Origin of the sequence: Streptomyces sp. NPDC058051, from assembly GCF_042885475.1 — a bacterium.
Lineage (GTDB): Bacteria > Actinomycetota > Actinomycetes > Streptomycetales > Streptomycetaceae > Streptomyces.
This window is the reverse complement of record NZ_JBHVRW010000013.1, coordinates 1-113,355: the sequence shown is the minus strand read 5'-3', so window position 1 is coordinate 113,355 and position 113,355 is coordinate 1. Positions and strand designations below refer to the sequence as shown.

At 69.7% G+C, this 113,355-nt stretch carries 108 protein-coding genes, 2 rRNA genes, 2 pseudogenes and 1 riboswitch (1 of these 113 only partly in view); of the genes and pseudogenes, 48 read left to right on the top strand and 64 right to left on the bottom strand.

Annotated features, from left to right (window positions below; all coding sequences use genetic code 11):
• Positions 1–1,306: the 5' portion of an FAD-dependent oxidoreductase gene (locus ACFVUT_RS21620; RefSeq protein WP_389658656.1), read on the bottom strand. The gene continues 995 nt to the left of window position 1, outside the view; the window shows 1,306 of its 2,301 coding nt (coding positions 1–1,306); its start codon is at positions 1,304–1,306; the stop codon falls past the left edge of the window.
• Positions 1,307–1,741: 435 nt separating this feature from the next.
• Here ACFVUT_RS21620 and ACFVUT_RS21615 point away from each other — a divergent pair, with 435 nt between their 5' ends.
• The 6 genes from ACFVUT_RS21615 to mug all read left to right on the top strand — a co-directional run bounded on the left by ACFVUT_RS21615 (position 1,742) and on the right by mug (position 9,485).
• The gene (locus tag ACFVUT_RS21615) at positions 1,742–2,671 is read left to right on the top strand and encodes a carbohydrate ABC transporter permease (RefSeq protein ID WP_389658654.1); all 930 of its coding nucleotides are present in this window, start codon (positions 1,742–1,744) and stop codon (positions 2,669–2,671) included.
• Positions 2,668–3,588, top strand: coding sequence for a carbohydrate ABC transporter permease (locus tag ACFVUT_RS21610; RefSeq protein ID WP_389658651.1), 921 nt, complete (start codon positions 2,668–2,670; stop codon positions 3,586–3,588). The genes ACFVUT_RS21615 and ACFVUT_RS21610 overlap by 4 nt, the downstream gene beginning before the upstream one ends.
• A gap of 67 nt (positions 3,589–3,655) precedes the next feature.
• Complete coding sequence (locus tag ACFVUT_RS21605) at positions 3,656–4,957, top strand: extracellular solute-binding protein (RefSeq protein WP_389658648.1); 1,302 nt, start codon at positions 3,656–3,658, stop codon at positions 4,955–4,957.
• Positions 4,958–5,199: 242 nt separating this feature from the next.
• Positions 5,200–6,501 carry a BNR-4 repeat-containing protein gene (locus tag ACFVUT_RS21600; protein ID WP_389658645.1) on the top strand — a complete coding sequence of 434 codons (1,302 nt, stop codon included), beginning with the start codon at positions 5,200–5,202 and terminating at the stop codon, positions 6,499–6,501.
• A gap of 966 nt (positions 6,502–7,467) precedes the next feature.
• The gene (gene purB / locus ACFVUT_RS21595) at positions 7,468–8,910 is read left to right on the top strand and encodes an adenylosuccinate lyase (RefSeq protein ID WP_389658642.1); all 1,443 of its coding nucleotides are present in this window, start codon (positions 7,468–7,470) and stop codon (positions 8,908–8,910) included.
• A gap of 17 nt (positions 8,911–8,927) precedes the next feature.
• A complete protein-coding gene (gene mug / locus ACFVUT_RS21590) occupies positions 8,928–9,485 on the top strand; it encodes a G/U mismatch-specific DNA glycosylase (RefSeq protein WP_389658639.1) in 558 nt (185 codons plus the stop codon).
• Positions 9,486–9,868: 383 nt separating this feature from the next.
• Here mug and ACFVUT_RS21585 read toward each other — a convergent pair whose 3' ends face one another.
• The 3 genes from ACFVUT_RS21585 to ACFVUT_RS21575 form a co-directional block, all read right to left on the bottom strand.
• Complete coding sequence (locus tag ACFVUT_RS21585; RefSeq protein ID WP_389658636.1) at positions 9,869–10,306, bottom strand: hypothetical protein; 438 nt, start codon at positions 10,304–10,306, stop codon at positions 9,869–9,871.
• Positions 10,307–10,404: 98 nt separating this feature from the next.
• Complete coding sequence (locus ACFVUT_RS21580; RefSeq protein ID WP_389658633.1) at positions 10,405–11,142, bottom strand: ABC transporter permease; 738 nt, start codon at positions 11,140–11,142, stop codon at positions 10,405–10,407.
• A 2-nt stretch (positions 11,143–11,144) separates the two neighbouring features.
• Positions 11,145–12,083 carry an ABC transporter ATP-binding protein gene (locus ACFVUT_RS21575; protein ID WP_389658630.1) on the bottom strand — a complete coding sequence of 313 codons (939 nt, stop codon included), beginning with the start codon at positions 12,081–12,083 and terminating at the stop codon, positions 11,145–11,147.
• A gap of 107 nt (positions 12,084–12,190) precedes the next feature.
• Here ACFVUT_RS21575 and ACFVUT_RS21570 point away from each other — a divergent pair, with 107 nt between their 5' ends.
• The 3 genes from ACFVUT_RS21570 (at position 12,191) to ACFVUT_RS21560 (ending at position 15,597) form a co-directional block, all read left to right on the top strand.
• Positions 12,191–13,372, top strand: a complete 1,182-nt coding sequence (locus ACFVUT_RS21570) for a sensor histidine kinase (protein WP_389658627.1) — start codon at positions 12,191–12,193, stop codon at positions 13,370–13,372.
• 188 nt (positions 13,373–13,560) lie between these two features.
• Positions 13,561–14,211: a response regulator gene (locus tag ACFVUT_RS21565; RefSeq protein ID WP_389658624.1), complete on the top strand. Its 651-nt coding sequence runs from the start codon at positions 13,561–13,563 to the stop codon at positions 14,209–14,211.
• 228 nt (positions 14,212–14,439) lie between these two features.
• On the top strand, positions 14,440–15,597 hold the full coding sequence (locus ACFVUT_RS21560) for an ROK family transcriptional regulator (RefSeq protein WP_389658621.1): 1,158 nt from the start codon (positions 14,440–14,442) through the stop codon (positions 15,595–15,597).
• A 46-nt stretch (positions 15,598–15,643) separates the two neighbouring features.
• Here the strand turns inward: ACFVUT_RS21560 and ACFVUT_RS21555 are convergent, their stop codons facing one another.
• Together ACFVUT_RS21555 and ACFVUT_RS21550 are read right to left on the bottom strand one after the other, a co-directional pair.
• Positions 15,644–16,411, bottom strand: coding sequence for a GntR family transcriptional regulator (locus ACFVUT_RS21555; RefSeq protein ID WP_389658618.1), 768 nt, complete (start codon positions 16,409–16,411; stop codon positions 15,644–15,646).
• A gap of 326 nt (positions 16,412–16,737) precedes the next feature.
• The gene (locus tag ACFVUT_RS21550; RefSeq protein ID WP_389658615.1) at positions 16,738–17,622 is read right to left on the bottom strand and encodes an RNA polymerase sigma-70 factor; all 885 of its coding nucleotides are present in this window, start codon (positions 17,620–17,622) and stop codon (positions 16,738–16,740) included.
• Between the two features lie 344 nt (positions 17,623–17,966).
• On the opposite strand from ACFVUT_RS21550, the gene ACFVUT_RS21545 reads away from it, so the two are divergent.
• The 4 genes from ACFVUT_RS21545 to ACFVUT_RS21530 all read left to right on the top strand — a co-directional run bounded on the left by ACFVUT_RS21545 (position 17,967) and on the right by ACFVUT_RS21530 (position 25,438).
• The gene (locus tag ACFVUT_RS21545; protein WP_389658612.1) at positions 17,967–19,547 is read left to right on the top strand and encodes an alkaline phosphatase D family protein; all 1,581 of its coding nucleotides are present in this window, start codon (positions 17,967–17,969) and stop codon (positions 19,545–19,547) included.
• Between the two features lie 73 nt (positions 19,548–19,620).
• Positions 19,621–20,994: an SWIM zinc finger family protein gene (locus tag ACFVUT_RS21540; protein ID WP_389658609.1), complete on the top strand. Its 1,374-nt coding sequence runs from the start codon at positions 19,621–19,623 to the stop codon at positions 20,992–20,994.
• On the top strand, positions 20,991–23,669 hold the full coding sequence (locus ACFVUT_RS21535) for a DUF6493 family protein (RefSeq protein WP_389658606.1): 2,679 nt from the start codon (positions 20,991–20,993) through the stop codon (positions 23,667–23,669). The genes ACFVUT_RS21540 and ACFVUT_RS21535 overlap by 4 nt, the downstream gene beginning before the upstream one ends.
• A 320-nt stretch (positions 23,670–23,989) precedes the next feature.
• Positions 23,990–25,438, top strand: coding sequence for a GNAT family N-acetyltransferase (locus tag ACFVUT_RS21530; protein WP_389658603.1), 1,449 nt, complete (start codon positions 23,990–23,992; stop codon positions 25,436–25,438).
• Here the strand turns inward: ACFVUT_RS21530 and ACFVUT_RS21525 are convergent.
• Positions 25,374–26,708, bottom strand: coding sequence for a trans-sulfuration enzyme family protein (locus tag ACFVUT_RS21525; RefSeq protein ID WP_389658600.1), 1,335 nt, complete (start codon positions 26,706–26,708; stop codon positions 25,374–25,376). The genes ACFVUT_RS21530 and ACFVUT_RS21525 overlap by 65 nt on opposite strands.
• 59 nt (positions 26,709–26,767) lie before the next feature.
• Between ACFVUT_RS21525 and ACFVUT_RS21520 the strand changes: the two genes are divergently transcribed.
• Both ACFVUT_RS21520 and ACFVUT_RS21515 read left to right on the top strand, forming a co-directional pair.
• Positions 26,768–27,265 carry an Lrp/AsnC family transcriptional regulator gene (locus tag ACFVUT_RS21520; RefSeq protein ID WP_389658597.1) on the top strand — a complete coding sequence of 166 codons (498 nt, stop codon included), beginning with the start codon at positions 26,768–26,770 and terminating at the stop codon, positions 27,263–27,265.
• Between the two features lie 48 nt (positions 27,266–27,313).
• On the top strand, positions 27,314–28,999 hold the full coding sequence (locus ACFVUT_RS21515) for a DUF885 domain-containing protein (RefSeq protein ID WP_389658594.1): 1,686 nt from the start codon (positions 27,314–27,316) through the stop codon (positions 28,997–28,999).
• A gap of 131 nt (positions 29,000–29,130) precedes the next feature.
• Here the strand turns inward: ACFVUT_RS21515 and ACFVUT_RS21510 are convergent, their stop codons facing one another.
• Complete coding sequence (locus tag ACFVUT_RS21510) at positions 29,131–29,619, bottom strand: rhodanese-like domain-containing protein (protein WP_389658591.1); 489 nt, start codon at positions 29,617–29,619, stop codon at positions 29,131–29,133.
• Positions 29,620–29,712: 93 nt separating this feature from the next.
• Between ACFVUT_RS21510 and ACFVUT_RS21505 the strand changes: the two genes are divergently transcribed.
• The gene (locus ACFVUT_RS21505; protein WP_389658588.1) at positions 29,713–30,159 is read left to right on the top strand and encodes an Lrp/AsnC family transcriptional regulator; all 447 of its coding nucleotides are present in this window, start codon (positions 29,713–29,715) and stop codon (positions 30,157–30,159) included.
• Here the strand turns inward: ACFVUT_RS21505 and ACFVUT_RS21500 are convergent.
• From ACFVUT_RS21500 to ACFVUT_RS21490, 3 genes are all read right to left on the bottom strand, one after another.
• Positions 30,149–33,349, bottom strand: a complete 3,201-nt coding sequence (locus ACFVUT_RS21500; RefSeq protein WP_389658585.1) for an AAA family ATPase — start codon at positions 33,347–33,349, stop codon at positions 30,149–30,151. The two genes, ACFVUT_RS21505 and ACFVUT_RS21500, sit on opposite strands and share 11 nt — an antisense overlap.
• Positions 33,346–34,512, bottom strand: coding sequence for an exonuclease SbcCD subunit D (locus ACFVUT_RS21495; RefSeq protein WP_389658582.1), 1,167 nt, complete (start codon positions 34,510–34,512; stop codon positions 33,346–33,348). Before ACFVUT_RS21495 ends, ACFVUT_RS21500 begins: the two co-directional genes overlap by 4 nt.
• A 251-nt stretch (positions 34,513–34,763) precedes the next feature.
• On the bottom strand, positions 34,764–35,390 hold the full coding sequence (locus ACFVUT_RS21490; protein ID WP_389658579.1) for a YigZ family protein: 627 nt from the start codon (positions 35,388–35,390) through the stop codon (positions 34,764–34,766).
• 58 nt (positions 35,391–35,448) lie between these two features.
• Between ACFVUT_RS21490 and ACFVUT_RS21485 the strand changes: the two genes are divergently transcribed.
• Positions 35,449–35,856, top strand: coding sequence for a CoA-binding protein (locus ACFVUT_RS21485; RefSeq protein ID WP_389658576.1), 408 nt, complete (start codon positions 35,449–35,451; stop codon positions 35,854–35,856).
• A 133-nt stretch (positions 35,857–35,989) separates the two neighbouring features.
• On the top strand, positions 35,990–36,814 hold the full coding sequence (locus ACFVUT_RS21480) for an aminoglycoside N(3)-acetyltransferase (RefSeq protein WP_389658573.1): 825 nt from the start codon (positions 35,990–35,992) through the stop codon (positions 36,812–36,814).
• A 57-nt stretch (positions 36,815–36,871) separates the two neighbouring features.
• On the opposite strand, the gene ACFVUT_RS21475 is transcribed toward ACFVUT_RS21480, so the two are convergent.
• From ACFVUT_RS21475 to ACFVUT_RS21465, 3 genes are all read right to left on the bottom strand, one after another.
• Entirely contained in the window at positions 36,872–37,432 is a 561-nt protein-coding gene (locus ACFVUT_RS21475; RefSeq protein ID WP_389658570.1) for a YbaK/EbsC family protein, read from the bottom strand.
• A gap of 43 nt (positions 37,433–37,475) precedes the next feature.
• Positions 37,476–38,048: a helix-turn-helix domain-containing protein gene (locus ACFVUT_RS21470; protein ID WP_389658567.1), complete on the bottom strand. Its 573-nt coding sequence runs from the start codon at positions 38,046–38,048 to the stop codon at positions 37,476–37,478.
• A 185-nt stretch (positions 38,049–38,233) separates the two neighbouring features.
• Positions 38,234–38,989, bottom strand: coding sequence for an acyltransferase (locus ACFVUT_RS21465; RefSeq protein WP_389658564.1), 756 nt, complete (start codon positions 38,987–38,989; stop codon positions 38,234–38,236).
• Between the two features lie 180 nt (positions 38,990–39,169).
• Here ACFVUT_RS21465 and ACFVUT_RS21460 point away from each other — a divergent pair, with 180 nt between their 5' ends.
• Positions 39,170–39,700, top strand: a complete 531-nt coding sequence (locus ACFVUT_RS21460) for a gamma carbonic anhydrase family protein (protein ID WP_389658561.1) — start codon at positions 39,170–39,172, stop codon at positions 39,698–39,700.
• Between the two features lie 68 nt (positions 39,701–39,768).
• Here ACFVUT_RS21460 and ACFVUT_RS21455 read toward each other — a convergent pair whose 3' ends face one another.
• Entirely contained in the window at positions 39,769–40,428 is a 660-nt protein-coding gene (locus ACFVUT_RS21455) for a DedA family protein (RefSeq protein WP_389658558.1), read from the bottom strand.
• Positions 40,429–40,581: 153 nt separating this feature from the next.
• Positions 40,582–41,019 carry a DUF4442 domain-containing protein gene (locus ACFVUT_RS21450; protein WP_389658662.1) on the bottom strand — a complete coding sequence of 146 codons (438 nt, stop codon included), beginning with the start codon at positions 41,017–41,019 and terminating at the stop codon, positions 40,582–40,584.
• A gap of 152 nt (positions 41,020–41,171) precedes the next feature.
• On the opposite strand from ACFVUT_RS21450, the gene ACFVUT_RS21445 reads away from it, so the two are divergent.
• A complete protein-coding gene (locus tag ACFVUT_RS21445) occupies positions 41,172–42,254 on the top strand; it encodes a hypothetical protein (protein ID WP_389658555.1) in 1,083 nt (360 codons plus the stop codon).
• Positions 42,255–42,317: 63 nt separating this feature from the next.
• The gene (locus ACFVUT_RS21440) at positions 42,318–43,622 is read left to right on the top strand and encodes an MFS transporter (RefSeq protein WP_389658552.1); all 1,305 of its coding nucleotides are present in this window, start codon (positions 42,318–42,320) and stop codon (positions 43,620–43,622) included.
• Here ACFVUT_RS21440 and ACFVUT_RS21435 read toward each other — a convergent pair.
• The 3 genes from ACFVUT_RS21435 to ACFVUT_RS21425 form a co-directional block, all read right to left on the bottom strand.
• Positions 43,584–44,429, bottom strand: coding sequence for a spermidine synthase (locus tag ACFVUT_RS21435; protein ID WP_389658549.1), 846 nt, complete (start codon positions 44,427–44,429; stop codon positions 43,584–43,586). The two genes, ACFVUT_RS21440 and ACFVUT_RS21435, sit on opposite strands and share 39 nt — an antisense overlap.
• A gap of 267 nt (positions 44,430–44,696) precedes the next feature.
• Positions 44,697–45,866 (bottom strand): elongation factor Tu, encoded by a 1,170-nt coding sequence (tuf, locus tag ACFVUT_RS21430; RefSeq protein WP_389658546.1) that lies wholly within the window; start codon positions 45,864–45,866, stop codon positions 44,697–44,699.
• Positions 45,867–45,958: 92 nt separating this feature from the next.
• The gene (locus ACFVUT_RS21425) at positions 45,959–46,102 is read right to left on the bottom strand and encodes a hypothetical protein (protein WP_389658543.1); all 144 of its coding nucleotides are present in this window, start codon (positions 46,100–46,102) and stop codon (positions 45,959–45,961) included.
• A 224-nt stretch (positions 46,103–46,326) separates the two neighbouring features.
• Here ACFVUT_RS21425 and ACFVUT_RS21420 point away from each other — a divergent pair, with 224 nt between their 5' ends.
• The gene (locus tag ACFVUT_RS21420) at positions 46,327–47,031 is read left to right on the top strand and encodes a TVP38/TMEM64 family protein (protein ID WP_389658540.1); all 705 of its coding nucleotides are present in this window, start codon (positions 46,327–46,329) and stop codon (positions 47,029–47,031) included.
• Positions 47,032–47,235: 204 nt separating this feature from the next.
• Complete coding sequence (locus ACFVUT_RS21415; RefSeq protein ID WP_389658537.1) at positions 47,236–48,111, top strand: undecaprenyl-diphosphate phosphatase; 876 nt, start codon at positions 47,236–47,238, stop codon at positions 48,109–48,111.
• 42 nt (positions 48,112–48,153) lie between these two features.
• On the opposite strand, the gene ACFVUT_RS21410 is transcribed toward ACFVUT_RS21415, so the two are convergent.
• Both ACFVUT_RS21410 and ACFVUT_RS21405 read right to left on the bottom strand, forming a co-directional pair.
• The gene (locus ACFVUT_RS21410) at positions 48,154–48,408 is read right to left on the bottom strand and encodes a lipopolysaccharide assembly protein LapA domain-containing protein (RefSeq protein WP_389658534.1); all 255 of its coding nucleotides are present in this window, start codon (positions 48,406–48,408) and stop codon (positions 48,154–48,156) included.
• Between the two features lie 225 nt (positions 48,409–48,633).
• Complete coding sequence (locus ACFVUT_RS21405; RefSeq protein ID WP_389658531.1) at positions 48,634–48,903, bottom strand: hypothetical protein; 270 nt, start codon at positions 48,901–48,903, stop codon at positions 48,634–48,636.
• A gap of 415 nt (positions 48,904–49,318) precedes the next feature.
• On the opposite strand from ACFVUT_RS21405, the gene ACFVUT_RS21400 reads away from it, so the two are divergent.
• The 3 genes from ACFVUT_RS21400 to lnt all read left to right on the top strand — a co-directional run bounded on the left by ACFVUT_RS21400 (position 49,319) and on the right by lnt (position 52,500).
• Positions 49,319–50,179, top strand: coding sequence for a universal stress protein (locus tag ACFVUT_RS21400; RefSeq protein WP_389658528.1), 861 nt, complete (start codon positions 49,319–49,321; stop codon positions 50,177–50,179).
• 69 nt (positions 50,180–50,248) lie between these two features.
• The gene (locus ACFVUT_RS21395) at positions 50,249–50,746 is read left to right on the top strand and encodes a nuclear transport factor 2 family protein (RefSeq protein ID WP_389658525.1); all 498 of its coding nucleotides are present in this window, start codon (positions 50,249–50,251) and stop codon (positions 50,744–50,746) included.
• A 98-nt stretch (positions 50,747–50,844) separates the two neighbouring features.
• Complete coding sequence (lnt, locus tag ACFVUT_RS21390; protein WP_389658522.1) at positions 50,845–52,500, top strand: apolipoprotein N-acyltransferase; 1,656 nt, start codon at positions 50,845–50,847, stop codon at positions 52,498–52,500.
• A gap of 43 nt (positions 52,501–52,543) precedes the next feature.
• Here the strand turns inward: lnt and ACFVUT_RS21385 are convergent, their stop codons facing one another.
• From ACFVUT_RS21385 to ACFVUT_RS21375, 3 genes are all read right to left on the bottom strand, one after another.
• On the bottom strand, positions 52,544–52,891 hold the full coding sequence (locus ACFVUT_RS21385; RefSeq protein ID WP_389658519.1) for a hypothetical protein: 348 nt from the start codon (positions 52,889–52,891) through the stop codon (positions 52,544–52,546).
• Between the two features lie 96 nt (positions 52,892–52,987).
• The gene (locus ACFVUT_RS21380) at positions 52,988–53,887 is read right to left on the bottom strand and encodes a Gfo/Idh/MocA family protein (protein WP_389658516.1); all 900 of its coding nucleotides are present in this window, start codon (positions 53,885–53,887) and stop codon (positions 52,988–52,990) included.
• A 106-nt stretch (positions 53,888–53,993) separates the two neighbouring features.
• A complete protein-coding gene (locus ACFVUT_RS21375) occupies positions 53,994–55,199 on the bottom strand; it encodes an FAD-dependent monooxygenase (protein ID WP_389658513.1) in 1,206 nt (401 codons plus the stop codon).
• A 76-nt stretch (positions 55,200–55,275) separates the two neighbouring features.
• Here ACFVUT_RS21375 and ACFVUT_RS21370 point away from each other — a divergent pair, with 76 nt between their 5' ends.
• Positions 55,276–56,031: a TetR/AcrR family transcriptional regulator gene (locus tag ACFVUT_RS21370; RefSeq protein ID WP_389658510.1), complete on the top strand. Its 756-nt coding sequence runs from the start codon at positions 55,276–55,278 to the stop codon at positions 56,029–56,031.
• Positions 56,032–56,106: 75 nt separating this feature from the next.
• A complete protein-coding gene (locus ACFVUT_RS21365) occupies positions 56,107–56,553 on the top strand; it encodes a hypothetical protein (RefSeq protein WP_389658507.1) in 447 nt (148 codons plus the stop codon).
• Between the two features lie 54 nt (positions 56,554–56,607).
• On the opposite strand, the gene ACFVUT_RS21360 is transcribed toward ACFVUT_RS21365, so the two are convergent.
• The 7 genes from ACFVUT_RS21360 to ACFVUT_RS21330 all read right to left on the bottom strand — a co-directional run bounded on the left by ACFVUT_RS21360 (position 56,608) and on the right by ACFVUT_RS21330 (position 62,730).
• On the bottom strand, positions 56,608–57,081 hold the full coding sequence (locus ACFVUT_RS21360; RefSeq protein ID WP_389658504.1) for a hypothetical protein: 474 nt from the start codon (positions 57,079–57,081) through the stop codon (positions 56,608–56,610).
• A 158-nt stretch (positions 57,082–57,239) separates the two neighbouring features.
• Positions 57,240–57,923 (bottom strand): uracil-DNA glycosylase, encoded by a 684-nt coding sequence (gene ung / locus ACFVUT_RS21355; RefSeq protein WP_389658501.1) that lies wholly within the window; start codon positions 57,921–57,923, stop codon positions 57,240–57,242.
• An 87-nt stretch (positions 57,924–58,010) separates the two neighbouring features.
• The gene (locus ACFVUT_RS21350) at positions 58,011–59,591 is read right to left on the bottom strand and encodes an ABC transporter substrate-binding protein (RefSeq protein ID WP_389658498.1); all 1,581 of its coding nucleotides are present in this window, start codon (positions 59,589–59,591) and stop codon (positions 58,011–58,013) included.
• A 118-nt stretch (positions 59,592–59,709) separates the two neighbouring features.
• Complete coding sequence (locus ACFVUT_RS21345; protein WP_389658495.1) at positions 59,710–60,465, bottom strand: SDR family oxidoreductase; 756 nt, start codon at positions 60,463–60,465, stop codon at positions 59,710–59,712.
• 20 nt (positions 60,466–60,485) lie between these two features.
• Entirely contained in the window at positions 60,486–61,247 is a 762-nt protein-coding gene (fabG, locus tag ACFVUT_RS21340; RefSeq protein ID WP_389658493.1) for a 3-oxoacyl-ACP reductase FabG, read from the bottom strand.
• Positions 61,248–61,492: 245 nt separating this feature from the next.
• Positions 61,493–61,876, bottom strand: coding sequence for a DUF3037 domain-containing protein (locus ACFVUT_RS21335; RefSeq protein ID WP_389658490.1), 384 nt, complete (start codon positions 61,874–61,876; stop codon positions 61,493–61,495).
• Positions 61,873–62,730 (bottom strand): HipA family kinase, encoded by an 858-nt coding sequence (locus ACFVUT_RS21330; RefSeq protein WP_389658487.1) that lies wholly within the window; start codon positions 62,728–62,730, stop codon positions 61,873–61,875. The genes ACFVUT_RS21335 and ACFVUT_RS21330 overlap by 4 nt, the downstream gene beginning before the upstream one ends.
• A 289-nt stretch (positions 62,731–63,019) precedes the next feature.
• On the opposite strand from ACFVUT_RS21330, the gene ACFVUT_RS21325 reads away from it, so the two are divergent.
• Entirely contained in the window at positions 63,020–63,604 is a 585-nt protein-coding gene (locus ACFVUT_RS21325) for a TetR/AcrR family transcriptional regulator (protein WP_389658484.1), read from the top strand.
• A 403-nt stretch (positions 63,605–64,007) separates the two neighbouring features.
• On the opposite strand, the gene ACFVUT_RS21320 is transcribed toward ACFVUT_RS21325, so the two are convergent.
• From ACFVUT_RS21320 to ACFVUT_RS21295, 6 genes and pseudogenes are all read right to left on the bottom strand, one after another.
• A complete protein-coding gene (locus ACFVUT_RS21320; protein WP_389658481.1) occupies positions 64,008–64,649 on the bottom strand; it encodes a cytochrome b/b6 domain-containing protein in 642 nt (213 codons plus the stop codon).
• The gene (locus tag ACFVUT_RS21315) at positions 64,633–65,358 is read right to left on the bottom strand and encodes a molybdopterin-dependent oxidoreductase (RefSeq protein ID WP_389658478.1); all 726 of its coding nucleotides are present in this window, start codon (positions 65,356–65,358) and stop codon (positions 64,633–64,635) included. Before ACFVUT_RS21315 ends, ACFVUT_RS21320 begins: the two co-directional genes overlap by 17 nt.
• A 260-nt stretch (positions 65,359–65,618) precedes the next feature.
• Entirely contained in the window at positions 65,619–66,188 is a 570-nt protein-coding gene (locus ACFVUT_RS21310; RefSeq protein WP_389658475.1) for a chorismate mutase, read from the bottom strand.
• A gap of 150 nt (positions 66,189–66,338) precedes the next feature.
• Entirely contained in the window at positions 66,339–67,280 is a 942-nt protein-coding gene (locus tag ACFVUT_RS21305; protein ID WP_389658472.1) for an FAD-binding oxidoreductase, read from the bottom strand.
• Positions 67,268–67,705, bottom strand: coding sequence for an FAD-binding protein (locus ACFVUT_RS21300; protein ID WP_389658469.1), 438 nt, complete (start codon positions 67,703–67,705; stop codon positions 67,268–67,270). The genes ACFVUT_RS21305 and ACFVUT_RS21300 overlap by 13 nt, the downstream gene beginning before the upstream one ends.
• A gap of 143 nt (positions 67,706–67,848) precedes the next feature.
• Positions 67,849–68,580 (bottom strand): annotated as a pseudogene (locus ACFVUT_RS21295) (alpha/beta fold hydrolase).
• A 288-nt stretch (positions 68,581–68,868) separates the two neighbouring features.
• On the opposite strand from ACFVUT_RS21295, the gene ACFVUT_RS21290 reads away from it, so the two are divergent.
• From ACFVUT_RS21290 to ACFVUT_RS21280, 3 genes are all read left to right on the top strand, one after another.
• A complete protein-coding gene (locus ACFVUT_RS21290; protein ID WP_389658466.1) occupies positions 68,869–69,453 on the top strand; it encodes a TetR/AcrR family transcriptional regulator in 585 nt (194 codons plus the stop codon).
• Entirely contained in the window at positions 69,446–69,910 is a 465-nt protein-coding gene (locus ACFVUT_RS21285) for a suppressor of fused domain protein (protein WP_389658463.1), read from the top strand. Before ACFVUT_RS21290 ends, ACFVUT_RS21285 begins: the two co-directional genes overlap by 8 nt.
• A 515-nt stretch (positions 69,911–70,425) precedes the next feature.
• On the top strand, positions 70,426–71,547 hold the full coding sequence (locus ACFVUT_RS21280; RefSeq protein ID WP_389658460.1) for an IS630 family transposase: 1,122 nt from the start codon (positions 70,426–70,428) through the stop codon (positions 71,545–71,547).
• 49 nt (positions 71,548–71,596) lie between these two features.
• Here ACFVUT_RS21280 and ACFVUT_RS21275 read toward each other — a convergent pair whose 3' ends face one another.
• From ACFVUT_RS21275 to ACFVUT_RS21260, 4 genes are all read right to left on the bottom strand, one after another.
• Complete coding sequence (locus ACFVUT_RS21275; protein WP_389658457.1) at positions 71,597–71,974, bottom strand: nuclear transport factor 2 family protein; 378 nt, start codon at positions 71,972–71,974, stop codon at positions 71,597–71,599.
• A 73-nt stretch (positions 71,975–72,047) separates the two neighbouring features.
• Positions 72,048–72,182: a hypothetical protein gene (locus ACFVUT_RS21270; protein ID WP_389658454.1), complete on the bottom strand. Its 135-nt coding sequence runs from the start codon at positions 72,180–72,182 to the stop codon at positions 72,048–72,050.
• Between the two features lie 348 nt (positions 72,183–72,530).
• The gene (locus ACFVUT_RS21265; protein ID WP_389658451.1) at positions 72,531–73,091 is read right to left on the bottom strand and encodes a DUF308 domain-containing protein; all 561 of its coding nucleotides are present in this window, start codon (positions 73,089–73,091) and stop codon (positions 72,531–72,533) included.
• A 516-nt stretch (positions 73,092–73,607) separates the two neighbouring features.
• Complete coding sequence (locus tag ACFVUT_RS21260; RefSeq protein ID WP_389658448.1) at positions 73,608–73,994, bottom strand: hypothetical protein; 387 nt, start codon at positions 73,992–73,994, stop codon at positions 73,608–73,610.
• A gap of 516 nt (positions 73,995–74,510) precedes the next feature.
• Here ACFVUT_RS21260 and ACFVUT_RS21255 point away from each other — a divergent pair.
• Entirely contained in the window at positions 74,511–74,996 is a 486-nt protein-coding gene (locus ACFVUT_RS21255) for a Rieske (2Fe-2S) protein (protein WP_389658445.1), read from the top strand.
• Between the two features lie 19 nt (positions 74,997–75,015).
• Here the strand turns inward: ACFVUT_RS21255 and ACFVUT_RS21250 are convergent, their stop codons facing one another.
• A complete protein-coding gene (locus ACFVUT_RS21250) occupies positions 75,016–75,663 on the bottom strand; it encodes a cysteine hydrolase (RefSeq protein WP_389658442.1) in 648 nt (215 codons plus the stop codon).
• A 112-nt stretch (positions 75,664–75,775) separates the two neighbouring features.
• Between ACFVUT_RS21250 and ACFVUT_RS21245 the strand changes: the two genes are divergently transcribed.
• The gene (locus ACFVUT_RS21245; RefSeq protein WP_389658439.1) at positions 75,776–76,252 is read left to right on the top strand and encodes a pyridoxamine 5'-phosphate oxidase family protein; all 477 of its coding nucleotides are present in this window, start codon (positions 75,776–75,778) and stop codon (positions 76,250–76,252) included.
• A 17-nt stretch (positions 76,253–76,269) separates the two neighbouring features.
• On the opposite strand, the gene ACFVUT_RS21240 is transcribed toward ACFVUT_RS21245, so the two are convergent.
• The gene (locus ACFVUT_RS21240) at positions 76,270–77,184 is read right to left on the bottom strand and encodes a LysR family transcriptional regulator (protein WP_389658436.1); all 915 of its coding nucleotides are present in this window, start codon (positions 77,182–77,184) and stop codon (positions 76,270–76,272) included.
• A 74-nt stretch (positions 77,185–77,258) separates the two neighbouring features.
• On the opposite strand from ACFVUT_RS21240, the gene ACFVUT_RS21235 reads away from it, so the two are divergent.
• Positions 77,259–78,257 carry a DMT family transporter gene (locus ACFVUT_RS21235; RefSeq protein WP_389658433.1) on the top strand — a complete coding sequence of 333 codons (999 nt, stop codon included), beginning with the start codon at positions 77,259–77,261 and terminating at the stop codon, positions 78,255–78,257.
• Here ACFVUT_RS21235 and ACFVUT_RS21230 read toward each other — a convergent pair.
• A complete protein-coding gene (locus ACFVUT_RS21230; RefSeq protein WP_389658430.1) occupies positions 78,248–79,579 on the bottom strand; it encodes an aminotransferase class I/II-fold pyridoxal phosphate-dependent enzyme in 1,332 nt (443 codons plus the stop codon). The two genes, ACFVUT_RS21235 and ACFVUT_RS21230, sit on opposite strands and share 10 nt — an antisense overlap.
• A gap of 35 nt (positions 79,580–79,614) precedes the next feature.
• On the opposite strand from ACFVUT_RS21230, the gene ACFVUT_RS21225 reads away from it, so the two are divergent.
• Positions 79,615–80,307, top strand: a complete 693-nt coding sequence (locus tag ACFVUT_RS21225) for a pyridoxamine 5'-phosphate oxidase family protein (protein WP_389658427.1) — start codon at positions 79,615–79,617, stop codon at positions 80,305–80,307.
• Between the two features lie 64 nt (positions 80,308–80,371).
• Here ACFVUT_RS21225 and ACFVUT_RS21220 read toward each other — a convergent pair whose 3' ends face one another.
• The 3 genes from ACFVUT_RS21220 to ACFVUT_RS21210 all read right to left on the bottom strand — a co-directional run bounded on the left by ACFVUT_RS21220 (position 80,372) and on the right by ACFVUT_RS21210 (position 83,029).
• The gene (locus ACFVUT_RS21220; protein WP_389658424.1) at positions 80,372–81,325 is read right to left on the bottom strand and encodes a DMT family transporter; all 954 of its coding nucleotides are present in this window, start codon (positions 81,323–81,325) and stop codon (positions 80,372–80,374) included.
• A 158-nt stretch (positions 81,326–81,483) separates the two neighbouring features.
• The gene (locus ACFVUT_RS21215; RefSeq protein WP_389658421.1) at positions 81,484–82,512 is read right to left on the bottom strand and encodes a DMT family transporter; all 1,029 of its coding nucleotides are present in this window, start codon (positions 82,510–82,512) and stop codon (positions 81,484–81,486) included.
• A 58-nt stretch (positions 82,513–82,570) separates the two neighbouring features.
• On the bottom strand, positions 82,571–83,029 hold the full coding sequence (locus ACFVUT_RS21210; RefSeq protein ID WP_389658418.1) for a nuclear transport factor 2 family protein: 459 nt from the start codon (positions 83,027–83,029) through the stop codon (positions 82,571–82,573).
• Between the two features lie 87 nt (positions 83,030–83,116).
• On the opposite strand from ACFVUT_RS21210, the gene ACFVUT_RS21205 reads away from it, so the two are divergent.
• Entirely contained in the window at positions 83,117–83,680 is a 564-nt protein-coding gene (locus tag ACFVUT_RS21205) for a TetR/AcrR family transcriptional regulator (protein WP_389658416.1), read from the top strand.
• A gap of 55 nt (positions 83,681–83,735) precedes the next feature.
• Here the strand turns inward: ACFVUT_RS21205 and ACFVUT_RS21200 are convergent, their stop codons facing one another.
• The gene (locus tag ACFVUT_RS21200; protein WP_389658660.1) at positions 83,736–84,269 is read right to left on the bottom strand and encodes a Clp protease N-terminal domain-containing protein; all 534 of its coding nucleotides are present in this window, start codon (positions 84,267–84,269) and stop codon (positions 83,736–83,738) included.
• Positions 84,270–84,515: 246 nt separating this feature from the next.
• On the opposite strand from ACFVUT_RS21200, the gene ACFVUT_RS21195 reads away from it, so the two are divergent.
• Both ACFVUT_RS21195 and ACFVUT_RS21190 read left to right on the top strand, forming a co-directional pair.
• Complete coding sequence (locus ACFVUT_RS21195) at positions 84,516–84,719, top strand: hypothetical protein (RefSeq protein ID WP_389658413.1); 204 nt, start codon at positions 84,516–84,518, stop codon at positions 84,717–84,719.
• A gap of 78 nt (positions 84,720–84,797) precedes the next feature.
• Positions 84,798–85,229, top strand: a complete 432-nt coding sequence (locus tag ACFVUT_RS21190) for an SRPBCC family protein (RefSeq protein WP_389658410.1) — start codon at positions 84,798–84,800, stop codon at positions 85,227–85,229.
• A gap of 77 nt (positions 85,230–85,306) precedes the next feature.
• On the opposite strand, the gene ACFVUT_RS21185 is transcribed toward ACFVUT_RS21190, so the two are convergent.
• Positions 85,307–85,921 (bottom strand): PadR family transcriptional regulator, encoded by a 615-nt coding sequence (locus ACFVUT_RS21185; protein WP_389658407.1) that lies wholly within the window; start codon positions 85,919–85,921, stop codon positions 85,307–85,309.
• 267 nt (positions 85,922–86,188) lie between these two features.
• Between ACFVUT_RS21185 and ACFVUT_RS21180 the strand changes: the two are divergent.
• The 5 genes and pseudogenes from ACFVUT_RS21180 to ACFVUT_RS21160 all read left to right on the top strand — a co-directional run.
• Positions 86,189–86,596, top strand: a pseudogene (locus ACFVUT_RS21180) (pyridoxal-phosphate dependent enzyme); the annotation flags it as partial.
• 647 nt (positions 86,597–87,243) lie between these two features.
• Positions 87,244–87,390, top strand: a complete 147-nt coding sequence (locus tag ACFVUT_RS21175; protein WP_389658664.1) for a hypothetical protein — start codon at positions 87,244–87,246, stop codon at positions 87,388–87,390.
• A gap of 160 nt (positions 87,391–87,550) precedes the next feature.
• Positions 87,551–88,366: a class I SAM-dependent methyltransferase gene (locus ACFVUT_RS21170; protein WP_389658658.1), complete on the top strand. Its 816-nt coding sequence runs from the start codon at positions 87,551–87,553 to the stop codon at positions 88,364–88,366.
• A gap of 134 nt (positions 88,367–88,500) precedes the next feature.
• A complete protein-coding gene (gene argG, locus ACFVUT_RS21165) occupies positions 88,501–89,946 on the top strand; it encodes an argininosuccinate synthase (RefSeq protein ID WP_389658404.1) in 1,446 nt (481 codons plus the stop codon).
• Between the two features lie 194 nt (positions 89,947–90,140).
• A complete protein-coding gene (locus ACFVUT_RS21160) occupies positions 90,141–90,962 on the top strand; it encodes a PhzF family phenazine biosynthesis protein (protein ID WP_389660962.1) in 822 nt (273 codons plus the stop codon).
• Positions 90,963–91,114: 152 nt separating this feature from the next.
• Here the strand turns inward: ACFVUT_RS21160 and ACFVUT_RS21155 are convergent, their stop codons facing one another.
• Positions 91,115–91,894, bottom strand: coding sequence for a CPBP family intramembrane glutamic endopeptidase (locus ACFVUT_RS21155; protein ID WP_389660964.1), 780 nt, complete (start codon positions 91,892–91,894; stop codon positions 91,115–91,117).
• A gap of 186 nt (positions 91,895–92,080) precedes the next feature.
• Between ACFVUT_RS21155 and ACFVUT_RS21150 the strand changes: the two genes are divergently transcribed.
• The gene (locus ACFVUT_RS21150) at positions 92,081–93,871 is read left to right on the top strand and encodes a substrate-binding and VWA domain-containing protein (RefSeq protein ID WP_389660960.1); all 1,791 of its coding nucleotides are present in this window, start codon (positions 92,081–92,083) and stop codon (positions 93,869–93,871) included.
• Positions 93,872–93,919: 48 nt separating this feature from the next.
• Here ACFVUT_RS21150 and ACFVUT_RS21145 read toward each other — a convergent pair whose 3' ends face one another.
• Positions 93,920–95,425: a glutamate-cysteine ligase family protein gene (locus ACFVUT_RS21145; protein ID WP_389660958.1), complete on the bottom strand. Its 1,506-nt coding sequence runs from the start codon at positions 95,423–95,425 to the stop codon at positions 93,920–93,922.
• A 482-nt stretch (positions 95,426–95,907) separates the two neighbouring features.
• On the opposite strand from ACFVUT_RS21145, the gene ACFVUT_RS21140 reads away from it, so the two are divergent.
• Both ACFVUT_RS21140 and ACFVUT_RS21135 read left to right on the top strand, forming a co-directional pair.
• On the top strand, positions 95,908–96,501 hold the full coding sequence (locus tag ACFVUT_RS21140; RefSeq protein ID WP_389660956.1) for a hypothetical protein: 594 nt from the start codon (positions 95,908–95,910) through the stop codon (positions 96,499–96,501).
• A gap of 326 nt (positions 96,502–96,827) precedes the next feature.
• Complete coding sequence (locus ACFVUT_RS21135) at positions 96,828–97,034, top strand: DUF5999 family protein (RefSeq protein ID WP_389660954.1); 207 nt, start codon at positions 96,828–96,830, stop codon at positions 97,032–97,034.
• 87 nt (positions 97,035–97,121) lie between these two features.
• On the opposite strand, the gene gcvP is transcribed toward ACFVUT_RS21135, so the two are convergent.
• Positions 97,122–100,007 carry an aminomethyl-transferring glycine dehydrogenase gene (gcvP, locus tag ACFVUT_RS21130; RefSeq protein WP_389660952.1) on the bottom strand — a complete coding sequence of 962 codons (2,886 nt, stop codon included), beginning with the start codon at positions 100,005–100,007 and terminating at the stop codon, positions 97,122–97,124.
• Positions 100,008–100,201: 194 nt separating this feature from the next.
• Positions 100,202–100,298: riboswitch (glycine riboswitch) on the bottom strand.
• Positions 100,299–100,411: 113 nt separating this feature from the next.
• Here gcvP and ACFVUT_RS21125 point away from each other — a divergent pair.
• The gene (locus ACFVUT_RS21125; RefSeq protein ID WP_389660950.1) at positions 100,412–100,780 is read left to right on the top strand and encodes a PRC-barrel domain-containing protein; all 369 of its coding nucleotides are present in this window, start codon (positions 100,412–100,414) and stop codon (positions 100,778–100,780) included.
• Here the strand turns inward: ACFVUT_RS21125 and ACFVUT_RS21120 are convergent.
• The 12 genes from ACFVUT_RS21120 to ACFVUT_RS21065 form a co-directional block, all read right to left on the bottom strand.
• Positions 100,705–102,165 carry a DNA polymerase IV gene (locus tag ACFVUT_RS21120; RefSeq protein ID WP_389660948.1) on the bottom strand — a complete coding sequence of 487 codons (1,461 nt, stop codon included), beginning with the start codon at positions 102,163–102,165 and terminating at the stop codon, positions 100,705–100,707. The two genes, ACFVUT_RS21125 and ACFVUT_RS21120, sit on opposite strands and share 76 nt — an antisense overlap.
• Before the next feature lie 66 nt (positions 102,166–102,231).
• Positions 102,232–102,849 carry a MerR family transcriptional regulator gene (locus tag ACFVUT_RS21115; RefSeq protein ID WP_389660947.1) on the bottom strand — a complete coding sequence of 206 codons (618 nt, stop codon included), beginning with the start codon at positions 102,847–102,849 and terminating at the stop codon, positions 102,232–102,234.
• Positions 102,850–103,017: 168 nt separating this feature from the next.
• Positions 103,018–103,491: a bifunctional nuclease family protein gene (locus tag ACFVUT_RS21110; protein WP_389660945.1), complete on the bottom strand. Its 474-nt coding sequence runs from the start codon at positions 103,489–103,491 to the stop codon at positions 103,018–103,020.
• Positions 103,492–103,544: 53 nt separating this feature from the next.
• Positions 103,545–104,288: a MerR family transcriptional regulator gene (locus ACFVUT_RS21105; RefSeq protein ID WP_389660943.1), complete on the bottom strand. Its 744-nt coding sequence runs from the start codon at positions 104,286–104,288 to the stop codon at positions 103,545–103,547.
• Between the two features lie 17 nt (positions 104,289–104,305).
• Positions 104,306–105,094 (bottom strand): FHA domain-containing protein, encoded by a 789-nt coding sequence (locus ACFVUT_RS21100; protein ID WP_389660941.1) that lies wholly within the window; start codon positions 105,092–105,094, stop codon positions 104,306–104,308.
• Between the two features lie 190 nt (positions 105,095–105,284).
• Positions 105,285–106,073, bottom strand: coding sequence for a DUF881 domain-containing protein (locus ACFVUT_RS21095; RefSeq protein WP_389660939.1), 789 nt, complete (start codon positions 106,071–106,073; stop codon positions 105,285–105,287).
• Between the two features lie 5 nt (positions 106,074–106,078).
• Positions 106,079–106,411, bottom strand: a complete 333-nt coding sequence (locus ACFVUT_RS21090) for a small basic family protein (RefSeq protein WP_003970459.1) — start codon at positions 106,409–106,411, stop codon at positions 106,079–106,081.
• Positions 106,408–107,331: a DUF881 domain-containing protein gene (locus ACFVUT_RS21085; RefSeq protein WP_389660937.1), complete on the bottom strand. Its 924-nt coding sequence runs from the start codon at positions 107,329–107,331 to the stop codon at positions 106,408–106,410. The genes ACFVUT_RS21090 and ACFVUT_RS21085 overlap by 4 nt, the downstream gene beginning before the upstream one ends.
• A gap of 98 nt (positions 107,332–107,429) precedes the next feature.
• Positions 107,430–109,925, bottom strand: coding sequence for a sugar phosphate nucleotidyltransferase (locus ACFVUT_RS21080; RefSeq protein WP_389660935.1), 2,496 nt, complete (start codon positions 109,923–109,925; stop codon positions 107,430–107,432).
• Between the two features lie 104 nt (positions 109,926–110,029).
• Positions 110,030–110,647, bottom strand: coding sequence for a CDP-alcohol phosphatidyltransferase family protein (locus tag ACFVUT_RS21075; RefSeq protein WP_389660933.1), 618 nt, complete (start codon positions 110,645–110,647; stop codon positions 110,030–110,032).
• Between the two features lie 149 nt (positions 110,648–110,796).
• Positions 110,797–110,913, bottom strand: a 5S ribosomal RNA gene (rrf, locus tag ACFVUT_RS21070).
• A 77-nt stretch (positions 110,914–110,990) separates the two neighbouring features.
• A 23S ribosomal RNA gene (locus tag ACFVUT_RS21065) occupies positions 110,991–113,355 on the bottom strand; the annotation flags it as partial.

Genomic DNA, 113,355 nt, shown 5'->3' with positions numbered 1-113,355 from the left:
CGTCGTAGAGGCCGATGACCGAGGCGTCCTGCCGCAACAGGGTGCGGCGCACCAGCTCAGGGCGCTTGGTGGCGAGTTCGCGCGGGCTGAGGCTCTCGGCGACGCACAGCGCGGCGGCCGTGCCCGCGGCCTCGCCGAGCGTGGCACAGGTGGCCATGACACGGGTGGCACCGAAGGCGATGTGGGTGGCGGAGATGTTGCGCCCGGCGAACAGAAGGTTCGTGACGTTCGCCGAGTACAGGGAGCGCAGCGGGATGTGGAAGACGCCGTCCGCGTAGCGCTGGCGGGCGCCGGGCTCGTCGGCGTACATGCCCTGCACCGGGTGGAGGTCGACGGACCAGCCGCCGAAAGCGACGCGGTCGTCGAACTGCCGCTGCTCAAGGATGTCCTGCTGGGTCAGCATGTGGTCGCCGAGGAAGCGGCGGTACTCGCGCTTGCCGGGGAGGCTGCCGACCCACTCCAGCGTCAGGTTCTCGGCGTCCGGGAACTCGCCGGAGTTCTTGATGTGGTCCCAGATGCCCATGATCACGGCCTGGAGTTCGTCGCGGATGCGCTCGTTGTCGTGGACGGTGTCGAGCTCGCCGCCCCACTCGATCCACCAGTAGTCGCAGCCGTTGTCGCCGGTGCGCAGCACGCGGTTGCGCAGGATGGGCGTGGTGGTGAGGTCGCGGGCGTGGGTGGGCGGCACGAACTTCACCGGCCGGCCGGTGTCCTTGGTGTGGAACAGGATCGTCGAGCCGAGCAGCGCCTCGTCCCCGTTCTCGGGCGCCCAGGGCTCGCCGAACTCCGAGCGCGCCTCGCGGCCGATGCGGTAGTGGGCGCCGGCGAGGTGGCCGAGCAGGCCGTCGCCGGTGCAGTCGAGGAACTGCCGTGCGTGGAAGGTGATACGCCGCTCGGAGCCCATCATCCAGCCGGTGCAGGAGTGCACCTCGCGTGCGTCGTCCGGGCCGCTCGCGTCGACCTCCCGTACGTCGGTGTTGAGGTACAGGTCGATGCCCGGTTCGGCCCGGACGGCGTCGAGGACCACCTGGTCCCAGTAGTACGGGTTCCCCTCGGGGTTGCGGTACTGGTTCTCGGTGTACAGCTCGCCCATGATGCCGGTCTCGCGGGCCCAGCGGTGTACGCCGTGGGCCGTGGCGCCGCAGACCCAGACGCGGACCTCGCTGCTGGCGTTGCCGCCCAGGACGGGCCGGTTGTTGACCAGGGCGACGCGTCGGCCGAGCCGGGCCGCGGCGATGGCCGCGCAGGTCCCCGCCAGGCCACCGCCGATGACGGCGATGTCGTAATGGACCTCTTCTTCCCGCACGGTGCGGCCTCCTTGGTGTGATGCTCGGATACTCCCCGCCGCAGCGGAGCGGCCTCGAACGTACATCACATCCATATTGTGCAACCACTGTTCAGTCAGTGGGATGTGTTGTAAGTTTCCAGCGCAGCCGACGACACCGCCGCCGTGGGCCAAAGCCAAGCTCATGGCACGTGCGGCGACTTCGCCGGTCTTGTACAGAACCGGCGATCCACCGACCAAAAGGGTTGACGCCGTCGCACGATATGGAGAACGATCCCGCATGCTGCAACTTGCGTTCAGCGGAGCATGCATGGCATTCACACAGGGCCTCGGTCGAAGCAGAGGACGGGGCGGCTCACCGCTCCCGCCCGGCCGCGTCACATCCGCCTGCCGGCGCACGGCCTCCCGTGCCACGCCCTGCATCACCGCTCCCGCCCCGTTTGAGAGGACACACCCATGAGTACGGCCGCACCTCCACAGAAGGCCGCTCCAGACCGTGAGCGGACCGGCGGACGGCTCTCCAACGGCGCGTTCGCACTGCTGCTCACCGCACCGGGGCTCGCCCTGTTCGCGACGATCATCATCTATCCGCTGCTGTCCGCGCTGGTCACCGGCTTCTTCAAGCAGGATCTGCGACTGCCGGGCCGGGAGTTCGTCGGCCTGGAGAACTTCACCTACTGGCTCGACGGCGACTTCCTCACGATCCTCAAGCAGACGCTGGTCTTCACCGTCGGTGCGACCCTCGTCCCCTTCGTGATCGGCTTCGCACTCGCGCTCGCGCTGAACTCGGGCCTGAGGGGCAGCGGCTTCCTGCGCGGCCTGTTCCTGTTTCCGTGGGTGATCCCGGGCGTCGTGGTCTCCTTCCTGTGGATGTGGATCTTCAACGCGAACTACGGCGTGCTGAACGGCGTCCTCATGAAGGCCGGGATCATCGAGGAGTCCATCTCCTGGCTCGGCCAGCCCGGCACCGCCATGCTCGCCGTCATCATCACCAAGACCTGGGCGAGCTTCCCCTGGATGATGGTGATGCTCCTTGCAGGTCTGCAGACCGTGCCCAAGGAGCTGCACGAGGCGGCCTCGATGGACGGGGCGGGCTCGATCCGGCGCTTCTTCGCCGTCACCTGGCCGCAGGTCAGCGGTGTCGCCTCGATCGTGCTGCTCCTGGAGTTCATCTGGAACTTCCAGCACTTCGACACCATCTACGTGCTCACCGGCGGCGGCCCGGCCGGCACCACCGAGACCTTCGCGACCGCCGTGTACCAGACCGCCTTCAAGGGCTTCGACATCGGCCGGGCGACCGCGCTGGGCGGTCTGTGGATGGTGCTCCTACTCATCCTGGTCGTCGTCTACCTCAGGATCACCGAGCGGAAGGGCGACGCCCGATGACCTCCACGACCTCCACCCCGCTTTCCGGCACCGACCGGCTGAGCCCGTCCGCCACGTCCGCCGGGCGCACCTCGCGGCGCCGGATACGCAAGGACCTGCTGCGCTCGCGGATCGCCGCCTGGACCGCGATCCTGGTGATCGGCGCCTTCGGTATGCTGCCGGTCTACTGGCTGCTGGTCACCGCCCTGAGCAGCCCCGAGCAGACCTTCCAGTTCCCGCCGAAGCTCATACCCACTGAGATCACCTTCAGTAACTTCACGGCTCTCGCCGAGAACGACCAGCTGATCAAGTACCTGGTCAACTCCCTCATCGTGGCCTCGATCACCGCCGTGCTGAGCGTGGTCGTCGCCACGTACATGGGCTACTCGTTCTCCAAGTTCCGCTACCGCGGACGGCGATCGCTGATGCACATGGTGCTGGCCTCCCAGATGTTCCCCCAGGCGCTCCTGCTGGTGACGCTGTACGCCGTGTTCTCCAGCTTCGGCCTGCTGAACACGTACACCGCCCTGGTCCTGTCCTTCACCACGTTCACGATGCCGCTGTGTGTCTGGATGCTGAAGGGCATCTTCGACACCATCCCGGACGCCCTGCTGGAGGCCGCGTCCATCGACGGCGCGTCCCGATGGCGGACGCTGCACTCCATCGTGGCGCCGCTGGCCGCGCCCGGAATGATCGCCGCCGGGCTGTTCGCCTTCGTCCGCGGCTGGAACGACTTCATCTTCGCGGTGACGCTGGCCGACAAGGAGAAGCAGACCCTGCCGCCCGGCCTCGTCTCCACCTACATCGGCGAGTTCCAGACCGCCTGGCCCGAGCTGATGGCCGCCTCGCTGGTGGTCTCCGCGCCGGTGGTCGTCGCCTTCATGTTCCTGCAGCGCTACCTCGTCGGCGGCATGACCGCCGGCTCGGTCAAGAGCTGAGCCCGCGGGATCCCCCGCACCCTCCCCCACGCACTTCCCCTTCCGCCCACTCCCCCATGGAGACACCATGACCACCTCTGGCATCAGCCGGCGCGGCGCGCTGCGCATGTTCGGCATCGGCGCGCTCGGTGTGGCCGGCGCCGGCGCGCTCGGCGCCTGCGCACCGTCCGGCGCCGGCACCTCCTCCAACGGCGGCGACACGAAGTCCAAGAACTTCGACTTCACCTCCTGGTCGCTCAACGAGGAGGCCGCCAAGCCCGCGATCGAGAAGATCATCGCCGCGTGGGAGAAGGCCGAGAACTCCAAGATCCGCGCGGTCTCGTACCCGTACAACGAGTACCTGAGCCAGCTCACCCTCAAGCTCGGCGGCGGGGAGACGACCGGCGCGGTGCACCTCGACATCGCCTGGCTCGCCGCTGTGGCGCAGATGGGCAAGCTCGCCGATCTCGGATCCGTGGCCCTGAAGGGCGGCTACACGGACGTGGCGCTGAACAGCGGCACGTACAACGGCAAGCAGTACGGCCTGCCGTGGAACACCGGCTCGATCGGCGTGATCGCCAACTCCAAGCTCCTGGAGAAGGCGGGCATCAAGAAGCACCCCACCACCATCGAGGAGTTCGAGGACGCGCTGCGGGAGCTGAAGGGGCTCGGCGGCGGGGTCGTGCCCTACGCCGCGGCCACCAAGGTCGCGCAGCTCAAGGACATCTTCCCGTGGATGCAGACCTTCGGCTGTACTCTCCTGGACGGGAACAAGGTGACCATCGGTGACGACGCCTCCGTCGACGCCGTCACCTGGTACAAGAAGCTGCACGACGCGAAGCTGATCGCCGCGGACGTGGACCGCTTCGACGCGCGCGCCCTGTTCGGGCAGGGCAAGGCCGCCTTCTACGACGACGCCATCATCGGCAAGGGCGTGACCTCGGCCCAGTCCAAGGACAAGACGCTGGCGGACGCGATGCAGCCGATGCAGCGTCCGGTGCTGCACTCCGGTGACACGCCGCAGGCGCTGCTGTGGGGCGGCGTGATCGCGATCGTCAAGGGCAAGGGGCAGGACGCGGCGACGGAGTTCGCGCTGCACGCCACCTCCGACCTCGACACCACCACCGAGTACTTCCTGTCCCGCGCCCTGCCGCCGTCCACCAGCGCGGGCCTGGAGGACCCGAAGGTCGCGAAGGACACCTTCACCACCGAGTGGACCGACAAGATCACCAAGACGGCGACCGGCAGCCCCTTCTGGCAGTTCGCGCAGAACGCCCAGATCGAGGAGGCCGTGGCCAAGCAGGTCCAGGCCGTCCTGGTCGGCAAGTCGAAGCCGAAGGACGCGATGAAGAAGGCCGGCGAGGACGTCACCGCACTCATCAATCGCTGAGTCGACGCGTCAACCGCTGAGTCGACGCGCGGCGGCCAAGGGGCCCGGTGAAGGCAGAACGGCCTTCACCGGGCCCCTTGGCATGCTGCACATCCATTCCCTAAGACGTATCTCATATGCGCATTGCGCAATCTCTATTCATCATCTGGGATCTGTTGTAAGTTTCCGGCGCAGCGGAGGGGTGGACCGACCTGCGGGGCCGCTCCCTTCGCCTCACCCTCACGCCCGCGAAGGAGTTCACCTTGCGACGTCTCACGGCACGCGCGTACGCCGCCTCGGCCGCGGCCCTGGCCGCCCTGCTCACGCTCGTCCCGGCCGCCCAGGCCGACAGCACGAACCTCACGGCAGCCGCGGCAACGGTGATCGAGAAGGTTCCGTACGCGATGGACTCGTCGAACCAGGCCGCCTGGTGGACGCCGGCCGCCACGTACAAGGGCCGCGGTCAGTACACGTACTTCGCCTTCAACGAGCCCGGCTCGACAGCCGCCACGCACCGCCCGGCCATCGCGCGGCGCGACCCCGACGGGGTCTGGAGCCTTCTGCCGCTGCTCGACAAGAGCGGACAGCAGGCCGAGTTCGCCGACGACAACGGTCACAACCAGCCGTCCGTCGCGCGCGACGGCAGCGGCCGCCTGCACGTGTTCACCTCCATGCACGTGAACGCCTGGCGCTACTTCCGCACCGAGGCCCCCGGCGGGGACGTCACGGACCACGCGTCCGAACTGCCCGACCAGGGCCAGGGCATCACCTACCCGGTCGTGACCACCGCGCCGAACGGCGACGTGTACCTGGCCGCCCGCGTCGGTGGCGGCTCCGACCAGCGTCCCGGCAAGCTGTACCGCTGGGACAACGCCGCCGCGCGCTGGAGCGTGGTCGCCACCTTCGCCGACGCCCTGAACCGCGCCGTGTACCCGGACGACCTGATGGTGGACGCCGCCGGGCGCGTGCACATCCTGTACGAGTGGTCCAAGGCCCCGTCGAGCGCGTTCCGGCACCAGCTCTCCTACCTGCGCTACGACCCGTCGACCGGCACCTTCGCGGACAGCGCGGGCGCGGCTGTCACCACCCCGGTGACACCCGCCACGTCCGACGTGATCCAGGACCTCACCACGGATGAGGTGTGGAGCAGCGACAACACCTACACGGGTCCGGCGGTGCAGAGCGCCAAGCTCACCCTCGACGGCTCCACCCCGAAGGCCGCCTACCGCTACCGCACGACCGCCAGCGGCGGCGACTTCCGCGTGTACTACGCGTATCCGAGCGGCGGCGGCTGGGCCCGCCAGACCGTGTACGCCGGCGGCCAGACCACCGCGGCGCTCGGCATGACCTGGGACGAGACGGACGCCAAGCGGGTCTACTACGTGACCAGCTCCGGCACCGACCGCGTCTTCGCCGCGACCGAGTCCGGCGGCACGTGGACCTCGCAGTCCGCCGCGCCGGGCGTGAGCGCGGACCGGCTCGCGGTACGGCGGGACTCGGACGGGAACGACGTGCTGTACCTGCCGGACACCGCGCACAACTCGCTCTACTACGCGCGCCGCTGAGCCCCCGCGCCGTCGACACTCCTGACGACGAGGCGACGGGGCGCATGTGGTGACGGGCCCCGGGCTGGGGTCTCAGGCCCTGGGCCTCGGACTCAGCCTCGGGGCTCGGGCCGTGTCCTGCTGACGAGGTGCAGGGCATCCGCTACAGCCCTTCACATACAGCGGTGCCCGCTGCGGACGCTGCACGCCGTCGTAGCCCGCCGCACCACGAAGCCCCGCCGGACATTCGGCGGGGCTTCGTGGTCTCACACGTCTCACGCGCCCTGCCAAGGTCCGGCACCGGCGAGGACGACGCTCACGGCAGCGGTCGTGAGACGTCGATCATGGCGATCCGCTTCCACTGGTTCCCGCGGCAGAACGGAGGGTGCTGCGATGGCGAGCGAGGGCCCGCAGCTGGGCGACGTGATCGACAAGCGCCGCGGCCGACACGTGCGGCTCGGCCTCCACATGCGGCTCGGGCGATGCCTGTGTCACGGCCGATGCCTGTGTCCCGACCGATGCCTGTGTCCCGGCGCACCCGAACGGCTCGGCGTGGAGACCCACGTACCGGCGGGCGCACTGACCGTATGGGGACGGCACCAGCTCCGAGGAGTGGAGCGGTTCGTCGTCGTGAGTCATGACGCCCTCGGCGCCCGCGCAGGCGAGGGCCACCCGGCACTCGACCGGGTGCTCGGTGTGACCGACGCGGGCACAGCGAGTGCATCGAGCACAGCCGCAAGCAGGTCAGCCGCGAGGAGGCCGCCCAGCACGGCGCTCAGGCTACGGTCCTGCGCGGTTCGGCTTCCTTGATCAGAAGGGCGTCGTCTCAGGGCCCCGGCGGTGCCGGAATCACCGGCCCGGGGCCGTTCCGTCCCGAGCGTGCCTCGCACGCCGTGCGCGCCGGTGGTGCAGGGGCCTCTGACCTGGACCTTATGGACTTTGTGGGTGCTCACGAACCGCTGAGGACGACAGGTAAACTCTGGACACGTGACTGCTGTGTCTGCGAAGCCTCGCATCCCCAATGTCCTGGCCGGCCGCTACGCCTCTGCGGAGCTGGCCGTCCTCTGGTCCCCCGAGCAGAAGGTGAAGCTGGAACGCCGGCTGTGGCTGGCGGTGCTGCGCGCTCAGAAGGACCTCGGGATCGAGGTGCCGGACGCCGCCCTCGCCGATTACGAACGTGTTGTCGACCAGGTCGACCTGGTCTCGATCGCCGAGCGCGAGAAGGTGACCCGTCACGACGTCAAGGCCCGGATCGAGGAGTTCAACGCCCTCGCCGGCCACGAGCAGGTCCACAAGGGCATGACGTCCCGCGACCTCACCGAGAACGTCGAGCAGCTTCAGATCCGGCTCTCCCTGGAACTGATGCGCGACCGCACGGTGGCGGTCCTGGCCCGGCTCGGGAAGCTGGCGGGCGAGTACGGCGAGCTGGTCATGGCCGGCCGCTCCCACAATGTCGCCGCGCAGGCGACCACGCTCGGCAAGCGCTTCGCCACCGCGGCGGACGAGCTGCTGGTCGCCTACGGACGGCTTGAGGACCTGCTGGACCGCTACCCCCTGCGAGGCATCAAGGGCCCCGTGGGTACGGCTCAGGACATGCTCGACCTGCTGGGCGGCGACGCCGGAAAGCTCGCCGAGCTCGAACAGCGCATCGCCACTCACCTCGGTTTCGCGCACGCCTTCACATCGGTCGGCCAGGTCTACCCGCGCTCCCTGGACTACGACGTGGTGACGGCACTGGTGCAGCTGGCTGCCGCACCGTCGTCGGTCGCGAAGACGATCCGGCTGATGGCCGGGCACGAGCTGGTGACCGAGGGCTTCAAGCCGGGGCAGGTCGGCTCGTCCGCGATGCCGCACAAGATGAACACCCGCTCCTGCGAGCGCGTCAACGGCCTGATGGTCATCCTGCGCGGCTACGCGTCGATGACCGGTGAGCTGGCGGGCGACCAGTGGAACGAGGGCGATGTGTCCTGCTCCGTGGTCCGCCGTGTCGCGCTCCCCGACGCGTTCTTCGCATTCGACGGTCTGCTGGAGACCTTCCTGACGGTGCTCGACGAATTCGGGGCGTTCCCCGCCGTCGTCGCCCGTGAACTGGACCGTTACCTGCCGTTCCTCGCCACGACCAAGGTCCTGATGGGTGCAGTGCGCGCGGGTGTCGGTCGTGAGGTCGCCCACGAGGCGATCAAGGAGAACGCCGTCGCTTCGGCCCTGGCCATGCGCGAGCAGGGCGCGGAGCGCAACGAACTGCTCGACAAGCTGGCCGCCGACGAGCGCATCCCCCTGGACCGCGCACAGCTGGACGCCCTGATGGCCGACAAGCTGTCCTTCACTGGAGCGGCGGGCGACCAGGTCGCCACGCTGATCTCCCGCATCGAGGAAATCAGCAAGCAGCACCCCGAGGCCGCCGGATACACGCCGGGCTCCATCCTCTGACGGCATCGCCGCACAGGATGACACCCGAAGAGCTCCAGGCCGCCCGTGACCGCACCGTGCCCGATGTGGTCACGGGCGGCCTGCGTGTGCTGTTCTGCGGCATCAATCCGAGCCTGATGACAGGGGCGACGGGACACCACTTCGCCCATCCCGGCAACCGCTTCTGGCCGGTGCTCCACCGGTCCGGCTTCACCCCTCGACGGCTGCAGCCGGCCGAACAGACCGAACTGCTGCGCTATGGCCTGGGCATCACCAACGTGGTCGCCCGGGCCACCGCACGGGCGGACGAACTGTCCGCCGACGAGTTCCGCGAGGGCGGCCAGATCCTGGCCGCCAAGGTCGAACAGCTGCGTCCCCAGTGGCTGGCGGTCGTGGGGGTCACCGCTTACCGAACGGCCTTCGGCAAACGATCCGCCCGCATCGGTCCCCAGGACCACACAGTGGGCGGCGCCCACGTCTGGGCCCTCCCCAACCCCAGTGGCCTGAACGCACACTGGACCGTGGAGACGATGGCGCAGGAGTACGAACGCCTCCGCGCCGCCGTCGAACACGACAGGGCCACAGTCGTTCGGTGACCGGCCCGGTGAGCAGGGTTCATCCGCACATCAGCCACCGTCCCACCGTGCCCACCGTGCCCACCGCAGCGGGCGGCCTCCGAGTCCGTTGCAGAGACCTGGCTCCTGGCCCGTCACAGCGGACGGTCGGTGTTGTCGCGGACATTCGGTGACAGGACCCGTCCACATGCCCCCGCACCAAGCTGCCCACCGGACCCGTCCGCAAAGCCCGCCCATCGGGCGCGCCCACCAGCCCCGGCCACCGGGCCCGCCCGATGGCCACTTTCGACGGCCGCTTCCGACGGGCGGACAACGGCGCCGGGGAGAGGGGCCGACGGCTGCCGCGCCCTGTCTCAGTGCACTACGGCCTGCTCGTATCACGACTGCCCGACAGCCTGTTCAGGTCACGGCGGATCAATCTCCGTCACCACGACGTTCAGTTCGCAGCCGGGGCCTTCCTCCTCCAGGTAGAGCCCCAGGGCAACCCATCGGTCCTCGATCCGCCAGAGCTGGAGATATTCACAACCCGCGACCGTCTCGGCCCACGCCTCCGGAATCTCCTCACCCGCCAGCATCCGCTCCTGCGCACTCCACAGACTGATCGTCTGCGGCTCACCCCAACGGCCGGTGAGCAGCGTCAGCAACGCGTCATGTTCCGCGAGGCACTGGGCCCGGTGCTCAAATCGCCCCACCTCGTCGTCGTCCCAGTGATCGGTATCCGCGTGCAGGGAGGTTGTGTGATAGCCGGGCCCGCTGACTCCCGAACCTGACCGGATGCGCTCCGTAGGAAAGACCCGGGTGCGCATCCCGTCGATGAGCCGGAGGTGATGTGCGGTGGTCATGACGCCAGTAAACCGCCCAGCACTGACAACCGCCCTGCGCCATGGGCTTTGAGGGGCTTTCAGGCGTCTCACTCCTTCCTCGAAGGAGTGGCCATGGGCTACGCGTCCCTGTGCCGGATCGCCCACCAGCCTGCCAGCAGCGCGGTCGCAGCCCAGGCCGCAGCCACCGCGAGACCGCCCCATGGTCCGAGACTTCCCTCGGGATTCTGGTGGAGCACCAACTGTCCCGCCCGGTCCGGGAGGTATTGCGCCGCCCCACCTGCGACATCTCCGACCACGAAGGAGACGATGAGGATGAACGGAATGAGGAGGCTGAGCACGGCCACGGCGCTGCGGAGCAGTACTGTGAGCCCGGCTGCGAACAGGGCCATCAGGGCCAGATATATCCCTCCGCCGAAAGCCGCACGCAGGGCACCGGGCTCCCCCAGGCCGATCGAGTACGTGCCCATGAACATCTGTCCCACCCAAAAGGTACTGAAGCTGGTGACGAGGCCGACGGCGAGAGCCAGTACACCGACAAGCACCATCTTGGCCGCGTAGAAGAGATTGCGGCGCGGCACGGCGGCGAGCGACACCCGCAGGGCACCGTTGAGGTACTCGGAGGAGATGGCGGTCGCCCCGAAGCTGATGGCCGCGATCTGGCCGAAGTTCAGTGCGTAGAAGGCATCGAAGACCGGCTCGGCCCCCGCGTTGTCCGCCTCGGCCTGGCCCACGGAGGCGAATGCCAGCACCGTGATGGCAAGGGTCACGAGGAGAACCGCCATCAACGAACCGGCCACGGCCCGTACCGATCTCATCTTGATCCACTCGGAACGCAGCACTGCGGTGGTCGACATGGTCAGGTCTCCTGACGGTTGACGGAAGGGGTCACCACAGACGCGTATTCCACGGCGCCGGTGGTGAGACAGAGGTAGGCCTGTTCCAACGTGACCTGTTCGTCGGCGAGTTCGAGGACAGGGATGCCCTCCGCGGCGGCAATCGCACCTATCTCGCCGGCCCTCGCTCCCTCGACCGTCCAGCGGCCGTCGTCGCCCTGCGCAGGCTCATGTCCCTTGCGGGTCAGGACATCGCGGAGCCGAGCCGGTTCGGTCGTGCGCACCCGCACCCGGGGACGGCTGTGGGCATCCAGGAATTCCTGCATCGGCAGGTCGGCGAGGAGACGGCCCCGGCCGAGGACCACGAGATGGTCGGCGAACGACGATGTCTCGTTCATCAGATGGCTGGATACCAGGACTGTGCGGCCTTCCCCGGCGAGCCGCTTCATCAGCTCGCGGATCCAGATGATGCCTTCCGGATCCAGCCCGTTCGACGGTTCGTCCAGCATCACGACTTCCGGGTCACCGAGCAGGGCGGCGGCTATGCCCAGCCTCTGCCGCATGCCGAGCGAGAACGTCTTGACGCGCGTCCCGCCCACCGCTCCGAGGCCTGCCTCCTCCAGGACTTCGTCGACTCTGCGCACACCGATGCCGTTGCTGGCCGCGAGGGCCAGCAGGTGGTTGCGCGCGGTTCGCGAGCCGTGGGCGGCCTGGGCATCGAGCAGGGCACCCACACGGCGCAGCGGATCGTCGAGCGCCGCGTAGGGCTGCCCGCCGATGGCGGCCGTGCCACCGGTGGGCCGGTCGAGGCCGAGAACGAGTCGCATGGTGGTGGACTTGCCGGCGCCATTGGGGCCCAGAAAGCCGGTAACACGGCCGGGCCGCACGCTGAATGTGAGGTTGTCCACGGCTCGGGTCGTGCCGTATTCCTTGGTGAGTTGACGGACGTCGATGCTGGTCATGTCCTCAGCCTCGCGGCCGGGCACCGTGTCCTGCCTCCCCCGGAGGTGGAGATCAGCTCCCTCGCTCGGGGGAGCCGACACACCGGGCGGGCTGACACGATGTCGGTATGTTCCGCGCTCTCCGCCCGTTGACCGCATCAGTCACCTACACCCGGTGGCTCCATCTCCTCATTCCGGGAGCGGTCTGCAGCGTGTGGCTGTTCATCTCCCCTGACACACCATGGATGCTCGCGATCTTCGCCGTGCCGGTGGGGTTGTTGCCCGGTATGCGGCTGGCCGAGGGTGTGCAGGCTCAGCTTCTACTCACTCCCGGGGAGCGGGACAGACCCGGTGCTTCGATCTCCGCCACCGCTGCGGTCACCTGGTCGGACCGCTGGAGAACGGTGTTGTGGCTGGAGATACGGCTGCTGCTCGCCACCTGCGTGTGGTGCGCGACGGTGTGGCTGCCGGCGACGGCGGTGGACCTCGCCCTCACCGCATCCGGGATGGGCCCGAGCAACGAGTGGTTGGTGCGCGGGGTGGAGCCGCACTGGTGGTACGCCCTGCTCGTCCCCCTGCCCCTCCTGGTGCTGCCGGCTTTCGTCGCGGCGAGCGGCGAGCTGATCACCGCGAGCGCCCGTCGCCTTCTCGGCCCCTCGCCTGTGCAGCGGTTGACGGCTCTGGAGGAACGTACCGAGCAGTTGCTGGAGCGCAATCGCATCGCGCGGGAGCTCCATGACTCCATCGGGCATGCGTTGACGGTCGCGGTCGTCCAGGCCGGAGCGGCCCGGTCGGTTCACGACCCGGAGTTCACCGAACGCGCGCTGGCCGCGATCGAGGAAACCGGCAGGGACGCACTGGACGATCTGGAGCGCGTTCTGCGGGTTCTGCGCGAAGCGGGCGCACCGGTGGGGCAGCAGCCCACGCTCACGGAGATGGACCGGCTGCTGGACTCCGCGCGGGGTTCGGGGGCGAAGATCGACGCGGACGTGTCCGGTCCGCTGGAACAGCTTCCGGGATCGGTCTCCCGCGAGGGCTACCGCATCCTGCAGGAATCCCTCACCAACGTGCTGCGTCATTCCGGGGCGGTGCCCGTACGGGTGAGGATCAGCGTCGCGCACGGTCGACTGGAGCTGGAAGTGGCCAATCCGCTCAGTGATTCAACGGGTACGCCGGGCGGTGGGAGCGGGCTGCGGGGCATTCGCGAGCGGGCCGCACTGTTGGGCGGAAAGGCCAAGGCCGGTCCGTGCGACAGCGAATGGAGGGTGCACGCCACTCTTCCACTGAACGGCCTGAGAGCTGCCCCGTGATCCCCCGCGATACCTACCTGGTGGACCGGCGTGTGGCGCCGGAGGGGCGCGCCGCGAGGTGGACAGATGTCCGCAAGGCCGGGGTCATAAGGCCGGGGTCATTCGGACGTTCCAGCAACGCGGCGAGATGTCGTCGCTGTCGTCGCACGCCCGCCAAGGTCCATCGGACCAGCCCTTAGGCTGACCCGATGCCGGTTACCGTTCTTCTGGTCGACGACGAGCCTCTCGTGCGCGCGGGGTTGCGCGCGGTTCTTGAGGCTCAGCCCGATATCGAGGTGGTGGGCGAGGCGGGTGACGGCGCCGCAGTCATCCCGTTGTTGCGTCAGCTACGCCCCGATGTGGTGGCCATGGACGTCCGGATGCCGTTGATGGACGGCATCGAGGCGACGCGAGTCGTCCTGCGGACCGTGCCGGAGCCGCCGAAGATCCTTGTGGTCACCACATTCGAGAACGACGAGTACGTGTACGAGGCACTGCGCGCCGGAGCGGACGGCTTTCTTCTCAAACGCGCCCGGCCCGCCGAAATCGTGCATGCGGTTCGTCTGGTGGCAGAGGGCGAGTCGCTGCTGTTCCCGGCAGCAGTCCGACAACTGGCTGCCGAGTACGGCACGAGCAGGGCGCGGGCGGTCATGGACCGGGCGGCACTGACCGAGCGGGAGGCTGCCGTCCTCCGGCTGATGGCCCGCGGCCTGTCGAACGCGGAGATCGCCGCCCATCTCGTGGTCGGTGTCGAGACAGTGAAGAGTCATGTCAGCGCCGTGCTAGCCAAGTTGGGCGCGCGGGACCGTACCCAAGCGGTGATCGCGGCGTACGAGTCCGGCTTCGTCACTCCGAGCTGAGTTGCCGTGGCCACCCGCGGCACCCATACCGCCCACACCGCCGCACCGCCGCACCGCGACACCGCGACACCGCGACACCGCGACCAGGACCGACACACGCGATACCCGTGCCGCCACGCCGCGATCAGGACCGACGCCTCGCGAGACCGGTTCCGGCCCGCGGTCGCCCGGTGCCCGGGGCAGCGAGTACCATCCGCCTGACATGCGCACGAGCTGGGAGGACACACCGTGGGTCGGCTGACCGGTGGGGATCCGTCGCTGCTTCGACGGATCAATTCCGCGGTGGTGCTGCACGCCCTGCGGGGCGCGGGCTCCCCCACCCTCACGGACCTGACCCGGATCACGGGTCTTTCCCGGCCGACGGTCGAGGGCGTCGTGGAGGGGCTGTTCGAGGCCGGACTTGTCGTGGAGTCGGTGCCCGACGGGGCTGAGGCCCGACGCCAGGGGCGACCGGCCCGCCGGTTCAGGTTCCGCGCCGAGGCCGGGCATCTGCTCGGTATCGAGATCGGCCCGCACCGGATCTCCGCGCTGCTGTCGGGGCTGGACGGACGGATCACCGGGGCGGGCTCGCGCGAGGTGTCGGAGACGGCGTGCGCCGACGAGCGTCTCGACAAGGTCAGGGCCGTGGTCGCCGATGTCCTGCGGCGGACCGGGGTGGCCCGCAGCAGTCTGCGCGCGGTCGGGGTCGGCAGCCCCGGCATCGTGGAAGCCGACGGGACCGTGCGACTGGGCACCGCATTGCCGGACTGGACGGGCCTGGCACTGGGCGAACGGCTCAGACGCTCCTTCCGCTGCCCCGTCCTCGTGGAGAACGACGCCAATGCCGCAGCCGTCGCGGAGCACTGGAAGGGGGCGGCCGCCGAGTCCGACGACATCGTGTTCGTCCTGGCGGGGCTGAGTCCGGGCGCCGGATCGCTGATCGGCGGGCGGCTGCACCGCGGTTTCGGCGGCGCGGCCGGTGAGATCGGCGCGCTGCATCTGCTCGGCCGCGAGGCCACACCGGAGAAGCTTCTGTCGACGACGGACACACCATTGGATCCGTTGGACGAGGCGGCGGTGGCCGCTGTGTTCGCCGAGGCACGGCACGGCGACGTCCGGGCGCAGGCGGCGGTCGAGCGGTTCATTCAGCGCCTGGTGCATGATGTGGCGGCGCTGGTGCTGGCGCTGGATCCCGAGCTGGTGGTGATCGGCGGCTGGGCCGCCGGGCTGGACGGTGTGCTGGATCCGCTCCGCCGTGAGCTGGACCGCTACTGCCTCCGGCCGCCACGGGTCACGCTGTCACTGCTCGGCGAGGCGGCGGTGGCCACGGGCGCCCTGCGGCTGGCTCTCGACCATGTCGAGGAGCAGTTGTTCGCGGTGGAGGGAACGGTGACGGCCCGCCGCTGAGCGCGACGGGCCGTCTGTGATCAAGGCCCCGAGGGGGCCGCCCCGCTCAGGATGCCTGGCGCTCCTGGCCGTGATGGCTGATCTCCAGGTCGCCCGAGTCGCCGAAGGTGAGCCGGCAGGTGTCGGCCCGGTAGGTGGCGACGGAGAGCGCAGCGGTGCCGCCGTCCACAAGGTAGCGGGTGGTGACGACGAGGACGGGGGCGCCGGGGAGGCGGTCGAGTTCCTTCGCGTCGTCCACCCGGGCCGAGCCGAGCTCCACCGAACGGTCCTGACCGGCGAGGCCGAGGCGGTGCAGGTCGCGCAGGACGCTGCGGGCCCTGGCAGGACCGGACGGGGCGTCGATCGCGGAGAGTTCGGGCACGGACGACGAGGGGATGTACAGCAGTTCCGCCGCGACCGCCTGTCCCTGGGCGACGCGGATCCGGCGGACTATGTGCACCGGCTCGTCGCCGTCCACGTCGAGCACGGCCACCACGGATGCCGGTGCGACCGCGGTCGTGCAGTCCACGGGCTGCCATGCCTCGTCGGCACCGCTGTCGGACCAGTCCCGCTGTGCGGTCGAGACGGCGACCCCTACGCGCGGCGGAGCGACGGTGGTCCCGACGCCGCGGCGACGCTGCAGCCTGCCTTCGAGTTCGAGCTGTTCCAGAGCCTGCCGGAGCGTGGCTCGGGCGACTCCGAACCGGGCGGCGAGCTCACGCTCGTTGGGCAGGATCTCGCCCACCGCAAAGTCCGAGTCGAGTGCCTCACTGAGCACGGTCTTGAGGTGCCAGTACTTCGGCTCCTGCACCGTTTCCAGCTGCGTGGTCCCCACCCTGTCCTCCGCAATCGCCCCAGCGGCTTTTCCGCGACGTTATTTATTAAAGGTTCTTGTCTTAACGTGGAGACCATAGGACGGGACACCCCCTTGGTCAAGACCAATCCTCCTCGGTCACTCAGCGAAACGAGGCTCTGCCGCAGAGCGTTCACAGGACGTTCGTGGTGCCGTGAGCCGCGCGCAGCAGAAAGCCCCACGGCTGGGCGGCCGTGGGGCTCAGGACGGGGACGCCGAGGTGGACCGGAGGCGTCCGGGACGTTTCGGGTACCCCGACGACCGAGCGTCCGGAACGTTTCGGGCGCCCCCGACGACCGAGCGTCCGGCTACTTTCCGGCAAGGCCGGCGAGCTTGTCGGGATTGCGCACGAGGTAGACGCACTGGATCAGCCCGTCCCGGATGGCCACCTGGAAGACGGTGTCCGGCTTCCCACCGGAGAGCACCAGCAGGCTCGGCGCCCCGTTGAGCTCCAGGGCCCGGACGTCGATGTCCGATCCCTGGTTCCGGGCGACGGCGAAGAGGAACCGGCTGACCTTGTCGGCGCTCTCGATGACCCGCAGCGGGGCCTTGGACTTTCCACCGCTGTCACCGACGAGGCGTACGTCGGGTGCGAGCAGGGCCAGCAATTCCTCGATGTCGCCACCCGCCGCCGCGGCGAGGAACCGCTCCGTGAGGTCGCGGCGCTGGGCCGGGTCGACGTCGTAGCGCGGTCTGCGTTCCTCGACATGGCGCCGTGCCCGTCCCGCGAGCTGCCGTACCGAGGCCTCGGTACGGTCCAGGGTCTCGGCGATCTCGGCGTACGGGAATCCGAACGCCTCGCGCAGGACGAAGACAGCCCGTTCCAGCGGTGACAGCGACTCAAGGACGACAAGCACGGCAACCGACACGGAATCGGCGAGGACCGCCTGCTCCGCGGTATCGGGCACCGTCGGCCCGAAGTCGGTCACGACGGGCTCCGGCAGCCACGGCCCGACGTACGCCTCACGGCGGGACCGCACGTGCCGCAACCGGTCGATGGCGAGGCGGGTGGTGATCCTCACGAGAAAGGCGCGCGGCTCCCGCACGTCCTCACGCGACGCGGACGACCAGCGCAGCCACGTCTCCTGCACGACGTCCTCGGCGTCGGCAGTCCTGCCCAGCATGCGGTAGGCGACCCCGGTGAGCACGGGGCGGTGGTCCTCGAAGACATCGGTCGCGGCGTCGGCTGTCACTCGACCATCCTTCCAGGCGACGAAGGGAGATCGCCGACCGGTCCGCACATCATGGCCCGACTGCCCGAACAGCGGGCCCCCGGGCCAGTGTTCATGGCGTGCGCGGCGTGCGCGGCGTGCGCGGCGTGCGCGAGGTGCGCGAGGTGCGCGAGGCGCGCGGCATGCCCGGCATGCGACTGCCAGAGGCTCCTCAGCAGCAAGGCTGCGGACGGAGCGGACACCAATGACGGTCGGGGCCGGGTGTTCATCCGGGGTTGGTGTGCGCGCCGCCGACGGGCACGAAGGTGGGGTCGGGCCCACCGGCCGCCCTTCGTCCGCTGACCACCGCCACTGGAGGCGTCTCGATGTCGTACCGTCCGCGTGTTCCGTCCCTCGACCGCCGCGGCGTGCTGCGCGGTTCGCTCGCCGCGTCGGCGGCGCTCACGCTCCCCGTGGTGGGCGCCGCGGCCCCCGCGTTCGCGCTGTCCGGCCGGCCGCGCGCGGCATGGGGTGTGCAGGTGGGCGATGTCACCGCGTCGTCCGCGCTGGTGTGGGTCCGATCGGACCGTCCGGCCCGGATGATCGTGGAGACATCGGCGACGGAGTCCTTCCGGCGGTCCCGCGCATGGCACGGTCCGCTGGTCGGTTCCGGCACGGACTTCACCGGGACGACTCCGCTGTACGGCCTGCCGCCGGGTGAGCAGGTGCACTACCGGGTGACGCTCGCCGACCCCGATGACCCCCGCCGCACCGGCGAGCCGGTGTACGGAACCTTCCGGACCGCGCCCGCCCGGCGCCGCGACGGTGTGCGTTTCCTGTGGTCCGGCGACATCGCGGGCCAGGGATGGGGCATCAACCCGGACATCGGCGGCTATGTGGTGTACGACGAAATGCGTCGGCTCGACCCGGACTTCTTTCTCTGCAGCGGCGACAACATCTACGCGGACGGGGTGATCGAGCCGAGTGTGGTCCTGCCCGACGGGCGTGTCTGGCGCAATGTCACCACCGAGGAGAAGGCGAAGGTCGCCGAGACCCTTTCCGAGTACCGCGGGAACTTCCGCTACAACCTGCTCGATCGCAACCTCCGCGCGTTCAACGCGCAGGTGCCCTCGATCGTCCAGTGGGACGACCACGAGGTGCGCAACAACTGGTACCCCGGGCAGATACTCGACGACGCCCGCTACACCGAGAAGGACATCGACGTGCTGGCGGCCCGATCGGTGCGGGCGTTCCGTGAGTACTTCCCGGTGTCCACCCTGCACGCCTCCTCCGGCGAGGGCCGCATGCACCGTGTGGTGAGGCACGGTCCCCTGCTCGATGTGTTCGTCCTCGACATGCGGTCCTTCCGCAACGCGAACTCCCCCGGCAGGCAGCCGGACGACACCACCGGCATCCTCGGTGCCGAACAGCTCGAATGGCTCAAGCACGAGCTGTCGCGATCCCGCGCGGTGTGGAAGGTGATCGCCGCGGACATGCCGCTGGGGCTCGTGGTCGCCGACGGGGCCGCCGACTTCGAGGCGGTCGCCCAGGGCGATCCGGGAGCCCCGCTCGGCCGCGAGCTCCAGATCGCTGAACTGCTCCGGTACATCAAGCACCGGGGGATCACCGGCACGGTCTGGCTGACGGCCGATGTGCACTACACGTCCGCGCAGCACTACGAGCCCGAGCGCGCGGTGTTCAAGGACTTCGCGCCCTTCTGGGAGTTCGTGTCCGGGCCGCTGGCGGCCGGTCAGTTCCCGGCCAACGCGCTCGACGCGACGTTCGGTCCCGACCAGGTCTTCGTGCGGGCCCCCGACCGCGCCAACGTGTCGCCGATGGAGTCCCCGCAGTTCTTCGGCGAGGTCGACATCGACGGCGCCAGCGGTGAGTTGACGGTGCGGCTGCGGGCACAGGGCGGTTCCGTGCTGTTCAGCAAGGTGTTGCAGCCGGGGCGCGTCGGGCAGTGAACCGGCACGCCGGAGGACGGACCGGAGCTGTGGTCCGGGGCCGATTGTCAGTGGTGGGTTCTACGTTTTCTGCATGACCCGATCCGTTCAGGCATTGGCCTACTCACGTCCGTCCGCCCTGGAGTCCTCGCAGGCCGGGCAGCTCCTCGGTCTGGAGACCTCCGGTGGTCACACGCCACGGGGCACCGAGGCCCACCCCCGGTTCTTCTCGGGCTTCCTCACCTCGCCGAGGATCGCTGCCCGCGGCCTGCTGGCCGTGGCGGACGTGGCATCCGCGCGCTACTACCGGCGCACTCTGCCCTCGTCGCTCGATCCGGTGGTGACGGGCAACGGCGACCGCTTGCGCTTCGAGTCGTTCTCCGGCTGCTGCGGGGTGTACGCACGTCTCGACGTGCTGGAGGACGGGCTGGACGGGGCGCGGACGGATCACGGCACGACGAATGTGGATGTGAACAATCCGCTGCGGGAGGCGCTTTCGCGGATAGCGGGGGACGATCCGCTGCACCTGCGGGTGGGGCCCGACGAGTTGGCCGTCACCACGGTCGACGGCCCCGTCGTGGAGAAGAAGGTGCCTCTGCCCGACCGGTGGTTGCGCGGCTTCGCCGAGGCTCAGGTGGTGTCCGCCGGTTTCGATCTCCGGGCGGAGCTGCCGGCCGCGGAGGCGGTGCGGTTCCTGCGTTCGTTGCCCCGTTCGTCGGGGAATGCCTCGCGAGGCGCGCGGTGGTTCGTTCCCTCGGGCAGGACGCTGCGGCCGACGACACGCCCGGTGGCGGGGGCGGTGTGTCTACCGGGCCCGGAGCGACTGGAAACCCTGCAGCGGGTGTTGCGCCATGCGACGTCGCTGCGGGTGTACGGGCCCGTGGCGGGCGAGGCGGCGTCCGCCTGCGCCTGGGAGGTGGTGCTGCCCGGCATGCGGCTCACCCTGACGCTGTCGCCCGATGCCTCGCGCGGGTTCTCCGGTGAAGGCGGGGTGCTCGATGCGCTGGCCACCGACGACGCGGCGGCCGATGCCGAGCTGATCTCCGTGCTCCTGGCCTGGGAGCCACGCATCGAACCAGCCGATCTCGCGGAGCAATCCGGTCTGCCGGTGGAGCGGGTGCGAGCCGCTCTCACCCGGCTGGGTACGGCGGGCCGGGTCGGCTACGACCTCGCCGACGCGGCCTACTTCCACCGGGAACTTCCCTACGACGCCGACCGGGCCGAGCGGCACAACCCGCGGCTCGTGGCCGCCCGGCAGTTGGCGGGCTCGGGGGCCGTCGTTCTGGACGGGGACACGGCGGCCGTGGCCTCGGGTGAGCGGCGGTACCAGGTCAGGGACCAGGACGGGACGCTGAGCTGTACGTGCCAGTGGTGGGCGGACTACCGCGGGCGGCGGGGCCCGTGCAAGCACGCGCTGGCCGTCAGGATGGTCCGTCGCGGTGCCCAGGTCGCCGGGGGTGTGCGATGAAGGAGCTGCTCACTGCCGTACGGGAAGGGCGCAAGGAGAACGTACCGGCTCTGCTCGCCCGGCTGGATCGGTCCGAACGCCGCCTGGCACTCGATGAGTTGAAGGCACTGCGCAAGGAGGCCCGGAGCTGGAACTGGCGGGAACAGGACAAGATCAGGAAGGCCCTGCTGGTGGCCGGGGCCGGTTGCCACAGCGGGGCCGCGGGCTGCGCCTCCTGGATCGGCGCTCGTGATCTGCTGGGTTGGGGGCGGTTTCCCTTCCACTTGGTTCTCGACGTCCTCTCGGACCGTGATCCGGCTTGGCTGGCCGATGTCGCCCATCGGTTGGCCGGACGGCCCGCGACAGCGGAGACGGCGTACGCGCTCATCTCCGATCTGGTGAAGATCGCTCAATGTCCCGTGCCCACCACGGACGGCTTCGTACGGGGCTGGGCCATGGCGGTCACCTCCTCACTGCGGCAGCGGCGGGAATGGAAATCGCTGAGCGACATCCTCCGCACCGATCCGTATCTGACCGCTCTGGTGCCGCGCCTCTTCGAGGTGGCGGAACTGACGTCGCAGCTGACCTGGATCGATGACGCCGACCATCCGTGCCGTTGGCCCGAGGCGCTCGCCACCCTGGTGGAGGAGGGCGTGCTGGAACGGTCGGCGCTCGTCACCAGTTGTATGACCCGGCTGCTTCGCGGCGGGAAGCCCGGCGATCAGCGGTTCTCCTTGGTCGTGTTGCATCAGCTCGCAATGACCGAGCGGGAGGAGACCGAGCGGATCACCGACTGGATCGCCATGGCCTCGGACGGCATCTCCACCGTGGCCGGGCATGCCCAGGAGGTGCTGGCCCGTCTGGACGAGCGCGGCGCACTGCCCGTACGGGCCCTGGCAGACGTATCGGGTGCCGTCCTGTTCCGCAGCGAGAAGAAGCTGGTGCGAGCCCAGCTCGTGCTGATCGGCAAGACACTGCGCCGCGATCCGTCGACGGCCGGTGAACTCCTGCCCGTGGTCGCGGAGGCTTTCGGGCACGAGGACATCGGTATCCAGGAGCGGGCGCTCAAACTCGTGGCGCGGTTCCTCACTTCCGTCGATGCTCCGGCCCGGGAAGAACTCGCAGCGACCGCATCACTGTTGGGCCCGGCACACCGTGTGGCGGCGGCCGAGGTGTTCGGTGACCTGCTGGACGACCGGCCGGAGGAGGAGCCGTACGAGGAGCTGCTGCCACCGGCTCCCGTCCCGCAGCGTCTCGAACCGGCGCCGGCGACGCTGCCCGAGCTGGTCGAGGAGGTCGTGGTCCTGACGAGATCCACCTCATGGGATGTCTCCGCAATCGAAAGAGCGCTGGACGGCCTGGTCCGCCACGCCCACACCGACCGGTCGGCGCTGGTCGACGCACTGCGTGATGCCCTGGCGGGACAGTGGTGGCTCGATGACGAGCCCCAGTCCCGGGTCGAGCGGCGGCTCTCCACCGACACGGGTATCGAGCTCGTCGTGGCGGCGCTGCTGGGAAGGATGTCGGCTCAGGCCGTGGCCGCCGGGCGCGCGGCCTGGACCGGCACCGGGACCTGTGTCCATGCCGGGCTCGACGGGGTGATGCGGGCCCGCCTCTGGGAGGCCGCCCACACCGCACTGACCGGGGAAGCGCCCTTCCTGCTGGCCCTCCCGACCTGGCACACCGGCTCGCTCGACCCCGCCGTGCTGGTCGAGCGACTGCGCACGTACCAGCAGCTCGGAATCCAGCCGGGAGAGGCCGATTTCGCCCAGGCCCTGCTGCGCGTGCGGCGCGACAGCCGGCACGAGGAAGCGTCGGACGCCGCCCTGCTCGGCACTCCTCAGGGCGACCGGCTGGCCGCCTGGCTGCGGAGCGACAAGCCGCTCACGCGCGTTTTCAGGTTCGATCTGGAGAAGAAGGCATCGTCCGGGGGCTGGGCACAACAACCGACCGACTGGTCTATGCGCGTGCTGATGGCCAGCGAGGAACGTCCCCTCATCAAGAAGGAGTTCCCTCGTTCCTTCCACTGGCTGGGCCGGCCGCACGTACCGGACCATCGCCTCTGCTACCACTGGGACGGCCAAACGAGGCCCTGGCTCGCCACCCTGCCCGAGGACGGCGAGACGCTGGCCGCATGGCTGCTGCCGACCATCGCGAGCTGCACGACCGATGAGATTCGCGGCTCGGCCTCGCCGCTGACCACGCTCGTCGAACTCGGCGGGCCGGCCGCCGAGGCCATCCATCTGGCCCTGGCCTACGGGTTGGGAGCCCGGCACACGGAGGACCGACTGTCGGCGGTGGACGCCCTGTTGACACTCGCGGCCCAGCGCCGGCTGGACGCGGCGTTGCTCGGGAAGGAGCTGGTGATCCTTCTCGAACACGAACTGCTGAAGCCCAGCCGGCTCGCGGACTCCGCCCGTACGGCTGCCGCCACCGGCGCGTATCGGACGGTGCTCTCGGTGTTGACGGTGGCGCTGCCGGGGCTGCTGGCACGCGGAAAGAGGCCTCACGGGCTGAACGACCTGCTCTCCGTGACCGCCGAGTGTGCCGAGCACTGCGGTGCGCTCGGGGCCGATCCGATACCCGGGCTCGCCGAGACGGCGGCGCTCGGCGGCTCCTCGCAACTGGTACGTCAGGCGGTGCGGCTGAAGACGGCCTGGGAACGCAGTGCGGTAGTGATCGGCGATCAGCCATGACATGACCACCCAGGACACACGGGCGAAACCTGCGGCAGCCCGCTTCGGACCTTCGGACACCACCCGGCTGGAGTCGCGGATACCGTGCGGCCCCGGTCGGGGACTGCGGACGCCACCCGGCCGGACTCGTGGGTTCCGTACAGCGACCCCCCAGTTCCGCGCAGCATCCAACGGTCGAGAGGGCTCACGCTGCTGCTGTGACCGGCAACCAGTCAAGGCGTAAACCGGCCAAACCGATGGATAGGGGACTAGATCCACACTTAACCCATCAGTCACAGAGCGTTCGTGATCAGGCAACACCGCTGAGTCACTGTGAGGACATGACTGATGTGACATCCGCCAAGACTGCCCGCCGCTCCCACCACTGGCGGCGGGACATGATCGAGCTGGCCGCGCTGTTCACCGCGGTCGCGGTGGCCGACGCGATCGCCAACCTGATCGGACACCAGCCGGACGGGCCCTATCTCCTGATCGCCTCGGCTGTGGCCCTGGTCGTGACAGCCGGGTTCCACGCCTGGTGGGCACGTCGCCACGGCCACGCCCCGCCGCCGACCGGCGCCGAGCCCGGCTCCCCCGACGACGACGGTGCGCTCTCGTCCGTCCGCGCCGACGCAGCGGCGGCCGCGCTCGTGACCGTTCCCACCGACGGAGGCCCGGCCCCGGCCCCGTCCTCAGAGGGCACGGTCCTGTGGCGGATGCGCACGACCGTTCGGGACATCCCGGGCAGCCTGGCCGCCCTGTGCCTCGCGCTCGCCCGTCACCGGGTCGACATCCTCACCCTGCAGACTCACCCCCTGGCACAGGGCACGGTCGACGAGTTCCTGCTGCGTGCCCCCGCACCGCTCCAGGCACAGCAGCTGAGCCGGGCCATCTCCGCCGCCGGCGGCGGCTCCACCTGGATCGAGCGGGCCGATGCGCACGACCTGGTGGACGCCCCGACCCGCATCCTGGGTCTCGCCACGCGCACAGCCCTGGACGCCGCTGAACTCCCCCTGGCCCTGCGCCAGTTGCTCGGTCGCTGCACCATCCACTCGCTGCCCGCAGCCTCGGTCACCGGTCGCGCGACCGGTGAGACCGCACCCGTCGAAGGCGTGCTGGAGGACACGGTGATGCGGCTGCGCGACCCGTCCGGCGGCGCCATCACCGTCGAACGGCCCTACCTTCCGTTCACCCCGACCGAGTTCGCCCGGGCCCGGGCCCTCGTGGAGCTCGATGCCCGGCTCGGCCCCCGTGTCCCGCGCGGTGAGCAGGTGCTCACCCTTCCCGAGGGCAACGAGATCACCGTGCGGCGCGCGGACAGCAGCGACCTCGAAGCAGCCCGCGCCATGCACGACCGCTGCTCCGATCAGACACTGCGGCTGCGATACCACGGCCCGGTCCGTGACGCCGACCGCTACCTGGACCACCTGCTGAGCCCCCGCTTCGGCCGCACGCTGGCCGTACAGACGGCGTCGGGTCGGCTGGTCGCCCTCGGCCACCTCCTCTGGGACGGCGACGAGACCGAGGTCGCTCTCCTCGTCGAGGACGAATGGCAGCGGCGCGGCATCGGCTCCGAACTCCTCGGACGCCTGGTGGCGCTCGCCATCGAGGCAGGCTGCGAGAGCGTCTACGCCGTCACGCAGGCGGCCAACACCGGCATGGTCGCGGCCATGCGTGCGCTCTCCCTGCCGCTGGACTACCAGATCGAGGAGGGCACGCTCGTCATCACGGCCCGGCTGGACGCGACTCCGGTTCGTTCCCTGCCCCCGTACGAGCAGGCCGGCCACTGACGCTCCGACGACCGGCCGCCGGCCGGCCGGCCGTCGGATGACCGGCACCGGCAGAACCCGCACCGCGGGAACCGGCACCGAGAAGGCCGGTCTTCTCGCGATCGTCGGCCTCGTGCGAGCTCAGCGCCTGGCACAGATCGGCCCACAGATCCTCGACATCCTCCAGACCGACCGACATCCTCAGGAGCCGGTCCCCGACGCCGGACGCCTGCCGGTCCCCCTCGTCCACGATGCGGTGGCTGATGGAGGCCGGATGCTGGATCAGCGTGTCCACACTGCCGAGACTGACCGCGGGCGTGATCAGCCGTACGGCGGAAATCACCCGGTGCGGGTTCCCGTACACCTCGAACGAGACCATCGCCCCGCCCAGCTCCGGGTAGTGGACCCGGGCAATCCGCGGATCGGCCGTCAGTCTGCGGGAGAGCTCGGCGGCGCTCGCGGAGGCCGCACGCACCCGCACCGGGAGGGTGGCGAGACCACGGAGCAGCAGATATCCCGCCATGGGGTGCAGCACCCCGCCGGTGGCGAAGCGCACCTGCCGCAGGCGGGCTGCGAACTCCTCGTCACAGGCGACGACCCCGCCCATCACATCGCCGTGCCCGCCGAGATACTTGGTGGCACTGTGCAGCACGATCCGTGCGCCGTGCTCGACGGGGCGCTGGAGTACCGGCGTGGCAAAGGTGTTGTCGACGAGCAGCGGCACGGAACCACAGGAGTGCGCGAGCGCGCGGATGTCGACCTCGGCGAGCGTCGGGTTGGCCGGCGTCTCCACCATCACCAGCCCGGTGTCCGGACGGATGGCGTCCGCGATGCCCGCCGGGTCGGTCCAGGTCACTTCGGTGTTCAGCAGTCCGGCGCCGAGGAGATGGTCGCTGCAGCCGTAGAGCGGACGGACGGCCACCACGTGGCGCAACCCCATGCCGGACCGGACCAGCAGGACCGCGGTGAGCGCCGCCATTCCGCTGGCGAACGACACGGCGCTCTCCGCGCCTTCGAGCCGGGCGAGGGCGGTCTCGAAACGGGCCGTCGTCGGGTTGTCCAGGCGCGCGTAGACGGGGGGTCCTTCGAGCCTGGCGCCGGTGGCGGCGAAGGAGTCGATCCGCTCGGCCTCGCCCCTGGAGTCGTATGAGGGGTAGGTGGTGGACAGGTCGATCGGCGGGGCGTGCAGGCCCAGGGCCGCGAGATCGTCGCGGCCCGCGTGCACGGCTTCGGTGGCCAGTGCCCTGGAGCGGGTCGTCGCAGGGAACGCCATCGAGGGTTCGGTGTCCATGACACCACTCTGAACAATGGCCGGATCTGGTGGCGAACGTCCCGTGCTACGTTCGGCAGATGGCGGATTCTGTCGTCCTCGACCCGGTGGACCTGCATATTCTGCGACTGTTGCAGAACGATGCCCGGACCACCTACCGCGAGCTGGCCGCCGAGGTCGGGGTCGCGCCGTCGACCTGTCTGGACCGGGTGACCAGGCTGCGCCGCTCGGGCGTCATCCTCGGCCACCAACTGCGCCTGGATCCCGCGAAGCTCGGTCGCGGCCTGGAGGCGCTCCTGTCCGTCCAGGTCCGTCCGCACCGCAGGGAGCTCATCGGCCCGTTCGTCGAGCGCATCAGGACGCTGCCCGAGTCCCGAGCGCTGTTCCATCTGACCGGCCCCGACGACTACCTCGTCCATGTCGCGGTCGCCGACACCGCGGATCTGCAACGCCTGGTGCTGGACGAATTCACCTCACGCCGCGAAGTGGCCAGGGTCGAGACGCGGCTGATATTCCAGCAGTGGGAGTGCGGGCCCTTGCTGCCGCCTGCCGAAGAATCGGGCGGGAGAGTCCTCTGAGACCGAATGATGGTGACGCGGAGGCCCCTGCCGTACGAGGATGTCCGCATGTCAGACAATGCCAGCAGCGCGCTGCCCCGTCAGGTCGCCGACACCTACGTCGACGCATTCATCGAACTCGACCCGATCGCCGGCACCTATCTGGGTGTCGCGGAGAGCTCGCGCCGCCTTCCCGATTTCTCCCCGGCGGGGCAGGAAGCCCGTGCCGAGCTCGCCCGTACCACCCTGACGAAGCTCGACGCCGCCGAGCAGCTGCCCGGCGCGGACAGCGACGTCGAGCGCCGCTGCGGCCGACTGCTGCGCGAGCGGCTCCTGGCGGAACTCGCCGTTCATGATGCCGACGAGGGGCTTCGCACGGTCTCCAACCTCTCCTCCCCGGCGCACAGCCTCCGTGAGGTGTTCACGGTGACGCCGACCGAGACCGACGAGGACTGGGCGGCGGTCGCGGAGCGACTGCGTGCGGTACCCGCAGCTCTGGAGGGCTACCGCGAGTCGCTCGCGCTCGGCCTGGAGCGCAAGCTGTACGGCGGCCCGCGCGCCACCGCCACCTTCATCGACCAGCTCGGCGAATGGGCCGGCGAGGACGGTACTGCGTTCTTCGAGGACTTCACGGCCACCGGCCCCGCGTCCTTGCGCACCGATCTGGACGACGGCGCCCGCCGTGCCACCGAGTCGATCGTGACACTGCGCGACTGGATGCGCGATGTCTACGCCCCTGAGGTCCAGGACGCGCCGGACACCGTCGGTCGTGAGCGGTACGCGCGCTGGTCGCGCTATTTCAACGGCACCGACCTGGATCTCGACGAGGCGTACGCGTACGGCTGGTCCGAGTACCACCGGCTTCTCGGCGAGATGAAGTCCGAGGCCGAGAAGGTCCTGCCGGGAGCCGGTCCCTGGGAGGCGCTGGCCCACCTCGATGAGCACGGCACGCACATCGAGGGGGTCGACGAGGTCCAGGCCTGGTTGCAGGGTCTGATGGACGAGGCGATCGACGCCCTCGACGGTACGCATTTCGAACTCGCCGAACGGGTGCGGAAGGTGGAATCCCGCATCGCCCCGCCCGGCGGCGCCGCTGCCCCGTACTACACGGGCCCGTCCGAGGACTTCTCGCGCCCCGGCCGCACCTGGCTGCCCACCATGGGCGAGACCCGCTTCCCGGTGTACGACCTGGTCTCCACCTGGTACCACGAGGGTGTGCCGGGCCACCACCTGCAGATCGCGCAGTGGACGCACGTCGCCGACAGCCTCTCCCGCTACCAGGCGTCGATCGGCATGGTGAGCGCCAATGCCGAGGGCTGGGCCCTGTACGCGGAGCGGCTCATGGACGAGCTGGGCTTCCTGCCCGACGCCGAGCGGCGACTCGGCTATCTGGACGCGCAGATGATGCGGGCCTGCCGGGTGATCGTGGACATCGGTATGCACGCGGAGATGGAGATCCCGGCGGACTCCCCGTTCCACCCCGGCGAGCGGTGGACCCCCGAGCTGGCCCAGGAGTTCTTCGGCAACCACAGCGGCCGTCCGGCCGACTTCGTGGAGAGCGAGCTCACCCGCTACCTCTCGATGCCCGGCCAGGCCATCGGCTACAAACTGGGCGAACGTGCCTGGCTGCTCGGCCGGGAGAACGCCCGCAAGGCGCACGGCGACGCCTTCGACCCCAAGGCCTGGCACATGGCCGCCCTCTCGCAGGGGCCGCTCGGACTCGACGATCTGGTGGATGAGCTGTCCAAGCTCTGAGTCGCTTCTCGCCCCCCTCTCCTCCTGTCCCGCTTCAGGCCGTTCCCGCATGCGGAACCGCGTTCACAACCGCGCGTGGAACACCTCGGCGGGAGCGGCAGGAGGAAGGGGTGTTCGTCCGACCGCGCCGGTCAGCAACCGCACGCCCGGTCGCTGACCGGCGCGGTGAGCGGGTCGGTGCCGGGCCGCTCGCGCCCTTCCCCGGTCTCGAAATCGAAGCCCTCGCGTACCCAGTACTCGAAGCCGCCGAGCATCTCCTTGACCCGGTAGCCGATGTCCGCGAGGGCCAGGGCTGCGCGCGCGGCGCCGTTGCAGGCAGGGCCCCAGCAGTACGTGACGACGGGGACGGAGGGGTCGAGCAGGCTTCGGGCGTGCTCGGGGATGAGGGCGGTCGGCAGGTGGATCGCCCCGGGAACACGTCCTTGCTCCCAGGATGCGGTCGAGCGCGAGTCGAGGAGTACGAAGCCGGGGTCGTCGTCGGCGGCGAGCGCGGCGGCGACGTCCGAGACGTCGGTGTGGAAGGCGAGCGAGGCGCCGAAGTGGGCGGCAGCCGCGGCCGGGGAGGCCGGCGGAACGCGGAGGACGGGGTTGGTCGTGGTGGTGACGGGCTGCGATGTCATGCCAGAGAATCTATGACCGGGCTCCAGGACCGGGAAGGCGAGATCCCCGGCACGCATCTTGACCTGCCGGTGATTTCACTGTTCTCTCGCAAGATGACCGACTATTCCCCGGACGCCACGGACTGGCGCATCCTCGAAGTCCTGCAACGCGAAGGGCGTGCGACGTTCGCGGAGCTGGCGCGGGCGGTGGCGATGTCCCCGAGCGCCGTGACCGAGCGGGTGCGCAGGCTGGAGGAGGCCGGCGTGATCACCGGGTACGCCGCGGTGGTCGACCCGGAGCGGCTCGGACTGCCGATTCTCGCACTCGTCCGGCTGCGCTATCCGAACGGCAATTACAAGCCGTTCCACGATCTGCTCGCCACGACCCCCGAGGTCGTGGAGGCCCATCATGTGACCGGCGACGACTGCTTCGTACTGAAGGTCACCGCCCGCTCGATGCGACATCTGGAGGAGATCGCGGGGCGGATCGGCGCCCTCGGCTCCGTGACCACGAGCGTCGTCTACTCCTCGCCGCTCCCCCGGCGCGCCGTCAGCCGCTGATCTCGCCGGCGGTCAGGTGCCGCACCGCCGATCCGTGCCGCTGCTTCACCACTTCGAGCTGTGCGGGGATGCGGCGGCGCAGGTCGGCGACATGGCTGACGATGCCGACGCTGCGGTCCCGTTCGCGCAACGAGTCCAGTACGTCGAGGACTTCGTCGAGGGTCTGGTCGTCCAGGCTGCCGAAGCCCTCGTCGATGAAGAGGGTGTCCAGCCGTACGCCGCCCGCCTCGTCGGTGACGACATCGGCGAGGCCGAGCGCGAGGGCGAGCGAGGCGAAGAACGTCTCGCCGCCCGAGAGCGTCGCCGTGTCGCGCTCGCGGCCGGTCCACGCGTCGACGACGTGCAGGCCGAGACCCGACCTGCGGCCTCCGGTGCGGGCATCGGAGTGGACCAGCGTGTAGCGGCCGGACGACATGCGTCGGAGCCGGGCGGTGGCGGCGGCGGCGACCTGTTCGAGCCGGGCGGCGAGCACGTACGACTCCAGCCGCATCTTCCGCTCGTTGTCCGCGGAGGTGCCGGCGGTCAGCCCGGCCAGCCGCGCCACCCGGTCGTACTCCTCGCGCAGCGGCCCGAGCCTGCGCACCTCGTTCGCGACGCTGCGCGACAGCCGGTCCAGTTCGGCGCAGCGCTCCCGTGCGGCGGCCAGTGCCGCGGAAGCGTCCCGCAGCCGCCGCTCCGCCGTGTCGTGCGCGGCCTGAGCGACATCCACCGCGGCCCGCGGGCCTTCGGCGGCTGCCCGGGTCGCGGGCTCGGCGAGACGGTCGGCGACGGCGGCCGCCTCGGACTGCCACGCGTCGACGAGACGCTGGAGTTCGTGCTGTCCGGCGTCCGTGAGAAGGGCCTCGGCAGCGGCCTTTGGGGTGTCGAACCCGGCCCGGAACGCGGCCTCGGCGAGTCGGCCGTCGGCCTCTTTGCGGCGCAGTGCGGCGGTCTCCTCCCCGCGTACCGCCTCGGCGGCAGCGGCGAGCAGTCCGACCCGGCGCTCCAGCAGCTCTGCGTGGTCGGCAACGCTGCGGGACTCACCGCGGGCGGTCGCCAGATCCGCTTCCAGCACGGCCTGTTCACGGTCCAGTCCCTCCCTCAGCGAGGTACGGGCCGCGGCGCGGCGCTCGGCCAGCTGCCGGCTTTCGAGGCGCTTGGCCTGTTCCCGCTCGGCGGCTGCGAGGGCCTCCCGTGCCGCGTGCATACCGGCCGCGGTCCGGTGCGCCTCGGCATGCAGGCGCGTCAACCGGTCGACGAGAGCGCCGAGTTCGACGACGGTGGGATCGGTGACGGCAGGGTCGGTGAGAGCGGGGTCGGTGGCCGCGTCGCGACGGGCACGACGCCCGAGGTCGGCCGTATCGGCGCCGGCCGCCTCGGCCCCGACCGCCGGCTGCGGCACGGCCGACCCGGCGGCGACCACCCCGGCCACGCCTGACTCGGCGGCGTCCGCGCCGTCCCTCGGGTGCGGCACACCCGACCGTGCGGCAGCGCGCGCCGCCGCGTGCTTCTCGCGTACGGCCCCGAGCTCCCGCTCCGCCTCGGTGCGAACTTCCTCGGCCCGCCGGTACGCGCCGAGCGCCCGCTCCTCGGTGGCCCGGTCGACATGCCCGTCCGCCGCGCGTGCGGGGTGAGGGTGCTGGGCCGAGCCGCACACCGTGCAGCCCTCGCCGTCCACCAGCTCCGCAGCCAGCTCCGCGGCGATGTCGCGCAGGCGTCGTTCGCGCAGCTCCAGCCACGACTCGTGGGCGCCGGAGGCCAGCTCACGGGTCTCGGCCAGCCGCTCGGCGGCTGCCGACGCCCGGTCGGCCAGCGCGTCGCGGTGTCCGGCGGCTTCCAGCCGTGCGCGAGCCGGTTCCAGCCGGCCGGCGAGCTGTTCGGCGCGGGTGGCGGCCTCCTGCGCCTCCTCGATGCGTGCCCGCAGGTCGTGGCGTGCCGACTCCCAGCCGGCCAGCCAGTCCTTCGCGTCCTGGAGGAGTTCGTCGTCGGCCCGTGCCTGGCTCTCCAGTGCGGCCCGCTCGGCATCGATCTCCGCGCTGCGCCGCTCGGCCCGCTTCGCGGCGTCGAGCCCGCCGAGCTCCTGCCGCAGCCTTCGTTCCTGTTCCGCGAGTTGTTCGGCACCGGCGTCGGCCAGGCTGCCGGGCAGCCGCGTGCGGGCCCGGTCACAGACCTCGCGCGCCGCGCCGTAGTCGCGCTCGGCCTCGGCGCGCAGCTCCAGGGCGGGGGCGACCAGGTCCGCCTTTCGTGCCCGCGCGAGCCGTGCGTGGTGTCGGTCGTGGTCGGGCCGGGCGGCCTCGATCGCGAGGGCACGGCGCCGCGTCTCCTCGTCACGCTGCTGGAGTCTGGCGCGTTCGCGCTCGTCGTCGAGGGCCAGACGTGCGGCCGACTGCCGGCTCTCGGCCACGGCCAGTACGGACTCTGCGATCCCGAGTCGTTCCCTGGCGCTGCTGCGGGCCGTCGCGGCCCACTCCAGCACACTGTCGGCGAGGCCCGGTTCGCCGGGCTGGATCTCGGGCAGCGACGATTCACGCCCGGCCGGTCCGGCAGCTTGGGCGATGCGCTGGGCGAACGCGAGGACGCGTTCGTCCCCTGACCGGACCTGGGTCTCGGCCGCGCGGCGCAACTCGGCCAGGCGCTCCTCGACGGCGGCGAACCTGCGGGTGTCGAAGAGCCGGCCGAGCAGTTTGCCGCGTGCCTCGGCATCGGCGCGCAGGAACCGGGCGAAGTCGCCCTGCGGCAGGAGCACCACCTGACAGAACTGGTCCCGGCTCATGCCGATGAGCTGGGTGAGCTCCTCACCGATCTCCTGGTGCGAGCGGCTCAGCGGCTGCCAGCCGCCTTCGGTGTCGTACTCCCGCAGCAGGCTCTGGGCCTTCTCCGTGGTGAAGCCGTTGCCCTTCTTCTTGGGGCGGGGCTGAACAGGGCGCCGGGTGACTTCGAGGCGCCGGCCGCCGACGGTCAGTTCCAGTGTGACCTCGGTGGGAAGGTCCGCGGGAGCGTGGTCGCTGCGCAGCGACGTGCCGGGGCTCTGGCGGGCGCCGGGCACCGTGCCGTACAGGCCGTAGCAGACAGCGTCGAGGACGGACGTCTTCCCGGCGCCGGTCGGCCCGTGCAGCAGGAAGAGCCCCGCCGAGGAGAGTGCGTCGAAGTCGATGTCCTGGGTGGCTCCGAACGGCCCGAAGGCGGTCAGGCCGAGCCTGTGGAGTCTCAACGGTTCACCTCGCGGACGCTGTCGTCCACCCGCACGTGGTCGAAGGCACCACGCAGCACCCCTCGCTCCTGCTCATCGGTTCCCGACCCGCCCCGCACATGTGCCACGAAGTCCTCCGCGATCTGCTGGTCGTCGCGCCCCACGAGGCGCTGTGCGTACGAGGCGAGCGGGCTGTCGGGGGCCCGGTCGGGTTCGAATGCGAGGCTGAGTGTGTGCGGGAACCTCTCGACGAGGCGGGCCATGGGTTCGGCCGGACGCGCCGGGTCGGTGAGGGTGGCCTCCACCCAGGATTCCCGGTGCCGCTCCAGCGCGGCGTCGTCGAGGAGGGCGTCGAGGCGGCCGCGGAGCCTGGCGAGCGGGCGGGGCGCCGGACAGTCGACGCGCTCGGCGGCGATCGCTCCCGAGGCGTCGAGGTCGATCAGCCACATCGTCTTGCGGTGGGCGGCCTCGGAGAAGGAGTACGCCAGCGGTGAGCCCGAGTAGCGGACCCGGTCGGTGACGGTCTGGCAGCCGTGCAGATGCCCGAGTGCCACGTAGTCGACGCCGTCGAACACTCCGGCGGGCACGGCGGCCACTCCGCCGACGGTGATGTCGCGCTCGCTGTCGCTGGGCTCGCCGCCCGCGACGAACGCGTGCGCGAGCACCACGGACCGGGTGGTCGGCGGGCGGCTCGCCAGGTCGGCGCGCACCCGGTCCATGGCCGCACCCAGCACCGCCTCGTGTCCGGCACGCGGTGCCTTGAGGACGTCCTTGGTCAGGGCCGGTTCCAGGTAGGGCAGCCCGTAGAAAGCCACGTCGCCGTGGACGTCGCGCAGAACGACGGGGGCGGCGCAGTGGGCGGGGTCGGTACGCAGGTGGATTCCGGCTCGTTCGATCAGGCCCGCGCCCACGCCGAGCCTGCGTGCCGAGTCGTGGTTCCCGGAGATCATCACGGTGGGCACACCGGCGGCGGCGAGCCGGTGCAGTGCGTCGTCGAAGAGTTCGACCGCGGACAGCGGCGGGACGGCTCTGTCGTACACATCACCCGCGACGAGGACCACGTCCACCTCACGCTCACGCACCGTGGCGAGCAGATGGTCGAGGTATGCGGCCTGGGCTTCGAGCAGGGAGACCCGGTGGAACGACCGCCCCAGGTGCCAGTCCGATGTGTGCAGCATTCTCAAGAGCCGGCTCCGACCTGCATCGTTCGCTTCCTCCGCCGCGGGGCCCGAGTCTGCCGCCGCACCGTGGCCCAGCGGGCCGGCGCGCGTTCCCGTCGTCCGCACCGGCCACGGGGACACCGGTGAGGCCCTGTTTCCTCACCGCTCACAGTCTCCCATCACCGCCGACCGCTGCCGGGGCCTTCGGCCGAGAAGATCGACCCTCGCGTCCGCGGTGGGCCGGTCCGCCTGCCGGTACGCATCCCGGGCTCCGGTCAGACGTCCCCGTACGCCTCGCCGCCCAGTTCCAGCCGGGCCTCGCCCGCTGTCGCGTCGGCCAGCCAGCCGCGGAACGACTCGACATCGGCGTCCGGCAGCCCGATCTCGATGACGACGGCCTCCGCGTAGCGGACCTCGCGGACACCGCGCCCGGTGGCCCGGAGATCGTTCTCCAGCTTGCCCGCACGCTGGTGGCCGACGGTGATCGTGGCGAGGCGGAACCGCTGCCGGGTGATGGTGCCGAGTTCGTCGAGGGCCTCCCCGACCACTCCCCCGTACGCCCGGATCAGTCCCCCGGCGCCGAGCTTCACACCGCCGTAGTAGCGGGTGACGACGGCGACGACGTATCTCATCTCACGGCGCGTCAGCATCTGCAGCATGGGGACACCCGCGGTGCCGCCGGGCTCGCCGTCGTCACTGGCCTTCTGTACCGAGGCGTCTGCGCCGATCACGTAGGCGAAGCAGTTGTGGGTGGCGGTCGGATGTTCCCTGCGGATGCGTGCGACGAAGTCCTGCGCCTCCTGCTCGGTCGCGGCGGGGGCGAGCGCGCAGATGAAGCGCGACCGGTTGATCTCGGTCTCGTGCACGCCCGCTCGGGCGACTGTCCGGTACTGCTCCTGCATCCGGCCAGCCTATGCCCCGGCCGGGAATGGTCCGGGGCCGCCGTCCGTTGTCCCGATCATGTACGCAGACGCAGAGACGATCCGCAGGATTCTCCGGGACACGGGTGAGACCTGGGCGGTGGTGGGGCTGTCCAACAACCGGTCGCGCGCCGCCTACGGTGTCGCCGAGGTGCTTCAGCGCCATGGCAAGCGCGTGGTGCCGGTGCACCCGAAGGCGGAGCGGGTCCACGGCGAGGACGGGTACGCCTCACTGACCGACATCCCCTTCCCGGTCGACGTGGTGGACGTCTTCGTCAACAGCGAACAGGCGGGCGCGGTGGCCGACGACGCGGTGGCGGCGGGCGCGAAGGCGGTCTGGTTCCAGCTCGGCGTGGTCGACACCGAGGCGTACCACCGCACCAGAGCGGCCGGCCTCGACATGGTCATGGACCGCTGCCCCGCGATCGAGCTCAATTCCGTGGGTTAGCTCACGCGAAAAGCCCCTGTCCTCCGGCGTACGGCGCGGAGGACGGGGCGGGGCCGACAGGCACGGCACGCCTGTCTCTCGGCCGAATGTGCGTGGTGTCACACGCGGCGTCCGGCTGGGAGAATGGGCGGCTGTGACTACTACGACTGCGCCGACGGTACTTCACAGCCGAACGGGTCTGGCCGGCCAGCTGTCCGAGTTGGGCGTGGAGCTCGGCGGCGTTCTCCTGGTGCATGCGTCGATGCGGGCCGTGGGACCGGTGAGCGGCGGGGTGCGGGCGGTGGTCGCCGCGGTTCGCGATGCCCTCGGCGCGCACGGCACGCTCGTCGTCCCGGCCTTCACCTCGGAGAACTCCGACACCTCCCGGCACTACCTCGACCGGGTACGCGGTCTCGGCGACCGGGCCCGGGAGGCGGTGCGGGCGAGCATGCCGCCGTTCGACCCGGCGACGTCGGCCGCGCCGTCGATGGGCCGCCTCGCGGAGTCCGTGCGGCTCGCCGAGGGGTCGGTGCGCAGCGGTCACCCCCAGACGTCCTTCGCCGCACTCGGGCCCCGGGCCCGGAAGCTGGTGGCGCATCACCTCCCCGACTGCCACCTCGGCGAGGACTCCCCACTGGCCCGCCTCTACGATCTGCGGGCCCAAGTCCTGATGCTTGGCACTGGTTTCGACACCTGCACCGCGTTCCATCTCGGCGAGTACCGCGTGCCCTCCCCGCCTCGTCGCAGCTATCGCTGCGTGGTGGCGGCCGGGGGCCGGCGCCGGTGGTGGGAGTACGAGGACGTCGCCCTGGACGACAGCGATTTCGCCGTGCTCGGGGCGGAGTTCGCCGGCCCGGACAACGGCGCGGCAGTACGCACCGGCCCGGTGGGTTCGTCGACGAGTCGGCTCTTCCGCTTCACCGACGCCGTCGACTTCGCGGTCCGTCGGCTTCCGTCGCTGCGGAAGGAGCGGGGATAGCCGCACGTCGCCCCCAACCGCCGCTGGGCAGAGGGCCGGTGCGCGAAAGGATCCGGGTCAGGCGGGGACGCCGAGCCCCTCCACGACCACCGCACCCGGCAGCGCCGCCAGGGCCTTGCCCGGGACGATCAGCTTGCCCCGCCGGCTTCCGCTGCCGATCAGCACCCATTCCTCGTCGACGACAGAGGGATCGATCAACAGCGGCCACGCGGCGGGGAGTCCGACCGGGGTGATTCCGCCGTACTCCATGCCGGTCTCCCCCACCGCGGTGTCCATCGGGGCGAAGGACGCCTTGCGGGCACCCAGGTACTTGCGGACGGCACCGTTCACATCGACGCGGGAGCGGGAGAGGACGAGGCAGGCCGCCAGCGTCACCTCACCACCGCGCTTGCCCGCCACGACGACGCAGTTGGCCGACCGGTCGAGCAGGTCCGCGCCGTGGTGCTCGGCGAAGACAGCCGTGTCGGCGATGGCCGGGTCGGTGTCGACATGGATGATCTGAGCGGCCTCGACACCACCCCAGCCTTCCGTGACCGCTGCGGCGACGGGTCCGGTGAGAAGCCCGAGGCGGTCGATCGCGGGTGAGGCGTTGTCGAAGGAACCGATGGGTGCGCGCATGCGGGAACGCTAACAGCGTCGGTGGGACGGTCGTCCGCCCGTCTCACCGCACGGGCGGGATGGAGACCGCCATGGTGATCTCGGCCGGTTCCGATCCGTCGTTGCGGTAGGCGTGCGGGTGGTGTGCCTCGAAGGAGGCGGACCCTCCCGCAGCCACGCGGTACGGGGTTCCGTCGACGACGAGGGTGAGCTCGCCCGCGGTGACGTGGAGCAGTTCGACGGTGCCCTCGGGATGCGGGTCGGAGGAGCTGCTGTCGCCCGGCATCAGGCGCCAGGACCAGAGTTCGAGCGGTCCCCTGGCTTCCGTGCCGACGAGCAGCATGGTGGAGCTGCCCGCTTCCGTGGACCACAGGCGGACCGCCTGGCTCGCGGGTACCAGCCGGACCGGTGAGCCCTGCTCGAAGTCGAGCAGTGTGGTGATGCTGACACCCAGCGCGTCGGCGAGCTTGACCGTGGTGCCGACGCTCGGGTTGGTGCGGGCCTGCTCGATCTGGATGATCATGCCGCGGCTGACCCCGGCACGGGCGGCGAGTGCGTCCAGAGTGAAGCCGCGTTCCCCCCGCCAGCGCTTGAGATTGCGCGCGAGCGACTGGGTGAGCTGATCGAGGTCAGACACGTTCCGTCCAAGATTCTGGATGCCGGGGTCAAAAATACCGCACAGCGATGTGGTGCCCCCAACCGTCCCTCGCACTGTACTGCGGGCGTACGAGGACAGCGCTGTTCGGCTCGTCGGCGAAGATCATCGCGGGGGAGACGGCCGGCGCGCGCCCTGGCGCCGCCCCGCTCAGGCGGCCGTCCTCCTCAGTCGCCGGGCGTATCCGGTGTCTCGGCCGGTTCCGCCAGGGCCAGCAGCTGCTCGGGCGTGACACCGGAGGGGATCGGCACGGGGGCGGGCGTACGCAGCGGCGGCTGCCAGCCCTTCTCCGGATCCCAGCTGCGTACGACACGGGCGGGAGCGCCGGCCACCACCGCGTGGTCGGGTACCTCGCCCCGCACCACCGCTCCCGCCGCGACCACCACGTTGCGCCCGAGCACGGCCCCGGGCAGGATCACGGCTCCGGTGCCGATCCAGCAGCCCGGCCCGATGGCGACCGGCTCCATGCGGGGCCACTGCCTGCCGATCGGCTCGTGCGGGTCGTCGTAGCTGTGGTTCGTGGACGTGATGTAGACGTACGGTCCGCAGTAGGTGTCCGAGCCGATGGCGACCTTGGTGTCGGCGACGACGTGGCTGCCGCGGCCGAGCACCACCCCGTCCCCCAGCGTCAGGATCGGCTCGGATCCGAGGTCCAGGTCGGGCATGAGCCCGGCCGTCAGCGTGACTTGTTCACCGATCACGCAGTGCGCTCCGAGTTCGATCCACGGCTCGCCGAAGACCGTGCCCTGCGGGAACGCCAGCCGGGTGCCCGTGCCGATCCGGCCGAAGCGCAGCCGCCCGGGGTGCTCCGCGGTGACCGCGCCCGTCTCCTGCACCCAGCGCCAGCCGCGGTGCACGGCCCGGGAGAGGGCGCGCCGCCGCCAGGCGGCGAGGGAAGAGAACGTGTTCCTGTTCTTGGGCACGGGCACACGGTAGTCGGCGGCGCGTCGCCGGATCACCGCGGCAACCTGTGATGTTCACCCCACTCGACCGGGCCCCGCCGCCCGTCGCATACCGTTCCTCGGGCGCGACGGGAGAGCGGCGACCGGGCTGCCGCGACGGGACGACCGCGCACACACAGCATCTCGGCACGGAGGAACGCGATGGCAGAGCAGGCGTTGATCACGGGAATGGGCGGCAAGGTGCCGGTCATCGACGCGGATGCCTTCACCGCGCCGACATCGGTCGTGATCGGTGAGGTCACCATGGCCGCGGGGTCGAGCGCGTGGTACCACGCCGTGCTTCGGGCCGACTGCGGCCCCATCGTCATCGGCGCCGACAGCAACATCCAGGACAACTGCAGCGTCCATGTCGATCCCGGGTTCCCCGTCACGGTCGGTGAGCGCGTCTCGGTCGGGCACAACGCCGTACTCCATGGCTGCACCATCGAGGACGACGTGCTGGTCGGCATGGGGTCCACCGTTCTCAACGGAGCCCGCATCGGCGCCGGTTCGCTGATCGCGGCGCAGGCGCTGGTCCCGCAGGGAATGCAGGTGCCTCCGGGCTCGCTCGTCGCGGGTGTCCCCGCCAGGGTCAAGCGGCAGCTGACCGAGGAGGAGTTGGAAGGCATCCGGTTCAACGCGGTGGGCTATGTGGAGCTCGCCAGAGCCCACCGTCAGGCACACCAGAGCTGAACGGAACGCGGCGGGGCCGAAGGGCGTGGTGGGCGACGGCGCAAGGTGCCCTGCCCCCACCGTCCGGGTCAGTCCGCGGCCGGTACGGTTCCCGCCTCCGGCGCGGAGGCCATCGCTCCCTGTGCCGCGGCCTTCTTGGCCCGGTTCTTCAGCACCAGCATCGAGGCCACGCCGATCAGCACCGCGATCACCAGGCCGAGGTAGGAGAACCGCTTGAGCCATGCCTCGGCGACGACACCCACCGAGTAGACCACGGCCGTGGTGCCGCCGGCCCAGACGATGCCGCCGAGCACGTTGGCGATGAGGAATTTCCAGTACGGCATGTGCAGGACGCCGGCCAGCGGCCCGGCGAAGATCCGGAGCAGGGCGACGAAGCGGCCGAAGAACACCGCCCACATGCCCCACTTCTGGAACGACCTCTCCGCCAGGCCGATCTGGCTCTCGCCGAAGTGCTTGGGGAACTTCCCGCCGAGCCAGGCCAGAAGCGGACGTCCGCCCTTGCGGCCGATGGCGTATCCGATCGAGTCACCGATGACCGCGCCCGCCGAGGCGCAGGCCCCGAGGATCCAGGGATTGATGCCGTCGTGTCCCGCGGCCATCAGCGCGGCACTGACCAGGACGATCTCGCCCGGCAGCGGAATTCCGAGGCTCTCCAGCCCGATGACGACGCCCACCAGGACGTACACGCTGACCGCGGGCACGGTCTCAAGCCACTCCTGGATGTGCAACGCCGGTTCCTTCCGTACTGATCCCGTTGCCCGCCGGTCAACTCCGCGGCGCACGGCGGGAATGCTACCTGCCCCGCCATGGGCCCGACCAGCGCGAAGGGGCGCCACGCCCCTCGTCGGGGTACGCGGCGCCCCTGCGGGCCGGCTCCGGGATCAGGCGTTCGGACGCAGCGTCCAGACGACCGTCATCTCACCCGTCACCGCACCGTCCGCACGCCGGATCTCGACGGCCACGGGAAACTCGGGCCGCTCGCCCCGGTCGAGTTCGGCGACGACATCGGCCACCGGGCGGCCGAGGGTCGCCGTCGCGACGACATCCCCCATGGCCAGCTTCTTGTAACCGATCTCGGCCTTCACCGCGAGTGGTACGGCACGCGACAACTGGTCGCCGAAAGCGGCGATGACGATCGCACCGCTCGCCGACTCCGCGAGCGTGAACATCGCACCTGCGTGGGGTCCACCGATGTGGTTGTGGTAGTCGGCCTGGTCCGGCAGACGGACCACCGCGCGCTCGGCGGTGGTCTCCAGGAACTCAAGATTGAGGGTCCGGGTCATCGGAACCGTCGCGGTGAGCATCTCACCGGCGGTCATCTGTTCAGCACTCATGACCGGATGTTACTCATGAGTAGAACGAGTTGGCCATCCCAGGAACCCCGTTACCCCGTGGACCGCCCGCGTCCTTCACCGTCCGCTCACGGGGGCGGCCGTGCGGACCGGACGCTGCCCCTCTATCGTTACTCGCCATGTGGCCAGGACAGCAGCCGCCCGGGGGCGAGCAGAACCCGCAGGACCAGAGTCAGAACCCGTACCAGCAGCCGGGGTACCAGCAGCCGAATCCCTATCAGCAGCCGGGATACCAGCAGCCGGGATATCCGCAGCAGGAACAACCCGGACAACAGCCGGGACATCCGCAGCAGGGCCAGCAGCCCGGCTACCCGCAGCCGAACCCGTACCAGCAGCCGACCGTGCCGCAGTACGCGGTTCCCGGTCCGCCCGGTGCACCGCAGCCCGGCGGCAACAAGAGGAAGACGACCGCCATCGCGATCGTCGCGGCGACCGCCGTCGTGGTGGCCGCCGTGGTCACTGGCGTCGTCGTACTGAACAAGGACGACAAGAAGGGCAAGGACGTCGCGGACGACAAGAACTCCTCGGCGCCCGCGAAACCGTCCGAGTCCGCGTCCACGTCCGAGGCGAACCCGCGCGGTACCGACGGGGACGCCAAGCCCCTGATCGCGGGCTGGAAGGTCGTCACCAACCCCAAGTGGGGCACCCAGTTCGACGTGCCCGGTGACTGGGAGGTCGGTACCCCCGGCACGTTCTCGTACTTCGAGGACGAGAAGAAGGGCGACGGCTCGCCGCTCATCGGATTCTCCGCCCCGTCGTACTTCCAGAAGAAGTGGTGCGTGGACGACTCCGACAAGGACGGCACCACGGAGGAGTCGAGCCTCGCCAGTGCCGGTACCAGGGGCGCCCAGGGCGCCACCGACGCCGCCAAGAACGCCCACAGCGAGGCCGGCACCTGGGCCTGGGCCGCCTACGCGCAGCACATGCCGGAGAGCACCATCAAGTTCACCGAGGCCAAGCAGTACACCACCAAGTCGGGCCTCACCGGCCAGGTCGTCACGGCCACCGCTCCGAATGTCACGAAGCGGAAGAAGTGCGACAGCGACGGCAAGACGATCGCCTTCACCTTCAAGAACAAGAAGGGCGAGTTCGCGTCCTGGGTGCTGTACGGAGCCGCGGGCGTCAAGGACGAGCTTCCTGACACGACCATCCAGAAGATCCTGAGCACCGTGCGGCTGGCGGACGTCGACTCGTCCTCCTGACCTTCTCCGGCTGCCGCCGGAAAAGAGTTGGCGGTGCGGGGCCCCGACGGCGATAGTCCCCTGGTGACCGACACCTCCGCCCCCGCATCCCCAGTACGCGGCCCCGGCCGCAACTACCGTCTGCTCACCGCCGCCGCGATCATCACGGGCCTCGGCACCCATGGCGCGTTGATCGCGGCGGCGTTCGCCGTTCTGCAGTCGGGAGGCGACGGCGGCGACGTCGGTCTGGTGGCCGCCGCGAGGACCGCGCCGCTGGTCGTCTTCCTGCTGATCGGCGGGGCGATCGCGGACCGGCTGCCGCGGCACCGCGTCATGGTCGCGGCCAACACCCTCAACTGCGTCTCGCAGGCCGGTTTCGCCTGGCTGGTCCTGGCCGGCGATCCGCAGCTGTGGCAGATGATGCTGCTCACCGCGTTGTGCGGGACCGGGCAGGCCTTCTTCAACCCCGCCGCCGAGGGCATGCTGATGTCGAGCGTCGGTCCGGAGCAGGCCAACCGCGCCTTCGCGCTCTTCCGGATGGCCACGCAGGGCGCGACGATCGGCGGTGCGGCGCTCGGCGGTGCCATGATCGCGGCGATGGATCCCGGCTGGGTGCTGGCCGTCGATGCCGCGGCCTTCGCGGTGGCGGGTGCGCTGCGTGCGTTCCTCGACGTCAGCCACATTCCGTCGCGCGCACCGGGAGGCGGTCTGCTCGCCGACCTCCGGGACGGCTGGCAGGAGTTCATCGGACGCCCCTGGCTGTGGAGCATCGTGGCGCAGTTCTCGGTGGTCGTCGCCGCGGTCGGGGCGGCTGAGTCGGTCTACGGGCCGCTGGTCGCCCGGGACGAGCTCGGCGGCGCCCGCCCCTGGGGCTTCGCGCTCGCCGCGTTCGGGGTGGGCACGCTGGGTGGGGCGCTCCTGATGCTGCGCTGGAAACCCCGGCGTCTGCTGCTGGCGGGAACGCTCTGCGTCTTCCCGCTCGCCCTGCCGTCGGCGGGACTCGCGGTGCCGTTGCCGGTCGCCTGGCTCTGCCTGGTGATGTTCGTCAGCGGCGTCGCCATCGAGGTGTTCGGGGTCTCGTGGATGACGGCCATGCATCAGGAGATCCCGGAGGAGAAACTGTCGCGCGTCTCCGCGTACGACTGGTTCGGTTCGGTGGCGATGATGCCGGTCGCCACCGCGGTCGCCGGCCCGGTGGAAGCGCTGGTGGGGCGCGGTGCGGCGCTGTGGGGCTGCGCGGCACTGATCGTGCTGGTCACCGGTGCCGTGCTGTTCGTACCCGAGGTACGCCGCCTGACCCGCGCCACCGCCACCACCGAGGTGGTGGCGGCCCCAGCGCGGACGTCGGACTCAGCCGATGCCGAAAGCTCCGTCGGGCGGCTCGGGTGAGGCGACCGCCTCACCGTCCCTGACCGGCCGGGCGGCGCCGACGAACCGGACCAGCGCGGGCCCCTGCTCGACCCTGGCGGGGAAGGCGTCGGCGGCGCAGCGGCGGGTCAGCGTCGCCGTGTCGACGGGGTTGCGGGACGCGAGGAGGACGACGTTGCCGAAGCGTCGGCCGCGCAGCACCGCCGGTTCGGCGATCAGGACCAGCTCCTCGAAGACGGCCGCGAAGGTGGCGAGTTGGGAACGGAGGAAGTCGAAGGGAGCGCCGTCCGCGAGGTTGGCGGCGTAGATTCCGCCGTCGCGCAGTGCCCGGCGCGCCGCCTGTGCGTACTCGACGGTGGTGAGGTGGGCGGGCACCCGCGAGCCCCCGAAGACATCCGCGATCAGCACGTCGACCGAGCCGGGAGGGGTCTGTTCCAGCCGACTGCGGGCGTCCGTGCCGTGCACGGTGATCCCGCTGTTGTCGGGGACCGGCAGGTGCTGGGCGACCAGGGCGAGGAGCCCGAGGTCGAACTCGGCCACGTCCTGACGGGAACCCGGCCTGGCCGCGGCGACATAGCGGGGCAGGGTGAGCGCCCCACCGCCGAGATGGAGCACGTCCAGCGGTGTGCCCGGTGCCGCGGCGCAGTCCACGACGTGGGCGAGCCGGCGCGCGTACTCGAATTCGAGATGTTCGGGCGCGTCGAGGTCGACGTACGACTGGGGCGCGCCGTCGACGGTGAGCAGCCAGGCCCTGTCGCGGTCCACGTCGGGGAGGAGTCTGGCGGTGCCCTGGTCCACGTTCCGGATGACGGGTATCGACTCGTTCACTCCCCCATTGTGGGGCGCTGGATCAGCTGCTCATGACCGCGGCGACGGCTTCGGTGTGCGCCGCCGACCGGGCGAGCCCGGCACGCGGCAGGGCCGGGACGCCCAGCCTCCCGCCGGTCAAGTCGTGCACGTCGGCGCGTTGGAGTTCCGGTCTCCCAGCCGCCGGCACCGAGGACCAGTGCTGTGGCGTTCCTACCGGCGGTCTCGCTCAGGGCACCGGGTCCGCCTCCCGTGGGGTACGGGGAGGCGGACCCGGTGCGGCATGGCTCAGAGCAGTCCGGTGACCGTGCCGGCGCCGACGGTACGGCCGCCCTCACGGATCGCGAAGCCGAGTCCGGTCTCCAGCGGGACGTCACGGCCCAGTTCGACGGTCAGGTCGACCGTGTCGCCGGGGCGCGCGACCGCCACCGCGCCGAGGTCGACGTCGCCGACGACGTCCGCGGTGCGGATGTAGAACTGCGGTCGGTAACCCGTGGTCACCGGGGTGGACCGGCCTCCCTCACGTGCCGACAGGATGTACACCTGCGCGGTGAAGCGGCGGCTGGGGACGACGCTGCCGGGCGCCGCGACCACGTGACCGCGTCGCACCAGGTCGCGCTCCACGCCGCGCAGCAGCAGGGCCACGTTGTCGCCGGCCTGTGCGGAGTCCATCGGCTTGCCGAAGGTCTCCAGACCGGTGACGACCGTCTCGATGTCCGGGCCGAGCACCGACACGCGGTCACCGACCCGGACGGAGCCGCGCTCGACGGCTCCGGTGACGACGGTGCCCCGGCCGGTGATGGTCAGGACGTTCTCCACCGGCAGCAGGAACGGTGCGTCGGTGTAGCGGACCGGCATGGGTACGTACGTGTCGACGGCGTCCAGCAGTGCCTCGACGGCCGCGGTCCACCGCGGGTCACCCTCCAGGGCCATCAGGCCCGACACCCGTACGACGGGGACGGAGTCACCGCCGTAGCCGTGCGCGGAGAGCAGCTCACGGACCTCCAGCTCGACCAGGTCGGTCAGTTCGGGGTCACCCGCGTCCGCCTTGTTGAGGGCGACGACGATGTGGTCGACACCCACCTGGCGGGCGAGCAGGACGTGCTCGGCGGTCTGCGGCATGATCCCGTCGAGCGCGGAGACGACGAGGATCGCCCCGTCGAGCTGAGCCGCACCGGTGACCATGTTCTTGATGTAGTCGGCGTGTCCGGGCATGTCGACGTGCGCGTAGTGACGGGTGTCGGTCTCGTACTCGACGTGCGCGATGTTGATGGTGATGCCGCGCCGGCTCTCCTCGGGCGCCCGGTCGATCCGGTCGAACGGGACGAACGTGCCGGTTCCGCGGTCGCTGAGGACCTTGGTGATGGCGGCGGTCAGGGTGGTCTTGCCGTGGTCGACGTGGCCCATGGTGCCGATGTTGAGGTGCGGCTTGGTGCGCACGTATGCCGTCTTGGGCATGGCTCATTCCTTGGAATTCGAAGCTGAGAGAGAAGACCCCAGGGCCCCGCCGACCCTCCCCTTGCGGGGTCCGCCGGACTGTCGGGGGAGGGTCAGCTTCGGGCGCCGCCGGTGGGTGCCGCGGCAGCGGTGAACGCTGCCGCTGCGACAACTGCCGTCGCGGTGACGGGGTTCGCGGCAGCCTTCGGCGCGTCCGCGACTGCGGACCGCGCTGCGAGGAAGGGGTACCGGAACATGGGTCCGATCATGGCTGACGGGCGCGGACGCGTCGAATGGTTTTCCGGCGGACACCGCGGGCCGGTCCGGGAGTTGGCGCCCCACTCCGCCGGCCGGGGTCGCGCACCCGCACCGCCGCACCCCGCTCCGGGGGACAACGGGGACGCACGGGGTCAAGGCCGGCCACCTGGCTCGTACGCGCGCATTACGGCGCTCACACACAGGTGTCGGTTAGTCTCCCCGCATGTTCGACCCCGTCCCCACCGCCCGGCCCGCAGGCGGCCTCGCCGTGCGCTGCACGAGGGCGTTGCTCTCGCCCTGGTCCCGGTTCTCGCTGCTCGTGGCCGTACTGCTGGCCGCCGCGGCGGCGATGCTGTTCCTCGAACCCCAGCACATGCTCGCGGCCGGCCGGCTGAGCGGCGGCGCCACCGCGGCGGTGCTGTTCGGTGTCGCGTACGGCGTGTGCACGGTCGCCTTCGCGCCGCGGCCGCTGCTCAATCTCGCCGCCGGTGCGCTCTTCGGAACACAGACGGGGCTGGCCGCCGCGCTGGCGGGCACAGTGCTCGGCGCGGGCATCTCGTTCGGGCTGGGCAGGGTGCTCGGGCAGGACGCGCTCCGTACGCTGTTGCGCGGGCGCTGGCTCACGGCGGCGGACGGTCAGCTGAGCCGGCACGGTTTCCGTTCGATGCTGGCACTGCGGCTGTTCCCGGGTGTGCCCTTCGCAGCGGCCAACTACTTCGCGGCCGTCTCGCGCATGGGGTGTCCGCCGTTCCTGGTCGCGACCGGGCTCGGCTCGATCCCGAACACCGCCGCGTATGTCGTCGCGGGCAGCGAGGCTTCGTCACCGACGTCGCCCGCGTTCCTGGCCGCGATGGGCTTCATCGTGCTGACGGGCGTCGGCGCGGCCGTCGTCGCCTGGGTCAAGCGTCACCGTCTCTCCTCCGAGTGATCCGACGGGCGCGGGAGCGGGTGACGGGCGCGGGAGAGGGAGCGCGTCACGCTGTTCATCTGAGGGCGGTACCCTGCCCGCGACCGACCGAAGATCTCTGGGCCCGGCACGGCCCTGCCCTCATTTGACCGCTATGCGCACGTTGCCGCCGGCCCTGACCGCCGTCGGCCGATGCACGATCACCTCCGGGATGGCCAAAGCCCCATGAGCTGGTTCGAATCGTTCGTCCTGGGCCTCGTTCAGGGACTGACCGAGTTCCTGCCGATCTCCTCCAGTGCGCACCTGCGGCTCACCGCGGCGTTCGCCGGCTGGCACGACCCGGGTGCGGCGTTCACCGCCATCACCCAGATCGGTACGGAGGCGGCCGTCCTCATCTACTTCCGCAAGGACATCGTCCGGATCGTCTCGGCCTGGTTCCGTTCGCTGGTCGACCGGTCGATGCGCGGCGACCACGATGCCCAGATGGGCTGGCTGGTCATCGTCGGCTCCATCCCCATCGGCGTACTCGGGGTGACGTTGAAGGACCAGGTCGAGGGGCCCTTCCGTGATCTCCGCCTGATCGCCACGACCCTGATCGTCATGGGTGTCGTCCTCGGCATCGCCGACCGCCTCGCCGCCCGTGACGAGGCCGACGGCGGCAGACACCGGGCCGCCAGGGAGCGCAAGACGCTCAAGGATCTCGGCGTCAAGGACGGTCTGATCTTCGGCTTCTGCCAGGCGATGGCGCTGGTCCCGGGCGTTTCCCGGTCCGGCGCCACCATCAGCGGCGGCCTGCTGATGGGGTACACACGCGAGGCGGCGGCCCGGTACTCCTTCCTGCTCGCGATCCCGGCGGTGCTCGCCTCGGGGGCATTCGAGCTGAAGGACGCGGGCGAGGGGCACGTGTCATGGGGACCGACGATCTTCGCCACCGTGATCGCCTTCGGCGTGGGTTATGCCGTGATCGCCTGGTTCATGAAGTTCATCACGACCAAGAGCTTCATGCCCTTCGTGATCTACCGGATCATTCTGGGCATCCTGCTCTTGGCCCTGGTCGGCACGGACATCCTGAGCCCGCACGCGGGCGAGTCCGCCGGCTGACCGAGCCGCCGCATCCGGCACCGTCCGGCTCATCCCGTCGGTTCAGCGCCTCGCGCGACGGCGGGCCAGGAGCCCGCCCATGGCCATTCCGATCAGCAGGGTCACGGTCAGCACCGCCCACAGCGGCAGGGTGACCGTGGGGATCCACAGCCGGATATTGACCGATTCGGTGTTCGCGGCGATGAACCAGATCGCGATGGCCGTCAGGACCACGATGCCGATCGTGCGCAGCCGCACGTCCCGGCCCTTGACGGAGAGGGTCGGTGGGGCGTGCGGTGAAGTCATCTTCTGTGCCATGACACCAGTATCGAGCGATTCAGCCGATTAGTCCTGACAGGTCTCATTCATCCAGCTCTGACCGTCCTCATGCACCGATTGGTTTGGGCAGGTCTCACGCACCACTCGGTCCTGACTGGCCTCACGTACCACTCGGTCCTGGCAGGTCTCGTTCGTCGCTTCGGCGGCGCGGGCTCGGTGCGTCCTGCCGCCGCACACCTGCGCCGCGGCGGGACGGGGCAGGGATCAGGGTGTGTCGCCCCGCCAGTCCCACCGGTCGACGTCCCCGTCCCTGGGCCCGTACTCGGCTCGGCCACCCGGGCCGAATCGACCGATCTCGGTGCTCAGCGCCGCTCCCTCGCGCAATGCCGTCCCCGTCCAGCCGGTCACGTCGAGAAGCAGCCCGTCGAGCGGACCGCCCACCAACTCCCGGTAGGAACGGCCCGGCTGGGGTCCGGGGTCGGGATCGTCGTGGTCGGCGCCGTACACCCGGCGCTGCCGCATCAGCTCGTCCATGGGTGCAGGATCGCACCCGGCACTGACATCGATGCTGATACTCAGATCCCGGTGGCTGTGGCTCGGGCACTGACTGACGACTTGCCGGGCTGTCCTCCGACTGTCCCGTCGCCGGGGACCGGACGCCTCATGGCCCGTGCCGCCGCGACGGGGTGTCCCGATGCCGTCCTCGGGCCTCGGCCGGCCGTAGCGTACCTGGCATGCGGCAACACAGTGCGCGTGGCCGGACCCGGCCGCACGGGGCAAAGCGGGGCCTGACCCTCGCGTGCGAGACAGGTTCGGGGCAGGCCCGGCGTTATGGGACAGGTACGGGACTGCCCGGACTTTCCCGGACGGACAGGGCCGAAAGTCCCTGCCGCACGAGGCGCGCGCGTACCAGCCTGGGACATGTACCGCCGGAACCTGGAGGGTAATGATGACCACCACCGAGCTTCCCGTGATCGCGGCCGTCGACGGTTCGTCGCACAGCCGTGAGGCGCTCGACTGGGCCGCCCACGAAGCGGGCCGCCGAAATCTTCCGCTGGTGATCGTGCACGCCCGGACTCCGGACCGGCGCACCGACCCGCGGGCGCAGCAGCGTGGGTCGCGGGAACTGCTCGACCGGTCCGTGCGCCGGGTGTCCGAGATCGCTCCGGATCTGCGCCCGTCGACTCTCGCGCCGGTGGACTTCCCCGCGTCGGCGCTCACCTCGCTGAGCCGTGACGCGTCCTTGGTCGTCGTGGGCTCGCGCGGACTGGGGGGATTCCGGTCCCTGATGCTCGGTTCCAACAGCCTGGCGGTCGCCTCGATGTCCACGTGCCCCGTGGTCGTCGTCCACGGCGGTACGTCCGGCGAGGACGACGGGGCGGCGGAGGCGTTCTCGGACGTCGTCGCGGGCGTGGCCGCCGACGAGAGCAGTGAGGCGGTGCTGGAGTTCGCCTTCGCGACGGCCGCCTCCCGGCCCGGTGCGCGCCTGCGGATCGTGCACGGCTGGACGATGTTCTCCTCGATGGTGTCCGGCGGTCCCGTCTTCGACCGGGACGCGGCGGCGGGAGCGGCCGAGCGGACGCTTGCCGAACTCACCGCCGGATGGCGGGAGAAGTATCCACAGGTCGATGTCGTGCGGGAGCCGGTCGGGGGCTCCGCCGGGCGCGCCCTGGTCACGGCGTCGGCGACCGCGGCACTGACCGTGATCGGACGGCGCAGGGGCGGCGAGTCCCTCGGGCTCGGGCTCTCCCCCGTCGCCCAGACCACGCTCACCCACGCGCTCGGGCCGGTGGCCGTGGTGCCCTGCTGACCGCCGGAGCCGCCCCGTTCCGCGTGCACGCCCCTTGGCCTCGCACGCCGACGGGCGGACACTGGCTCGATGACGCAGCGCGTGGATCTCGCGACCGTGATGGACCGGCTGTCCATCGACGCAGTGATCACCGGCTACGCGAGGGCGGTGGACGACGGCGACTGGGCGGGGTACCGGGCCCTGTTCGCCCCGGACGCCCGCGCCGACTACCGCGGCGCGGGCGGTGTCGAAGGGCCGACGGACGTGGTCGCCCAGTGGCTGGAGGAGACCATGCGGCTCTTCCCCGTGCGCCAGCATCTGATCGTCAACCGCCGGATCGACATCCAGGACCTGGGCGGCTACCCGGGCGACCGGGCCGAGGCACGGGCCGATTACCTGAACCCGATGCGGCTGGAGGTCACGGAGGACGGCGGGAGCGGTTCGGAGGTACGGGCGGCCGCACCGAACTTCGTATCCGGCGGGCGGTACTCCTTCACGCTGTCGCGTGCGGGGAGCGGCTGGCGGATCCGGACCGTGACCGTGCACGAGAAGTGGCGCGGCACGGGGGGATCGGTCGGCCCGGTCTGAACCCCCCGTCGGTGCTTCCGCCGGCCCGCACCGGGGAAGAACTGCGGAACGGGTGATCAGGAGGGACACTGCTGATCAGCGGGGCGAGGAGGCGCGGCATGCGGATTCCGGTCGGCCGGCGCGAGAGGTGGGAGCGGATACTCCGGTCCGGCCGGTGGCGTGGCTGCCTGGCGCTCCTCGCCGGTGCGCTGCCCGCGCTCGCGTTCCCGGAGCCGTCCCTGTGGTGGCTGGCCTACGTGGGTCTGGTGCCGTGGCTGCTGCTGATCCGGTCCGCCGGCACGGGGCGCCGGGCGGCTCTCGACGGCTGGCTGGGCGGGATGGGCTTCCTGCTGGCGGTGCACCACTGGCTGATGCCGAGTCTCCATGTGTTCATCGTGGTCCTGGCGGCACTGCTCGGTCTGCTGTGGGCACCGTGGGGTCTGCTGGTCTTCCGGCTGCTGCGTGGGCGGGTTTCGGCAGCCGCGGCCGGAAGCGCTCTGGTCCTGGTGCCGTGCGGCTGGCTGATGATCGAGCTGGCCCGCTCCTGGGAGGGGCTCGGCGGTCCCTGGGGGCTGCTCGGCGCGAGCCAGTGGGAGGTGGCCCCGGCGCTCCGCGTGGCGTCCGTCGGCGGAACGTGGCTGGTGAGCCTTCTGGTGGTCGCGGTGAACACCGCTGTCGCGCTGCTGTTCGTGACCGCTGCCGCCCGTACGGCGGCCGTCGTCGGCATCGTGGTGTGTGCCGTGGCCGTGACGGCCATGGCGCAGTGGGCGCCGCGTCCCGAGCGGTCGGGGGTGGCCAGGATCGCCGTCGTGCAGCCGGGGGTGATCTCGGGTTCCCACAGCGCCGAGCGTCGGCTCGCCGTCAGTGAGCGGCTCACCGGCTCCCTGGCGGGACGCGATCTCGATCTGGTGGTCTGGGGCGAGAGCAGCGTCGGCGTGGATCTGTCGCGGCACCCGGACGTCACCGCCAGGATCGCGGCCCTCTCGCGCCGGGTGGGTGCGGATGTGCTGGTCAACATGGACGCCCGGCAGACCGGCGATTCGGGCCGCAGGGGGATCTACAAGTCCGCGGTGCTGGTCGGTCCGGACGGCCTGACCGGCGACCGGTACGACAAGATGCGGCTGGTGCCGTTCGGCGAGTACATCCCGGCCCGCTCGGTGCTGGGCTGGGCCACGTCCCTGGGCAAGGCCGCACGCGAGGACCGGCTGCGGGGCACCCGCCCCGTGACGATGCGGCTTCCCGGGGCCGACGGGGGCAAGGGGCTGCGGATCGGACCGCTGATCTGTTTCGAGACCGCGTTCCCCGACATGAGCCGGAGACTGACCCTGGACGGTGCGCAGGTTCTGGTCGCCCAGTCGTCGACCGCGACGTTCCAGCACAGCTGGGCTCCCGAGCAGCATGCCTCGCTCGGAGCGCTGCGGGCTGCCGAGAACGGCCGGCCGATGGTGCATGCGACGCTCACCGGCGTCAGTACCGCGTACGGCCCGTGGGGCGAGCGGATCGGCGCTCCGCTCGGTACGCACACGAGCGGGGCCGCCGTGTTCGACGTACCGCTGGCGTCCGGTACGACGCTCTACACACGGCTGGGCGACTGGCCGGGGCAAGGGGCGGCGGCGGTGCTGGCCGCCTTCTGCGCCGTCGAAGGCGTGCGGTGGTTCAGGCGACGCGACCGGGCCGGAACAGCGGGCTCCGCGGGTACGGCGGCTTCGGCGCCGGCCGTACCCCCGGATTCCGGCGGTCGTTCCGATTCCACCGGCCGCTCCGGGCCGACGTGAGCCTCCGCAGCCGGCGTGAGCCCCCGCCGGGGCTCCGGGAGGACTACCCGGGGCCGTTGACGGAGACGATGCGCCCCTGCGCGTCGACGGTGAGCGCGACCCGCTCGACCTTGTTGGTCACGGCCAGCACCAGCCACACAGGGCCCCAGAGAAAGCAGCTGAACGCCGTCAGGACGGCATGCAGCACATGGTTCACCGGCCTGCCCCGGACCATGACGGCCTGCGTCTCGGAGCGCCATTCCACCCGCCAGCCGCTCGCGATCCGCTGATTGACGGCCCAGTCGAGGATCAGGCCGCGCTGCATCGTGTCGGGTGGTCGCCCGTCGGCCGAGTAGTAGCCGGGCGGCGGCTGGAGTGCTCCCCAGCCCCTGGGCTCGTCGTGGGGCCTCACGAGGTCACCTCCACGGGCCGGCGGTCCATCTCCCCAGCCTGCATCGGGGCGCAGCCCGGCGCATCCCGGGCCCGGGCCGGCGGCGCGGGATGCGCGCTACCCGCAGTCCAGGTCGCGCAGGATGCGTTCGCACAGCTCGTGTGTCCGCAGGGCGTCCTCGGCGCTGAGCACCTTTCCGGCCCGCACGGCGTCCAGGAAGGACAGCACGCTCTGCTCGATGCCGCGCTGGCGGGCCACCGGCACCCAGTCACCGCGCCGCCGTACGGTCGGCTGCCCCCTGTGGTCGATCACCTCGGCGAGGTTGACGACCTCGCGCTTGGCGTCCTGGCCGGAGACCTCCAGCCGCTCCTCGGCCGAGCCGCTGAGCCGGTTCATCGCGCCGATGGCGGTGAAGCCGTCACCGGCCAGGTGCAGCACGACATGGTGCATCAGACCGTCGCGGATCCGGGCCTGTACGACGGTGTGCTCGATGGGCCCCGGCACCAGGAAGCGCAGGGTGTCGACGACATGGATGAAGTCGTCGAGCACCACGGTGCGCGGGTCATCGGGCAGGCCGATCCGGTTCTTCTGCATGAGGATCAGCTCGCGCGGGTGCTCGGCACACTGCGCGTATCCGGGCGCGGCCCTGCGGTTGAAACCGACGGCGAGGCTCACCCCGCGCTCCTCGGCCAGGTTCACCAGCCGCTCCGAATCGGCGAGTTCGTAGGCCAGCGGCTTGTCGATGTAGGTGGCCACGCCCGCGTCCAGCAGCCGGCCCGCGATCTCGGGGTGTGCGGCGGTCGGGGCGTGGACGAACGCGGCGTCCAGGCCCTCGGCGAGCAGCGAGTCGAGATCGGCATGGAGCTGCCCGGGCGGGATCCGGTGGGTCTCGGCGACCGCGGTCAGGGTGGCCGGGGTGCGGGTCTGGAGATGCAGTTCGATTCCGGGCACGGTCGTCAGAACCGGCAGATATGCCTTCTGGGCGATGTCGCCGAGCCCGATGCAGCCGACCTTCACAGGGGTCTCCCTCTCACTGTCCGGCGTCGGCCGGCGTGGTGTTCACCGGGTGCGGGTGCCCCGTCGAGCTGTTCGTACCGGTGTCCGCCTCAGTGGCCTGTGCGCGTTAGTGGCCTGTGCGCGTTCTCCGTCCGGGCAGCATACGTGTCTGCGGCGGCTGCCAGTCCGCGATGCCGTCGAGGGTGCGCAGGACGAGAGTCGGCCCGAGCCGCGAGACGGTGGCCATGAGCGCGTCGCGCAGCGCCACGGCGCAGGGATTGCTCACGCGCATCAGCCGGGCGGTCTGTGCCGCCTTGCGGACGACGGCCGATGTACGGGGCAACCGGTCGGCGGTGTAGGCCGCCGGCCCCGCGCCGAGATCCCCGGCGGGCGTCACATGGTGGGCCAGCACGATCGCGTCCTCGATGGCCTGGTTGCCGCCCTGGCCGAGGCTGGGTGCCATGGCGTGGGCGGAGTCGCCGACGAGCACGGCGCGACCGCGGTGGAAGGACGGCAGGGGGTCGATCAACTGCCACACGTCGTTGCGGAGCACCTGTCCGGGGTCCGCGGCGGCGATGATCGAGGGGATCGGGTCGTGCCAGCTGCCGAACCGGCGCGTCAGCTCCGCCTTCTCGTCGTCGGAGGCACGGGCCCCGGCCGGGGCGACGGCGGCCGCGTAGGCGTAGATCCGGCCGTCCTGGAGCGGCTGTGTGCCCCAGAGCGCGCCGCGCCCCCAGGTCTCGTGCGGGGCGAAGGAACGCTCGGGCGCGGGGACGACGATGCGCCATGTGGTGAAGCCGGCGTACGAGGGCCCGGGGTGGGCGGGGAAGAGAGCGCCGCGCACACCCGAGTTGATGCCGTCGGCGCCGATGACGAGGTCGGCCTCGACGTCTCCGGCGGCGGTCCGCACCACGGCACGCGGGCCGTCGACGGCACCCGGGTCCAGCAGTTCGGCGGTGACACCGGTGCGGACGGCGGAGTCCGGCAGCCGGGCCATGAGGCGGTCGACGAGAACGGCCCGGTGCACCAGGACGAGCGGCCCTCCGAATCGCTCGGCCGCGGCGTCACTGTTCGTACGGGACAGCCAGCGGCCGCCGGGGGTGCGCAGACCGCCCTCCCCCTGCCAGGCGGCGAGCGACCTGATCTCGTCGCCGAGGCCGATGACGTCGAGAGCGCGTTGGGAATTGGGAGCGAGGGCGATGCCCGCGCCGACGGGTTCCAGGGACGCGGCGCGCTCCAGAACGGTGACCCGCCAGCCGCATCCGTGCAGGGCCACCGCAGCGGTGAGGCCGCCGATTCCACCGCCGATGACGACGGCATGGGGTGTCTCCATCACTTCTCCTCCGAACTACAGATGTAGTGACAGGATCACCGTACTACAGCTGTAGTATCGGAGGTAGGTTGACTTCATGGCCACACGCACCACCGGAACCTCCCGGGCCGACCTCATCACCGATGCCGCCCTCGCCCTCCTCGCCGAACGCGGGATGCGCGGCCTCACCCACCGAGCGGTGGACGAACGCGCCGGACTCCCCCAGGGCTCGACGTCCAATTACGCCCGCACCCGGCAGGCCCTGCTCGAAGCGGCGGTGCGGCGTCTGGCGGAGCGCGAGGCGCGGGTGCTCGCGCCCGGTGAACTTCCGGTTCCGGGCGCCGACTCGGCCCGCGGCCGGGAAGCCGGACCGGACGCCCCCGGAAGGACCGCCGACCAGGAAGACGGACCGGACGACTCCAGAAAGACCGCCGACCAGGGCACCGCCACGGAAGGCGGTCCGGGCAACGGCGCGCGAAACCGCCCGCGCATCGACCCGGAAGCGGTGGTGGCCGCCCTCGCGGCGGCCCTGCACCGGTATCTCACCCGCCACCCGGAACTGCTCGTCTGCCGCTACGAGCTCGCCCTGGAAGCCACCCGCCGCCCGGAACTGCGGGAGTTCTTCGACGCGACCGGCCGGCAGTTCCGCGAGCCGCTGACGGCGCTGATGACAGCAGCGGGCTCGGCCGAGCCGGAGCGGCACACCCTCTCCCTGGTGGCCTGGTGCGAGGGGCTGATGTTCTCGTGCGCCGCAGGGTCGTTCCACCGCTCCGTACCGACCGAGGAGGAGCTCCGTACCGGCTTCACCGAACTCCTGCGCGGGATGCTCGGCTCGCTGGTGGCATTGCGCTGACCGGCGTCACTCGTGCGGGCCAATCCGGGCATTCCGGCTCACGGGATACCCGGGTGGCACAGCAGAGTTGACCAGGTGCAAGCAACCCGAATCACCCTGAAGCTCCTGGTGGGCGTGGCGATCACGACCCTGTCCGGCTGTGTGTCCGTGGCGCCGCAGCCGGACGTACCGTCACGGCCGGAGGCCAGTGGGCCCGCCCAGGATCTGGCGCCGCAGATCGTGCAGCCACCGGGCCACGACAGTCTGGGAGCCGTACCGGCCCCCGAGCGGTCCGCGTCCGCTCCGGCGCATGGCACGCGGCCGGACACCCGCCGCGCCGCGCCCCGCGCGCCGCACCCATGGCAGCGCCCCGGCGCGGCACGGGCACTGCCCCGTCGGACCACGCCCGCCGTGCCCGCACCGGTACCGGACCTGCCCGCCCCCGTCGCCGGGAAGGACGTCTGCGCGCTGGGACGTGGGTACGGGCACTGGCCCGCGGGCAGCCCGCAGTCCCGGATCTGCGACCGCACCTACGGCCACTGAGCCGGGCAGGAGAGCGACGCGCGGGTGGCCCGTCCACGCTGGACGGGCCACCCGTCACATCTGCCGCAGCCTCAGCTCCAGCCGCTCGATCGCCGCGCGGACCCCTCCGCCGTATCCGTCGTCCGCCAGCACACCGGAGGCGGCACGCGCCCGGTCCAGATGGATCCGGGCCGCGTCGGGGCGGTGGAGCTTCACGTAGTCCGCCGCGAGATTGAGATGGAGCGACGGGTAGAACGCGCGCACCGCGAGCGCGTCGGAGTGCTGGGCCGCGCGCTCGTCGGTCAGGCTGCCGGCCGCGGTCAGCGCCCGCAGGTCCCAGGCCAGCTCGTCACCGGGGTCGTCCTGCGTGTCGGCCATGTAGTGGGCGAGGGTGCAGCGGTGCAGGGCGTCCCCCTCTTCCCCGATCTCGGACCAGAGCTCGCCGAAGCGATTGCGGGCCTCCTCCCGGTCGCCGCCGTGCAGCAGCATGATCGCCTGGCCGATCCTGGTCATGACGGCATCCTTGGACGCCTCTCGCTGCTCCGCCACTGCGGCCTCCCTGTCGACGTCCACCCGGTTCCGTTCGACGCTAGCGGCAGCCGCGGCCAATCCCGCTGAGGCACGGGCGGTCGCCCGGGGCCTGTCCACCGGGCGCCCGCCCCGACCCCGGACGTGCCGGGGTCGGGGCGGGCGCCGGAGCGGCGATGTCAGCCCAGGTCGGGAATGCGCCAGTCGATGGCCTCGTGCCCCTGCGCCGCCACCGCCTCGTTGATCTGCGTGAACGGACGGGAGCCGAAGAACTTCTTGGCCGACAGCGGTGACGGGTGCGCGCCCTTCACCACCGCGTGGCGCTCCTCGTCGATCAGCGGAAGCTTCTTCTGGGCGTAATTGCCCCAGAGCACGAAGACCGCCGGATCGGGCCGCGAGGCGATCGCGCGGATCACCGCGTCGGTGAACTTCTCCCACCCCTTGCCCTTGTGCGAGTTCGCCTCGCCCGCGCGCACCGTCAGCACGGCGTTGAGCAGGAGCACGCCCTGCTCGGCCCACGGCATCAGGTACCCGTTGTCCGGGACCGGCAGGCCGAGCTCCTCCTTCATCTCCTTGTAGATGTTCCGCAACGACGGCGGCGTCTTCACACCCGGCCGCACGGAGAAGCAGAGCCCGTGCCCCTGCCCCTCTCCGTGGTACGGGTCCTGGCCGAGGACGAGGACCTTCACCTTGTCGTACGGAGTGGCGTCCAGGGCGGCGAACACCTGGTCGCGCGGCGGGTAGACCGGCCCCTTGGCCCGCTCCTCCTCGACGAACTCGGTGAGCTCCTTGAAGTAGGGCTTCTGCAGCTCTTCGCCGAGGACGCCGCGCCAGGACTCAGGCAGCAGGTCGGTGTCGGTCACGTCAACAACCTCCGGTAGGTAATCAGTTCTTCGACGAAGAACCTACCGGTGGCCACTGACAACGGATCCCGCCAGTCCTGCCGATGCCTACCAGCTGGCCTTGCGGTACAGCTCCCACATCTGCATGACTGTCTGCGGGTCCAGAGCGCGCTCGCCGCCGCCGATGTCCTCGCCCGCGGCGACGTACAGCTTGCCCTGCCACAGCGGCAGCAGCCGCACGTCGTCGACGAGGATCTTCTGGGCCCGCTCGAACTGCTTGGTGACCGCGGCCCGGTCGCTCTCCTTACGGGTCTGCGGCAGCAGCTGGTCGGTGATCTCCTTCTTGATGTACGGCATCCCGGTGACGCTCTCCTTGCCCACGAAGGGGGCGATGAAGTTGTCCGGGTCAGGGAAGTCCGGGAACCAGCCGCGGCCGAAGACGGGATACTGCCCCTTGTTGAAGCCCTCCTGGAACTCCTTCCAGGGCTTGCTCCTCAACGTGATCTTGAACAGTCCGGAGGCCTCCAGCTGCCGCTTCAGCTCGTCGAACTCGGGGGCCGTGGAGGATCCGTACCGGTCGGTCGTGAACCAGAACGTCAGGGAGACGGGCTCGGTGATGCCCGCCTTGGCGAGGATCTGCTTCGCCTTGCCCTTGTCCGGGTCACCGTAGGCGTCGAAGAAGCTGGTGGTGTGTCCGCCGATGCCCTTGGGAACCATGGAGTACAGCGGCTCGGCCGTTCCCTGGTAGACCTTGGCCACCAGGGCGTCACGGTCGACGAGCTGGGCGATGGCCCGCCGTACGGCCACGTTCCCGGCAGCCGGATCCTCGGGATTGAAGACCAGGAAGCGGATGTCCGCGCCGACGTTCTCGACGATCTGAAGATCGCTGTCCTTGTCCTTGTTGTCTTCCAGGCTGACGACGTCCTCGGCGGTCAGACCGCGGTAGATCGCGTCGATCTCCTTCGCCTTCAGTGCCGCGACCACGGGGGCGGATTCCTTGAAGTACCGGATGGTCACCGCGTCATTCTTGCGGTTCGCGAAACCCTTGTATTCCGGATTCTTCACCAGTTCGGCCCGGTTCCCCGGCTTGTACGAATCCAGGAGATACGGACCGGATCCGGTGACCAGCCCGTCACTGCGGACCTTGTGCTTCGAATAGGCGCTGGGCGCCACCAGCGACATCGCGGGGGTGGCGAGGATGAACGGGAAGGTGGCATCCGGCTTGGTGAGATGGAAGACGACGATGTCGTCCCCCGTGGTCTCCACCCGGTCGAGCGAACCGAGCATGCCCAGGGGGCCACCCTTGACCTTGAGGTCCGTGATCCGGTCGATGGAGTACTTCACGGCTTCGGCGTCGAGCTTGTCGCCGTTGGAGAATTTCAGCCCCTCGCGGAGCTTGCACCGGTAGGCCGTGCTGGTCGTATCGGTGAATTTGCACCATTCCGCAGCATCGGGCTCCGGCTTGGTGCTGCCCGTAGGGAAACTCACCAGGGTCTGGAAGACATTTCGCATCAGTTCCCAGGAGTTGTCCCACGCCGCCGCCGGATCGAGGGTGGACGGCTCGCTCGTCGTACCGACGACTATCTTCTGCTCCGTTTTCGACTCACCGTCGGACAACAGTCCGCAGCCTGCCAGCAGAGAAAAGGAAGCTAGGACTGCAGCTGCCTGCAGACTGGCTCGGTAGAACACGTGAACGCTCCTCGATCAGCCATGGGTCGGCAGACCATATCGCAGTGCCCCACCGGGTCAATCCGCAGGCCCGGCAGGGCACTTGGCTCAATAACGACCAAACCGGTTCAGGCCGTTCTCAACCCACGCCCGCATTCAGGAAGATTCCGCCGTCGACCACCAGAGTCTGTCCCGTGATCCAGTCGCTCTGGCTCGAAGTGAGGAACGCCGCGGCACCACCGATGTCCTCGGGCACCCCCAGCCGGCCGAGCGGATAGGCCGCCGCGGCCTCCGCTTCGCGGCCCTCGTACAGCGCCTGGGCGAACCGCGTCTTCACCACGGCGGGGGCGATCGTGTTGACCCGGACGATCGGCGCGAACTCGTGCGCCAGCTGGAGGGTCAGATTGACCATGGCGGCCTTGCTGATGCCGTACGCGCCGATGAACGGCGAGGCGGAAAGACCGGCGACCGAGGAGATGTTGACGATCGCCCCGCCGTTCTCCTTCTGCCACGCCTTCCAGGTCTGCTGGGCGAAACCGAGCGCCGAGATCACATTCGTCTCGAAGACCTTGCGGGCCACATTGAGGTCGAGCTCCGCGATCGGACCGAAGACCGGGTTCGTACCGGCGTTGTTGACCAGGAAGTCGACACGCCCGAAGACCTCCATGGTGCGTGCGACCGCCGCGGCCTGATGAGCCTCGTCGTGCGCCTTCCCGGGCACGCCGATGACCCGGTCGGAGCCGAGCCGTTCGACGGCCTCCTTGAGAGCGTCCTCGCCGCGCCCGGTGATGCACACCCGGTCGCCGCGCGCCACGAACGCCTCGGCGACGCCGTATCCGATGCCCCGGCTCGCGCCCGTGACGAGTGCGACCTTCCCGCTGTCCTGCGCAGTCATGATGTCCGTGACCTTCCGGATCAGTTGAGCGGTCCGCCGGCGACGTACATGACCTGGCCGGAGACGAAGCCGGCCTCGTCGCCCGTGAAGAAGGCGATGGCGTTGGCGATGTCCTCGGGACGGCCGACGCGCTGTACCGGGATCTGGGTGGCGGCAGCGGCCTGGAACTCCTCGAAGCCCATGCCGACCCGGGCCGCGGTCTGCGCCGTCATCTCGGTGACGATGAAGCCGGGTGCGACCGCGTTGGCGGTGACGCCGAACTTGCCGAGCTCCTTGGCCAGGGTCTTGGTGAAACCCTGCAGACCGGCCTTGACGGCGGAGTAGTTGGCCTGACCCCGGTTGCCGAGCGCCGACGAGGAGGAGAGCGAGACGATACGGCCGAACCCGGCGTCCACCATGTGCTTCTGAACGGCCTTGGCCATCAGGAACGCACCCTTGAGGTGCACGTTCATCACGATGTCCCAGTCCGACTCGCTCATCTTGAAGAGCAGGTTGTCGCGGAGCACACCGGCGTTGTTCACGAGGATCGTCGGGGCGCCGAGCTCGGCGGCGACCCGTCCGACCGCGGCTTCCACCTGGGCGCTGTCCGACACGTCGCAGCCGACGGCGAGGGCGGTGCCCCCGGCGGAGGTGATCTTCTCGACGGTGTCCTTGCAGGCCGCCTCGTCGAGGTCGAGTACGGCGACGGCACGGCCTTCGGCCGCCAGACGCACCGCGGTGGCGGCGCCGATACCCCGCGCCGCTCCGGTCACGATGGCGACACGCTGCTCGGTGGTGGACATGCTTGGCTCTCCTCGCCCTTGGATCGCGGCTCAGCGGACGTCGGGGCACCCCGGCACAGAAGCTTCGTGTGCGGCTTCGTGTGCGCGGAGCCTGGCCGATAACTGAGCAACCGCTTAGTACCTTCAGCAGACGAGACGCTAGAAGCCCTGACACCCGGTGTCAACGGCCCACGGCCGCAGGGGCGCATGTCACACCCGGCGGCGCCGTGCCGCCGCGCCCGCGGGCGGCGCCGTCGAACGTCGGGTCAGCGCACCAGCTGGTCGAGCAGCCGTTCGACCTCGGCCTCCGGGTCGGTCGTGAGGCCGCTGTGCACGGGGCTCGGCTGGACGACGGTGGACCGCGGGGCGATCAGCCAGCGGAAGCGGCGGCCGGCGTCGTCACCGGCCGCCTGGCCCGCGTCCGTACCGCCGCGGCACACGCCCTCGACGGCGTGCAGGGCGGCGCGCACACCGACCACGTCGGCGCTCGGGTCCAGGGCCTTCAGCTTGGTCTCGTCGAGATGGGTGCGGGCGGCGACGAAACCCCGCGCACGGCAGTAGACGACCACGCCCGCGTTGAAGAACTCACCGCGCTGCACCCGCGGCACCACGCGCAGCAGTGCGTACTCGTAGACATCGCGCCCGGTCACCGCTGGCCGTCCTTGTCGTTCTTCTTCTTGGTGGAGTGGGGCCAGGGGGCGAGGTGGTCGGTGAGCCAGCCGGGGGCCTGCGACGTGCTGGGCTCGGTGGGACCGTCCATCGTGATCCGCTCATGGATGGTGGCGGCGCGCGGCAGCAGCGCCTCCACATAGGCGCGGCGCAGCTCGTCGGTGGAGCCGAACCCGGGCTCGTCCACCAGCCATTCGTCGGGGACGTCGGCCGCGACCTCGGTGAGCAGTTCCTCGGTGACCAGGGGGGCGAGTTCGGCGGCGGCCGTCGCGATATCGGGGGCGAACGGTGCCAACGCGTGGTCCGAGGCGTTGTACGGCTTGGCGGCGGAGGCCTGGGCACCGGGCCAGTTGTGGTGCCAGATCATGGTGGCTCCGTGGTCGATGAGCCACAGATCGCCGTGCCAGATCAGCATGTTCGGGTTGCGCCAGGACCGGTCGACGTTGTTGATGAGCGCGTCGAACCAGACGACCCGTCCGGCTTCCCGGGGGTCCACCCGGTAGGCGAGCGAGTCGAATCCTATCGAGCCGGGCAGGAAGTCCATGCCCAGGTTGAGCCCACCGCTGGCCTTCAGCAGCTCCTGCACCTCCTGGTCGGGCTCGGCGAGCCCGATGACCGGGTCGAGCTGGATCTGGACGAGATCGGGGACACGGAGACCGAGCCTGCGGCCGAGCTGTCCGCAGATGACCTCCGCGACCAGTGTCTTGCGGCCCTGTCCGGCACCGGTGAATTTCATGACATAGGTGCCGAGGTCGTCGGCCTCGACGATTCCGGGCAGCGATCCGCCCTCCCGCAGGGGCGTGACGTAGCGGGTCGCTGTGACTTCGGTGAGCATTTCCCCAGGCTATCCGGCGAGGGCACCTTACGATCCACGGAGCGTCGCACCATCCCCGTCAGTTCCGGGAATCACCCCGTCAACTCCGGGGAGAATCCGGGGAGCTCCAGCCGGCGGCCACTCCCCCGCAGTGCCGATCAGGCCATCTGCCGCCGTGGCCGGAGCGGTCGCCCCGGCCTCGACCGGTCCGGAGGATTCGGCTCGGCGACCGGACCGGTGCTCCGGTCGTCGTCTCCGGCAACGGCCGGCACGCGGGACCGACCATTCTCCCTCGCGCTAACCTGGGCGCATGAGCCAGAGCACAAAAGGAAGAGGCACGTCGGAAGCGCGATCACGGCTGCTCAACACGGCAACCAAGATCTTTTACGCGGAGGGAATCCACTCCGTCGGCGTCGACCGGATTGTGGCAGAGGCCCAGGTCACCCGCGCCACGCTGTACCGGCACTTCACGGGCAAGGGAGACCTCGTCCTCGCGTACCTCGACCAAGCCGACCGGGAACTCCGGGCGCAGGCCGAAGCCGCTCAGGCAGGCGAACAGTCGGCAGCCGACAAGATCCGGGCCGTCTGCCGGACCATCACCGCGGGCATCCAGTCCCCGGGATTCCGCGGGTGCGCCTTCCTCAACGCGGCGGCCGAATACCCCGATCCGGACCATCCGGTCCACCGAGCCGTCCTGTCCCACCGCCAGTGGTTCCTGGACACCATCACGGGACTGCTGGCCCAGACCGGCGACGCACCTGCCGAAGCCGCCGGCCGGCATCTCATCATGCTCCGGGACGGCGCCATGGCCTCCGGCTGCCTGTCCGACCCTGAACTGGTCTCCGAGACCTTCCTTCAGGGAGTCGAAGGAATCCTCCGAGCCCGCTCCGCCTGACTGCGAGCCCGCTCCGCCTGGCCGGCCGCGTCTGCTGCGGCCGTCCCGTTCGCGACCTGAACGGCCTTTGGCCGGTGCCTCGCCCGGCACAGTGACTGTCAGTCTCCGTTCTCGCCCAGCTCCGTGACTCCGGCGTGCAGTCAGCTCCCCAGGTCGCCGCTCGCGGGAGCCAGTTCGAAGAACGCCGGGCGCCGGCCCGGCCATCTTGGCCAGGAACCCCTCGGTGGCACGGTCGCTCCCCCGTGCCACCTGGTTCGGCCGATATCCGAGTTCGGCCACGTTGGGGCTGTGCTCCCCCAACAGCCGGAACTCCAACCGCCGCAGAAGAGTGCCGGTGCTCTCGCTCGTGTCCCACGACCGGACCTCTCGCCTTGCCTGCCGGTCCTGTGCCGGACATTGCCGCTCAGCGTGGTGCCTTCGGTTCGGGCCGCCAGAGTGGGTGCTCCCGCTCCGCCCACTCCCGTGCGACCGAACCGCTGCGCATACCCCGGCGGGCCTCCGGATCGCCCATGGCCATGCCGATGTGCCCGGCGAGAACGACACCGAGGGTGAGGGCCAGCCAGTCGTGAACGAACGTGGCTCCAGTGCGCCACACCAGCGGCGTGAGGTGGGTGAACCACATCATCAGCCCGGTGCCGAGCATGACGAGCGTGGCACCGGCGGCCCAGGCGGCGTAGAGCTTCTGCCCGGCGTTGAACTTGTGCGCCGGACGGGAGGCGGGCCGCTTGTCCCTGCGCAGGACGGCAAGCAGCCACCGGCGGTCATGCGGGCCGAAGCGGTTCAGCAGTCCCAGGTCGGCGCGCAGAGCCCGGGAACCGAGAGCGGTCAGGACCGGGACCGGGAGAGCGACTCCCGCCCACTGGTGCACGGTGACCACGAGGGCACGGCGGCCGACGAGTTCGGCGAACAGAGGCAGGTACAGGAAGGCCGCGGTGAGTACACACACCCCCATCAGCACGGCCGTCGCGCGGTGCGCCCAGCGCTCGGCCGCGCTGAATCGCCGCACGCGCGTGGCGACCCGGGGAGGATCAGGTCGTCGGCTCATCGTCCCGTCCGTTCGATCGGCCCACCCAGGCGTCGACGTCGTAGCCTCGCGCCTCCCAGTAGCCCGGTTTCACGTTCTGCGTGACGGTGATGCCGGAGACCCACTTGGCGGATTTGTAGAAGTACATGGGCGCCACGTAGAGGCGTACGGGGCCACCGTGGGAATGACCGAGGTCCTTGTCCTGCATGCGCAGGGCGACGAGGACGTCCGCGCGACGCGCCTGTTCCAGGGTGAGACTCTCCGTATAGGAGCCGTCGAAGCAGGTGAAGCGCACCGCACCGGCCGAGGAGTGCACTCCCGCGGCGTCCAGCAGCCTGGACAGGCGTACTCCTTCGAAGGGGGTGCCCGGGACACGCCACCCGGTGACGCACTGGACGTCGCGCACCGTACGGGTCTGGGGCAGCGCCCGGAGATCGGCCAGGGTGTACGTCGCCGGGTGGTCGACCAGGCCGTCGACGGTGAGCCGGTAGGTCTCGGCGCTCTTGTGCGGCACGGACGAGGCGACCGAGTAGTAGCGGAAGCCTCCTCCGTTCGGGAGCAGTCCCGTCAGGCCGGTGGGATCCCGTTCGGCGGCGCCGCCGAGAAACGCTTCCGTGCCACGCTGCAGAGTGGGGGCGGCGAGGACGCCGAGCGCACCCAGCCCGAGCGTGCCGAGGAAGACCCGCCGTCCGACAGGAGCACCCCGCCCCTCCGGTGATTCAGAAGTCACGTATTCATCTCCCGCGGGTTCCCCGGACCGCTGCCGCTGGTCCGGGTCAGGTTTCGGTAGTCCTCTCGCGCCGCATTGCCGCGACAACAGCGACACCCGTGACACCAGTGACACCAGTGACACCAGTGACACCAGTGACCAAGTCTGCGCCATGCGCACTGCGGGGTGCCGTCATGGACCAGCACGCCGACGGGCCGCTCTGCAACGCGGTGAGTGGCCTGCCGCGTCCTGATCCATGAAGCGCTGTGCGCGAGAAGGGCTCAGCGTCGTCCGGTCGCCGCACTGGAGCGACACACCGAGTGGGTCGCCGCCCTGAGCGCCTGCCGGTGGAGCGTGTCCAACCGTTCCCCCGCTGCCCCTGATCCACTGGCCAGGGCGAGCTGCACTGTGCACGCGATGGGCTTGTCCCGCAGTCGCTCCGTGTCCTTGAGCTCTTGGAGCAGGGCCGTGGTCAGCTGGTCGAGCTGCCGGCGGATCTGATCAAGATCGGGGCGTGTCGTGGGGGCTTCCTCGGGGTGAGCGGTCCAACGGGTGAACAATCCCCGCTGCACGGCCTTGCTCGCGGTGATCTGGTCCCGGAAGAACGCCGCTGCCGCGTCCGGGTTCACTCCGGCAGCATCGGCCTGCTTCCGGACCTGCTCCAGTACCTGTTCCTCGCGCACAGGGTCTTCGATGGGCGAGTCGGTGCCGAACTTGGACGCCGCAACGTCATCACTCACGCGAATGCGCTCGATGACAAGGTCCGTCAGAGGGCCGAGCCTGCCGCGTGACCTGATCGTCCCGACCGTGCTGCTGACGGATTCAGCGTTCACATGGGCACGTGTGGCCATGGCCTGAGGGACCGTCAGTACTGTTGTGGCGCCCAGCAATCCGGTGATCGCGGCGCGGCGAGTCAAGCTGTTTCGCAGGTTCAATCGTCTACCTCGGTTTCGATAAACGCAGGGCGTGGGTTGCCTGCATCAGCGGGCCGTTCACCGGGTTCAGGACGGCAGGGGGATCGCGCGGAAGACGTGGTCCGGATCGAAGCGGCGTTTCACTGCGAGCAGCCGCTCGGTGTTCGGACCGTAGGCGTGTGCGATCTGTGCGGCCTCGTCCGGCCCGAGCAGGTTGGGGTAGCCGCCCGGCAGCGCATCGGACTTGAGAGCGTCGGTCAGCTTGCCGGCCCAGGCGCGGTGCTCCGCCGCACGGGTGTCACCCGGTTCCCAGAGGGCGATGATTTCGACCATGAGGTGCGGGTCGCGGTTGCCGAACGCCGTCTCCGTCACGGGTACTCGTGCGGCGGCTCCGTGCAGGCTGTGCACGGATACGGCTGAATGGGGCGAGGTCAGGGTGGAGCCTGCGAGGCTCAGCATGTCACGCACTCCCGGGGTGAGTGACGGTACCGAACGAGGGCGGATCTCGACGTGCCGGCCGAAGGGGAACTGCGCGTCGATGGACGCGAGCATCTCGGGCACGGTGGTGGGGGCGACTCGGGAGACGAGGGGTGTGCCGAGGGTGCCGAGCGGCGCCAGCGCGCGTTCTCCCGCCGCGGTGTCCTCGCCGCTCCAGGTGGGCGAGAGGAACACCACGGGCTTGCCGTCGGGGCCGGGCAGGACGCCGGACTGCACGGTCAGCTCGTCCGGACTCTCGGACAGGACGTCCGACAGCCCGGCCAGTACGGTCTCGACCTGGTCCCACGGGTACGTCACCGTGCCGGACAGGAGTGTGGGCACACGGTGCAGGCGCACCCGCATCGAGGTGACGAGACCGAAGTTCCCGCCGCCTCCGCGCAGCGCCCAGAACAGGTCCGGCTCCCGTTCGGCGTCGGCAGTGACGACTGAGCCGTCGGCGAGCACCACGTCCGCGGACAACAGGTTGTCCAGAGCGAGTCCGAAGCGGCCGCTGAGTGGTCCGTAGCCGCCGCCGAGTGTCAGTCCCGCCATGCCACGGAGCCGGCGGAGCCGGTCGCTGCGGTCAGACCGAAGGGTTGGGTTGCGGCGACGAGACCGGCGGCCGTGGCCCCTCCTGACACCTCGGCGACCTCTGCCACAGGGTCCACCGTCACCCGGCGCAGGCCGGAGAGATCGATGGTCAGGCCGCCGTCGCTCAGTGCCCTTCCGGCCCAGTCGTGACCGCCGTCGCGCACCGCCAGAGGTATCCCGAATTCCTGCGCGGCCAGCACAGCAGCCCGGGCCTCGGCCGGGTCGGCGCACCGGACGATGACGCCCGGGCGGGCGGACACGGCCCCGTTCCATAGGGTTCGGCCGGCGTCGAAGTCCGGCCCGGCGGTCACCACCCGTCCCGCGTGGACGGTCCGCCGCAGGGTGTCGGTGAGACGGCCGAGTTGTTGGTGTGTCGTCGCGGACATGGCACCTCTGTCTTGAGGATCTCGGCAAGAACGTGTGAGCGGCTTTCCCTCGTCGGCCACTGCCGGCCGACGCCGTGGGGACGGTCCGGCCGAGGCGGCCCGCGGCGGCCCCGGCCGGCGAGGCGGTGATGCAGGGATGCGTTTCACCGGGTGTTGCGGGCAGCGTCCTCGATCACGTGCGTGACCGTGCCGGGGCGGCTGATCATCACGGCGTGGGAGGCGTTGACCTCCTCGATGTGCGCACCGGCCCGCTGCGACATGAAGCGCTGGACGTCGGGAGCGATCGCGTGGTCCTGACGGGTAATCAGGCTCCAGGAGGGAATGGTGCGGAATGCCTCCTCCACGCTGGCGTCGGAGACCGCTTTGGTGTTCGCGGGCCGCTGGACCGCTGCCAGATCCGCGGCGGTGGTCCTGTCGACGTCGCCGGCGAAGGCTTCCCGGAAGTGGGCCGGATCGATGGACACGTCCGTACCGTCCGGGACGGGAGTCGAGACCAGCGGGATGGCCGGTCAGGACGTGGCAGCCAGGTCGCCCACCGTCTCGCCCTTCGCGGGGATGAAGCCGGCGATGTAGACCAGGGCCTTGACATCGGGGTCCGAGGCGGCGGAGTTGGTGATGACGGCGCCGCCGTAGGAGTGGCCGACCAGCACCACCGGGCCGTCAATGGTGGACAAGTAGCTGGAGACGTAGGCGGTGTCGCTGGTGAGCCCCTGCAGCGGATTGGCGATGGCGCGCACGGGATAGCCGTCCTTGCGCAGTCGCTCCAGCACCGGCGACCAGCTGGAGGAGTCCGCCCAGGCTCCGTGGACGAGGACGACGGTCGGCTTCGGGGAAGCAGATGCGGATGCGGAGGTAGAACCTTCACCGCTCGCCATCGCCACGCCCGGAGCGGTGGCGGCGCCGAGCAGAACGAGGGCGCCGGCGGCGAGCGCGACGCGGCGTGGGATTCGGATACGCATGGCGTGTCCTTTCGATTGATGGAACAGAGGCAGGTCAACGCGATCTCCAGCAGCGCTCCACCAGCGCAGAGGCTCGCCGGGCTGCCTGATCCGCGCCGGCCCACCCACGCACCAAGAGAGAACGTTCGGTCTCACCATGAGACGCATTCGGCGACCTCCCGTCAAGACGGAACGTTCTGTCTCTTGTTTTGCTGGCCTGACGAGATGAGCCCGACCCCAGAAGGCGGCAGCGCCTCCGAAGCGCGAGCACGGCTGCTCAGCACAGCAACCAGAATTTTCTGCGCAGAAGGAATCCACTCCGCCGGCATCGACCGGATCACCGTCGAGGCGAAGGTGACGCGGTCGACGCTGTACCGGCACTTCACGGGCAAGGAAGACCTCGTCCTCGCCTACCTCGACCAATCCGACCAGGGAATCCGGAGACAGGTCGCCGCCGCCCGGGCGAACAGCCCGTCAGGTGTCGGCAGAGTCCGGGCCGTCGCAGAACACATCACCCGAGGCATCCTCACCCCCGGCTTCCGCGGCTGCGCCTTCCTCAACGCAGCAGCCGAATACCCCGACCCCACCCACCCGGTCCACCAATGCGTCCTGGCCCACCGGCGGTGGTTCCTGAACACCGTCACGGACCTGCTGGCACAGACCAGCGACGTGCCCGCCGCCCCAGCCGCCCGACACCTCGTCATGCTCAGGGACGGCGCCATGGCAGCCGGTTGCCTCGTCGACCCGGGGAAGGGAGCCCCGCTTCTTCCCTGTCGAGTCGACCAAGCAGGGGCTGCGCGGCGTGACTGAGATCGTGTACGACAACCTGCCGGACGGGCTTCTCACGGCGCTCACCTACGGCTTGTCGCTGGCCGAACACCCGGATTGGCAGCGCGGCTCGCCGGAACTCTGCCTCAGCGTGAGCTCGACCAACGTGATCTGGGCCCACGCGGCGGGCTTCCTCGCCGAGCAGTTCCGCGGCACCTGCCCCTTCAGTTACGGCAGCACCATCAACTTCGGTGAGCGCATCGTGCCCGAGTCGGAGATGACGGCCTTCTGCGTGTTCGCGCCGCTGGTCCTCGACAGAGACGACTGCCTGGGCATCGACGTCGGCGTTCCGGGACACGAGGGTCACGACGTGATCAACATCCAAGGGATGTACCCCATCCACGAGGTCGAGCGGCAGTTCATCAATGAGCACGGACTTGAATCCCTCTGGACGAACGACTGGGAGCCCACCGACGTGCTCCGGCGCCCCGCGATCTGATCCTGGAAGGGCAACAGCCCCACTCTCGACGGCTCATTGGTGGACAACATCAGCCGAGCAGGACTCGCTTGCGAAGGAGTGCGAAGCCGGCGCGGCCGAACATCTGGCGCTTGAGCATCTTGATCCTCCGGTTGACATGCCCTTCGACCGCGCCTGAGCTCCAGGGCAGGGTCAATCCGGCGATGACGGCGTCGAGGTCGCGGTCGATGCCGACGGCGAGGGCGGTGCCGTAGCGGCGGCCCTTGCCGGTGGCCTACTCGTCGACGCCGACCACCCGCGGCGCGGCCACCTCGGGGTCGGGAAGTGAGTCGACCAGTCGGCGCACTGTGCTGCGGCTGACGGATATCCCGAGAACGCGGGCGATGCGGGCCCCGGCCCACGAGGGCCAGACCGACCGCGGCCAGGGTGGAACGCAACCGCTCGGTCCGCTAGCGCTCTGACCGGGAAGGTTGGCCGGGTCGAGGGCTCCGGCGGTTGGATGGGCGCTGACGTCCGTCCGATTGCTGGGGGGTGTGGTGGCTGAGCCTGTCCGTGTGCGCAGGTTGACCGATCAGGAGGGGCAGAAGCTGCAGCAGATCGTGCGTCGGGGCAGTACCAGTTCGGTGCGGTACCGGCGGGCGACGATGCTGCTGGCCTCTGCGGGCGGGAACCGGGTGCCGGTGATCGCGAAGCTGGTGCAGGCCGATGAGGACACCGTGCGTGACGTGATCCATCGGTTCAACGCGATCGGTCTGGCCTGCTTGGACCCTCGGTGGGCGGGAGGCCGTCCCCGCCTGCTCAGTCCTGACGACGAGGACTTCGTCATCCAGACGGCCACCACCCGCCCGACCAAGCTCGGCCAGCCCTTCACTCGCTGGTCGCTGCGTAAGCTCGTCGTCTACCTGCGGAAAGTCCACGGCCGGGTGATCCGCATCGGCCGCGAGGCGTTACGCGGTCTGCTCGCCCGCCGCGGCGTCGCCTTCCAGCGCACCAAGACATGGAAGGAATCCCCCGACCCGGACCGCGAGGCGAAGCTGGACCGGATCGAGGAGATCCTGGACCGTTTCCCCGACCGGGTCTTCGCCTTCGACGAGTTCGGACCGCTCGGCATCCGACCCACCGCAGGCTCGGGCTGGGCCGAACGGAAGCATCCCGACCGAGTGCCGGCCACCTACCACCGCACTCACGGGGTGCGTTACTTCCACGGCTGTTACTCGGTCGGCGACGACCGCCTGTGGGGCGTCAACCGCCGCACGAAAGGTGCCGCGAACACGCTGGCCGCGCTGAAGTCGATCCGCGCCGCCCGGCCCGACGGCGCCCCGATCTACGTCATCCTGGACAACCTGTCCGCCCACAAAGGCGCCGACCTCCGCCGCTGGGCGAAGGCGAACAAGGTCGAGTTGTGCTTCACTCCGACCTACGCGTCGTGGGCGAACCCGATCGAGGCGCATTTCGGACCGCTGCGGCAGTTCACCATCGCCAACTCCAACCACCCCAACCACACCGTGCAGACCCGGGCACTGCACGCCTACCTGCGCTGGCGCAACGCCAACGCGCGCCACCCCGACGTACTTGCCGCCCAGCGCAAGGAACGCGCCCGCATCCGCAGCGAGAAGGGCATCCGCTGGGGCGGACGCCCCCTCAACACCGCAGCCTGACCGACCGCGAACCGCAGCCCCGGAGTGCCGAAAGGGACAGAAGGACGACTCAGGAGGCGGACGGCTCGATCTCCCCCGCAAAGACGATGACCTGGTCGATGAGGCTCCGCCGCAGATGGACGATGTCCGTTCCCGCCAGGCGGGGGCCTCCATCCGGCGTGGTGAAGACCCACTGGTACCGGGCCCACTCGTCAGGCATGTCCACCGCTGAGCAGCGCACCATCGTGCCCGTCCCCGCCGGGTGGCTCCGGATGTCCAGCACGAACCGCTCGACCGCCGCGACTCCTTCGCTGCGGCCCAACGGCCCCCAGAAGACCACGTCTGAGGTCAGTGCCTGGGAGAGCAGGGCAGTCACATAGCTGTCGTCCGAGGCGTTAAACGCGGAGATGAACGTGTCGATCGCGGAGCGTGCCGTCTCTTCCTGCATGCCCCAGTAATACCAGCCGTTGCGCTTGCGCTCGTCGCGCGAGCTGCCTTCCGATCACGGTGGACCATCCCGGTCACAGCACTAGGAACCATGAACCCGGCCCGACCAGACTCCGCAGAGTCTCGATGTTCACGTCCACCGACAGCACCGCGACGTCCGCGATCGACGGGAACAACAGCTCCTTCAGCCGGAGCACGACCTCTTGCATGGCCCCGAACTCTCAGCCCAACGGTCTTGTCCATGAAGCATTTTCGGGCGACTTCGCGTACGGTTCGAAGGAGCCCGACTGTCACTCAGAGTAGGCGCGTCACACAAGTTGAGCCGGAACCACTTCACATGACCGAAGCCAACCGCTTCGCCCGTGGCGCGCGCCACGATGACATCGCCCATGGCACAGGCCCGGTACTTGCCTTGGTGGGGCAGCAGCACGCCGCCGGTTGACGTCACCGGCGGCGTACAGCCACCCGCCGGCCGGCGGCGTCCCCTCGTCTCCGACCACCCGCAGCGTGTCGTCCACCGTGAGCCGGGCACTCGGCGTCAGGCCGACGCATCCATGTCAGTTCTCCTTCGCGGCGCGGCCCAGGCGCAGGGCCGAGACGAGGAAGAAGATGCCGCCCGGGACGGCGTAGCCGATCGCGCTGGTGAGCGTGGGCTCGTCCGCGCCGGCCGACGCCACGAACGACGCCCCGGCCAGGACCGAAATAGCGCCGCTGAGGATCATCGGCCACTGGCCGCCCATCTTGCGGCGGGGCACAGCCACGATCAGTTGGACCAGCCCGGACGCGATCGCCCAGGCTCCCCACACGCGCAGCACCGCCGGAATGCCGGACGCACAGGCGATGGCCACGCCGACGGCCGCGACGAGACTCACCGCCATGTTCACGTAGAGCAGTACCGGCGACCCCGTAGTGCGCGACGACCTCGCGTCGACGACGGCCGCCCCCACGTCGAACAGCGGATACAGCACGAGCAGCACGGCCGCGACCGGACTGATCTCCGCCGCCATCGTGAACATCACAAGGGCCCAGACGATGGCGAACGCGAACCGGGCGAAGTACAGCCGCCGCAGGGCAGAGGCCGTCCCCGTGATGCCGGACGGAGCAGCAATGGTGCTCACGGTGATCCCTTTCGGTGGATACGCGGAGGAGAAGGCAGTTCGGCGCCGGATAGGCGTCCCGGGTCACCGGAGACCACTCCCGCAAGAACGAACGTTCTGTACCCTCAGACTGGCAAGGACGTCACAGCTTGTCAAGACAGAACGTTCTACCTCTCCATGGGGCCGCAGGATGTGCAGCGCACCGCATCCAAAAGCCGGCCGTCCGAAGCGTGGTCCCGGCTGCTCAACACCGCCAGCCGGGTGTTCCACCAGCGTGTCCCCGCACGGGTCACCGCAGTGCGCTCGCGATGTGCCGAGCGAGAGGGAGACACGCACACCGACATGTCCGTCAGCGAAGAAGACCCCCTCGGGACACGTATCAGACGCGAAGGCGTGCGACGTCGTCGACAACACGTCGACCATCACGGCGCCCCACTCCCGTCAAACGCGCTCAACGGGCGCCAGCCGCCGTCTCCCAGCATCCGCGGATCAGCTCACCGTCCCCCTCTCAGCCGTCGTCAGAGGCATAGGACAAGATCAGCCCAACGGACGCAGGCCCGCCAGGACTCGGTCGCGGAGCAGCTCGTACTCCTCACGGAGACGCACGATCTCCGCAGGCCGTTGGATCACCTCTCCGCCGACGACCTTCTCGTCGGGGCCGAACTGCTCGCGCGTGAGATCGACCTCGACCCCCATGCCCAGACGGTTCCACCAGTGGTAGTCCACTCGTTCGCCGTCGACATGCACCTCACCGCGGATCAGCTCACCGCCCAGCAGATCGTTCACCACCAGCGCGGTGACTCCGCACTGGTCGCGCGCCGGGTTGTCCGGGGTCCAGTCCGGGCGGTGGGCCGGCGTCGTGGTGTCCGCGCCCCAAGCGTTGCGAATGGCCTGCTCAAGGTCGTTGAAGTTGCTCAGTGTCATACCGGTCAGCCTTGCAGACGCCTCTGACACTGACGCGGTGCGCCTTTCTCCCCACAGGCGGCCCGACGCGGCCGAGGCCGGGCAGGGCCGCCCGACCGGGCAGCGGAGGCGGCCGAGCCGACTCGCCGCTCATGTCGGTGCCCGGTCCTGCCGATGAGAATGTGGCCGCCGCCCACATGCTGGGGTTCGTCGCCGCGCTCCTGGCCGGGCCGGTCGCACTCCGCGCTGTCGCTGTCCGGGGCCGGCCCTCCAGCACCCCGGGAGGAGACGGTGGGCACCCTGCTACTGATGGAGCGGGGCATCCTCGCGAAGCGTTCCGGCCGGTGGGTACGGGAGTCCTTCTCCGCGTCCTACCGGCCGGATGCGAAGGTCGCGAACACGGAGGGTGTGAACACGGAGGGCGTGAACACAGGTCGAGAACACCAAAATACAGAACACCGAAATGAAGAACACCGAAGTGAAAAACAGCGAAGTCGTGAACAGCGAAGTCGTGAACACGCGGAAGGGAAAGCCAGCATGAGCGCATCGCAGGACCCCGAGGTCCGTCCCGGGCGCAGGTCCGTTGTCGCAGCGGTCGGAGCCGTGTCGGCGGCAGCCGTCCTCACGGCGTGCGGCGGCCGGAAGGAAGCGGCCACCGAGGGAGCGCCCACCGTGGAATCGGGCGGTTCGACCGCGAGCGAGTCGGCCGACGACGGATCGGACGGTGGTCGCGGGGAGCCTCTGGCGAAGACCGCCGACGTCCCGGAGGGCGGCGGTGTGATCATCGCCGATCAGGGCGTCGTCGTGACGCAGCCCAAGGCCGGCGAGTTCAAGGCGTTCTCGTCGAAGTGCACCCACGCGGGATGCGCGGTGTCGAGCGTGTCGGACGGCACCATCAACTGCCCCTGTCACGGAAGCAAGTTCGATGTGGCCACGGGCAGCGTGACGGCCGGCCCCGCGACCACGCCGCTGCCCGCCCGGCCGATCACCGTCGAGGGCGGCTCGATCACGCTCACGTCCTGAGGGCTGCCCCGACCGTCGGTCAGCCCCTGGCCCGTCCTCGGCTCAGCCAGCAGCCGAGTACGTCATCGGTGGTGGTGACCGTGGCGACGAGGGCGAGTGTGTTGCGGACCATCGCGGGAGTGTAGTCGGCCGGCACTCCCGCGATGGCATCCGACGGCACCACCACCGTGTATCCGAGATTCACCGCGTCGAACACGGCGTTGGGGACGGCGACATTGGCGGACACCCCGGTGACGACGAGCGTCCGGCAGCCGAGGTTGCGGAGCAGGGCGTCCACGTCCGTACCGGCGATCGGCGAGAGGCCGTGCAACCTGCGCACGACGAGGTCCTCGTCCGCCACCTCGACGGGCGGGGCGATCCGCACCGCGGTGGTGCCCGAGTGCTGTTGTACGGGGAGTCGGCCGGCGGCGCGGAAGAGCCGGGCGTTGCTGTTGGCGCCCCGCCCGTCGGGACGGCGTTCGGCCACCGCGTGCATGACCTGGACCCCGGCCTCGTGGGCGGCCGCGACCAGGCGGGCGACTCGGTGCAGGGCGCCGGAGGATCTGGCCTCCTCGGCCAGTTCGGGCAGCGCGCTGCCAGGACCCACGACACCTTGCTGGCATTCGACGGTCAGAAGCACGGTGGTGGCCGGATCGAGCTGCTCGGCGAGCTGTTCCTTCGACGGCACTACTGCCCCTTTCGGCGGGCGGGATCGGGCGCGCGAGGGTAACGACCATTGCGTGCCGAGGGAAGAGGCCCCATGCTTCCTGACATACAGTCAGCCAGTGGGAGGGGGCTCCATGGCCGCCGTGCAGCGACGAGGCCGTCGGATCATGATGACGGACGCGGAACGCGACGCCTATCTCGCCGAGCAGCGCACCTGCCGGGTCGCCACCGTGTCCGCGGACGGCCGACCGCACATCGGCGCCCTCTGGTTCATCTGGGACGGAACCTCGCTCTGGCTCTACTCGATCACCCGGAGCCTGCGCTGGTCCCAGCTGCGCGAGGACCCGAGGATCGCGGTGATCGTGGACGACGGGGTGGAGTACACCGATCTGCGCGGCATCGAACTCTCCGGCACGGCCGTCCCGGTCGCGGAGGCGCCGCGAACCGGCGAACCGTGCCCCGAACTCGACGTACCGGAACGGCTGTTCGCGGCGAAGTACTTCGGGATGGACACCATGCCCCACGACGGCCGGCACGCCTGGCTCCGGCTCACTCCCGAGGCCATCACTTCCTGGGACTTCCGGAAGCTCGCCGGGCCCGCCGCGGCCTGAGGACCTTCCGCCCCCGTCTACTCCGGCGGCGCGCCCTGCTCCCGGCCGGCCGCCCGCAGCGCCGCCACCGCCGCCCGGATCGACGGACGCCGGTCCGCGTCGGTACGCCACACGGCGTGGACGTGCCGCAGCATCCTCTGCCGCACGGGCACGAGCCGCACCCCGTCGGGCACGGGCCCTCGGCCCAGCCGGGGCGCCACGCACACGCCCGTCCCGGCGGCGATCAGGGCAAGTTGGGTGTGGTGCTCGGCCGCCAGATGCGCGATACGCGGCTCGATGCCCTTGGAGCGCAGGGTGAACACCAGCCAGTCGTAGCAGAATTCCCCCTCGGGCCAGGAGACCCAGTCGTCGTCGGCGAACTCCTCCAGGTCCACCTCCGCCCGGTCCGCGAGCCGGTGACCGGCCGGCATCGCGACATCCGGGACATCGTCCAGGAGCCCGACCCTGGTCAGACCGCCGGGCACCGGGAGTCGCTTGTTGCTCCAGTCCAGCACCACCGCGAGGTCGACGTCGCCCCTGATCACCGCCCGGATCCCGACCTCGGGCTCCAGCTCCCGGGTATGCACGCGCAGCTCGGGATGGTCCGCGCGCAGGGCGAGGAGCACCGCGGGGAAGAGTCCGCGCGCCGCGGTCGGAAAGGCGGCGAGCCGGATCTCGCCCACCACCTCGCCCCGCTGCGCCTCGATGTCGGACTGGGCCAGTTCGACCTGGGACAGGATGCGGGCCGCGTGGTCGGCGAGCAGCCGGCCGGCGTCGGTGAGCCGGACGCCGCGGCCGTTCTTGGTGAGGAGTCGCTGACCCACCTCCCGCTCCAGCTTCGACATCTGCTGGGAGACCGCAGATGTGGTGACATGCAGTCCCTCGGCGGCAGCGCTGACCGAACCGTGCCGCGCGAGGGCGTCCAGGGTACGCAAGCGCTCCAGGTTCAACATGTAAGCGATGCTACGCGGATGCGCGCACAAAATCTCACTTGTTCTACGTGATGAGCTTCGTCATCGTTGACGTCATGAGCGCCTCTGCCGCACCGGACACCAACCGTTCCGCCGAATACGCCACCTCTGTCCCTCCGCCCGGGAGGGCCGCAGCGGCCCCTGCCGCGCGCCGGACGCCGGACTGGCGGATCCGGTTCGGAGCGCTCTCGCTCATCTGGGGTTTCAGCTTCCTTCTGATCAAGGTCGGCACCGAGGGGTACGCCCCGTTCCAGGTCGCTCTCGGCCGCCTCCTGTCGGGCACGGCGGTGCTGGCCGTCGCCATGGCGGTGCGGCGCGATCGGCTGCCGCGCGGCGCCCGCACGTGGGGCCATCTGGCCGTCGCCGCGTTCTTCCTCAACGCGCTGCCGTTCTCGCTCTTCGCGTACGCCGAGCTGAGCATCCCGTCGACGCTGGCGGGGATCTGCAACGCGACCTCGCCCCTGTGGGGCATGGCGCTTTCGCTCGTCGCGCTCTCCGAGGACCGGCCGACCCGCCGCCGCGTCGCGGGGCTCGGACTCGGATTCCTCGGTGTGCTGACCGTGCTGGGCGCCTGGCAGGGTTTCACCGGGCTGGGCTTCAGCGGTACGGCCCTGGCCCTGCTCGCCTCTCTGAGCTATCCGGTCGGCTGGATCTACGTCCGCCGGACGCTGGCGGGCAGCGGGGCGTCCACGCTTGCCCTGACCGGCAGCCAGCTCTTCCTCGGCACGGTGCAGATCGCTCTGGTGACCCCGTTGGCCACGTCGGCTCCCGAGGGATTCCCACTGCTCCCGACCCTTGCCGTGGTCGCCCTGGGGGCGCTCGGCACGGGCCTCGCGGTGCTGCTGCAGTACGGGCTGGTGGAGGAGGTGGGACCGACGACTGCCCAGATGGTCACGTACTTCACCCCGGTGATCGCCACCGCTGCCGGCGTCGTCGTCCTGGGTGAGCGGCTGAGCTGGAACACGCCGGTGGGCGCGCTCGTGATCCTGGTGGGGGCGGCCCTCACCCAGAGCAGGGCGCGCGGCGGCAGAGCCGGGAACAGGGCTCAGCCGTAGTTCAGCGGCTGCGCCGGCCCCGCCGCCGCAGCCACCGCGTCGGCCAGCGGCCCGATGTCGGCAGGGGTGAGCGGTGAGACGGTGAGCCGGATCCCCTGGGGCGCGGACATCCGGAACCGCGCCCCGGGTGCGACCGCCCAGCCCGCGTGCAGCAGCCGCGCCACCGCACCGGTCTCGTCGCTGACCGGCACCCATACGTTCATGCCGCTGCGTCCGTGCGCCGCCACACCCCGCTCCTCCAACGCCCGCACGAGTGCGTCCCGCCGCCGCCCGTAGGCCCGCGCCACCTCGCCGGAATCGACCGCGCCCGAGGTCCACAGGTGCACCACGGCCCGTTGCAGCAGCCTGCTGACCCAGCCGGGCCCGAGCCGCTGCCGGCCCGACACCCGGTCCGTCGTGACCGGATCGCCGGTCAGGACGGCGACGCGCAGATCCGGCCCGTACGCCTTGGCGACCGAGCGCACGAACGCCCACCGGTCCGTGGCGCCCGCCAGTGGATGAAGCGGCAGATCGACGATGGCGTGTCCGTGGTCGTCCTCGATCAGCAGGACGCCGCGGTGTCCTGCGAGGACGCCCCGCAGCTCGCGTGCGCGCCCCGCGCTGATCGCGGCACCGGTCGGATTCTGCGCACGGTCGGTGACCACGAGCGCGCGGGCACCGGCCTTCAGCGCGTGTTCGACGGCCTCGGGCAGCGGCCCCTCGTCATCCAGCGCGACGGGCACGGGACGCAACCCCAGCGCCGGTACGAGGTCCAGCATGCTGCCCCATCCCGGATCCTCGACCGCCACCATGTCACCGGGCTTGAGGTGCGCCATCAGCACGCGCTCGATCGCGTCCAGCGATCCGGAGGCCGCGACCACGGGCCCGGCGGGCACTCCGTCGTCATCCAGCGCGGCGCGGGCGAGCGCGGCGAACTCCGGGTCCACCCGGGCCTGTCCGTACATCCCGGGCCGCCGCGCGTACTCGCCCGTGGCCGCCGCGAACGCCTCCCCCAGCGCGGGCAGCAGCGCCGGATCGGGGTTGCCCGCACCCAGGTCCCGCACGCCGGGCGGCGCCTCGACCCGGAGCGAACCGCGCGCCGTGCTCGCGGGGCGGGGCCGCACCCTGCTGCCCCTGCGCCCGGCCGTCTCGATCACCCCGCGCTCGCGGAGCGTGCGATAGGCGGACGCCACGGTATTGGGATTCACCCCCAGCAGGTCCGCCAACTCCCTCATGGGAGGCAGCACTTGCCCAGGAGCAAGGTCCCCCGAACCGACCCCGCGCTCCACGCTGGCAGCGATTTCCGATGCGCGCCGCCCGACAATCCGATACTCTCCTAGCACAAACATGATTATGCACTAGTGCAATGGAGTACGCAATGTCGGAGACCGCACCGCCGCAGCCCACGGGCGACACCGCAGCCGCATACCGGCCGACCGAGCGCACCGTCCCGACGCGCTCGCGCGATCGTGCCGCGTACGACAAGGACGTGGTTCACGCGATACTCGACGAGGCGTACGTGTGCCATCTCGGTTTCGTCCGCGACGGCGCACCGGTCGTCCTGCCGACGCTCTTCGGCCGGGTCGGCGAGCGGCTCTACGTACACGGCTCGACCGGCTCCAGGCCGCTGCGGGAGGCCGGCCGGACCGACCCGGGCCTGCCCGTCTGCCTGACGGTGACGCATGTCGACGGGCTGGTGCTGGCCCGCTCCGCCTTCCACCACTCGATCAACTACCGCTCCGTGGTGGTCCACGGCATCGCGCGCACGGTGACCGACCCGCAGGAGCGGCGGACCGCCCTCGACGCCATCGTCGACCACGTGGTGCCCGGCCGCTCCGCGGATTCACGGCCCGCCGACGAGAAGGAACTCGCCGCGACAGCCGTGATCCGGCTGGAACTCCAGGAGGTCTCCGCCAAGATCCGCACCGGCGGCCCCAACGACGAGCCCCGCGATCTCGCACTGCCCCACTGGGCGGGCGTCGTCCCGCTCGCCCGCGGCTACGCGACACCACTCCCCTCGGACGACCTGGATCCCGCCGTCGGAGTGCCCGACTACATCGCCGCTCTCTGACCCCTCCCGGATACGCCGGGGTGGGCGGGACCGCCGGGCGCACCGGCCCCGTCCGCCCCGGCGCTCAGGCCGCCACGGCCGCCCGACGGCGAGCCCGCGCGGCATCCCGCGCCTCGGCGCACGCCAGCCCCACCACGGCGGCGAGCAGCAGGAGCGTCCCGACGACCGTGGCTGCGGTGAGCTGTTCCCGGAGCACCACCACCGCGATGACCGCCGCGCTGACCGGTTCGATCAGCATGATCACGGACACCGTCGCGGCACGCACCACCGCTGCGCCCGCGAAGTAGAGCGCGTACGCGAGCGCGGTCGGCACCGCGGCGACATAGACCAGCAGCATCGCCACCCGCACGGCCTGGTCGGTGTGCGGTACGAGCCCTTCACAGGCCGCCATCGGCAGCAGGCCGACGGCTCCGATCCCGAACGCCCAGGCGCTGGTGGCGAGCGAGTCGGTGGCGCCGCCGTCACGGCCGAGCCACCGGGTCAGCAGGGTGATCGCCGCGTAGCCGGCCGCGGAGAGCAGCGCCAGGGCGACCCCGGCGGGCCGCACGGAGGCCCCGTCGTCGCCGAGAACCAGTACGGCGAGCCCGGCCAGCGCGCCCACCACCGCGGCAAGTCCGCCGCGCCCCAGTCGCTCCCCCATGGTCAGTCGCGCACCGACCGCGATGAAGACGGGGCCCGCTCCGAGGGTGACGACGGTCCCGACCGCGAGGCCGGTCGCCTCCACGGCCGCGAAGTACGCGCTCTGGAAGACGGTGAGACCCACACCGGTCCCCAGGACGCGCAGCAGTCGGCGGCGGGGTTCGGCGGGGCCGGCCGCGCGCCGGGGCCGTAGCGCCAGCACGCCGAGCAGCAGCACAAGGCCACCCAGGCAGCGCCAGAACGACAGGGCGAGCGGGCCCAGGTCGCTGGCCTCGAAGATCAGCGAACCGGCGGCCCCGGCGGTGCCCCAGGCAACACCGGCGACGATCAGAAAGAAGAGGCTCCGCCCGACGGGCAGGCCGGAAGCAGGGTGTGACACGTGGTCTCTCCGGATGAAGACAGGATGGTGGTCGCTCAGCTCCGCACACGGGCAGCGACGAGCCACTCGGGGACTGCCCGAGCCCGGTCTTCGTCAGGAGTGGCCGCCCGCGCTAGGCGGCAGGCGGCGAAAGCACGGTCAGACGCATGATCATCACACTACGTCCCGGCACGTTCTCCGGACAAGCTCTCATCGGCGGTGGTACGGCCCGCGCCCGGTGCCGCGACACGCCCCTCGCCCGGTCCGGAAGCGACGGGCCCGGAGGGTGGCCCCGGTGTCGCCGACTGGGCGATGAAGGCACCGATCAGTACCAGGGCACCGCCGACGAACTGCGGCGTCGACAGGTGCTCGCCGAGCACCACCCAGGCGAGCACGGTGGCGATGACCGCCTCCAGACACGCGACGACGCCCGCCACGGCGGGCGAGAGCAGCCTGACCGAGATCACGCCGGTGACGTAGGCGATCACCGTCGCCACCAGCACGATCCAGACGAGCAGCTGCCAGGCGGGGATCTCCGTGCCGTCCGTGACCGCGCGGCCGGCCAGGACCGACCAGTCCATGCCCCAGGGCCGCGCGACCACGGTGAGAACGACCGCGCCGATCAGCAGCCCGTACGCGATGACACCGAGCGGATGCGGCGGTTCCCCTCCTGACGCTCCGTCCCCGCCGCCTTGGTCCGACAGGACGAAGTAGCCGACCTGGCAGCAGGCGGCGACGAGTGCGAACAGCAGCCCGACCGCGTCGAAGCGGAGCCCCGACCAGACCTCGACCACGCAGGTGAGTCCACCGACGGCGAGCACCACGCCGATGGCGGCGGCGCGGGTGACCGGCCTGCGCTGGACGAAGCGGACCCACCCGAGGACGAGCGCGGGAGCCAGATACTCGATGAGAAGAGCCACACCGACGGGGATACGGGAGATCGCGAGGAAGTAGAAGGCCTGCACACCGGCCACCGCGAGCAGGCCGAACCCCAGCAGCAGAGCGGGCCTGCTGCGCACCAGAGCCCGGTGGTGCCAGGCGACCGGCAGCATGACGAGCGCGGCACCCGCCACCCTCAGCCACACCACGTGGAGCGGATCGAGTCCCGCCTCGATCAGCGGCTTGGCAGCCACCCCTGAACCACCGAATGCGAACGCCGAGGCCAGGGCGATTCCCAGACCGGCGTTTCTCCCCTGAGGCGCGTGCATCGGCACATCATGACAGTTGTGGTCAGGAGCGTCATCCCAGTGACCCCTGACACTGCTCTCAGGTGCTCCGCTCCTCGGCAGCCCTCGCCAACCGTTCTCCGAGCCCCACGGCGGCCAGGCCGTCCATGTAGTCGCGGATCCGCGTGATCAGTCCGTCACGGACGCGGATGACCAGCAACCCGGGCATGGTGAAGGTGCCGCCCCCGGCCGGCAGCGCAACGACGACGACATGCTCGCCGACGACCACTTCCGGATCGCCGGTCTCATGGATCTCGATGTCCTCGACCGCCTCCGCCTCGACGGGACTTGCGCCCCAGGCAGCCCGGTAGCCGGCACGCACCGCCTCGCGACCCTCGTAACGCGCGGGAAAGCCGGGGGACGCGAACGGGAACTCATGCAGCGCGTCCACGGCGTAGAGGTCGGCGAGGTCGTCCGCGGACTTGTCGAGCATGGCCTGGTGGTAGCGACCCAGCACCTCACGGGGCGTACGGGCGGACGCTTCCTGCGGACCTGGCACAGCACTCACTCCCTTCGCTCAACAAACGTTGACCCAATGACCGTACGAGTCCGCACGGGCATCGGTCAACGCCTGTAGAGTGAATTCGTGACCGCCCCTCACCTCTCCCGCGCCGACCGCCGCCGAGCCACCGAGGCACGCATCCTCGACAGCGCCCGCGAGCTGTTCGCCGAGCGCGGATTCGATCGCACCACCATCCGCGCCGTCGCAGCCGCGGCAGGCGTCGATCCGGCGCTGGTCATGCAGTACTTCGGAGCGAAACGGGAGCTGTTCACCCAAGCCGTACGGTCACCACCCACGCCGGCCACCACGGACGCGGACTCACTGGTGGATCAACTGCTCACCACGCTGGACCTCAAGCTCGGCGGCCTTCCCGACGGCACGCTGGCGATGATGCGTTCCATGCTCACCGATCCGGTGGCGGCCCAGCACGCCCGGGAGATCCTCGGCCGGCAGATCGACAGCATCGGTACGGCGCTGCCGGAGGCCGACGACCCCGAGCTGCGCGCCGCACTGGTCGTCACCACCCTGATCGGCGTCACCATCGGCCACCAGCTCCTGAACCTCGACGTCCTGCGCGACGCCCCCGTCGACCGCATCGCCGCCCTGCTCCGCCCGGCCCTCACGGCTCTGACCGAACCCCGGCACTGAACCGGCCGGCCGCGACACCCCGCCGGCGGGACGGCCGCCGGCCCCGGTCCGGCGTCTACACGATCCGGGCGGCGAGCCGCCCGGCGTCGACACCGGCACGCTCCAACACTTCGACGGCCCGGCATTCACGGTCCGCGGCCAGGGCCGCGAGCAGATCGAGCCCTCCGGCGCGCGCGTCACCCCTGAGTTCCGCCCGCCCGCAGGCTTCGGCCATGGCCGAAGCGGCCGAGGGCGACCACCCCTCCACCCCCGCACCCCGCACCGCGGCACCCGCACCCCCGACAACCGGGAGAGCACCGGAGTCCTCCACCGCACCCTGCCAGCGGAGCCCGTATCCGATGCTGCGCTGGGCGAGATAACCGAGAACCCTGGCCAGTTGGGGTCCGCCTTCGAAGGCTGCCCGCACCTCGGGGTCCGATTCGATGAGGGAGTGCAACAGATGTGCGGTGTCGACCTGCCGGTCACCGCCGCGCAGTGCGCGCCTGCGGGCGCCCGTCACCACGGCGGCCAGCTCGGCAGTGAGTCTGGCATCGAACTCAGCACGGTTCGGTACGGGCTGCTGAGGGATCCTCGGTGTCCGGTTCTGCACATCTCTCACCCCATCAGTTCCGCAGCGTCAAAACATCGCCGGAGGGGCCCATTACGGCATCCCACGCAAGTTGGGCACACACGAGCGGCTCCTCCTCCTTACGAATGAGATCTCGCCATTTCGGAATCCGATCCGGAAGAGCAGCGCGCGCCGCCTTGCCTCGCGCCCCCGACGCAACCGGGCTTCGCCCGCAGGCGTCCCACAGGCCACACCACCCATACGGCAGGCGGAAGGGGATCTGCGGACGTGTCCTGGCTGGTCGCCCTGCCGGCGCTCGACGGGCGGGAGTACGTGTACCGGATCCACGCACCTGCGGACGCCCTGCTCGCGGATCTGTTCTGGGCCGCGTTCCACTGCCATGACGACGGCCCGCATCCGCGCGCCTCCGACCGATTCGACGCCGCCCGGATCTGGCGGGTGGGCCCAGCAGTAGCGGACACACAGATATGACGGTTCATCAGTATTGAATGTTCACGTCACTGCGGCTACGTTCCGCGACACCGTAACCCGCCGAGAAGGGGTGGTCTCATGGCCGAAGTCAGTGCGGAAGCACGTATCGAGGCACCGGCCGAGAAGGTCTGGGCCCAGCTGACGGACTTCACCGCGTACGGCCGGTGGAACGCCACCCACACCAGCTTCCCCTCAGGCGGTCCGGCGTCACTCGAACTCGCGGCCACCTACGAGGAGAACATGAAGCTGATGGGCTTCCCGGCCGAGGTGACCTGGACGGTGACGGAACTGGAGACCACACGCCTGCTGACCACCACGGGCAAGGGGCCGATGGGCGTCAACCTGGCCATGCGCTACTCGCTGACCCCGGACGGGGCCGCGACCACTCTGCGCATCGACGGAACGTTCACCGGCGCCGCGGTCTCCCTGATGGCGGGCAAGCTCAAGGACTCGGGCACCGCCGCGCTCGTCGAATCGCTGCGCAGACTGAGCGAGCTGGTCGCGGCCTGACGACCGCCGACCGCCGGAGCAGAAGAGGAAGGGCCTCGCGACCCGGCCGCGAGGCCCTCGACATCCCGCCCGCGCGCTCAGTGCTCGTCGGCGAGGATCAGGTAGAGCTTCTTACGGGCGTCATTGATGACCGTGAGCGCCTTCTGGCGCTGATCGGCCGACCCCGTCCTCCAGACCTGGCCGAACGCCTCCATCAGACCGGCGCCGGCCTGCCGGATCTCGTTGACGCTCTCCCAGTCGACTCCGCGCCCGACTTCCTCCCAAGGCGCCTCGGGACCGGATTCCGCCTCGGTGCGGCCACTGTCGGTGAGCGTGAACAACTTCTTGCCACCCTCGCTCGCACTGGCGATCAGACCCTCGTCCTCCAGCAGCTGAAGGGTCGGATAGACCGATCCCGGACTGGGCCGCCACGCCCCGCCGCTCCGCTCGCCGATCTCCTGGATCATCTCGTACCCATGCATGGGCCGGTCCTTCAGCAGCGCCAGGATCGATGCGCGCACGTCACCGCGCCGCGCCCTCCCCCGCCCGCCGCCCCGGCCGCGCCCGCCCCCGAACGGGCCACCCCCGAAGGGACCGCCGCCGAACGGCGGACCGAACGGCCCGAAGGCCGCTCGCCGCCCCTCGGGGTCGCCCCACCCTTGATGCCCGGGCCCGTAGTGCCCGTGTCCGTGGTCGTGTCCATGTGAGCGCATCGTTACGCTCCTTTCATCGTTGACCTGTCGCGATGCGTCAACGATATATCGGAACAGCTCGCTCGACAAGCCCGCACCCCCGATGTCCTGTTGACGCGTGACAGCGATCTTGGGGCGGTTGTCACTGAAGCTGGGGCGATCGCAGTCTGTGTCGGCGAAGACGGGCTACTGCACGGTTTGTGACACCGAAGACGGGCCGATGGCCTGTCCAGCAGGCTTCGACAATTTCTCGTGGAGTGTCGGCCGGCGGCGCCAGGGTGCTGTGTCGTGCAGGAGACGCGCCTCGACACTGCTCGAATCCGAGCGGCTCGCCGGGTAATCGACCCGATGTTTCTCGATACTCCGCTGTACCGCTGCGAGGCGCTGGAGCCTCACCTCGGATGCGCGGTGAGCATCAAGCTCGAAACGGCGAACCCGGTCCGCAGCTTCAAGGCACGCGGCACTGAGCCGGTCGCGAGCCAGCTCGCCGATGACGGCTCGCGAGCCGTGGTGTGCGCGAGCGCGGGCAACCTCGGCCAGGCCCTCGCCTGGTCCGGTCGCGGCCGGGGACTCGACGTCACCGTCGTGGCTCCCGCTTCGCGACTCGGGCCAAACTCGATCGCATCCGCGCGCTGGACGCCAGGCTGGAACTGGTGGACGGCGACCACGAGCCCGGCGCGCGAGCGGGCCGCGGCCCGGGGCGACGATAGCCGGGCTGAAGGCCGTCCCGCTGGACGTCGCCGCCGAATCGCCTCACCTCCGCGGGCCCAGGTCCTCCCGATGACCCACGAGAACCACCGCGTCCTGCCCTTCCAGGTCCGGCCCCGGTCCGGCGAAGGCATCCGGTCCTTCATCGTCCGCCTGGCCCACGCCAACCATCCTCCGCCCCGCTACCTGCGGACCTACTTCTGCGAACCGCCCGAACATCTCGGTCTTCCCAGCTGGACACGGCTGGCCGCCGCGACCGGCCGCGCCCCGGAGACGCTGGTGGCCACCCCGGAAACGAGGCGCTGCCTGGAGTGCGACGCGGAGATACCGCCCTCCGACGTCATCGGCCGCCAGGCCCTGCGCTGTTCCCAGGCCTGCCGCGAGAAGGCATACCGGAGACGGCATCCGCGGGCTCCAGTGCAGAAGGCCCCCTGCAGAGAGTGCGGGAAGAGCATGAAGATCCAGCCCGGACAGCGCTATCGCCTGTGTTCATCCGCCTGCCGACGCGCCAACTACCTCAAGCACGAAGAAAAGTGGTTGGCCGAGGCAGCCCCGGCTGATCCATCCGGACCACGAGTCTGCCCGGTCTGCGACGGCCCGATGTTCTCAGCAGCACGCCGGACATGCTCAGACCGATGCCGCCGGCGAGCACGTCGCCAACAGCTCAGGCAGCCTCCCGCGAACCCACCTTCTCCACCGCCGGTGACATCGCCGACACCACAGCCCGCACCGCCACCCCAGCCACCCGAACCAGCCCCCACGGCATCAACGAGACCCTGTGAGACCTGCGGAGGACCATTACCGGAAGGGCGCTGCCAGCAACAACGCCGGACATGCTCACAGCGCTGCCGCCAGAAGGCATACCGGCAGCGGAAGGCGCAGCCGGCCTCCGCCTAGGCTGGCGCGGTGACTGATGAGCAGAAGCGGGTGCAGCCGTCGGGAGTGTGGGCCACGGCGGTGGGGGTGGCCCGGGTGCGGGCGCTGGAGACCGAGCGGGAGAACGCGCTGTTCCGCGACCCACTGGCACAGGCCTTCGCCACCGCCGGCGGCCTATGGCCCTCCTCGCCGCCGCTGCCCGATGACGAGGCCGCGCGCCGCCGCCGACTGGCCGTGTCGTTCTCCATCGTCATCAGGACGAAGTTCCTCGATGACCTGTTGCAGCAGGCCTCCGCGTCCGGGGTCCGGCAGGTCGTGCTGCTCGGCGCCGGCATGGACAGCCGGGCCTTCCGGATCGACTGGCCAGAGGGCACCCGACTGTTCGAGGTCGACACCGCCGCCCCACTGGACTTCAAGGCTTCGGTGCTGCGCCAGGAGCGGGCCGTCGCACGCTGCGAGCGGATCACCGTCGCGGTGGATCTGCGTGAGGACTGGCCAGGCGCGCTGGCCGCCGCAGGGCACGACCCGGCGGTGCCGACCGTGTGGATCGCCGAGGGACTGCTGATCTATCTGCCCGAGGACGCGGTGGAGCTGCTGCTGGCCCGAATCAGCGCGCAGTCGGCGGCAGGCAGTCGGATGGGGCTGACGTTGGGCTCGCGCGGCGTGATCGAGCGCTTCGGCGCGGACGCCGAGCCGGGATCGGCGGCGTCCATGTGGGTCTCGGAGATGCCCGACGACCCGGTGGGCTGGCTGGCCGGGCACGGCTGGGAGGCCGACAGTCACACCCTGCGCGAGCGCGCTGCCGCCTACGGCCGCCCGATCAGCACCCCGCCGCAGCGCGAGGAGCGGCCCGGCGGACTGATCTCGGCGGTCCGCCGGTAGAGCGCCTCCAGGCGGTCAAACTTCAGTGGCAATCGGTCAAGGTTCACTGTCACAGGACACGAGCACGGCGACGCCGGGATATTCAGCGAGCGGAAGACTTTGCATGATCATGCGTGATAATGCATACTCTTCCTATGTCTAAGGTCCTCACCTCCCTTCCCGCCGACGAGCGCGTCGGCATCGCCTTCTCAGGCGGTCTCGACACCTCGGTCGCGGTCGCGTGGATGCGCGACAAGGGCGCCGTCCCGTGCACCTACACCGCCGACATCGGCCAGTACGACGAGCCCGACATCGCCTCGGTGCCCGGCCGCGCGAAGACCTACGGTGCCGAGATCGCGCGCCTGGTCGACTGCCGCGCGGCACTGGTCGAGGAGGGCCTGGCCGCGCTCAGCTGCGGGGCGTTCCACATCCGCTCGGGCGGGCGCGCCTACTTCAACACCACACCGCTCGGCCGCGCCGTCACGGGCACGCTCCTGGTCCGGGCGATGCTTGAGGACGACGTACAGATCTGGGGCGACGGCTCGACCTTCAAGGGCAACGACATCGAGCGGTTCTACCGCTACGGCCTGCTCGCCAACCCGCACCTGCGGATCTACAAGCCGTGGCTGGACGCCGACTTCGTGACCGAGCTCGGCGGCCGCAAGGAGATGTCGGAGTGGCTGCTCGCCCACGACCTCCCCTACCGCGACAGCACCGAGAAGGCCTACTCCACCGACGCCAACATCTGGGGCGCCACCCACGAGGCCAAGACCCTGGAGCACCTCGACACCGGTGTCGAGACCGTGGAACCGATCATGGGTGTGCGGTTCTGGGATCCCTCGATCGAGATCGCCGCCGAAGACGTGACGATCGGCTTCGACCAGGGCCGCCCGGTGACGATCAACGGCAAGGAGTTCGCCTCCGCCGTCGACCTGGTGATGGAGGCGAACGCCGTCGGCGGTCGGCACGGCATGGGCATGTCGGACCAGATCGAGAACAGGATCATCGAGGCCAAGAGCCGCGGCATCTACGAGGCGCCCGGCATGGCCCTGTTGCACGCGGCCTACGAGCGCCTGGTCAACGCGATCCACAACGAGGACACCCTCGCCCAGTACCACAACGAGGGACGGCGCCTCGGTCGGCTCATGTACGAGGGCCGCTGGCTGGACCCGCAGGCGCTGATGGTGCGCGAGTCGCTGCAGCGCTGGGTCGGCGCGGCCGTCACCGGCGAGGTGACGCTGCGGCTGCGGCGTGGCGAGGACTACTCGATCCTCGACACCACAGGTCCGGCGTTCAGCTACCACCCCGACAAGCTGTCGATGGAGCGCACCGAGGACTCGGCGTTCGGCCCGGTGGACCGGATCGGCCAGCTCACCATGCGCAACCTCGACATCGCGGACTCGCGCGCCAAGCTGGAGCAGTACGCCGGACTCGGCCTGATCGGCACCGCCAATCCCGCCATCGGCGCCGCCCAGGCGGCGGCGACCGGGCTGATCGGCAGCATGCCGGAGGGCGGCGCCGAGGCCATCGCCTCCCGCGGCGAGGTCTCCGCTGACGAGACGATGCTGGACCGTGCCGCGATGGAGCTCGGCACGGACTGACCGAATCCGCCGAGGTCACACCACCGGAAAGGCCGGTTCGACGCCCATGGCGTCGAACCGGCCTTTCCCGCACGCGCGGATTCCGCGACCTCTCGTCCGGCTGCACGCAGGACCCGGCAGCGGCCGGGCCATGAGGTCCAGAGACACGGAATTGGCCTTGGCCTGCCGCATTGCGCCGCACGTACGGTCGCGTCATGAGGATCAGAATCGTGGATGCGTTCACCGACCGCCCCTTCGCCGGCAACCCGGCGGGAGTCCTGCTGCTGAACTCCGACTCCTTCGCCGACGACGAACAGCTCCAGCAGATCGCCATGGAGGTGAACCTCTCGGAGACCGCTTTCGCCCACCCGCTGCCGCCGGGCGGCGAGGCGGACTGGGCGCTCCGGTGGTTCACCCCGACCACCGAAGTCGACATGTGCGGGCATGCCACGCTCGCGACCGCGCACGTCCTGCACACCACCCGGACCATCAACGGCACCGTGCGTTTCGCGGCTCGATGCGGAATCCTCACCACGACCGCGCACCCCGACGGCACGATCACGCTCGACTTCCCGACAGCCCCGCTGACACCGGAGACCGCCCCGACCGGCCTGGACGTCGCGCTGGGCGCCACACCGCTCTCCGTCCACGACACCGGCCCCCACATCGGCGACCTGCTCGTCGAACTGGCCGACGAACAGACCGTGCGGGGACTGATCCCGGACCTCCCGGCACTGGCCCACCTCTCCCGGCGGGGCATCATCGCCACGGCCGCCGCCGAGGACCCTGCCCGGGGCTACGACTTCGTGTCCCGGGGCTTCTTCCCGCGCGTCGGAATCGACGAGGATCCGGTGACCGGCAGCGCCCACACCGCACTGGCCCCCTTCTGGTCGGCCCGCCTCGGCCGCGACGAGCTGACCGGACTACAGGCCTCCGCCCGTTCCGGGCTGGTCCGCACCTCACTGCGTGGCGACCGCACCCTCCTGACCGGCCACGCCGTGACCGTCATCGACGGCGAACTGCTCGCGGCACTCTGACTCCTCCGCCGGGGCGCGGAGGGCGGGGAACCTCCCGTACGTCCTCCGCGCCCCGGACACCGCCCCGGACACCGGCCGACAACCGCGCCCGCGCCACCCGCCGGACACCGGCCACGCCACCCGCCGCCCACGCCCCCTCACCCACACCCCGCTCACGGCGTGGGCAGCCACCCCACCTTCCCCGCCAGCAGGGCATATCCAACGAACGCCCCGATATCGATCAGGGCATGCGCGGCGACGAGCGGACCGACCCGCCCCCAACGCCGGTACAGCAGCACGAAGACGACGCCCATCACCATGTTGCCGATGAAGCCGCCGATTCCCTGGTACAGGTGGTACGAACCGCGCAGCACCGAACTCGCCACAAGAGCGGCCATCGGCGTCCACCCCACTTGCCCGAGCCTGCGCAGCAGATACCCGACGACGATCACTTCCTCCACCACGGAGTTCTGGATCGCAGACAGGATCAGTACCGGGAATTTCCACCACACGTCGGGCAGCGATTCCGGGACCACGGTCAGATTGAAACCGGCTTCCCGCGCCAGCAGATAGAAGGCGAGCCCGGCGCTGCCGATGCCCGCCGCGACCATCGCGCCGCGCCCGAGGTCCGGCCACGGCCTCGTCCGGTCGAAACCGATGGCACGCAGGCCCGCCCCCTCTCTCATCAGCAGATGCGCAACGAGGGCGACCGGCACCAGGGCGGTCGTGATTCCGAAGAGTTGCCAGGCGAGATCCAGCCATGGACGTCCCGGTGCGTAGGAGCTGTTGAGCGTCGCCGCCTGTTGCTTCAAACCCCCTGGTTTCGTCAGCGATCCGACAAAACTGATCAGGGCAGACACTCCGCTGGCGCCCAGCGAGAGAGCCAGCACCAGCACTGTTTCGGACCGCAGGATCCTTCGCGACACAGCCTCCTGACGGAAAGATTCAGCCATGTACCCCGCCTCCACCTGTACACCTGCCTTGAGTTGTGCATTCACACCCCATCCTGCTCTCCGCCCCGCTAGGGTCTCGAATGCAGGTACGAAGATCATGCGCGACAGGCCGGGGGACCAACCACCATGGGAGATGGTGCGGTCCCCCTTTTTCCTTGTTCATCCTCGAAGAGGGGCACCACCGTCATGGGACGTCACAGCTTGCCTGACGACTACGCGACCGAAGGCAGCGGGGACGGTCCTCCGCGACGCCGTCGTCGCACCGTCGCGATCGCAACCATGCTCGTCCTCGCGGTGGCGGCGGGAACGGCGGTCGCGGTACAGAGCGATCTGCTGTCGTTCTCGGAGTCCTGCGAGGACTCCGCCGTACGCCTGTCCATGGTGGCTTCCCCGGACATCGCCCCCGCCGTGCAAGCCGTCGCCGACAAGGCGCGCAAGGACCGGGTGAAGTCCGACGGCCACTGTCTGTATGTCCGGGTGGTGGCCCGCGACTCCTACAAGGTCGCCGATGCCCTCACCTCCGGCTCCGGCAAGCCGGACTACCAGATCTGGCTGCCCGACTCCGACCTCTGGCTCGACCGGGCGAAGGGCTCCGGCGACGGCATCCCGATCACACCGGGGGACTCCATCGCCTCCTCCCCCGTCACCCTGGCCATGGTGCCCTCGGCGGCCGAGAGCCTGGGCTGGCCGAAGAAGAAGTACTCCTGGGCCGAGTTGACGGCCGCGGCCATGGACTCGGACAAGGTGCGCCTCGGCGCGGCCGACCCGGCCCGCAGCGCCACCGGCCTGCTGGCCCTCTCCAGCATCGGCGCTTCCTCCGAGAAGCAGGGCGGCGACAGCGACACCAGGGTTGCGGCGACCGCCAAGCTGCTCGCGGAGCGCATGTCGGACGGTGACACCCAGGTGCTCGAAACGCTGGCTCAGGACGATTCGGACGCGGAGCAGGGCAATCCGGAACGCAACCAGGCCGTGCTCCTCTCCGAGCAGGCGGCGTTCGCCCACAACGGGGAGTCGACCGGTGACCAGAAGCTCGATCTCTTCTATCCCAAGGACGGCACCCCGCTCCTCGACTATCCGTACACGCTGGTGGACGAGACGAAGATGAGCACCTCCGAGGGCCGCGCGGCCCTGCGGTTCATGACCCTGCTGAACGAGCCCGGCGCCCAGGCCATCCTGAAGGAGCACGGCTTCCGGAACGTCGACGGGACGGCCGGCGAGTCGGTGGTCGCGTCGGCGGGCGGCAGAAAGCCCCAGCCGTACGCCGGGACAGCCGCCGAAGCGCCGTCCGCCGAGGCACTCCAGCAGACGCTCGGCCTGTGGACGATCACGGTGCAGAGCGCGCGGCTGACGACGGTCGTCGACGCCTCGGGTTCGATGGCCACGATCGTGCCGGGCCGCAACCAGTCACGGATGGACGTCACCAAGGCGTCCCTGATCCAGGCCCTCAACCAGTTCACCCCGAACGACGAGATCGGGCTCTGGGAGTTCGCCACCACGCTCGACGGCGACAAGGACTACCGCCGGCTGATGCCGACGGACCGGCTCGGCGACCGGGCGAAGGGCGGCGGCACCCACCGCGAGAAGCTCGCCGCGGCCTTCTCCGCGCTCCAGCCGGTTCCCGACGGCGCGACCGGCCTGTACGACACCACACTGGCCGCGTACAAGGACGCCCAGGCGACGTTCGTGAAGGGCAAGTTCAACGCGGTGGTGATCCTCACCGACGGCTCGAACCAGGACAGCCGCTCCATCTCCCGCAGCGCCCTGATCGCGGAACTGAAGCGGATCGCCGACCCGCAGCGTCCGGTGCCGCTCCTCGCCATCGCGGTCGGCCCCGAGGCCGACCGCGAAGAGGTGAACGAGATAGCGAAGGTGACCGGTGGCGGGGGCTACCAGGTCACCGACCCGGCCGACATCCAGGCCGTGATCCTGCAGGCCGTGATGACGGCGGGACAGAGCAACTACGCCGCCCAGGAGTAGCGCCCGACCCGGCCGGCCGCGGAAGCGGTCCGCCCCCGCGACGACGGATCACGGCGCGGGGGCGTCCGTCGGCCAGGTGTGCACGGGCTCGCCGCTGTGCATCAGCTCGGCGTACCGACGGGTGGTCGCGGCCAGTGCCGCACGCCGTTCGAGCCCGGCCTCCCGTGCCCGGTGGTAGGAGTCCGCCTGCCAGGACGCCCCGTTCACCCGTCTCTTGCACCGCTCCTCGATGACGCCGAGGTAGAGGTCACGGTCCGCGCGCTCGATGTTCCAGGCGTCCAGCCCCGCAGCGGCGAGCGGCAGCAGCTCGTCGCGTACGAGCTCGACCGCCGGCATCCGGGTCAGTCCGCCCGAACGGCCGGGGCGGGGCCAGATCAGCTCCGCTTCGATGCCGTGGCGGCAGGCGGTGTCGAAGTTCTCAGCCGCTGCGGCGAACGGGAGCCTGGTCCACACCGGACGGGACTCCTCGGCGAGCGCCCGCACGAGCCCGTAGTAGAGAGCTGCGTTGGCGATCACATCGATGACGGTGGGCCCCGCGGGCAGGACCCGGTTCTCCACCCTCAGATGGGGTACGCCGTCGGCCAACCCGTACACGGGCCGGTTCCAGCGGTAGACCGTACCGTTGTGGAGCACGAGTTCCTGCAGACTCGGCACCCCGCCCCTGTCGAGCACGCGCAGGGGCTCCTCCTCGTCGCAGATCGGCAGCAGCGGTGGAAAGTAGCGCACGTTCTCCTCGAAGAGTTCATACGCCGAATCCACCCACCGCTCGCCGAACCAGGTCCTGGGCCGCACCCCCTGGTTCCGGAGTTCGGGTGGCCTGGTGTCCGTGGCCTGCTGAAAGAGCGGTGGCCGCGATTCCCGCCACAGCTCCTTGCCGAACAGGAACGGAGAGTTCGCACCGACGGCGATCTGGACACCGGCGACGGCCTGCGCCGCGTTCCATACGGCCGCGAAGCGCCCCGGCGTCACTTGCAGATGCAGCTGAACCGAGGTGCAGGCGGCCTCGGGCGTGATCGAGGAAGAGGTGGAGACCAATCGCTCCACACCTTGGATATCGAGGGAGAAATCCTCGCCCCGCGCCGCCACCATTTGATCGTTCAGCAGTGTGTAACGGTCCGCCTCCGAGAGGTTCGCCGCGACGAGGTCCTGGTGGCCCAGGGTGGGAAGAATTCCGATCATCATGATCCCGGCATCCACCTCACCCGCCTTCCGGTGGGCATATCCGAGACCGGTCCTGAGCTCTTCGGCCAGTTGATCGAAAACACGTCCGCCCAGCCGGTGCGGGACGATGTTTACCTCCAAATTGAACATCCCGAGTTCGGTCTGGAAATCACCGCTCGCGATGCGCGGGAGCACTTCCCCATTCATCATCCTCGGCAGTCCGTCGGCGCCTGCCAGATTCAGCTCGATCTCCATGCCCATGAGGTTGCGGGGGCGGTCGAACCTCCGTTCCGCCAGGAGTCTCTCCAGTCCCTGCAGACACTGGTGGAGCTTGCTCCGGTACCTCAGCGGGTCGGACAGATCAAAGGCGCCCGCCACGACCTTCTCCCCCATCGAAGCGTCCCTCTCTCAAGTGGGCGGCCCGCGGCCCAGGCCGCTCGCGTCACGATCGATAATGCCCAGGCCCGGTGATCCATAACGCCCCACGAACGCCGCACACCCAGTAATCTGAGGTGGGCTGTCCGGGGCACATTCCGTCGGCATGGTGCAGTATGCAGTTTCCACCGTTCGGCACGTGCTGAAACGCCGACGCGTTTCAGCCGACCGCGTCGTGAGAAAAATCCATGGTGGTGGCTGCGCCGCTGACGACGAATCAGCAGAATCTCCGCATAATAAAGTCTCGATACCGCCTTGTCGGCAATACCTGCGACGGCTAGTTGAATCACTGTGTGAACACGTGTCGTATAAACTTCGCAGACGAGGCAGAGAGTTGACGCACCGGCCCAGTCACCGGCCTCCTCTGGCCCCGCATGCCGACAGCGCCGTCTGCACCCGCCCACGCATCACCGTGTCTCCGAAGTGAGAGGCAACCCACTATGCCGCTGCATGTTCCCCCGGCTCCCGCCCCCGCTCTGCGCAGCGTTCTCGCGGCGATCGGTTCACCCACCGCTGTCCGCGAGGCCCGGACACCGGCTCTCCGAGCCGCCACGGGACCACTGAGCCCCGAACTTCCGCTCCCCGTCCACGTACTGGACCGGATCGGCCCGAGCGGGCTCGCACCCGCCACCCGGCTCGCCGCGTGGCGGTTCCTGATCCGCAGCTCGGACCGGGCCGTCGCGGCGGCGGACACCATGCTCACTCCGGACGGCTGGGCCTTCTCCCACTTCTTCGAGGGCCCGTACCTCGCCTCGACCGAACTCGCCCTGCGCCAGGCCGAAACGATGCCGACGCACCACCAGCCGCGCCTGCTCTCCATTCCGGAGCTCTACATGCTGGCGCTGTGGCTGCACGGCGACACCGAGGCCGACGCCTCCGGCGGGGCGCTCGATCCCGCCGATCTCCTGGTCCCGCTGGCTCCCGCTCCACCGGGCATCGCGGCGCACCGCCCGCACCAGGTCGACGATCTGCTCCGTGTGATGACGCTGCGCTTCCCCCCGGGCCCCGGCCCCCTGCTCGGATCGCCGGCCTGACAGCGGCCGTATCCCGCGTCACAGCGCTGTGCCCCGCCACCGTCCTGATCTCCGGTCGCGGGGCACAGCGCTGCCCGGCGCACATCTGGACCCTCCGGACTAGCCCGGTCCGGCCACCCCGAACCACCCGAAGTGACAGTGCAGTTGCGGTGAACCGTCCGGCCGGGTGACGCGTCCTCCGAGTATGGAGAAGCGCTGCTGCGAAATCCCTGCGGAATGACGCCCGTGGGGCAACACTGAGACCGGACCTATCGATACGGGGGGCGGCCATGAACACTTCATCAAGCCGCAGGACATTCACCACGACGCAGCGAAAGAACCCACCCATGTGCCAACATCAGCCACCATGCCCGACCGCCGACTCAGCCGACCGGGAGGCCGCCCGTCTGACGGCACACCACCCGGAACAGGGCTGGAGTCTGCTGTGCAACGGCGTCCTGCACTTCGAGGACACCGGTGAGCTGCTCCCGGACGGGCAGATCATCGCCCCGCACCGGCCCCTGGCGACCGCCCGGGTGATGAAGGCCGCCTGACCCCGGCCGGTACGAACTGGGGCCGGCCCGGAGAAACCTCCGCACCGGCCCCGACGCATGTCCGCGTCATGCCCTGTCGCTCATGCCTCAGTTGTCGTACTCGTCCAGCGGCGGGCAGGAGCAGACGAGGTTGCGGTCGCCGAAGGCACCGTCGATCCGGCGCACCGGCGGCCAGTACTTGTCGGCGGCCGAGACCCCGGCCGGGAAGACGGCCACCTCACGGCTGTAGCCGTGGTCCCATGTCCCGCCCAGCATCGCCGCGGTGTGCGGGGCGTTGCTCAGCGGGTTGTCGTCCGCGCTCCACTCGCCGGAGGCCACCTTCTCGACCTCACCGCGAATGGCGATCATCGCGTCGCAGAATCGGTCGAGCTCCGCGAGGTTCTCGCTCTCGGTCGGCTCGATCATCAGCGTGCCCGCGACCGGGAACGACATCGTCGGCGAGTGGAACCCGTAGTCGATCAGACGCTTGGCGATGTCGTCGACGCTGACGCCGGTGGCCTTGGAGATCGGCCGTAGGTCCACGATGCACTCGTGCGCGACGAGCCCGGCCGGACCGTTGTACAGGATCGGGTAGTGCGGTTCGAGACGCTTGGCAATGTAGTTGGCGGCGAGTACGGCGACCTGCGTCGCCCGCTTCAGGCCCTCGCCACCCATCAGGCGCACGTACGCCCAGGAGATGGGGAGAATACCGGCCGAGCCCCACGGGGCGGCCGAGATCGGCCCGACACCGGTCGCGGGGCCCGCCGCGGGCTGCAGCGGGTGGTTCGGCAGGTACGGCGCGAGGTGGGCGCGCACACCGACCGGTCCTACGCCGGGACCACCGCCGCCGTGCGGGATGCAGAAGGTCTTGTGCAGGTTCAGGTGGGAGACATCGCCGCCGAACCGGCCCGGCTTGGCGAGGCCGACCAGCGCGTTGAGGTTGGCACCGTCGACGTACACCTGACCGCCGGCATCGTGGACCTCGGCGCAGATGTCGGCCACGTGCTCTTCGAAGACACCGTGCGTCGACGGGTACGTGATCATGAGCACGGCAAGCTCGTCACGATGCTTCTCGATCTTGGCCCGGAGGTCCTCGATGTCGACCTCACCGTCGTCGGCGGTCCTCACCACGACCACCTTCATGCCTGCCATCACGGCGCTGGCGGCGTTGGTGCCGTGCGCGGAGGAGGGGATGAGGCAGACGGTCCGCCGGTCGTCGCCGTTGGCCCGGTGGTAGGCCCGCACGGCCAGGAGGCCGGCGAACTCGCCCTGCGAACCGGCATTCGGCTGGAGCGAGACCGCGTCGTATCCGGTGACCTCGGCGAGCCGCTCCTCCAGCTCACTGATGAGGGTGAGGAAACCCTGCGCCTGCTCAGCCGGCGCGAAGGGGTGCAGTGCACCGAATTCGGGCCAGGTGATCGGCTCCATCTCGGTGGTGGCATTCAGCTTCATGGTGCACGAGCCGAGCGGGATCATGCCGCGGTCCAGGGCATAGTCCCGGTCGGCGAGGGTGCGCAGGTAGCGGAGCATCGCGGTCTCGGAGCGGTGCTGGTGGAAGACCGGGTGGGTGAGAATCTCGTCGGTGCGCAGCAGACCTTCGGGGAGCGCGTCGGCGGCCACGGCGTCCAGCGCCTCTATGTCCCCGTCGGCGCCGAAGGCGGCCCAGACGGCGGCGACCCGCGCACGGGTGGTCGTCTCGTCGCAGGCGAGGGAGACCAGGTCGGTATCGACGAGCCGCAGGTTGACGCCGCGCTCGCGGGCGCCCGCCACGACCTCGGCGGCCTTGCCCGGAACGCGCACGGTCACGGTGTCGAAGTAGGCACCGGTCACGACCTCGACACCGGAGGCACGCAGGCCCTCGGCCAGGATCGTCGCGTAACGGTGGGTGCGCCGAGCAATCGTCCGCAGCCCCTCCGGGCCGTGGTAGACGGCGTACATCCCGGCCATGACGGCAAGCAGCACCTGGGCGGTACAGATGTTGCTGGTGGCCTTCTCGCGGCGGATGTGCTGCTCGCGGGTCTGCAGGGCCAGCCGGTAGGCCTTGTTGCCGTCCACGTCGACGGACACCCCGACGAGTCGGCCCGGAAGGCTGCGGGCGAACTTCTCGCGTACGGCCATGAAGCCGGCGTGCGGCCCACCGAAGCCCATCGGCACACCGAAACGCTGCGTGGTACCGACCGCGATGTCCGCGCCCAGGTCGCCCGGTGAGGTGAGCAGGGCCAGGGCCAGCAGATCGGCGGCGACCGTGACGATCGCGCCGAGCCCATGGGCCTGCGCGATGACGGGCTCGATGTTCCGTACCGCCCCCGAGGCACCCGGGTACTGCAGCAGGACACCGAAGACACCACGTTCGGCGACCTCGGCCGGAATGCCGTCGGAGAGGTCGGCGACGACGACCTCGACACCGGTCGGTTCGGCGCGGGTCTCTATGACGGCGATCGTCTGCGGCAGAGCGTCGGCATCGACCAGGAATACGCCGTTCTTGACCTTGCCGACGCGCCGCGAGAGCGCCATGGCCTCGGCGGCCGCGGTGCCCTCGTCGAGCAGGGAGGCGCCGGAGGTGGGCAGTCCGGTCAGCTCGGCGACCATCGTCTGGAAGTTGAGCAGCGCCTCCAGACGACCCTGCGAGATCTCCGGCTGGTATGGCGTGTAGGCCGTGTACCAGGCGGGGTTCTCCATGACGTTGCGGAGGATCACCGGCGGGGTGAAGGTGCCGTAGTAGCCGAGCCCGATCATCGGGGCCAGCACCTGGTTGCGGTCGGCGAGCGTGCGCAGCTCCGCGAGAACCTCGGCCTCGGTACGGGCGGCCGGCAGCTGGAGTGCCGCCGCGCTCTTGATGACATCGGGCACCGCTGCCGCGGTCAGCTCGTCCAGCGAGCCGTAACCGACCTGGGCGAGCATCTTCGACTGGGCCTCGTCATCGGGGCCGATGTGACGCTGCTCGAACGGAATGCCCTGCTCCAGCTGGGAGAGCGGAGTGCGACGGGGGGTCATGGTGGAGGCCTCCTGGTCTGACACGACCTGCGAGGGGCACCACGGCGCGGGTGCCCGAACGGCCTCCCCCTCTGTCATCTCAACCTGAGAGCTTCACCGGCGCACCCTGAGGCGTGCCGGCTTTCACCGTCGGTGAGGAAGGGAACCGCGTCGGCACTCGGCCGCACGGAGCCCGCCCTGCTTTCCAGAGTGGCCTCGTCCGTGCGGTACGGGGGCCTGAGAGATTCCGGGGAGGATTTGCTCCTTCGGCGCCTTCGGATTCGCTCCGGAGGACTCTCCCGCACGGGGTCAGCGGCCGTAAACAGACTACCAGCGGGGTTCGCGGCGGAATTCTCGAGTGGCCAACCCCCCGGATCTGCACTTCTGTAGTGCTTGTGGAGTAGCAGCGTCCAGTGGGAGGGACCGTGCAGACCGACATCGATCCGCGCCGCCTGATCGGCAGCAAGGCGTTCGACCGCAAGGGCACCAAGATCGGAACCGTGGACGAGGTGTACCTCGACGACGCGACCGGTGTGCCCGAGTGGGCAGCCGTACGCACCGGACTCTTCAGCCGGGACGCGTTCGTCCCGCTGGAGCCCAGCGAATTCGTGGAGGATTCGCTCCGTGTCCCCTTCGACCGTGCGCTGATCAAGGACGCACCCGACTTCGGCGTCGGCCGCCATCTCTCCCCGGAGCAGGAACTCCAGCTCTACCGTCACTACGGTCTGGACTCCCCGCCCGGGGAGACCGGACCGGACAGGGACTTCGGCAGGCTGGCCGGCCAGGACGAGTAGTCCCCCGGGTTCCGCACCAGCGGCAGCGGGTCGGCCGGCTGGAGTTCCGGATCGTCGATCCGGAACGTGCGCACCCGGCCGGGCGCTGATCCGGGCTCCTCGAACCGCACCGTCACCCGGCCGACACCGCTGCCCTGCACCCAGCCGTTGCCGTACGTGTCATGGCGTACGTCGTGTCCGGCGGGCCACCGCCGTGCGGCGAGCCGCTCGGCGGTCTCCTGGGGGTCTTCCCGCTCGTCGTGTACCGGCGCGTCCCCCTCGCCCGCGGGCGCTGTCTCCTCCCCGGCCGTTTCCCCGGTCGCGGCCTGTTCACCGGCGGCCTGGGCGAAGAGGTCTTCCTGCGTGTAGTCGGCGAGCCCCGTGACGCCCACACCCAGGAGCCGTACGCCTCCGGTGGTGTCCACGGCCTCCAGGAGCCGTGCGGCGGCCTCCCGGACCACCGCGGGATCGTCCGTGGGCCCACGCAGCGTCTCGGACCGTGTGAGCGTGGAGAAGTCGTACCGCCGCACCTTCAGCACCACTGTCCGCCCGGACCGCCCCGCACTCCGCAGCCGCTGGACGCATCGGTCGGCCAGCCGTTCCACTTCCGTCCGGACGCGCACCCTGTCGTGCAGGTCGGTGTCGAAGGTGTCCTCGACCGACACGGATTTCGCGTCCCGCTCCGCGACCACGGGCCGGTCGTCGAATCCGGACGCCATGCGGTGGAGCGAGCCGCCGTGCGCCTTTCCCAGCAGACGCACGAGCTCCGCCTCGCCCGCCTCGACCAGATCATTGACCGTCGTCATGCCCGCGCGGCGCAGATGATCCGCCGTCGCCGGTCCGACACCGGGGAGGATCCGTACCGACATGGGCGCGAGCAACTCTCGCTCCGTCCCGGGCTCTATGAGAAGCAGCCCGTTCGGCTTCGCCTCCTCCGAAGCGATCTTGGCCAGCATCTTGGAACCGGCGAGCCCGACCGAGCCGGTGAGCCCCGTGACCGCTTTGATGGCCGTGCGCAGCTGCTCACCGATCTCCCGGGCGGAAGCGCTGTCGTCGGCCGCCCCGCCGGCTTCCAGGTCGACAAAGGCCTCGTCCAGGCTGAGCGGCTCCACCAGCGGGGAGAGCCGCCCCAACAGCTCCATGACCTGGTCACTGACCGTCCGGTACAGGGAGAAGCGGGGTACCAGATACGCGGCGTTGGGAGCCAGCCGCCGAGCCTGCGCCGTGGGCATCGCCGAGTTGACCCCGAAGCGCCGGGCTTCGTACGACGCGGTGGCGACGACCCCGCGCGGCCCGAGCCCGCCCACCACGACCGGCTTGCCGCGCAGGCTGGGCTTCGCGGCCTGCTCGGCCGAGGCGTAGAAGGCATCCATGTCCAGATGCAGGATGGTGGGCGCGGCTCTCACATCAATCGATGCTGCCCTACGGCACTGACAATCGCCGCGTTCACTGCGCCTGCCGCACCCGCCGGGTCAGCCTGCGCGATTGCGCCGCCGCGCCAGCTCATCGGTGGGGTTGTTCCCGATCAGTGTCTCGCCGGTGTCCACCCGCTCCCCGTGCAGCTGTGACAGCGCCACATCGACGTCCCGCCACACCACACCCACGGCGATGCCGAAGACCCCCTGGCCGCCCTGGAGCAGATCGACGACCTCGTCGGGCGACGAGCACTCGTAGACCGTCGCCCCGTCGCTCATCAGCGTCATCCGCTCAAGATCCTGAAAACCGCGGGCCCGCAGATGCTGGACCGTGGTGCGGATGTTCTGCAGGGCGACGCCCGTGTCCAGGAAGCGCTTGACGATCTTCAGCAGGACGACGTCCCGGAAGCTGTAGAGCCGCTGTGTGCCCGAACCGTATGCCGGGCGTACGCTCGGCTCGACCAGCCCGGTGCGCGCCCAGTAGTCGAGCTGTCGGTAGGTGATCCCCGCAGCCGCGCAAGCTGTCGGCCCGCGATAGCCGATGTCGTTGGCCGATGCCATGCCGCCCCCCGCCACCGCCACCGGATCAACCGGTTGCCTGATGGTGTGGCCGGCTGTACTCCCCTGCTGCGAGTACGGCCCACCCGCTGCCGTACCGTCGCCGCTGCTTCTCACGCCGACCTCCGTCCTTGACCTGCCCTCTCGAAGGTAGGCAGTCACTCGGGGTGCGTCAACGATCGCCACACTCGGCACGCCGAGTGATAATCACCCTGAGGGTGGTTTGCCGTGCCTCGCGAGCGGGAAAGGCTTGTCGGATGCGCTGACTGCGACCCCGCAGAACGGTCACTGGCTGTTGGTTCCGAAGTCCTCCGGTGAGATCTGGTCGAGGAACTCACGGAACTTCTCCACCTCGTCCTCCTGCTCGTCCGGAATGGCGATACCGGCGTCGTCGAGCACCCCGTCACTGCCGTAGATCGGCGTTCCGGTGCGCAGCGCGAGCGCTATGGCATCGGACGGCCGCGCGCTCACCTCGACTCCGCTGGCGAAGACCAGCTCCGCGTAGAAGACCCCTTCCCGCAGGTCCGTGATACGGACCTCGGTGAGCTCCTGGCCGACGGCGTCGAGCACGTCCTTGAAGAGATCATGGGTCAGCGGCCTGGCCGGAGCCATGCCCTGCTGGGCGAAGGCGATCGCGGTCGCCTCACCAGGGCCGATCCAAATGGGGAGGAACCGGTCGCCTCCCACTTCACGCAGGAGAACGATCGGTTGGTTGGAGGGCATTTCCACCCGGACACCCACAACGTCGAGCTCGTTCACACAGCAACCCTAGGACGTGCTCGGCAGGTTTGGGTAGTCGGGCATCGGCGCGATCAGTGGATCCGGACCCGCAGAGCGGTGTGCACGAGCGCCGAATGCAGCCGTACGGACAGCTCCGCGAGCTCCTTCGCGGTGGCCTCCGCATGGGCTCTGGTCTGCGGATTCCGGTGCCGACGCAGGGGCGCGACCACCTGCTCGATGAGTCCCGCCTCACGGTCCGCGGCCGCTCGGATGGCACGCAGATGACGTGGTTCCAGACCGAAGCGGCCCAGATCCGCCACAAGCTTGGCCACCGTCACCATCTCGGCGTCGTAACCGCCCTCCGCGGTCGGAACGACCAGGCCGTACGACTCCCACTCGTCCAGATCGCTCTCGGTGACCTCGGCGGCGGCAAGCAACTCGGCGCGGCCGATACGGGCCGCGGTCGCCCGTCCGGAGCCGACGTCCCAGCCGCCGTCGGTCAGATCCCGCGGGCCGCCCCCGGACGGCAGAGCGGACTGCTCGCCGCGCGCAAGGGCGTCCAGATGCTCTCGGATGACCTTCAGTGGAAGGTAGTGATCCCGCTGCATACGCAGCACCTGCGCCAGCCGCTCCACATCGGCCCCACGGAACTTGCGATAGCCGGAGGGGGTCCGCTGCGGCTCCACGAGCCCCTCGGCCTCCAGGAAACGAATCTTGGAGATCGTGACCTCGGGAAATTCGTCCCGCAGGTGCAGGAGCACCGTGCCGATGCTCATCGGGCGGTCGTCGGCGGTGGCGGTGCCGTGACCGGCACCGCCCGTCGGTGTTCTCAGCATGGACCTTCCCTGACGGGTCAGATGCCCCGCTGGCTCGCGTAGAAGACCAGCCGGTACTTGCCGATCTGCACTTCGTCACCGTTGGTCAGGGCGACGGAGTCGATGCGCTCGCGGTTGACATAGGTGCCGTTCAGGCTGCCCACGTCCCCGACCGTGAAGCTGCCGTCGGCGTTCCTGCGGAACTCCACATGCCGCCGCGACACCGTCACGTCATCGAGGAAGATGTCGCTCTGCGGGTGGCGCCCGGCCGTGGTCAGCTCACCGTCCAGCAGGAAGCGGCTGCCGGAGTTCGGACCGCGTCGCACCACCAGGAGCGCCGAGCCGAGCGGCAGAGCGTCGACGGCGGCCTGCGCCTCGGGCGAGAGGGAAGGAACGGCCGTCTGTCCGGTGGCCTCCGCCTCGTACGCCTCAAGACCGGAGATGGAGATGGTCGAGGTCGTCTCCGAAGCACGCTCGGGAATTCCGCCCCTGAGCGGCGCACCGCAGTTGGAGCAGAAACGGCTGGCCTCGGCATTGCGATGCCCGCACCTCGTACAGACCGGCATGGACGAACCCTCCTGCCTCGGGGTGAACCCTCCACCCGTACCTGAGGTTGACGGTTCCGAAAAACCTATGCGTCCGGCACCGGCAGGGTCAACAGACGACGCGCCGGAAGAGCCCGAATTGTCGCTGCCCGAACCGGACACCTGATCGCGGAAGAGCGGGCGCTCCGAGCCCTGCTCCTCCGCCTGGCCGTGGCGCGGTGCGCGATGGCGGGCAGCTTCATCGCGAGCGCTCTTGCCGAACAACTTCCCAAACAACTTCACGGGCGATTCCCCTTGACCGAAATAGACCCGCCCGTGGGGCAGGACGAACCCTGAACGAACACACCTGCCGACCCGGACATCTTCACAACGTCCGTATCCACTCGACAGTTTCCACCACGCACCACCATTACGATGCGCCGACCCCCCGCAACCTCCTGCCCGTATCCTTCGAACCGTCCGCGCCGCGGCCTCATGAGGACGACGACCGAGCGTAGTCAGGCTGCTTCGCCGCTCGCAACACGTCCACGACGATGTCGTCCGCCTGCTCCACATGCACGGTGGCCTGCTCCTTCTCCAGTGTCTGGACCACACCACCGGGGATGTTCAGCGCCGGCTCCAGGTCCTGGGGCTTGCCGATCACCTTGAACACGTAGGGCGCGGTGATCTTACGGCCGTCGACCTTGACCTGGCCGCCGTCACCGGAGAAGAACGTATTCGCCACCACCCTCACTCCGTTGACCTCGATCGCCTCGGCACCCGCCGCGCGCAGCTCCTGCAGCGCGTCGAGCAGCATGTCCGCCTTGACCCCGTCACCCGGGTCGTCGACGGTGAGTGTGATCCCGGGACCGTGTGCCGCCACGGTGCCCGCGAGAATGCCGAGTTGCCGCTCCTTCTCCACCGTCTGCTTACGCGCCTCCTCGGCCTGGTCGGAGCTGTTCTCCAGTTCCGTGCGCTGAGCGCCGAGGCGCTGCTTCTCATCCTCCAGACGCTGGGTGCGGTCGTCCAGCTCATCGAGGATACGGACCAGGTCTTCCTGGCGGGCTCCTCTGAGCGCGCTGTTGTCGCTGTTCGAGCGCACCTGAATGGCCAGCCCGAGTCCGAGGCCGAACAGCAGCACCGCGACGATGAGTTGGGCGCGCGTCACCCTCGGCGGCCAGAGTCCGGCGACCAGGCGCTGACGTCCGCTGGGCTCCTTGGCCGTGCCGCCCGACTGCCGGTCGGCATGCCCCGGCTCGCTGGGAACTTCTTCGTTGCTCATCGGCCTCATGCCCGGAAGACGTGCCGGCGGATGGCCGCGGCGTTGGAGAAGATGCGGATCCCGAGCACGACCACCACACCGGTGGAGAGCTGTGCTCCGACACCCAGCTTGTCGCCCAGGAACACGATCAGTGCAGCCACCACGACGTTCGACAGAAACGAGACGACGAACACCTTGTCGACGAAGATTCCGTCGAGCATGGCCCGCAGGCCCCCGAAGACCGCGTCGAGGGCGGCTACGACGGCGATCGGAAGATAGGGCTCGACGACCGCCGGCACCTCGGGCCGGACCAACAGTCCGACCACGACTCCCACGACGAGGCCCAGTACGGCGATCACGATGTGCCCTTCCCTGTGTCGGCCGCACCACTGCCGGTGTCTGCGGCCTGATGAGGCTCTGCTGTTCGTACGATCAGGCTCGGTGCGACCGGGAGGCTGACATGCTTCTGCACGGACAAGGTCGTCCGGATGCCGAAGGTGTCCTTGAGGGCCTGCAGATACTGGCCGTCAGCGCTGTCCTGGAACGCCTTGCCGAGCTGCTTCCCGTTCCCCACCGCCAGCACCGTGTACGGGGGCACCAGCGGTCTGTTGTCGACCAGTATGGCGTCGCCGGCTGCGCGGATCGCCGACAGGGCTGTCAGCCGCTGCCCGTTGATGGCGATCGCTTCGGCACCGGACTGCCAGAGACCGTTGACGACCCGCTGGAGGTCCCGGTCGCGGACCCGGCCGGTGTCGGTGAATCCGCTGGATTCCCTGGGACCGCCACCGCCCTGGTCCGTGTTCTTGGCGTCGTCGACGACGAGCTTCACGCCGGGCCCCTCGACCGGAGTCGCCCCGGCGAGCAGTGCCACCAGTTCTCCCTGGTCCCCGCCGTGCTTCTCCAACGCCTTGCGCTGGCGCCTGCCCACGTCGTCCCGCAACTTGTCGACCTGCGACTCAAGGGTGTCGGCCGCCGCCGTCTCCCCGTCGATACGGTCGATCAACTCCTCGCGCTCCTTGGCGAGGACCGGCGCGGCGACGCGTGCCTGGGCTGCCCCCAGAGTGACGACGAGTGCGGCGAGCACCAGACACGCGGCGAGGCCGAGCTTCGACTTGAGCGTGCGGGGCATGCCCGCGCTCCCGTCAGCCTTGCGACGCGCTGACGCCTCGGCGTATCCGTCGTCCAGGCTGTGGTCCATCACATTGGTCAGCAGCGACATGGACGCGTCGGGACGCGCGCGGGGCGGGGCGGTACTCCGATCGGGGGGCTGCTGCGACATGCCGCACATCGTCGCACGTCGCCACCGCTACCGCCGAATGGCCCCACCGGTGTGCCCCAAGGCGCCCTCCGCCGCCGCCGGACACACCGGTCGAACCGTCACTGACCTGCGCTCTCCACGACCGCCGCCCACTCGTCCAGCAGTGCCTGCGCGGAGGCGTCGTCCGGGCCCTCAGCCCACAAATGGGTGACCGCTTCGGCCGGGTCAGGCAGTACCATCACCCACCGCCCATCGGCCTCGACGACCCGCACACCGTCCGTCGTGTCGACACTGCGGTCCCCGGCGGCCTCCACGACCCGGCGCATCACCAAGCCCTTGACGGCCCAGGGAGTGGCCAGATCGCGGCGAAGGACATGGGCGCGGGGAATGCGGGCGTCGATCTGGCTGAGGGTGAGCTGGGTCCTGGCGACGAGCCCGATGAGCCTCACGAAGGCGGCGGACCCGTCGAACACGCTGCTGAATTCGGGAACGATGAAGCCGCCGCGGCCGTCTCCGCCGAAGATGGTGCCTTCCTCACGCCCCACGCGCGTCAGGTCGTCGGGCGATGTCGTCGTCCATTCGACCTGCGTGCCGTGGTAGGCGGCAACCTGCTCGGCGACCCGTGTCGTGGTGACCGGCAGCGCCACGCGTCCGCTGCGCCGCTCGGCGGCCACGAGATCGAGCATCACCAGGAGCGCCCGGTCGTCCTCCACGATCCTGCCCTGTTCGTCGACCAGGGAGAGCCGCTCGCCGACCGGGTCGAACCGCACGCCGAACGCGGCCCGGGCCGAGGAGACGATCTCACCGAGCCGCACCAGGCCGGAGCGTCGGGTCTCGGCGGATTCGGTGGGCCGTGATTCGTCGAGGCCGGGGTTGATGGTCAGGGCATCCACGCCGAGCCGTCCCAGCAGGCTGGGGAGGACAAGCCCGGCGCTGCCGTTGGAGGCGTCGACGACGACCTTCAGCCCCGCGTCGGCGATTCCCGTAGTGTCCACGTTCCGCAGCAGCGATCCGGTGTACGAGTCGAAGACGCTGGACGGGAAGTGCAGGTCTCCGATCTCGCCCGGGAAGGCGCGACGGTACTCCTGACGTGCGTAGACCCGGTCCAGCTTCCGCTGCCGTGTCTGCGAGAGGTCAGCGCCCCGCTCGTCGAAGAACATGATGTCCACCGAGTCGGATACGCCGGGGGACGTGCGGATCATGATTCCGCCGGCGCTGCCGCGCGCGGTCTGCTGCCGGGCAACGGGCAGCGGCACGTTCTCCAGGTCCCGAACATCGATGGCGCTGGCCTGGAGCGCCGAGATCACCGCTCTCTTCAGCGCGCGGGCGCCGCGGGAGTGGTCACGAGCGGTGGTGACCGTCGAGCCCTTCTTGAGGGTCGTGGCGTAGGCTCCGGCGAGCCGGACCGCCAGTTCCGGCGTGATCTCGACATTCAGAATCCCGGTCACTCCACGGGCCCCGAAGAGATGGGCCTGTCCTCGCGATTCCCAGATGACGGACGTATTGACGAAGGCGCCGGCCTCGATGGTCTTGAACGGATAGACGCGGACATTGCCCTGAATGATCGACTCCTCACCGACCAGACATTCGTCGCCGATGACGGCGCCGTCCTCGATACGGGCGGCCCGCATGACGTCCGTGTTCTTCCCGACCACGCATCCGCGCAGATTGCTGTGCTGCCCGACGTAGACATTGTCGTGGATCACGGCCCTGTGCAGGAACGCACCGCTCTTGACCACAACGTTCGACCCGATGACCGTGTGCTCGCGGATCTCCACTCCGGCTTCGACTTTCGCATAGTCGCCGATGTAGAGGGGGCCTCGCAGTACCGCGTCGGGATGGACGTCCGCGCCCTCCGCCACCCAGACACCGGGTGAGATCTCGAAGCCGTCGATCTCGACGTCGACCTTGCGTTCAAGAACGTCCGCCTGGGCCTTCACGTAGCTCTCGTGGGTACCGACGTCCTCCCAGTAGCCCTCGGCGACGTAGCCGTAGATGGGCTTCCCTTCCTTCATGAGCTGGGGAAAGACGTCACCGGACCAGTCCACGGAAACATCGGCCTCGACGTAGTCGAACACCTCGGGCTCCATGACATAAATACCCGTGTTGACGGTGTCCGAGAAGACCTGGCCCCAGGTGGGCTTCTCAAGGAAACGTTCCACCTGGCCTGCCTCGTCCACAATCGTGATGCCGAATTCCAGTGGATTCGGGACACGTGTCAGGCACACCGTGACCAGTCCGCCTTTTTCTTTGTGGAAGGCGATGAGGTCGGTGAGATCGAAGTCGGTGAGGGCGTCGCCGGAAATGACGAGAAAGGTGTCGTCCTTCAGCGCTTCCTCGGCATTCTTCACGCTACCCGCGGTGCCGAGCGGTTTCTCCTCGTTGGCGTAGCTGAGCTCCATCCCGAGCTCTTCGCCGTCCCCGAAGTAGTTCTTGACCAGCGAGGCGAGAAACTGGACCGTTACGACGGTCTCGTTGAGCCCGTGCCGCTTGAGCAGCCGAAGCACATGCTCCATGATCGGCCGATTGGCGACGGGCAGAAGCGGCTTGGGCATGCTTGAAGTCATGGGGCGAAGGCGAGTGCCTTCGCCGCCAGCCATCACGACGGCCTTCATGTCGGAAACGTCCTCCTTGCAGAGACGACGGTTTAGCCGACTTCGCCCGTCAGGGCACCATCCAGGTGATCAGCAGCGGGCCTGCCACATTGCACGGCACCGCATCAACGAGCTGAATCGGCTGCTACATCCGCCTTGACCAGCCGGCGGACCTGAACCACGTAGAGGATCCCTGCCCACCAGTAGAGCGTTGTACCCCAACCTGCGAACGCCCATCCGAAAACAGCGGCCAGCGAAGCCAGCCAACCACTTCCGTCGCTGAGCAGCAACAAGGGGAACGCGTACATCAAGTTGAACGTGGCAGCCTTCCCGAGAAAGTTCACCTGGGGCGGCGGATAGCCGTGGCGGCGAAGGATTCCCACCATGACGAGGAGCATCAGTTCACGGGCCAGCAGGAGCGCTGTGAGCCAGAGGGGCAGGATCTCCCGCCAGGTCAGGCCGACAAGGGTCGAGAGAATGTAGAGGCGGTCCGCAGCAGGGTCGAGGATCCGGCCGAGGCTGCTGATCTGGTTCCACCGGCGGGCGAGCTTACCGTCGAGGTAGTCGCTGACCCCGCTGAACATCAGGACCAGCAGCGCCCAGCCGTCGCTCTTGGGACCGCCGAACTCGGGGCGAAGAATCAGCCACAGGAAGAGCGGTACCCCCACAAGGCGAGCCATGCTGAGGATGTTGGGGATGGTGAGGACCCGGTCCGTCTGAACCCGAGTCTCCTGGACCTCCACCCGGGGGCCTCCTGTGTGAAGAACGTGCCAATGATGCCCCCTGACTTTACCCTCAGCCATCGTCGGCGGATGCACAGGGGTATCAAGAGGGGTTGGTGAACGCAGAGAAGCCCCGTGCCACAAGGGCACGGGGCTTCTCAACAAAAGGAGTTCGGCGGCGTCCTACTCTCCCACAGGGTCCCCCCTGCAGTACCATCGGCGCTGAAAGGCTTAGCTTCCGGGTTCGGAATGTAACCGGGCGTTTCCCTAACGCAATGACCACCGAAACACTATGAAATTAACCAACACCGGAACAACACAGCCGTTCGTTATTTCAGAACAAACACAGTGGACGCGAGCAACTGAGGACAAGCCCTCGGCCTATTAGTACCAGTCAGCTCCACCCGTTACCGGGCTTCCACATCTGGCCTATCAACCCAGTCGTCTACTGGGAGCCTTAACCAATCAAGTTGGTGGGAATACTCATCTCGAAGCAGGCTTCCCGCTTAGATGCTTTCAGCGGTTATCCCTCCCGAACGTAGCCAACCAGCCATGCCCTTGGCAGAACAACTGGCACACCAGAGGTTCGTCCGTCCCGGTCCTCTCGTACTAGGGACAGCCCTTCTCAATATTCCTACGCGCACAGCGGATAGGGACCGAACTGTCTCACGACGTTCTAAACCCAGCTCGCGTACCGCTTTAATGGGCGAACAGCCCAACCCTTGGGACCGACTCCAGCCCCAGGATGCGACGAGCCGACATCGAGGTGCCAAACCATCCCGTCGATATGGACTCTTGGGGAAGATCAGCCTGTTATCCCCGGGGTACCTTTTATCCGTTGAGCGACAGCGCTTCCACAAGCCACTGCCGGATCACTAGTCCCGACTTTCGTCCCTGCTCGACCCGTCGGTCTCACAGTCAAGCTCCCTTGTGCACTTACACTCAACACCTGATTGCCAACCAGGCTGAGGGAACCTTTGGGCGCCTCCGTTACTCTTTAGGAGGCAACCGCCCCAGTTAAACTACCCATCAGACACTGTCCCTGATCCGGATCACGGACCCAGGTTAGACATCCAGCACGACCAGAGTGGTATTTCAACGGCGACTCCACAACCACTGGCGTGGCCGCTTCAAAGTCTCCCACCTATCCTACACAAGCCGAACCGAACACCAATATCAAACTATAGTAAAGGTCCCGGGGTCTTTCCGTCCTGCTGCGCGAAACGAGCATCTTTACTCGTAGTGCAATTTCACCGGGCCTATGGTTGAGACAGTCGAGAAGTCGTTACGCCATTCGTGCAGGTCGGAACTTACCCGACAAGGAATTTCGCTACCTTAGGATGGTTATAGTTACCACCGCCGTTTACTGGCGCTTAAGTTCTCAGCTTCGCCAACCCGAAAGTCAGCTAACCGGTCCCCTTAACGTTCCAGCACCGGGCAGGCGTCAGTCCGTATACATCGCCTTACGGCTTCGCACGGACCTGTGTTTTTAGTAAACAGTCGCTTCTCGCTGGTCTCTGCGGCCACCCCCAGCTCAGAGAGAAAATCTCCTCACCAGGAATGGCCCCCCTTCTCCCGAAGTTACGGGGGCATTTTGCCGAGTTCCTTAACCATAGTTCACCCGAACGCCTCGGTATTCTCTACCTGACCACCTGAGTCGGTTTAGGGTACGGGCCGCCATGAAACTCGCTAGAGGCTTTTCTCGACAGCATAGGATCATCCACTTCACCACAATCGGCTCGGCATCAGGTCTCAGGCACATGTTGCACGGATTTACCTGCACAACGCCCTACACCCTTACCCCGGGACAACCACCGCCCGGGCTGGACTACCTTCCTGCGTCACCCCATCGCTTACCTAATACAAGTCTGGTTCGTCGGCTCCACCACTACCCTCAACTCCGAAGAGATCGGGCCGGCTTCACGGACTTAGCATCGCCTGATTCAGTATTGGGCGTCTCAAAGCGGGTACCGGAATATCAACCGGTTGTCCATCGACTACGCCTGTCGGCCTCGCCTTAGGTCCCGACTTACCCTGGGCAGATCAGCTTGACCCAGGAACCCTTAGTCAATCGGCGCACACGTTTCTCACGTGTGTATCGCTACTCATGCCTGCATTCTCACTCGTGAACCGTCCACAACTCGCTTCCGCGGCTGCTTCACCCGGCACACGACGCTCCCCTACCCATCCGTACTCCCGTTAGGGATACATGTACGAATGACACGACTTCGGCGGTACGCTTGAGCCCCGCTACATTGTCGGCGCGGAATCACTTGACCAGTGAGCTATTACGCACTCTTTCAAGGATGGCTGCTTCTAAGCCAACCTCCTGGTTGTCTCTGCGACTCCACATCCTTTCCCACTTAGCGTACGCTTAGGGGCCTTAGTCGATGCTCTGGGCTGTTTCCCTCTCGACCATGGAGCTTATCCCCCACAGTCTCACTGCCGCGCTCTCACTTACCGGCATTCGGAGTTTGGCTAAGGTCAGTAACCCGGTAGGGCCCATCGCCTATCCAGTGCTCTACCTCCGGCAAGAAACACACGACGCTGCACCTAAATGCATTTCGGGGAGAACCAGCTATCACGGAGTTTGATTGGCCTTTCACCCCTAACCACAGGTCATCCCCCAGGTTTTCAACCCTGGTGGGTTCGGTCCTCCACGAAGTCTTACCTCCGCTTCAACCTGCCCATGGCTAGATCACTCCGCTTCGGGTCTTGAGCGTGCTACT

Coding starts and splice junctions, on each gene's coding strand:
- ACFVUT_RS21615 (WP_389658654.1), top strand. CDS start 1,742: ATGAGTACGGCCGCACCTCCACAGAAGGCCGCTCCAGACCGTGAGCGG.
- ACFVUT_RS21610 (WP_389658651.1), top strand. CDS start 2,668: ATGACCTCCACGACCTCCACCCCGCTTTCCGGCACCGACCGGCTGAGC.
- ACFVUT_RS21605 (WP_389658648.1), top strand. CDS start 3,656: ATGACCACCTCTGGCATCAGCCGGCGCGGCGCGCTGCGCATGTTCGGC.
- mug (WP_389658639.1), top strand. CDS start 8,928: ATGACACCCGAAGAGCTCCAGGCCGCCCGTGACCGCACCGTGCCCGAT.
- ACFVUT_RS21585 (WP_389658636.1), bottom strand. CDS start 10,306: ATGACCACCGCACATCACCTCCGGCTCATCGACGGGATGCGCACCCGG.
- ACFVUT_RS21580 (WP_389658633.1), bottom strand. CDS start 11,142: ATGTCGACCACCGCAGTGCTGCGTTCCGAGTGGATCAAGATGAGATCG.
- ACFVUT_RS21575 (WP_389658630.1), bottom strand. CDS start 12,083: ATGACCAGCATCGACGTCCGTCAACTCACCAAGGAATACGGCACGACC.
- ACFVUT_RS21570 (WP_389658627.1), top strand. CDS start 12,191: ATGTTCCGCGCTCTCCGCCCGTTGACCGCATCAGTCACCTACACCCGG.
- ACFVUT_RS21565 (WP_389658624.1), top strand. CDS start 13,561: ATGCCGGTTACCGTTCTTCTGGTCGACGACGAGCCTCTCGTGCGCGCG.
- ACFVUT_RS21545 (WP_389658612.1), top strand. CDS start 17,967: ATGTCGTACCGTCCGCGTGTTCCGTCCCTCGACCGCCGCGGCGTGCTG.
- ACFVUT_RS21540 (WP_389658609.1), top strand. CDS start 19,621: ATGACCCGATCCGTTCAGGCATTGGCCTACTCACGTCCGTCCGCCCTG.
- ACFVUT_RS21535 (WP_389658606.1), top strand. CDS start 20,991: ATGAAGGAGCTGCTCACTGCCGTACGGGAAGGGCGCAAGGAGAACGTA.
- ACFVUT_RS21530 (WP_389658603.1), top strand. CDS start 23,990: ATGACTGATGTGACATCCGCCAAGACTGCCCGCCGCTCCCACCACTGG.
- ACFVUT_RS21525 (WP_389658600.1), bottom strand. CDS start 26,708: ATGGACACCGAACCCTCGATGGCGTTCCCTGCGACGACCCGCTCCAGG.
- ACFVUT_RS21520 (WP_389658597.1), top strand. CDS start 26,768: ATGGCGGATTCTGTCGTCCTCGACCCGGTGGACCTGCATATTCTGCGA.
- ACFVUT_RS21515 (WP_389658594.1), top strand. CDS start 27,314: ATGTCAGACAATGCCAGCAGCGCGCTGCCCCGTCAGGTCGCCGACACC.
- ACFVUT_RS21510 (WP_389658591.1), bottom strand. CDS start 29,619: ATGACATCGCAGCCCGTCACCACCACGACCAACCCCGTCCTCCGCGTT.
- ACFVUT_RS21505 (WP_389658588.1), top strand. CDS start 29,713: ATGACCGACTATTCCCCGGACGCCACGGACTGGCGCATCCTCGAAGTC.
- ACFVUT_RS21490 (WP_389658579.1), bottom strand. CDS start 35,390: ATGCAGGAGCAGTACCGGACAGTCGCCCGAGCGGGCGTGCACGAGACC.
- ACFVUT_RS21485 (WP_389658576.1), top strand. CDS start 35,449: ATGTACGCAGACGCAGAGACGATCCGCAGGATTCTCCGGGACACGGGT.
- ACFVUT_RS21475 (WP_389658570.1), bottom strand. CDS start 37,432: ATGCGCGCACCCATCGGTTCCTTCGACAACGCCTCACCCGCGATCGAC.
- ACFVUT_RS21460 (WP_389658561.1), top strand. CDS start 39,170: ATGGCAGAGCAGGCGTTGATCACGGGAATGGGCGGCAAGGTGCCGGTC.
- ACFVUT_RS21450 (WP_389658662.1), bottom strand. CDS start 41,019: ATGACCGCCGGTGAGATGCTCACCGCGACGGTTCCGATGACCCGGACC.
- ACFVUT_RS21445 (WP_389658555.1), top strand. CDS start 41,172: ATGTGGCCAGGACAGCAGCCGCCCGGGGGCGAGCAGAACCCGCAGGAC.
- tuf (WP_389658546.1), bottom strand. CDS start 45,866: ATGCCCAAGACGGCATACGTGCGCACCAAGCCGCACCTCAACATCGGC.
- ACFVUT_RS21425 (WP_389658543.1), bottom strand. CDS start 46,102: ATGTTCCGGTACCCCTTCCTCGCAGCGCGGTCCGCAGTCGCGGACGCG.
- ACFVUT_RS21420 (WP_389658540.1), top strand. CDS start 46,327: ATGTTCGACCCCGTCCCCACCGCCCGGCCCGCAGGCGGCCTCGCCGTG.
- ACFVUT_RS21415 (WP_389658537.1), top strand. CDS start 47,236: ATGAGCTGGTTCGAATCGTTCGTCCTGGGCCTCGTTCAGGGACTGACC.
- ACFVUT_RS21410 (WP_389658534.1), bottom strand. CDS start 48,408: ATGGCACAGAAGATGACTTCACCGCACGCCCCACCGACCCTCTCCGTC.
- ACFVUT_RS21405 (WP_389658531.1), bottom strand. CDS start 48,903: ATGGACGAGCTGATGCGGCAGCGCCGGGTGTACGGCGCCGACCACGAC.
- ACFVUT_RS21400 (WP_389658528.1), top strand. CDS start 49,319: ATGACCACCACCGAGCTTCCCGTGATCGCGGCCGTCGACGGTTCGTCG.
- ACFVUT_RS21395 (WP_389658525.1), top strand. CDS start 50,249: ATGACGCAGCGCGTGGATCTCGCGACCGTGATGGACCGGCTGTCCATC.
- lnt (WP_389658522.1), top strand. CDS start 50,845: ATGCGGATTCCGGTCGGCCGGCGCGAGAGGTGGGAGCGGATACTCCGG.
- ACFVUT_RS21375 (WP_389658513.1), bottom strand. CDS start 55,199: ATGGAGACACCCCATGCCGTCGTCATCGGCGGTGGAATCGGCGGCCTC.
- ACFVUT_RS21370 (WP_389658510.1), top strand. CDS start 55,276: ATGGCCACACGCACCACCGGAACCTCCCGGGCCGACCTCATCACCGAT.
- ACFVUT_RS21345 (WP_389658495.1), bottom strand. CDS start 60,465: ATGACTGCGCAGGACAGCGGGAAGGTCGCACTCGTCACGGGCGCGAGC.
- fabG (WP_389658493.1), bottom strand. CDS start 61,247: ATGTCCACCACCGAGCAGCGTGTCGCCATCGTGACCGGAGCGGCGCGG.
- ACFVUT_RS21330 (WP_389658487.1), bottom strand. CDS start 62,730: ATGCTCACCGAAGTCACAGCGACCCGCTACGTCACGCCCCTGCGGGAG.
- ACFVUT_RS21325 (WP_389658484.1), top strand. CDS start 63,020: ATGAGCCAGAGCACAAAAGGAAGAGGCACGTCGGAAGCGCGATCACGG.
- ACFVUT_RS21320 (WP_389658481.1), bottom strand. CDS start 64,649: ATGAGCCGACGACCTGATCCTCCCCGGGTCGCCACGCGCGTGCGGCGA.
- ACFVUT_RS21310 (WP_389658475.1), bottom strand. CDS start 66,188: ATGGCCACACGTGCCCATGTGAACGCTGAATCCGTCAGCAGCACGGTC.
- ACFVUT_RS21305 (WP_389658472.1), bottom strand. CDS start 67,280: ATGGCGGGACTGACACTCGGCGGCGGCTACGGACCACTCAGCGGCCGC.
- ACFVUT_RS21300 (WP_389658469.1), bottom strand. CDS start 67,705: ATGTCCGCGACGACACACCAACAACTCGGCCGTCTCACCGACACCCTG.
- ACFVUT_RS21290 (WP_389658466.1), top strand. CDS start 68,869: ATGAGCCCGACCCCAGAAGGCGGCAGCGCCTCCGAAGCGCGAGCACGG.
- ACFVUT_RS21275 (WP_389658457.1), bottom strand. CDS start 71,974: ATGCAGGAAGAGACGGCACGCTCCGCGATCGACACGTTCATCTCCGCG.
- ACFVUT_RS21270 (WP_389658454.1), bottom strand. CDS start 72,182: ATGCAAGAGGTCGTGCTCCGGCTGAAGGAGCTGTTGTTCCCGTCGATC.
- ACFVUT_RS21260 (WP_389658448.1), bottom strand. CDS start 73,994: ATGACACTGAGCAACTTCAACGACCTTGAGCAGGCCATTCGCAACGCT.
- ACFVUT_RS21255 (WP_389658445.1), top strand. CDS start 74,511: ATGAGCGCATCGCAGGACCCCGAGGTCCGTCCCGGGCGCAGGTCCGTT.
- ACFVUT_RS21245 (WP_389658439.1), top strand. CDS start 75,776: ATGGCCGCCGTGCAGCGACGAGGCCGTCGGATCATGATGACGGACGCG.
- ACFVUT_RS21240 (WP_389658436.1), bottom strand. CDS start 77,184: ATGTTGAACCTGGAGCGCTTGCGTACCCTGGACGCCCTCGCGCGGCAC.
- ACFVUT_RS21235 (WP_389658433.1), top strand. CDS start 77,259: ATGAGCGCCTCTGCCGCACCGGACACCAACCGTTCCGCCGAATACGCC.
- ACFVUT_RS21225 (WP_389658427.1), top strand. CDS start 79,615: ATGTCGGAGACCGCACCGCCGCAGCCCACGGGCGACACCGCAGCCGCA.
- ACFVUT_RS21215 (WP_389658421.1), bottom strand. CDS start 82,512: ATGCACGCGCCTCAGGGGAGAAACGCCGGTCTGGGAATCGCCCTGGCC.
- ACFVUT_RS21190 (WP_389658410.1), top strand. CDS start 84,798: ATGGCCGAAGTCAGTGCGGAAGCACGTATCGAGGCACCGGCCGAGAAG.
- ACFVUT_RS21185 (WP_389658407.1), bottom strand. CDS start 85,921: ATGCGCTCACATGGACACGACCACGGACACGGGCACTACGGGCCCGGG.
- ACFVUT_RS21175 (WP_389658664.1), top strand. CDS start 87,244: ATGCCGCCGGCGAGCACGTCGCCAACAGCTCAGGCAGCCTCCCGCGAA.
- argG (WP_389658404.1), top strand. CDS start 88,501: ATGTCTAAGGTCCTCACCTCCCTTCCCGCCGACGAGCGCGTCGGCATC.
- ACFVUT_RS21160 (WP_389660962.1), top strand. CDS start 90,141: ATGAGGATCAGAATCGTGGATGCGTTCACCGACCGCCCCTTCGCCGGC.
- ACFVUT_RS21155 (WP_389660964.1), bottom strand. CDS start 91,894: ATGGCTGAATCTTTCCGTCAGGAGGCTGTGTCGCGAAGGATCCTGCGG.
- ACFVUT_RS21150 (WP_389660960.1), top strand. CDS start 92,081: ATGGGACGTCACAGCTTGCCTGACGACTACGCGACCGAAGGCAGCGGG.
- ACFVUT_RS21145 (WP_389660958.1), bottom strand. CDS start 95,425: ATGGGGGAGAAGGTCGTGGCGGGCGCCTTTGATCTGTCCGACCCGCTG.
- ACFVUT_RS21140 (WP_389660956.1), top strand. CDS start 95,908: ATGCCGCTGCATGTTCCCCCGGCTCCCGCCCCCGCTCTGCGCAGCGTT.
- ACFVUT_RS21135 (WP_389660954.1), top strand. CDS start 96,828: ATGTGCCAACATCAGCCACCATGCCCGACCGCCGACTCAGCCGACCGG.
- gcvP (WP_389660952.1), bottom strand. CDS start 100,007: ATGACCCCCCGTCGCACTCCGCTCTCCCAGCTGGAGCAGGGCATTCCG.
- ACFVUT_RS21105 (WP_389660943.1), bottom strand. CDS start 104,288: ATGCTGAGAACACCGACGGGCGGTGCCGGTCACGGCACCGCCACCGCC.
- ACFVUT_RS21095 (WP_389660939.1), bottom strand. CDS start 106,073: ATGAGCAACGAAGAAGTTCCCAGCGAGCCGGGGCATGCCGACCGGCAG.
- ACFVUT_RS21085 (WP_389660937.1), bottom strand. CDS start 107,331: ATGTCGCAGCAGCCCCCCGATCGGAGTACCGCCCCGCCCCGCGCGCGT.
- ACFVUT_RS21080 (WP_389660935.1), bottom strand. CDS start 109,925: ATGAAGGCCGTCGTGATGGCTGGCGGCGAAGGCACTCGCCTTCGCCCC.